Source organism: Marinicella meishanensis (assembly GCF_019931145.1).
In the GTDB taxonomy this organism is placed as follows: Bacteria; Pseudomonadota; Gammaproteobacteria; order Xanthomonadales; family Marinicellaceae; genus Marinicella; species Marinicella meishanensis.
This window is the reverse complement of sequence record NZ_JAIOUV010000008.1, coordinates 1-115,343: the sequence shown is the minus strand read 5'-3', so window position 1 is coordinate 115,343 and position 115,343 is coordinate 1. Positions and strand designations below refer to the sequence as shown.

At 52.9% G+C, this 115,343-nt stretch carries 88 protein-coding genes and 1 tRNA gene; 54 read left to right on the top strand and 35 right to left on the bottom strand.

The genetic code is table 11. From position 1 onward, the window contains the following. Positions 1 to 199 precede the first annotated feature (199 nt). The 20 genes from K7G70_RS13995 (at position 200) to gdhA (ending at position 25,292) form a co-directional block, all read left to right on the top strand. Positions 200 to 1,696 carry a CoA-acylating methylmalonate-semialdehyde dehydrogenase gene (locus K7G70_RS13995; protein ID WP_223789282.1) on the top strand — a complete coding sequence of 499 codons (1,497 nt, stop codon included), beginning with the start codon at positions 200 to 202 and terminating at the stop codon, positions 1,694 to 1,696. A 12-nt stretch (positions 1,697 to 1,708) separates the two neighbouring features. Continuing rightward, positions 1,709 to 2,884, top strand: coding sequence for an acyl-CoA dehydrogenase family protein (locus tag K7G70_RS13990; RefSeq protein ID WP_223789281.1), 1,176 nt, complete (start codon positions 1,709 to 1,711; stop codon positions 2,882 to 2,884). Beyond that, positions 2,884 to 3,990, top strand: coding sequence for an enoyl-CoA hydratase/isomerase family protein (locus tag K7G70_RS13985; protein ID WP_223789280.1), 1,107 nt, complete (start codon positions 2,884 to 2,886; stop codon positions 3,988 to 3,990). Before K7G70_RS13990 ends, K7G70_RS13985 begins: the two co-directional genes overlap by 1 nt. Positions 3,991 to 4,000: 10 nt before the next feature. Continuing rightward, the gene (gene mmsB, locus K7G70_RS13980; RefSeq protein ID WP_223789279.1) at positions 4,001 to 4,897 is read left to right on the top strand and encodes a 3-hydroxyisobutyrate dehydrogenase; all 897 of its coding nucleotides are present in this window, start codon (positions 4,001 to 4,003) and stop codon (positions 4,895 to 4,897) included. A 173-nt stretch (positions 4,898 to 5,070) separates the two neighbouring features. Further along, positions 5,071 to 5,631, top strand: coding sequence for an RNA polymerase sigma factor (locus tag K7G70_RS13975; protein WP_223789278.1), 561 nt, complete (start codon positions 5,071 to 5,073; stop codon positions 5,629 to 5,631). A 101-nt stretch (positions 5,632 to 5,732) separates the two neighbouring features. Further along, positions 5,733 to 8,141 (top strand): serine/threonine-protein kinase, encoded by a 2,409-nt coding sequence (locus K7G70_RS13970; protein ID WP_223789277.1) that lies wholly within the window; start codon positions 5,733 to 5,735, stop codon positions 8,139 to 8,141. A gap of 114 nt (positions 8,142 to 8,255) precedes the next feature. Then, complete coding sequence (locus tag K7G70_RS13965; RefSeq protein WP_223789276.1) at positions 8,256 to 9,116, top strand: leucine-rich repeat domain-containing protein; 861 nt, start codon at positions 8,256 to 8,258, stop codon at positions 9,114 to 9,116. Positions 9,117 to 9,145: 29 nt separating this feature from the next. Then, positions 9,146 to 11,191 carry an ArnT family glycosyltransferase gene (locus K7G70_RS13960; RefSeq protein WP_223789275.1) on the top strand — a complete coding sequence of 682 codons (2,046 nt, stop codon included), beginning with the start codon at positions 9,146 to 9,148 and terminating at the stop codon, positions 11,189 to 11,191. Positions 11,192 to 11,204: 13 nt separating this feature from the next. After that, the gene (locus tag K7G70_RS13955) at positions 11,205 to 12,050 is read left to right on the top strand and encodes a c-type cytochrome (protein ID WP_223789274.1); all 846 of its coding nucleotides are present in this window, start codon (positions 11,205 to 11,207) and stop codon (positions 12,048 to 12,050) included. A 97-nt stretch (positions 12,051 to 12,147) separates the two neighbouring features. Further along, positions 12,148 to 12,981 (top strand): amidohydrolase family protein, encoded by an 834-nt coding sequence (locus K7G70_RS13950; protein WP_255590313.1) that lies wholly within the window; start codon positions 12,148 to 12,150, stop codon positions 12,979 to 12,981. A 108-nt stretch (positions 12,982 to 13,089) separates the two neighbouring features. Next, entirely contained in the window at positions 13,090 to 14,499 is a 1,410-nt protein-coding gene (locus K7G70_RS13945) for a hypothetical protein (protein ID WP_223789273.1), read from the top strand. 13 nt (positions 14,500 to 14,512) lie between these two features. Beyond that, positions 14,513 to 16,093 (top strand): CSLREA domain-containing protein, encoded by a 1,581-nt coding sequence (locus K7G70_RS13940; RefSeq protein ID WP_223789272.1) that lies wholly within the window; start codon positions 14,513 to 14,515, stop codon positions 16,091 to 16,093. A gap of 70 nt (positions 16,094 to 16,163) precedes the next feature. After that, positions 16,164 to 17,237 carry a serine hydrolase domain-containing protein gene (locus K7G70_RS13935; protein WP_223789407.1) on the top strand — a complete coding sequence of 358 codons (1,074 nt, stop codon included), beginning with the start codon at positions 16,164 to 16,166 and terminating at the stop codon, positions 17,235 to 17,237. An 86-nt stretch (positions 17,238 to 17,323) separates the two neighbouring features. After that, positions 17,324 to 17,830 (top strand): hypothetical protein, encoded by a 507-nt coding sequence (locus tag K7G70_RS13930; protein WP_223789271.1) that lies wholly within the window; start codon positions 17,324 to 17,326, stop codon positions 17,828 to 17,830. Between the two features lie 44 nt (positions 17,831 to 17,874). Next, complete coding sequence (locus K7G70_RS13925; RefSeq protein ID WP_223789270.1) at positions 17,875 to 19,983, top strand: heparinase II/III-family protein; 2,109 nt, start codon at positions 17,875 to 17,877, stop codon at positions 19,981 to 19,983. A gap of 10 nt (positions 19,984 to 19,993) precedes the next feature. Continuing rightward, on the top strand, positions 19,994 to 21,559 hold the full coding sequence (locus K7G70_RS13920) for a choice-of-anchor Q domain-containing protein (protein ID WP_223789269.1): 1,566 nt from the start codon (positions 19,994 to 19,996) through the stop codon (positions 21,557 to 21,559). Between the two features lie 44 nt (positions 21,560 to 21,603). Then, a complete protein-coding gene (locus K7G70_RS13915; RefSeq protein WP_223789268.1) occupies positions 21,604 to 23,130 on the top strand; it encodes a choice-of-anchor Q domain-containing protein in 1,527 nt (508 codons plus the stop codon). Between the two features lie 33 nt (positions 23,131 to 23,163). After that, entirely contained in the window at positions 23,164 to 23,547 is a 384-nt protein-coding gene (locus K7G70_RS13910) for a hypothetical protein (protein WP_223789267.1), read from the top strand. A 62-nt stretch (positions 23,548 to 23,609) separates the two neighbouring features. Continuing rightward, on the top strand, positions 23,610 to 23,735 hold the full coding sequence (locus K7G70_RS18075) for a hypothetical protein (RefSeq protein WP_348525086.1): 126 nt from the start codon (positions 23,610 to 23,612) through the stop codon (positions 23,733 to 23,735). A 216-nt stretch (positions 23,736 to 23,951) separates the two neighbouring features. Beyond that, the gene (gdhA, locus tag K7G70_RS13900) at positions 23,952 to 25,292 is read left to right on the top strand and encodes an NADP-specific glutamate dehydrogenase (protein WP_223789266.1); all 1,341 of its coding nucleotides are present in this window, start codon (positions 23,952 to 23,954) and stop codon (positions 25,290 to 25,292) included. A gap of 48 nt (positions 25,293 to 25,340) precedes the next feature. Here gdhA and yidD read toward each other — a convergent pair whose 3' ends face one another. Next, a complete protein-coding gene (gene yidD, locus K7G70_RS13895; RefSeq protein WP_223789265.1) occupies positions 25,341 to 25,622 on the bottom strand; it encodes a membrane protein insertion efficiency factor YidD in 282 nt (93 codons plus the stop codon). A gap of 153 nt (positions 25,623 to 25,775) precedes the next feature. Here yidD and dksA point away from each other — a divergent pair, with 153 nt between their 5' ends. The 6 genes from dksA (at position 25,776) to K7G70_RS13865 (ending at position 30,486) form a co-directional block, all read left to right on the top strand. Further along, positions 25,776 to 26,234, top strand: a complete 459-nt coding sequence (gene dksA / locus K7G70_RS13890) for an RNA polymerase-binding protein DksA (RefSeq protein WP_223789264.1) — start codon at positions 25,776 to 25,778, stop codon at positions 26,232 to 26,234. A gap of 19 nt (positions 26,235 to 26,253) precedes the next feature. Further along, a protein-coding gene (prfB, locus tag K7G70_RS13885; RefSeq protein ID WP_223789263.1) for a peptide chain release factor 2 occupies positions 26,254 to 27,349 on the top strand; the annotation gives its coding sequence in 2 pieces (ribosomal slippage) (positions 26,254 to 26,325 and positions 26,327 to 27,349; 1,095 coding nt in all). A 68-nt stretch (positions 27,350 to 27,417) separates the two neighbouring features. Continuing rightward, complete coding sequence (lysS, locus tag K7G70_RS13880) at positions 27,418 to 28,896, top strand: lysine--tRNA ligase (RefSeq protein ID WP_223789262.1); 1,479 nt, start codon at positions 27,418 to 27,420, stop codon at positions 28,894 to 28,896. Positions 28,897 to 28,942: 46 nt separating this feature from the next. Then, a complete protein-coding gene (locus K7G70_RS13875; protein ID WP_223789261.1) occupies positions 28,943 to 29,290 on the top strand; it encodes a PilZ domain-containing protein in 348 nt (115 codons plus the stop codon). Between the two features lie 28 nt (positions 29,291 to 29,318). Continuing rightward, a complete protein-coding gene (locus K7G70_RS13870; RefSeq protein ID WP_223789260.1) occupies positions 29,319 to 29,948 on the top strand; it encodes a LysE family translocator in 630 nt (209 codons plus the stop codon). Then, positions 29,941 to 30,486, top strand: a complete 546-nt coding sequence (locus tag K7G70_RS13865; protein WP_223789259.1) for a hypothetical protein — start codon at positions 29,941 to 29,943, stop codon at positions 30,484 to 30,486. The genes K7G70_RS13870 and K7G70_RS13865 overlap by 8 nt, the downstream gene beginning before the upstream one ends. A gap of 12 nt (positions 30,487 to 30,498) precedes the next feature. On the opposite strand, the gene K7G70_RS13860 is transcribed toward K7G70_RS13865, so the two are convergent. Beyond that, the gene (locus K7G70_RS13860; RefSeq protein WP_223789258.1) at positions 30,499 to 32,253 is read right to left on the bottom strand and encodes an ABC transporter ATP-binding protein; all 1,755 of its coding nucleotides are present in this window, start codon (positions 32,251 to 32,253) and stop codon (positions 30,499 to 30,501) included. 15 nt (positions 32,254 to 32,268) lie between these two features. Beyond that, complete coding sequence (locus tag K7G70_RS13855; RefSeq protein WP_223789257.1) at positions 32,269 to 32,595, bottom strand: DUF3301 domain-containing protein; 327 nt, start codon at positions 32,593 to 32,595, stop codon at positions 32,269 to 32,271. A gap of 374 nt (positions 32,596 to 32,969) precedes the next feature. On the opposite strand from K7G70_RS13855, the gene ppnN reads away from it, so the two are divergent. Both ppnN and K7G70_RS13845 read left to right on the top strand, forming a co-directional pair. After that, positions 32,970 to 34,352 carry a nucleotide 5'-monophosphate nucleosidase PpnN gene (gene ppnN / locus K7G70_RS13850; RefSeq protein WP_223789256.1) on the top strand — a complete coding sequence of 461 codons (1,383 nt, stop codon included), beginning with the start codon at positions 32,970 to 32,972 and terminating at the stop codon, positions 34,350 to 34,352. A 762-nt stretch (positions 34,353 to 35,114) separates the two neighbouring features. Next, on the top strand, positions 35,115 to 35,378 hold the full coding sequence (locus tag K7G70_RS13845) for a GIY-YIG nuclease family protein (RefSeq protein WP_223789255.1): 264 nt from the start codon (positions 35,115 to 35,117) through the stop codon (positions 35,376 to 35,378). Positions 35,379 to 35,651: 273 nt separating this feature from the next. Here the strand turns inward: K7G70_RS13845 and K7G70_RS13840 are convergent, their stop codons facing one another. From K7G70_RS13840 to K7G70_RS13825, 4 genes are all read right to left on the bottom strand, one after another. Beyond that, positions 35,652 to 36,284 (bottom strand): LuxR C-terminal-related transcriptional regulator, encoded by a 633-nt coding sequence (locus K7G70_RS13840; RefSeq protein ID WP_223789254.1) that lies wholly within the window; start codon positions 36,282 to 36,284, stop codon positions 35,652 to 35,654. 61 nt (positions 36,285 to 36,345) lie between these two features. After that, positions 36,346 to 39,078 (bottom strand): DUF748 domain-containing protein, encoded by a 2,733-nt coding sequence (locus K7G70_RS13835; protein ID WP_223789253.1) that lies wholly within the window; start codon positions 39,076 to 39,078, stop codon positions 36,346 to 36,348. Positions 39,079 to 39,114: 36 nt separating this feature from the next. Continuing rightward, positions 39,115 to 40,062 carry a helix-turn-helix transcriptional regulator gene (locus K7G70_RS13830; protein ID WP_223789252.1) on the bottom strand — a complete coding sequence of 316 codons (948 nt, stop codon included), beginning with the start codon at positions 40,060 to 40,062 and terminating at the stop codon, positions 39,115 to 39,117. A 10-nt stretch (positions 40,063 to 40,072) separates the two neighbouring features. Continuing rightward, on the bottom strand, positions 40,073 to 42,028 hold the full coding sequence (locus tag K7G70_RS13825) for an acetoacetate--CoA ligase (protein WP_223789251.1): 1,956 nt from the start codon (positions 42,026 to 42,028) through the stop codon (positions 40,073 to 40,075). 172 nt (positions 42,029 to 42,200) lie between these two features. Between K7G70_RS13825 and K7G70_RS13820 the strand changes: the two genes are divergently transcribed. Further along, entirely contained in the window at positions 42,201 to 44,309 is a 2,109-nt protein-coding gene (locus tag K7G70_RS13820; RefSeq protein ID WP_223789250.1) for a pilin, read from the top strand. 169 nt (positions 44,310 to 44,478) lie between these two features. Continuing rightward, on the top strand, positions 44,479 to 44,898 hold the full coding sequence (locus tag K7G70_RS13815; RefSeq protein ID WP_223789249.1) for a pilin: 420 nt from the start codon (positions 44,479 to 44,481) through the stop codon (positions 44,896 to 44,898). A 135-nt stretch (positions 44,899 to 45,033) separates the two neighbouring features. Here K7G70_RS13815 and K7G70_RS13810 read toward each other — a convergent pair whose 3' ends face one another. From K7G70_RS13810 to K7G70_RS13800, 3 genes are read right to left on the bottom strand one after another with little or no spacing between them, the layout of a single operon-like run. After that, positions 45,034 to 45,501: a methylated-DNA--[protein]-cysteine S-methyltransferase gene (locus tag K7G70_RS13810; RefSeq protein ID WP_223789248.1), complete on the bottom strand. Its 468-nt coding sequence runs from the start codon at positions 45,499 to 45,501 to the stop codon at positions 45,034 to 45,036. Next, entirely contained in the window at positions 45,498 to 46,919 is a 1,422-nt protein-coding gene (locus K7G70_RS13805) for an AlkA N-terminal domain-containing protein (RefSeq protein ID WP_223789247.1), read from the bottom strand. The genes K7G70_RS13810 and K7G70_RS13805 overlap by 4 nt, the downstream gene beginning before the upstream one ends. Before the next feature lie 33 nt (positions 46,920 to 46,952). Beyond that, positions 46,953 to 48,038 carry a phosphatidate phosphatase App1 family protein gene (locus tag K7G70_RS13800; protein ID WP_223789246.1) on the bottom strand — a complete coding sequence of 362 codons (1,086 nt, stop codon included), beginning with the start codon at positions 48,036 to 48,038 and terminating at the stop codon, positions 46,953 to 46,955. A gap of 193 nt (positions 48,039 to 48,231) precedes the next feature. Here K7G70_RS13800 and K7G70_RS13795 point away from each other — a divergent pair, with 193 nt between their 5' ends. From K7G70_RS13795 to K7G70_RS13780, 4 genes are read left to right on the top strand one after another with little or no spacing between them, the layout of a single operon-like run. Next, on the top strand, positions 48,232 to 48,771 hold the full coding sequence (locus K7G70_RS13795) for an RNA polymerase sigma factor (protein ID WP_223789245.1): 540 nt from the start codon (positions 48,232 to 48,234) through the stop codon (positions 48,769 to 48,771). Beyond that, on the top strand, positions 48,761 to 49,597 hold the full coding sequence (locus K7G70_RS13790) for a HEAT repeat domain-containing protein (RefSeq protein WP_223789244.1): 837 nt from the start codon (positions 48,761 to 48,763) through the stop codon (positions 49,595 to 49,597). Before K7G70_RS13795 ends, K7G70_RS13790 begins: the two co-directional genes overlap by 11 nt. A 14-nt stretch (positions 49,598 to 49,611) precedes the next feature. Beyond that, positions 49,612 to 50,511: a DUF4097 family beta strand repeat-containing protein gene (locus tag K7G70_RS13785; RefSeq protein WP_223789243.1), complete on the top strand. Its 900-nt coding sequence runs from the start codon at positions 49,612 to 49,614 to the stop codon at positions 50,509 to 50,511. A gap of 17 nt (positions 50,512 to 50,528) precedes the next feature. Next, positions 50,529 to 51,386, top strand: a complete 858-nt coding sequence (locus K7G70_RS13780) for a DUF4097 domain-containing protein (RefSeq protein ID WP_223789242.1) — start codon at positions 50,529 to 50,531, stop codon at positions 51,384 to 51,386. 60 nt (positions 51,387 to 51,446) lie between these two features. On the opposite strand, the gene K7G70_RS13775 is transcribed toward K7G70_RS13780, so the two are convergent. Together K7G70_RS13775 and K7G70_RS13770 are read right to left on the bottom strand one after the other, a co-directional pair. After that, positions 51,447 to 51,770, bottom strand: coding sequence for a heavy metal-binding domain-containing protein (locus tag K7G70_RS13775; protein ID WP_223789241.1), 324 nt, complete (start codon positions 51,768 to 51,770; stop codon positions 51,447 to 51,449). A gap of 118 nt (positions 51,771 to 51,888) precedes the next feature. Beyond that, on the bottom strand, positions 51,889 to 52,035 hold the full coding sequence (locus tag K7G70_RS13770) for a hypothetical protein (RefSeq protein ID WP_223789240.1): 147 nt from the start codon (positions 52,033 to 52,035) through the stop codon (positions 51,889 to 51,891). A gap of 287 nt (positions 52,036 to 52,322) precedes the next feature. On the opposite strand from K7G70_RS13770, the gene K7G70_RS13765 reads away from it, so the two are divergent. Continuing rightward, on the top strand, positions 52,323 to 52,718 hold the full coding sequence (locus tag K7G70_RS13765) for an Imm7 family immunity protein (RefSeq protein WP_223789239.1): 396 nt from the start codon (positions 52,323 to 52,325) through the stop codon (positions 52,716 to 52,718). Positions 52,719 to 52,843: 125 nt separating this feature from the next. Here the strand turns inward: K7G70_RS13765 and K7G70_RS13760 are convergent. After that, positions 52,844 to 52,928: transfer RNA gene (locus K7G70_RS13760), tRNA-Leu, on the bottom strand. A gap of 220 nt (positions 52,929 to 53,148) precedes the next feature. On the opposite strand from K7G70_RS13760, the gene K7G70_RS13755 reads away from it, so the two are divergent. Further along, entirely contained in the window at positions 53,149 to 53,463 is a 315-nt protein-coding gene (locus K7G70_RS13755) for an HPF/RaiA family ribosome-associated protein (protein WP_223789238.1), read from the top strand. A gap of 69 nt (positions 53,464 to 53,532) precedes the next feature. Here K7G70_RS13755 and K7G70_RS13750 read toward each other — a convergent pair whose 3' ends face one another. From K7G70_RS13750 to K7G70_RS13740, 3 genes are all read right to left on the bottom strand, one after another. Next, complete coding sequence (locus K7G70_RS13750; protein WP_223789237.1) at positions 53,533 to 54,000, bottom strand: Dps family protein; 468 nt, start codon at positions 53,998 to 54,000, stop codon at positions 53,533 to 53,535. A gap of 145 nt (positions 54,001 to 54,145) precedes the next feature. Beyond that, complete coding sequence (locus K7G70_RS13745; RefSeq protein ID WP_223789236.1) at positions 54,146 to 56,035, bottom strand: formylglycine-generating enzyme family protein; 1,890 nt, start codon at positions 56,033 to 56,035, stop codon at positions 54,146 to 54,148. Further along, the gene (locus K7G70_RS13740; protein ID WP_223789235.1) at positions 56,026 to 57,528 is read right to left on the bottom strand and encodes a bifunctional metallophosphatase/5'-nucleotidase; all 1,503 of its coding nucleotides are present in this window, start codon (positions 57,526 to 57,528) and stop codon (positions 56,026 to 56,028) included. Before K7G70_RS13740 ends, K7G70_RS13745 begins: the two co-directional genes overlap by 10 nt. Positions 57,529 to 57,619: 91 nt before the next feature. Here K7G70_RS13740 and K7G70_RS13735 point away from each other — a divergent pair, with 91 nt between their 5' ends. Then, complete coding sequence (locus K7G70_RS13735) at positions 57,620 to 58,693, top strand: ribonuclease D (protein ID WP_348525085.1); 1,074 nt, start codon at positions 57,620 to 57,622, stop codon at positions 58,691 to 58,693. Positions 58,694 to 58,744: 51 nt separating this feature from the next. Here the strand turns inward: K7G70_RS13735 and K7G70_RS13730 are convergent, their stop codons facing one another. The 4 genes from K7G70_RS13730 to K7G70_RS13715 all read right to left on the bottom strand — a co-directional run bounded on the left by K7G70_RS13730 (position 58,745) and on the right by K7G70_RS13715 (position 61,793). Further along, positions 58,745 to 59,209, bottom strand: a complete 465-nt coding sequence (locus tag K7G70_RS13730) for a hypothetical protein (protein ID WP_223789233.1) — start codon at positions 59,207 to 59,209, stop codon at positions 58,745 to 58,747. Then, the gene (locus tag K7G70_RS13725; RefSeq protein WP_223789232.1) at positions 59,206 to 59,688 is read right to left on the bottom strand and encodes a GNAT family N-acetyltransferase; all 483 of its coding nucleotides are present in this window, start codon (positions 59,686 to 59,688) and stop codon (positions 59,206 to 59,208) included. Before K7G70_RS13725 ends, K7G70_RS13730 begins: the two co-directional genes overlap by 4 nt. A gap of 7 nt (positions 59,689 to 59,695) precedes the next feature. Further along, on the bottom strand, positions 59,696 to 60,472 hold the full coding sequence (locus K7G70_RS13720; protein WP_223789231.1) for a Bax inhibitor-1/YccA family protein: 777 nt from the start codon (positions 60,470 to 60,472) through the stop codon (positions 59,696 to 59,698). A 223-nt stretch (positions 60,473 to 60,695) separates the two neighbouring features. Beyond that, on the bottom strand, positions 60,696 to 61,793 hold the full coding sequence (locus tag K7G70_RS13715) for a prephenate dehydrogenase/arogenate dehydrogenase family protein (protein WP_223789230.1): 1,098 nt from the start codon (positions 61,791 to 61,793) through the stop codon (positions 60,696 to 60,698). Between the two features lie 80 nt (positions 61,794 to 61,873). Here K7G70_RS13715 and K7G70_RS13710 point away from each other — a divergent pair, with 80 nt between their 5' ends. Continuing rightward, positions 61,874 to 62,575, top strand: a complete 702-nt coding sequence (locus K7G70_RS13710; protein WP_223789229.1) for a CsgG/HfaB family protein — start codon at positions 61,874 to 61,876, stop codon at positions 62,573 to 62,575. A 75-nt stretch (positions 62,576 to 62,650) separates the two neighbouring features. On the opposite strand, the gene K7G70_RS13705 is transcribed toward K7G70_RS13710, so the two are convergent. Then, positions 62,651 to 63,184 carry a fasciclin domain-containing protein gene (locus K7G70_RS13705; protein ID WP_488801385.1) on the bottom strand — a complete coding sequence of 178 codons (534 nt, stop codon included), beginning with the start codon at positions 63,182 to 63,184 and terminating at the stop codon, positions 62,651 to 62,653. Positions 63,185 to 63,359: 175 nt separating this feature from the next. On the opposite strand from K7G70_RS13705, the gene K7G70_RS13700 reads away from it, so the two are divergent. After that, positions 63,360 to 63,905, top strand: a complete 546-nt coding sequence (locus K7G70_RS13700; RefSeq protein ID WP_223789227.1) for a CIA30 family protein — start codon at positions 63,360 to 63,362, stop codon at positions 63,903 to 63,905. 57 nt (positions 63,906 to 63,962) lie between these two features. Continuing rightward, on the top strand, positions 63,963 to 64,619 hold the full coding sequence (locus tag K7G70_RS13695) for a hypothetical protein (RefSeq protein WP_223789226.1): 657 nt from the start codon (positions 63,963 to 63,965) through the stop codon (positions 64,617 to 64,619). Between the two features lie 54 nt (positions 64,620 to 64,673). Here K7G70_RS13695 and lpdA read toward each other — a convergent pair whose 3' ends face one another. From lpdA to K7G70_RS13680, 3 genes are read right to left on the bottom strand one after another with little or no spacing between them, the layout of a single operon-like run. After that, positions 64,674 to 66,095 carry a dihydrolipoyl dehydrogenase gene (gene lpdA, locus K7G70_RS13690; protein ID WP_223789225.1) on the bottom strand — a complete coding sequence of 474 codons (1,422 nt, stop codon included), beginning with the start codon at positions 66,093 to 66,095 and terminating at the stop codon, positions 64,674 to 64,676. A 13-nt stretch (positions 66,096 to 66,108) separates the two neighbouring features. Beyond that, positions 66,109 to 67,305, bottom strand: coding sequence for a dihydrolipoyllysine-residue succinyltransferase (sucB, locus tag K7G70_RS13685; RefSeq protein WP_223789224.1), 1,197 nt, complete (start codon positions 67,303 to 67,305; stop codon positions 66,109 to 66,111). Between the two features lie 7 nt (positions 67,306 to 67,312). Then, positions 67,313 to 70,144 (bottom strand): 2-oxoglutarate dehydrogenase E1 component, encoded by a 2,832-nt coding sequence (locus K7G70_RS13680; RefSeq protein WP_223789223.1) that lies wholly within the window; start codon positions 70,142 to 70,144, stop codon positions 67,313 to 67,315. Between the two features lie 193 nt (positions 70,145 to 70,337). Here K7G70_RS13680 and K7G70_RS13675 point away from each other — a divergent pair, with 193 nt between their 5' ends. Beyond that, positions 70,338 to 72,047 (top strand): GGDEF domain-containing protein, encoded by a 1,710-nt coding sequence (locus tag K7G70_RS13675; protein ID WP_223789222.1) that lies wholly within the window; start codon positions 70,338 to 70,340, stop codon positions 72,045 to 72,047. A 30-nt stretch (positions 72,048 to 72,077) separates the two neighbouring features. Here K7G70_RS13675 and K7G70_RS13670 read toward each other — a convergent pair whose 3' ends face one another. From K7G70_RS13670 to K7G70_RS13660, 3 genes are read right to left on the bottom strand one after another with little or no spacing between them, the layout of a single operon-like run. After that, on the bottom strand, positions 72,078 to 73,340 hold the full coding sequence (locus K7G70_RS13670) for a Y-family DNA polymerase (RefSeq protein ID WP_223789221.1): 1,263 nt from the start codon (positions 73,338 to 73,340) through the stop codon (positions 72,078 to 72,080). Then, positions 73,337 to 74,026, bottom strand: a complete 690-nt coding sequence (locus K7G70_RS13665; RefSeq protein WP_223789220.1) for a hypothetical protein — start codon at positions 74,024 to 74,026, stop codon at positions 73,337 to 73,339. The genes K7G70_RS13670 and K7G70_RS13665 overlap by 4 nt, the downstream gene beginning before the upstream one ends. Then, positions 74,023 to 74,679, bottom strand: a complete 657-nt coding sequence (locus K7G70_RS13660) for an SOS response-associated peptidase family protein (RefSeq protein ID WP_223789219.1) — start codon at positions 74,677 to 74,679, stop codon at positions 74,023 to 74,025. Before K7G70_RS13660 ends, K7G70_RS13665 begins: the two co-directional genes overlap by 4 nt. Before the next feature lie 125 nt (positions 74,680 to 74,804). Here K7G70_RS13660 and K7G70_RS13655 point away from each other — a divergent pair, with 125 nt between their 5' ends. Beyond that, positions 74,805 to 75,179: a hypothetical protein gene (locus K7G70_RS13655; protein ID WP_223789218.1), complete on the top strand. Its 375-nt coding sequence runs from the start codon at positions 74,805 to 74,807 to the stop codon at positions 75,177 to 75,179. A 496-nt stretch (positions 75,180 to 75,675) separates the two neighbouring features. On the opposite strand, the gene K7G70_RS13650 is transcribed toward K7G70_RS13655, so the two are convergent. Both K7G70_RS13650 and K7G70_RS13645 read right to left on the bottom strand, forming a co-directional pair. Beyond that, positions 75,676 to 76,542 (bottom strand): response regulator transcription factor, encoded by an 867-nt coding sequence (locus tag K7G70_RS13650; protein ID WP_223789217.1) that lies wholly within the window; start codon positions 76,540 to 76,542, stop codon positions 75,676 to 75,678. Then, positions 76,529 to 78,061 carry an ATP-binding response regulator gene (locus tag K7G70_RS13645; RefSeq protein WP_223789216.1) on the bottom strand — a complete coding sequence of 511 codons (1,533 nt, stop codon included), beginning with the start codon at positions 78,059 to 78,061 and terminating at the stop codon, positions 76,529 to 76,531. The genes K7G70_RS13650 and K7G70_RS13645 overlap by 14 nt, the downstream gene beginning before the upstream one ends. Before the next feature lie 195 nt (positions 78,062 to 78,256). Here K7G70_RS13645 and K7G70_RS13640 point away from each other — a divergent pair, with 195 nt between their 5' ends. Further along, positions 78,257 to 78,868 (top strand): hypothetical protein, encoded by a 612-nt coding sequence (locus K7G70_RS13640; RefSeq protein WP_223789215.1) that lies wholly within the window; start codon positions 78,257 to 78,259, stop codon positions 78,866 to 78,868. 178 nt (positions 78,869 to 79,046) lie between these two features. Next, positions 79,047 to 80,162: an OmpA family protein gene (locus tag K7G70_RS13635; RefSeq protein WP_223789214.1), complete on the top strand. Its 1,116-nt coding sequence runs from the start codon at positions 79,047 to 79,049 to the stop codon at positions 80,160 to 80,162. A gap of 34 nt (positions 80,163 to 80,196) precedes the next feature. Here the strand turns inward: K7G70_RS13635 and K7G70_RS13630 are convergent, their stop codons facing one another. The 3 genes from K7G70_RS13630 to K7G70_RS13620 are packed head-to-tail and all read right to left on the bottom strand — an operon-like array spanning position 80,197 to position 84,395. Next, complete coding sequence (locus K7G70_RS13630) at positions 80,197 to 82,491, bottom strand: DNA internalization-related competence protein ComEC/Rec2 (RefSeq protein ID WP_223789213.1); 2,295 nt, start codon at positions 82,489 to 82,491, stop codon at positions 80,197 to 80,199. Continuing rightward, the gene (lolD, locus tag K7G70_RS13625; protein WP_223789212.1) at positions 82,463 to 83,152 is read right to left on the bottom strand and encodes a lipoprotein-releasing ABC transporter ATP-binding protein LolD; all 690 of its coding nucleotides are present in this window, start codon (positions 83,150 to 83,152) and stop codon (positions 82,463 to 82,465) included. Before lolD ends, K7G70_RS13630 begins: the two co-directional genes overlap by 29 nt. Then, positions 83,145 to 84,395 carry a lipoprotein-releasing ABC transporter permease subunit gene (locus K7G70_RS13620; RefSeq protein ID WP_488801388.1) on the bottom strand — a complete coding sequence of 417 codons (1,251 nt, stop codon included), beginning with the start codon at positions 84,393 to 84,395 and terminating at the stop codon, positions 83,145 to 83,147. Before K7G70_RS13620 ends, lolD begins: the two co-directional genes overlap by 8 nt. A gap of 198 nt (positions 84,396 to 84,593) precedes the next feature. On the opposite strand from K7G70_RS13620, the gene K7G70_RS13615 reads away from it, so the two are divergent. Both K7G70_RS13615 and pbpC read left to right on the top strand, forming a co-directional pair. Continuing rightward, on the top strand, positions 84,594 to 89,528 hold the full coding sequence (locus tag K7G70_RS13615; protein WP_223789210.1) for an alpha-2-macroglobulin family protein: 4,935 nt from the start codon (positions 84,594 to 84,596) through the stop codon (positions 89,526 to 89,528). A gap of 10 nt (positions 89,529 to 89,538) precedes the next feature. Further along, positions 89,539 to 91,881 carry a penicillin-binding protein 1C gene (gene pbpC / locus K7G70_RS13610; protein WP_223789209.1) on the top strand — a complete coding sequence of 781 codons (2,343 nt, stop codon included), beginning with the start codon at positions 89,539 to 89,541 and terminating at the stop codon, positions 91,879 to 91,881. A gap of 99 nt (positions 91,882 to 91,980) precedes the next feature. Here the strand turns inward: pbpC and K7G70_RS13605 are convergent, their stop codons facing one another. Continuing rightward, entirely contained in the window at positions 91,981 to 92,514 is a 534-nt protein-coding gene (locus tag K7G70_RS13605; RefSeq protein WP_223789208.1) for a hypothetical protein, read from the bottom strand. 327 nt (positions 92,515 to 92,841) lie between these two features. On the opposite strand from K7G70_RS13605, the gene K7G70_RS13600 reads away from it, so the two are divergent. From K7G70_RS13600 to K7G70_RS13585, 4 genes are all read left to right on the top strand, one after another. Beyond that, the gene (locus tag K7G70_RS13600) at positions 92,842 to 94,638 is read left to right on the top strand and encodes an ExeM/NucH family extracellular endonuclease (protein WP_223789207.1); all 1,797 of its coding nucleotides are present in this window, start codon (positions 92,842 to 92,844) and stop codon (positions 94,636 to 94,638) included. 115 nt (positions 94,639 to 94,753) lie between these two features. Beyond that, on the top strand, positions 94,754 to 97,603 hold the full coding sequence (locus K7G70_RS13595; RefSeq protein WP_223789206.1) for a M16 family metallopeptidase: 2,850 nt from the start codon (positions 94,754 to 94,756) through the stop codon (positions 97,601 to 97,603). Positions 97,604 to 97,759: 156 nt separating this feature from the next. Then, positions 97,760 to 99,517: a DUF885 domain-containing protein gene (locus K7G70_RS13590; protein ID WP_223789205.1), complete on the top strand. Its 1,758-nt coding sequence runs from the start codon at positions 97,760 to 97,762 to the stop codon at positions 99,515 to 99,517. A gap of 205 nt (positions 99,518 to 99,722) precedes the next feature. Next, entirely contained in the window at positions 99,723 to 104,099 is a 4,377-nt protein-coding gene (locus K7G70_RS13585; RefSeq protein WP_223789204.1) for an Ig-like domain-containing protein, read from the top strand. Positions 104,100 to 104,169: 70 nt separating this feature from the next. On the opposite strand, the gene K7G70_RS13580 is transcribed toward K7G70_RS13585, so the two are convergent. Beyond that, positions 104,170 to 105,375: a DesA family fatty acid desaturase gene (locus tag K7G70_RS13580; protein ID WP_223789203.1), complete on the bottom strand. Its 1,206-nt coding sequence runs from the start codon at positions 105,373 to 105,375 to the stop codon at positions 104,170 to 104,172. A gap of 82 nt (positions 105,376 to 105,457) precedes the next feature. On the opposite strand from K7G70_RS13580, the gene K7G70_RS13575 reads away from it, so the two are divergent. Genes K7G70_RS13575 through pdxH form a run of 4 tightly spaced genes read left to right on the top strand, consistent with a single transcriptional unit; the run spans position 105,458 to position 108,729 of the window. After that, the gene (locus K7G70_RS13575; RefSeq protein WP_223789202.1) at positions 105,458 to 106,195 is read left to right on the top strand and encodes an ATP-binding cassette domain-containing protein; all 738 of its coding nucleotides are present in this window, start codon (positions 105,458 to 105,460) and stop codon (positions 106,193 to 106,195) included. Continuing rightward, positions 106,192 to 106,938 (top strand): ABC transporter permease, encoded by a 747-nt coding sequence (locus tag K7G70_RS13570; RefSeq protein WP_223789201.1) that lies wholly within the window; start codon positions 106,192 to 106,194, stop codon positions 106,936 to 106,938. The genes K7G70_RS13575 and K7G70_RS13570 overlap by 4 nt, the downstream gene beginning before the upstream one ends. Continuing rightward, complete coding sequence (locus K7G70_RS13565) at positions 106,935 to 108,092, top strand: motility-associated ABC transporter substrate-binding family protein (protein ID WP_223789200.1); 1,158 nt, start codon at positions 106,935 to 106,937, stop codon at positions 108,090 to 108,092. Before K7G70_RS13570 ends, K7G70_RS13565 begins: the two co-directional genes overlap by 4 nt. Position 108,093: 1 nt before the next feature. Then, on the top strand, positions 108,094 to 108,729 hold the full coding sequence (gene pdxH / locus K7G70_RS13560) for a pyridoxamine 5'-phosphate oxidase (RefSeq protein ID WP_223789199.1): 636 nt from the start codon (positions 108,094 to 108,096) through the stop codon (positions 108,727 to 108,729). Positions 108,730 to 108,825: 96 nt separating this feature from the next. On the opposite strand, the gene K7G70_RS13555 is transcribed toward pdxH, so the two are convergent. Continuing rightward, positions 108,826 to 115,332, bottom strand: a complete 6,507-nt coding sequence (locus K7G70_RS13555; protein WP_223789198.1) for an Ig-like domain-containing protein — start codon at positions 115,330 to 115,332, stop codon at positions 108,826 to 108,828. Positions 115,333 to 115,343: the final 11 nt, after the last annotated feature.

Here is a 115,343-nt window from a genome sequence, read left to right as displayed (position 1 = left end):
TGGTACAATACCGGCGCTCAATTTAGGAGGTCAGATGGCACCGTCGGCTTCCTCAGGGGGACATCCTGTTTGGGCGCACAACAACATTCTGAAATTTTAATTTCTTGCAACACAACCCACACCCAAACCGGGCGTTGGGTTGTGGTGAGACACGCACACCGGTTCAGGGCGCGGCCCGCCGACAACGAAAGGTAAAGTTATGACAAATCAAGTTGCCATGTTTATTGACGGTCAATCCGTCATCAGTGAAAGCGATGACTGGATGGATGTGACCGATCCAGCCACCCAAGAGGTGATCAGCCGAGTACCGCTGGCCACCAGCGATGAAATGGAACGCGCCATCGCATCGGCGAAAAAAGCCTTTGAGACTTGGAAAGACGTGCCGGTGACCAAGCGAGCCCGCATGATGTTGAGTTTTCAACATTTGTTGAAAGAACACCACGATGAATTGGCCGAGATCTTGGCCGCCGAAACCGGCAAAAATTTAGAAGACGCCAAGGGCGATGTGTGGCGTGGTATTGAAGTGGCTGAACACGCCGCCAACATCCCGTCATTGATGATGGGCGAAACGGTGGAAAATGTGGCCTCTAAAGTCGATACCTACAGCCTGATCCAACCGCTGGGCGTTTGTGCCGGCATCACCCCATTTAATTTTCCGGCCATGATCCCGTTGTGGATGTTTCCGATGGCGATAGTTTGTGGCAACACCTTCGTGTTGAAACCATCTGAACAAGACCCCAACACCCCCATGCGTTTGGCCGAATTGTTCTATGAGGCGGGTTTCCCCAGAGACGTGCTGCAAGTGGTGCACGGTGGCAAAGACCAGGTCGACCAAATCTTGAATCACCCCGACATCGAAGCCATTTCCTTCGTCGGCTCGGTGCCGGTGGGTGAACACATTTACAAAACCGGAACCGACAACCTGAAACGCGTGCAAGCTTTTGCCGGTGCCAAGAACCACATGGTGGTGATGCCCGATGCCAACAAAAACCAAGTGATCAACAACATCGCCGGTTCGGCTTGTGGGGCTGCTGGACAACGTTGCATGGCCATCTCGGTGGCGGTGTTGGTCGGTGAGGCCCAGGAATGGATTGGTGAGATCAAAAACAAAATGGCCGAAATGAAACCCGGTTACTGGAAAAACCCCGAGTCGTTCTATGGCCCATTGATTTCTCCACAAGCCAAAGCACGGGTCGAATCATTGATCGCCAAAGGGGTGGAAGAGGGCGCTGAACTGTTGTTGGATGGCCGTGGTTTGGAAGTTGAAGGCTACCCCAATGGCAATTGGTTGGGCCCCAGCCTGTTTCACCACGTCACCACCGACATGCGCATTTACCAGGAAGAAATTTTCGGTCCGGTGTTGTGCGTGATGACGGCTGACAGCTTGGAAGAAGCGATCGAATTGATCAATGACAACCCGTATGGTAACGGCACCTCGTTGTTCACCTCATCCGGTGCCGCAGCGCGTAAGTTTCAACACGAAATCAAAGTGGGCCAAGTGGGCATCAACATCCCCATCCCCGTGCCTTTACCGTTTTTCTCGTTCACTGGATGGCGGAAATCGTTCTATGGTGACCAGCATGCCTACGGCAAACAAGCGGTGCGCTTCTACACCGAAACCAAAACCGTGACGTCGCGTTGGTTTGAGTCGGACATCCCCGATGACGCCGCACCCAACGCCACCATCAACTTATAAACAGGGGCGAGCATGAATTTTGAACTGAATGAAGACCAACAGGCCTTTGTCGACGCGGCCAAAGAATATGCCAGCAGTGAAATGGCGCCGCACGCCGCGCATTGGGACGAAACCAGTCATTTCCCGGTGGATGTGATCAAGAATACCGGCGAATTGGGGTTCTTGGGCATCTATTCACCCGAACAATACGGCGGCTTGGGATTGAGTCGCTTGGACGCGTCATTGATTTTCGAAGAGATGTCCAAGCATTGCACCTCAACCACCGCTTTTTTGACCATCCACAACATGTGTGCCTGGATGCTGACCTCCTTTGGCAGTGAAGCCTTGGCCGAAGAGTGGGGCACCAAACTGACCTCAGGTGAGTTGTTGGCCTCTTATTGCCTGACCGAGCCTGGTCATGGTTCGGATGCCGGCAACCTGAAAACCACCGCCAACAAAACCACCGATGCCAATGGCAATCAACAATACGTGCTCAATGGCAGCAAAACCTTCATTTCTGGGGCCGGTTCCACCGACATCCTGATCGTCATGGCCCGCACCGGTGAAGACGGACCCAGAGGCGTGTCTTGTTTCATGGTGCCAGCCGATGCCGAGGGCATCTCGTATGGCAAAAAAGAAGACAAAATGGGTTGGAACTCACAACCCACCCGCCTGATCACCTTTGAAGACGTGATCATCCCTGCCGGGAATTTGATTGGCCAAGAAGGGGAAGGCTTTAAATTTGCCATGAAAGGTTTGGACGGCGGCCGCATCAACATTGCTTCGTGTTCTTTGGGCACGGCGCAGGCGGCTTTGAATCAAGCCCAAGCTTATATGTTGGAACGCAAGCAGTTTGGCAAAACCCTGGCATCTTTCCAAGCCCTCCAATTCAAACTGGCTGACATGCTGACTGAGTTGATCGCGGCGCGCCAGATGGTGCGGTTGGCGGCCCACAAATTGGACCACAAAGACCCCCAGGCCACGGCTTATTGTGCCATGGCCAAACGCTTTGCCACCGACGTGTGTTTTCAAATTTGTGACGAAGCTTTGCAGTTGCATGGGGGCTATGGTTACATCAAAGAATATCCGCTGGAACGCCATCTGCGTGACACCCGGGTGCACCGCATCCTGGAAGGCACCAATGAAATCATGCGCCTGATCATTTCCCGCAAGATCCTGCAGGAAGGGGCCACCGAGGTGATCATCTGATGGCAGAATCAGTGGTCACAGAACAAGCCCATGCTTTGAGCGAAGCGATTCAATACAAAGTGGTTGAGGCCGAATTCGGTGGTTTGGGCAAAATCGTGTTGGACAAGCCCAAAGCGCTGAATGCATTGTCCACCGACATGATTGAAGCGATGCAGGCCTTGTTGGATGACTGGGCCAGCGATGAGCACATCAAAGCGGTGTGGATTGAAGGGGCCGGTGACAAAGCCTTTTGTGCCGGTGGCGACGTGGTGATGTTGTACCACTCCATGCAGGCCACCCCAGCCGGCGAAGTGCCCGCCAAAGCCCATGAGTTTTTCAGCAAGGAATACCAGCTGGACCAAACCATTCACCGCTATGCCAAACCGGTGATCATCTACGCCGATGGCATTGTCATGGGTGGCGGTTTGGGGGTGGCAGTCGGCGGCTCGCACCGCATCGTCACCGAACGCTCGATGATCGCCATGCCTGAAGTGACCATTGGTTTGTATCCCGATGTCGGTGCGTCTTGGTTTTTCAATCGCATGCCCGGACGGTGTGCCGAGTTTTTGGGCATGACCGGCGCGCGCATGAATGCCGCCGATGCCTTGTTCACCCGATTGGCTGACCACGCCGTGGCGACCGAAGATTTGGCTAATTTACAACTGGCCATTTTGGCGTCAGATGGTACCCATGCAGGCATCACCGAAGCCATCCAATCGGTGCAAATGGAGCAACGCGTGCATGAATCGGCCTTGTGGGTGAATTATGAATTGATCAATGAACTGATGGCGCCAGTGGACTTGGTCGATGTGGTACAGCAGTTCAAAGAGCTGGAAACCGACGACAAGTGGCTGGGATTGGCCGCCAAGGGTTTGATCCATGGTTGCCCCATGACCTTGCACCTGGTGCGCGAACAAATCAAACGGGCCAAGCACATGAGTTTGTCGCAGGTGTTTGCCATGGAATTGATCGTGTCGACTCAATGTGCCATGCACCCAGACTTGGCCGAAGGCATTCGGGCCTTGTTGATTGACAAAGACAACCAACCCCAATGGCAGGCCCAATCTGTGGCTGACATCACGCCAGCCGACGTGGCCGCCTTTTTTAGCCCACCAAAAACGTTATAATGGAATCATCATGAGTCAAAACATCGCATTCATCGGTTTGGGTAACATGGGTGGTCCCATGGCGAAAAACCTCATCAAGAAAAACTTCAAGGTCACGGTTTATGACCTGAACCAAGACGCCGTGGCCGAGCTCAAGGCCGCCGGTGCCAACACCGCCGGCAGCGCCACCGATGCCGTCAAAGAGGCCGATGTCATCATTTCGATGCTGCCCAACGGCGCCATCGTGAAATCATTGTACATTGGCAGCAAGGGTCTGATCAATCACCTGAAAAAAGACGTGTTGATCATCGATTCTTCGACCATTGCGGCCGATGATGCCCGGGCCGTGGCCAAAGCCTGTGAGCAACAAGGCATTGCCATGATCGATGCCCCGGTTTCCGGTGGCACAGCAGCGGCCGAAGCCGGCACCCTGACCTTCATTTGTGGTGGCCAACAAGCCCATTTTGAAGCGGCCAAAACCGTGCTCACTGCCATGGGTCGCAACATCTTTTATGCCGGTGCATCAGGGGCCGGACAAGTGGCCAAAATCTGCAACAACATGTTGTTGGCCATCCACATGATCGGCACCGCCGAAGCCTTGAACATGGGCGCTCAACAAGGTTTGGATCCGGCGGTGATGTCGGAAATCATGAAAGCCAGTTCGGGCAACAATTGGTCATTGCAGGTGTACAACCCGTACCCCAATGTCATGCCCAATGTGCCGGCCAGCAAGGATTACCAAGGTGGCTTCATGGTCGATTTGATGAGCAAAGATTTGGGCTTGTCACAAGAGTTGGCCGCCCAATCAGGCAGCGCCACCCCCCTGGGATCTTTGGCCACGCAGCTGTACCAAATTCACCGCGCCGGCGGTGCCGGCAAGTTGGATTTTTCCAGCATTTTGCAATTGTTAAAAAAAACACAGTCATAATCAACATATCAATATAGACAGTCATGGATATGGCTGTCGTAACGAAACACCATTGAAAAAAAGGACGCTGCGGTTCCCACAATGGTGTTTCGAATCAGTCGATAAAAATAATCCCAATTCAGGCTGGAAAAGCTTTAAACTGAAACGAATTTTCCTCTTTGTTAGGGCAGATCATGCATCCATTGTCCACAACCATGCGTTTGATTGATGGGTTCAAAGCAGGGCATTCGACTGCCAGCAATGGACTGATGGACATGTTTGGCCCAATTCTGTTGAAATGGGCGCATGGCAGGGTCCCGCATCACGCACGCAACCACCTGGAAACCCGGGATTTGGTACAAGACACCTTGGCCTTGGCTTTTAAAAATCACGACCAATTGAAGGCGGACAACCCCGGTGCCTTTTTTTGTTACCTGCGGCAGATTTTTTTGAACCAGGTCAAACAAGAGCTGCGCAAAAACAAGTTGTTCCAAGTGGCCCTTACCACACAATTCACCCATGATGAACGCATGGCTTATGAAGAAGACCTTCATGCCATGATGGCTTATGATGCGGCCATTGATCAACTCAGTGAAGCTGAAAAGCATGTGGTCATCATGCGTTTGGAATTTGGTATGTCGCACCAAGAAATAGCCGAGCTGACCGACCGCAAAAGCCCGGATGCGGCACGGGTTTATTTCAAGCGGGCAGTGAACAAACTGGCCAAGATCATGGCCAAAGACCATGAGGATTGATGTCTGATTGAACTTTTTTGTTCGGTTTTTGGGAAAGTCGCATCCATCGACATGACCCACCCAAATCCAGATTCTCAGACCCCAACAATATCTCAAACGGCATGAATGACATAAAAATAACCACCAAAGAACAATTGATCCATGCCATCGATCAAGGCACCCACATGGATGTGGACATGGGGGCAATTGCAGCATCGAGTTCCAAACATGAGGTGTTGGCCTTGTTGGCCATCGCCAAAATCACCACCAGCATCAAACAAAAGCAGGCTGATTTTTTGCAACACGCCATTCGACCCGGTGACCGTTGGGCGCACTTAGAAATCATTGAGAAAATTGGTGCCGGTGGTTTTGGTTCAGTCTACAAAGCATTTGACCGCATCTTACAAGCAGAAGTGGCGGTCAAGTTCCTGAATTCACACAGTCGCCTGCACATCTCAGAGGATGAGTTTTTACAAGAAGCCCGACTGATGGCCACGGTGCGCAACCCGCATGTGCTGGCCATCCATGGCGCAGCCACCGACCAAGGTGTATCCGGTTATTGGTCGGATTATTTGAACGGAGAGGTTTTGTATGACCGCATCCTCAGCACGGGTTTAAATCAAGACGAGCAGATCGGCATCATCAATCAATTGACTCAAGCGGTCAAAGCCACCCATGAATGCGCGGTGGTTCATGGCGACATCAAATCCCTGAATGTGATGTTACAGCCAAACCGTGGTGCCATCTTGTTGGATTTTGGTTCCAGTCGACATGGCGCCCAAGACCTGAAGCCTGGTGAAGCCACCCAAGCCAGCCCCATGGCAATGGCACCAGAACAATTCGAGGGGGCGGGTAACAGCCAGCCAGCTGACGTGTTTGCTTTGGGCCTGTTGTTTGCAGAAATATTGCTTGGTCAGCACCCTTTGATTGATGTTGATGAAGGACAGGTCAAAAGGCACATGACAGATTTGGCATCTGGAGCCATCGATTTGGGTGTGCCCAAAGCATGGCAAAGCTTGATTGCTACGATGCTCAGCCCACAAGCTGAACAAAGGCCAACGATTCAACAAGTGAGTGCACAAGTCACCAGAATTCAACAAGCGCCCCTGAAGCAGGCCAAGCGAATGACACTGGTATTGAGTTTTGCTTTGCTCATCGGCATCACAGTGCTCAGTCTTTACAACAATTGGCGCATCAGACAAGCCCAGCAACAAACCCAAACCATCAATGACATCATCGCCCAATCGTTTTTGAGCATCACACCCTATGAAGATGGGCGCAGTGTCAAATTGGTTGATGGGTTGAAACTGGCCAATGAACTCATCTTAACCGATCCAGTGCTGTCAGAGGAGACCAAAAAGGATTTGGCGATTCAATTGTTGACCACCCATCAGGCTTTGAGTGACGATGTTCATGTACTGTCCTTGGCTGAACAGGTGTTGGGCATGCCAGGGCTCAGCGAGCAGCAACTGATGCAAGTGCATTTGCTGCTGGGTCGCTACCATGCTCAGCAGCAACAATTCGAACTGACCAGTGAACACCTCAATCGGGTGTTGTCCATTCCGGCCGAAGAGCCAGAAGCCCACGATTTGCACTTGTCTGCCTTGGCCATGTTGATCCAAGATCACATCAGCACAGAACGTTTTGCTGAGATTGGACCACTGATGGATCAACTCAATGAACTCAAGGAACACAGTACAGGCGATCCGGAGGTGTTGGCGCAAATGGCCTATGTGGAAGGTCAATATCACAGCCGAAAATTCGCTCGCCAGCAGTCTCATGAAGCGTATTATCGGGCAGCCACTTACTATCAACAGCAACACCATGAAAACCACCACAGTGTTTTAACCAGCTTGTCGGCTGGCAGCACCCAGCTGACTTTGTCAGATGACGTCGAATCACGAAATCAGGGCATTGAAGAGTTGATGGCGCTCATCCCACGCATGAACCATGTCTTGGGCCCCAACCACATTGGTACCATCAAAACAAAGAGTAATTTGGGCCTGGGTTTGATCATGGCCGGACGAGCCAAAGAAGCATTGGAGGTGTTGCAGTCCAATGAAGCAGCGGTGCATGAAAAAGTGGGCGAGTTCAGCATTGCCAATTTGCGAGGTCAAAAGATATATGTGGCTTGGGCGTTGCAAGACAGCGGGCAAACTGATGCCGCTGAGGAGGCCTTTCGGACGATTCTTGAGCTGGTGAGCACGCACCACCCCAGTGACCACCATTCACGACTCAGGGCAGCCATTGATTTGTTGCATTTTTACCGCGAAACTGAACGTTTCAATCCAGCCGGACCATTGGTGAACGAGTCCCTTAGCCATGCCCAGCAGTGGTTTGGCGAAGACAGCCGCCTGTACTTAGAAATCAAAGCCATCGGCATTTGGCTGGGTTACCTGCAAGCGCACCCGGAGGCGCTGGCTCAGATGAGGATGTTACACACCCAATTCGTTGAATTATTTGGTGTCGAGGACCACCAAACCCTGTCCGTGGCCGATGACATCAGAAAAATGGAACTGGGTGAAAAATAAATATTCGCTTTTGCCACACACTTGCATCCACTGAATTGAATTGGGTTTGAATCTGGATCAGAACTTGGGTTCGATCAACCTAACCAGAACAATCATGATCAAGTGGGAGGTGGTATGCAAACAATTTTTTATTGGCGGGTGTTTTTATCGGGGTTGTTTTTGTGTGGCGGTGCCATGGCACAATTGAACGAAACCACCGTGTGTACACAGTCTGGGCTTGGTGTGCCGGTCATTGAGTGCGAAGCGTTGGTGGCCTTTTACAATGCCGGTCAAGGCGACGGTTGGAGTAACAATCAAAACTGGGGTGTACCGCCGGTGGATGACTGGGCTGGCATTTCCGCCATGAACGGACATGTGCGGATTATCGACTTTTCAACCATAGACGGTTACAGCGGGCCGCTGCCATCTGAGTTGGGTGACCTCACAGAACTGGAAAGCTTTGTTTTTGGATTCAAAGCATTTGAGATCACCGGAATTTTTCCAAGTGAACTGGGCCAACTGACGCAATTGATGTTTTTTGATGTGGTTGGCAGTCAACTGGTCGGCCCGATCCCAAATTCTGCGGGTCAGTGGTCTGACCTTACTTACCTCAGATTCACCGGCAACGATTTTTTGAATGGACCCATTCCAGATTCACTGGGTAACTTATCCAATCTTGAATACATGGATCTGAGTAACAACGCCCTGGAAGGTGAAATTCCTGGCACGTTGGGTCAGCTGGCCAATTTAGAGTATTTGAATCTTTCCACCAATCGGTTGACCGGAACCTTACCCGATGAATTCATCAACCTCACTGCTTTGGATGAACTGATCATCAGAGAAAATTATTTGGCGGCTGATGAAGAGGGTAATGCATTGATACCAGCGTCCTTGCAGTCATGGTTTGATGGTTTGTCATTGACCCTCACGGGTCAGCAACAAAATGATGTTATATTCAGTAATGGATTTGAAGCAATCAATGGGGGCATACCATGACAGATACAAGGCAAGCCACGGATGCTGGTATGAAAATGACCGTGCTTAAAGTTGGGCTGTTGTGCTTCATTGTGTTGTTGGCGGTGCTGCGCTCTTGGTACGGCACGCGACTGGACTCATTCACTGTGGATGAGCCGTTCCACATGGTTGCTGGCATCAGTTATGTGCAGACCGGTGATTTTCGACTCAACCCCGAACACCCTCCTTTGTCAAAGCTGTGGGTGGGGTGGCTGGCACCCGATGATTTTTCATTGCGGGCTTTTGAGCCTTTGAATGACAAGTATGCCGAGCGCAACCACCTCGAAGAAACCATGTTTTTTGACAATGATTTTGCACAAGCCCAACAATCGGCCCGATTGGCCATGTGGTTATTCAATGGATTGTTGATGGCAGTATTGCTGCTGTTGGTTTGGCACTTGTGGCGCTTCACAGCGGCCATTGTGGTGGGTTTGTTGATGGTTTTTGAGCCGACCATGGCCGCCCACATGCCGCTGGTCATGACCGATTTGCCGGTGTCATTGGCTTTGGCCATCAATGCTTTGACGGCCACAGGGTTTGCCCGACAATGGCGTTGGCATTGGGGCTTGGCATTGGCATTGGCCACCGGTGTTGCCTTGAGCACCAAATTTTCGGCCCTGCCAGGGGTGTTGGCGATTTATTTGGTTTTGGTGTTCTTGGCCCTCAAGTCCTTGGCACAAAAACGACACCAGCCAGCGCTCAAGCGATTGGGAGCCACTGTGCTGGTGGGTGTGCTCTCGATCCTGTTACTCTGGGCCAGCTATGGTTTTCAATACCACGCCAGCCCCGATGGTGGTGATCCTTTCAACCGTTCATTGACGGCCAAAATCGATGACCTGAGTAATCCAAGCATGCAATCGTTGTTGCTTGCGATCGATCAAAGCCGCCTGTTGCCCAAAGCCTATGTCTGGGGTTTGGCTGACACCATCAAAGCGGGCATTGAGGGCCGTGGGCGCTCCATGCATTTCGTGTATGGTCACAAGTACACCGGTGACCCGCCCTGGTTCTTTTGGCCAGCCAATATCATGGCAAAACTGCCCATCCCATATCTGTTTATGTTGTTGATGTGCGTTGTGGTGGTGTTGGTTCGTTCATTCAACAGATGGAACAAATCACCACCTCAGTCCATTCATCGCACCCATCAACCGCTGTTGATTCTGCTGTTCATGGCTGCGGCCTACCTATTGACCCTGATGAATTCTGCTGGCACGTATGCCGGTATCAGGCATGCTTTGCCATTGGTGGTGGTCATTGTGGTGTTCTGTGGTGTCATTGTGACGCATCACTGGCAGCCGCTGTTATCCAGATTAGCGGTGTTGTTCATCTTGGCAACGGCACTGATGACTGCTCGCGAAAGCCGCTTATGGGAATACCACAATGAAACCGCAGGTGGCACTGAAAATGCCTACCAATATTTTGCCAGCGAAGGTTTGGACCTGGGACAACGGGTGAAAGAAATTGAGGATTTCATCCAATCCAATGACCTCATGCAGCACAATCGTTTCAACTATATTTGGTTGATCAAAGAGGAATTGGAAGCCCGAGGGATACCCTTCTCAGAAAAACTGAGTGGCATTGATGATGATAATTATGAAGGGATTTTTGAAGGCTATTTCTTCATGAAAACCAGTGATTTGTTGCCTTGGGATGGCTGGGATCCAAGCCAATTGAACATGCTGGACTATGTGGATCGGATTGGCAATGTTTACATCATGAAAGGCCGTTATGTTGATCCCATGGACTGGGCACGTTTGATGCGCTACGAAGTGAGAAAGTACATCATGGAAACCGATGAGCCTGAATGGGAGAAAGTGGCGTTGCGACTCGAACAAGTGGTAAACATGATTGACATCCATTTCGATACTTTCGTGGATTTGGGTAATGCTTATGTGAAAACAAAAAAACGGTCACTTGCAATCGCCGCCTATCAAAATGCCTTGAATCTGATCGATGACAGCAAAGGCTATCGACGTAAAATATTGACCCAAATTGAGTTGTTGCAGTCCGGAGCAAACTGGTCTGATGTGGGCACAATACGCCCCGATAATTTGGAATGAGGTGGAGTGAGACATGATGAAAATGCTTTGGGTTGGTTTGACTCTGTTGATGATTGTGCCTATGCTGATCTACGTGCTCAGTGAAAATATGTTGTACAGCTACCAAGAGCCTGAAACTTTTGACTCCCCAATCATCAGCAGTCAAGCGAGGCAGGAACAAGGCAAAAAGGCGATGCGTATTCGCGGCTGCTTGAGTTGTCACGGTGAACAACTTCAAGGAATGGTCTTTGCCGACAAATGGCCCTGGGTCGAACGTGCGGTGGCACCAAACTTGGCCAAACTTGCCAGAAAACATGGCGTGTCAGAACTAGAACGTGTGATCAGGCATGGTATTGGTTTGAATGGTAAGGCCTTGTGGACCATGCCTTCATTTGGTTATGTCAACCTTTCAGATGAGGATTTGACTGCCATGATTGCCTACATGCGTTCGGTTGATGTGATTGATAAAACGTTACCTGAACCTAAATTGGGTTGGTGGGCTCGGTGGTTATTGCTTACCAATCAAATGCAGCACAGTGCAGCCTTGAGTACCCAAGTCCCAGCTTTGCAATTGAATTCGTCAACCCAACCTGCTTTGGCTCGTGGTGAATACATTGCCATGTCAACATGCAATGAATGCCATGGTCGAGATCTGCGAGGCGAAGTTTCATTGGGAGACTCATTTCCAAGCTTACTTGTGATGATCAAAGCCTATACACAAGAGGATTTCATCCGCCTGATGTCTGATGGTGTGGGGGTGGGTGAACGGGCGGACCTTGGATTGATGAGTTATGTAGCCAAAACCCGTTTTGCCTACTTTTCAGAACAGGAAGTTAAGGACCTTTATGCTTACCTCAATCATTTGTCAGAAAGTGATTAGATCATTCATCTGCTTCATGATTGTCATGCTGTCGGCTATGCCGCTGTTCGGATGTCAGGTAAATCAACGCTATACTGGTCCTATCATTGATGTGCACATGCATGCATTCGCCTGGAATCGTTATGGCAGTCCTCCGCCTAGGAATCCGGTCTCACGACAACTTCCCAGCGCGCAAAGCGATGCCGAGGTGATTGATCAAACCTTGGCAATCATGGCTGAGTTGAACATCACCAAAGCGATCATCAGTGGTCCGCTTGACGATGTGAGGAGGTGGCAGGAACAAGGGGGTGGGTCGTTCTTGGGAGGCTTGTATTACCACCCAAGGAATCCTTTGCCTGAACTGGATGTGGTGATTGCCGCTCATCAAAACAAGACCCTCTCTGTTTTTGGTGAGTTGGGCTTGGCATACGGGGGACTTTATCCACATGACCCCAGTTTATCACCGTATTTTGCCTACGCCCAAGAAATGCAGATTCCTGTGGGCATACACATGGCCTTGGGCGAACCCAATCTGGCCATTACCTGGGCTCCTGAATTCAGGGTGGATCAGGTCAATCCATTGGTGATTGAACAGCTGGTGTTGGCCTACCCTGAGCTGAAAATTTATTTGATGCATGCCGGTTGGCCATTTTTAGACAACACCAAAGCCATCATGTGCATGTTTGATCACATCTATGCGGATTTGTCAGTCATCAATTGGTTGTTGCCTGAGGCTGAATTCCAAGCCTATTTATTGGCTCTGATGAACACCGCTGGTGGGGAGTGCGACTTGTCGAAGCGGCTGATGTATGGTTCAGATCAGATGATTTGGCCTGACGCCATTCGGTTGTCGATTGAAAACATCCAAAACGCATCGTTTTTAAGTCACCAACAAAAAGCCGACATATTCTTCAACAATGCGGTGACATTCTTCGGCTTGGTTACCGATTAATCCTTTCTTGCTGAATAAATGTTCGGTTGTCCTGATTGAAGCATCTACCTGATTGTCTCCACAATTAATAGGTTTTGTATGTTTTTTTCAGTTAAAGATTCTGGTTTCATGAAAACGGTCTTGTTGTTGGTAAGCCTGTCATCAATGGTCGCCACTTCACAGGCAGATCTGATAGAAATTGGCAGCAATGACATGCTGGTCAGCCAAGTGGCAGGCACCGTGGATGATCCCAACATCGATGCCGATGATCCGGCCCTGGCACACAACCCCAACAACGACACGTTCCTGGCTGTGTGGGCCGAAAACTCAGACCCGGCGGGATTTGAAATTTTTGCCCGTCTACTCAGGGCCGACGGCATGCCGTTGGGTAACCAAGTGGTTATTTCGGACATTCCAGTCAATGATAATTTGACGGCGTTTGAACCCAAAGTGGCTTTCAATTCCATCCGCAATGAGTTTTTGGTGGTGTGGTTTGGCAATGATTTTGAGATTTATGCGAGGCGGGTGTCTCCAAACCTGACCCTATTGGGGCCTGAATTGCCAATTTCTGACATCAATCAATTGCCATCCAGAGGGGCCAGAAGTCCGGCAGTGGCATTCAATGACCTCAATGATGAATATTTGGTGGTTTGGTATGCAGATGACCCAGCAGCCGGTTTGGCGGATGACGAGTTTGAAATTTTTGGCCAACGGCTCAATGGTGATGGCAGCGAGATCGGCGACAACGACTTCCGCATCTCTGATGTGGCCGGCACCGGCGATGCTGACAGGATGGCCTCTCAAGTGGATGTGGCTTTCAACAGTGCCAATGCCGAATACCTGGTGGTCTGGGTTGCCGATGATAACTTGGCCGGTCAAGTGGACCAAGAGTTTGAAATTTTTGGGCAAATCTTGGACTCAGTTGGTACTGAAGTGGGAAACAATGATTTTCGAGTTTCATTCATGGGCGGCACCGGACTGATCGAATATGATGCACAAATGCCGGCGGTTGCACCGAACACCATCAATGGCGATTGGATGGTTGTTTGGTACGGTGATGACAACAACCAAGGTTTGATTGATGAAGAATTTGAAATTCACGGCCGGTTGCTCACAGCGGGTGGTCAAGACCTCACTGATTTCAGGGTTTCAACCATGGGCGGCACCGGTAATGGAGATTATCAGGCGTTTCGCCCTGATGTGGTTCACAATCCAGTGACCCGAGAATACGCGGTGAGTTGGCAAGGAGATGCCATCACCTACCAAGGCGGCGGTCCAACCAGCGATGAGTATGAAATCTGGGTGCATCGGGTGACCGAGTCAGGTGAACCTTTGTTGCGCTCAAGCGTGGTTTCGGACATGGGCGATGATGGTTCACAATTTGATGCCAGAACGTCGGCCTTGGCGGTGGATGCCCGGGGGGAAATCTTGGTGCTTTGGAATGGTACGGATGACGTCAACGGCGGGGCCATCGGTGAGTTTGGCGTACATGCGCAAAAATTGGCCGAAGTGCCCATATTCGCAGATGGCCTTGAGTGATTTGGAGGTCATCATGATGAACATCAATTTCCTGTACTGTTCTTGCTTCATTTTTTTGTTGTTCTTGGCAGCTGCCATGGATGCCAAGGCCGATACTTTCACCGTGACGCACACCGCTGATCCCGTCCCCCAAAATTGCACCACAAACAGCTGTTCGCTGCGCGAAGCCATCATCGCGAGCAATGCCTCCAACGGACCTGATGTGATTGTGTTACCGGATGAAGCCTACGAGTTGACCCTGACCGGTGCCGACAACGATTCCATGGTGGGAGACCTGGATGTATTGGGTGTGGTGACCATCACCAGTGACACACCGTCATCCGCCAATCAGTTTGAGATCATTGGTGACATGGGTGATCGGATTTTTGATCTACACCCGGGCGCTGCTTTGACCTTGAACCATGCAATCCTCTCTGATGGGCAAACCAACAGCGATGGTGGCGGCATCAAGGCCAATGGTGCCATTTTGCGGATTGAAAACAGTGACATTGTCAGTAACCAAGCCAACAGTGGTGGTGGCATCCTGTTGTATCAAAGCGATGCCGTCATCCGCTCAAGTACGATATCTGCTAACCAAGCGGATGACGATGGTGGTGGCCTGCTCATTGTCGACAGCACGGTGTTGCTGGATCAAGTCATCCTGTCTCTGAATCATGCCAGTTTCGGTGGTGGCCTGGCAACCGCTTACTTGTATAGTTTGAATGGCCAACCCAATGTGCACATCATCAACAGCAGTGTGGTTGGTAACCGAGCGAATGAAGGTGGTGGCCTGTGGGCATGGAGCCAGTTAGGCCAGACTGCAGGTTGGATCTTGGTGCAAAATACCAACTTTTGGAGCAACCAGGCCCAATCCAGAGGGGGTGGTATTTTCCATTTTGACACGCGGTTAGATATCGAAGGGTCAATGGTTTACTTCAACTTAGCCGAAGCTGATCAGCCCACCGGGGACAGTCATGGAGGGGGTATTTACACAGGTATCCCGTTTCAGTCGGGCGATCATGCCGATCTGAGTGTCACCGATTCTGCGGTGTTTTACAATCGAGCCGATGGGTCTGGTGGCGGGTTGTATGTGGCAGACCGGGCATCAATCAACAACACCACCATCAGCAGCAACGAAGCCAATGTATTCGCGGCCATCAACGCCACAGAAGGCAATTTGAGGTTGCTGCACGTCACCGCAGCAGCCAACCTCTCTGCCAATGAGGTGGACATTTACATCGGTCCTGGCACCGCGGGTACGGTACAAAATTCAATCATCAGTGGACGCTGTCAGACCGTCAGCTTTGTTGGCTTTGGCTCACTGGGTGGTAACATCGAGTCACCTGGTGACTCCTGTGGATTGGGCTCAGCACCCAACGATCAAGTGAATGTTTTCTCCCGCGCATTGATAGAAGAAGAATTGGCTGACAACGGGGGACAATCTTGGACCCATGCCATCCGATACCGGTACAGCCCAGCGGTGGGCAATGCCATACCCATAGCTGGAATCACCCATGACCAACGCCTGTACAGCCGCGATGCCGAACCCGATTCAGGTGCTCTGGAAGCGCAGGAAAATGAATTTCATTTGATTTTTGAAGATGGCTTTGAGTGACTCAAACGCCAAGTCAGAATCAATTCGCTGTTCAATTAACTGTTTGCTGCTGGGTTGCAGTTTGTTGGTGATGGGATGTGCTCAACACAAACGCCATACACCCATTGGTCAGTCAGACTCATGGGATGATGGATTTTGTGAGGCTTGGCCTGGTTTTCATGCGGTGTTGGTGGTCAATCTACAAAACGTTCAATTTGAACGATACTGTACTGGTGATGATTGGCGTCTGGGAGAATTTCTGGGCCCAGTCTCATTTAACAGAAACCGCTTGCATGATGTGCGTTCGATCAGCAAAACGATCACTGCATGGTTGGTTGGGGTGGCCATTGAAGAAAGGGACATTGTTGGTGTTGATCAGCCCTTACATCAGCTGCTCCCCAATCAATATGTGCCACAACTGTCAGGTCGCAAACAACAAATCACGCTGCGACATGTATTGACCATGACCGCCGGTTTGGCATGGGATGAAGAGACATTGCCCTACAGCAATCCTGAGAATGATGAGCGCCAAATGTCAGTCAGTCATGATCCAGCTGAGTTTGTCTTGCAAAAACCGTTGATCAGCGAGCCAGGCAGCCGATTCAACTACCATGGTGGCATGACCCATTTATTGAAGGTGGTGCTTGAAAACGTCACCGGTTTGGGTATTGAATCATATGCGCAATCCAAGTTGTTTGAGCCATTAGGCATCAAGCGGTGGCAATGGTTGGCCACAGGCAATGCCAGGCCTTCTGCCTATGCGGGTTTACGCTTATCACCCGATGCCCTGCAAAAAATGGCCAGATTGGTGCTGAATGAAGGCCAATGGGATGGGGTTCAAATCATCCCGTCAAAATGGTTGGCTGCGGTCAACCACACCCAAGTCAGTTATCAAGATGGCGAGGCACCGGATTTCGTCCTGGACCACGGTTATGGCTATCAAGTGTGGACCAACTCCATGCATGTCATGGACCAAATCCAGCCGGTCACCACGGCCATGGGCAACGGTGGTCAAAGGATTATTTGGTACCCCAGAATGGGCTGTGCAGTGGTGGTATTGGCCGGTGGCTATGGCGCTGAAAAAATGAACTGGTTGCCAGAATTGATGGTGCAGCACTGGTTGTCGCCGGTGGTCATGGGGTGTCGCCGCTTCGAGCCCAAATAAGTGATTATGTGTGGTTTGATGTTCGGTTTTTGTTTGATTGGCATCCATCCACATGTTCCAACGATATTTGAGTAACCGGATAAAAAATGAAAACTGCCACAATCATCGCCATGACCTTCCTCTCCATTCAAGCCAACGGGGCTTGCCAATTAACAGTTGCAGGAGATGAGCACTCACTGAATCATATTTGGGTCTTTGAACAGACCAATCGGTTCAAACCAGAAAAAATGGATTGGGTGATTTTTTGCCTACAGGAACCGTTGGCTGAATCGCAGCGAGACCCAGATAAAATCAACTCAGGCATTAATTTCAATGACTTGTATGGAATTAAAGTGGTTATGGAACCCCAAACACAAAAAATCTCCGAAGTCAGATTGAGTTGGCATGAAAACACCATTGCCATGATCAGCGGTGTTTTGGGTAACGTCAGTTTCAATGGCGAGATCATCAGCAACCACATCAATGGTGACATGCAGTCAACAGAGCCATTGTCAGCTCAGCAATCAACATTGATTAACGATGAAATGGTCTCAGAAAACCGGGTGTGGGGGTTCTCCATCCAGTTGGATCACCAAGTGCAAATGAATCAATGATTTGGAGCCAGGTCATGTGCAAATCTAAGATTGTAATCACCGGAATGTTCGTATGCTTGATCAGCACATCGTCGCTGGCAGCCGACCTGACCATACCCAATGACCACCCACGCTTGTGGTTCACTTCTGAGGCCGTACTGGCCCAAGCACGGACATGGTATCAAAACAACCCGACCAACCCCGCCAATGACGACTACTTGGGCTTGGCCTTGAGGGGCTTGATGACCGAAAATGCCAGCGACTGTGATTCAGCCAAAGACCATGCCATGTCGATTGAAATTGACATCAGTCAGATATCCAGTGACTCGGCGCGTTGGTACGGAGAAACGGCCTTGTTGATCTATGATTGGTGTCATGACAGTTTCTCCACAGCTGAAAGAAATGCATTCACCCAAAATTGGAATTTATGGCAAACCGAGCTCAACAACAAACCATGGGGTGGGCCAGGTATGGAAGCCAATAACTATTTCTGGGGCTATTTGCGCAACGGTGTGGAGTGGGGCATCACTTCATACGGTGAAAATCCCATGGCCCAAGGCTTCATTGATCATGCTTTGGACCAACGTTTTCAACATGGCATGGTTGAACAATGGGCCCCTTATTTTGGTCGGGGTGGCGTGCCAGGTGAGGGTACGCAGTATGGTCGATATATGTTGGGTTACGGTGTGGTGCCTTTACTGACGGCACAGCAGTATGGTTTTAACACCTATGATGCGACTCCATTCTATCGAGAAAACCTGTTTTACCAAATATACGCGACCCTGCCCAAACAAACACCCGCCCCCATGGGCATCGGCTGCGATGACTCTTACTGGTATTTGTTTCCATTCAATGATGATGAACAATTCTTTGTTTGTTATCCTGAAACGGCCAAAAGTGCTGATTATGGGAATGTGATGTCAAGTCACATCATGATGCAGCCACAAAGCCAGATGGCCGGTTATGCCAAAACCTGGTTGGATCAAGTTCAGCCCAAAATTTCACCCTGGGTGCAATCGCTTACCCCAACGGTCGAATCCAGGAGCTTTGATGATCTTCCTTTGGATTATCATGCTTCTGGTGCCGGCTTTTCTTATCTCAGAAACCGTTGGCAGCCAGATGCCACAGTCATTAACCTGCAGTTGGGGGTCAGTGGCAATGTAGGCCATAACCACCTGGATGCTGGCTCCTTTCAGATTTGGCAAGATGGCCAGTGGCTCAGTCGTGAAACCACCTCCTACACCGAACACATTACGGACTGGGGCGGCGGGTCCAGCACGGTTGATGCTTTGAATGCTGTCGGGCACAACACGGTCTTGTTTGAAGGCCGGGGACAAATGTTTTGGTCACCCATCAGGGAGGATCAATTTGTGTTGCCCGATCCTCCCAATCCCGAGCACGATGAAGGTGCTGATGGCTTACCGCAAGTCACCCGGGTGCATCACCACCCAGATTTCTTCTTTGCTTCTACTGATTTGAGTGCCATTTACCGCTCCAGGATGAACCGCGACCCGTGTCGCTATGATTGGCCTTATGCCGAATCGGTGGTGCGTGATTTTATTTATGTCAGGGGCTTGAATGCATTGGTGATTCTTGATCGCCTGGAAGCCAGTGGAGATTCCATCAGTTACGCCGATGGCAGTGCTTGTAATTGGACGCCTTTTGATGAAGATAATCCTGTGTTGAATGCCGCTGAAGTGACCAAGGGATTTATCATGCATTTCCTGAATCAACCACAGATCAATGGCAACCAGGTTTCTGCCATCATGGGCAATGAACAAATCAACCTGACCACGTTGGTTCCCAGTAACCCCAGTTATCGGCTGATTACCGAAGGTGGCGCGGTGGGGCAGTATCGGCTGGAATTGGACAGCAGTGGTCAGGCCCAGAGTTATTTTTTGCATGTTTTACAAATGGGTGACCAACCTTTGGAACCACTGAACATTCAATTCACTGAAGAAGCGGCTGAATTTCATTTGTCATTGGGCAATGACCACAATTTGGTGTTGAACAAAGGCATGCAGTCAACCGGTGGCAACCTCAGCATTAACGGCATCACACAATCTTTCACCCAATGCGCTCAAGGCATTGTGGTGGGTGATTCCGGCCCCGTCTGGGCTTCGCCTGAATGCGTCATTTTTGTTGATGGTTTTGAGGGCGGTGGTGATGAATAAAATGGCTGTCATGATTCTGTGGATACTGGCCAGTGGAGTGGATGCCGCCACTTATACAGTGACCCGATTCAACGATCCATCGGTCAGCACTGTTTGTTCTGAGTTCGATTGCAGTTTAAGACAAGCGGTGATGGCCGCCAACAACAACCCCGGTGCCGATGAAATCATCCTGCTGCCTTCTGAACATCAATTAACCCGTGATGGTGATGATGATGCCGCTGTGGTGGGTGATTTGGACATCACCGATGATTTGACCATCATTGGCACCTTTGTGTCCAATGTGCCCCTGGAAATTTCATCATTGGTTGGTCACAGTGGTTTCAGCGACCGCATTTTTGATGTTCACCCCGGTGTCAATCTGACACTGAAACATGTGTTGATCCAACAAGGCAACAACCTGGGGGCCAATGGTGGCGGCATTCGTTCTATTGAGGCTGGGCTGGATTTGGAAAATGTACATTTGATTGACAACTCCGCCCGAAATGGCAGTGGCATTTATGCCATCAACAGTCAATTGAATCTGAATCATGTCAAATTCAGAGAAAATCACAGCCCAACCGTCGCCGGCTTTGGCGGCGGCTTATACGCCAGTGGAGGACAGCTGAGAATCCAAGACTCTGAATTTACCGACAACATCGCTGATTTTGGTGGGGCCTTAGCTGTGGTGAACTTCATTGACCAGAACCAGCTACCAGCCATCGTCATCAAAGACAGCTATTTGGGTGACAATTTGGCCCAGTTTGGTGGCGGAATATTTCTCCGTGGCGGCTCTGCCAACAACCAAGGAAGTCAAACGGCACACGTGCAAAACACCCGCATCAGATTCAACCTCGCAGCACAGGGTGCAGGCATCCATCACCAAAGCGGCAAATTGTACTTATCGGCAGTCTCCATCACGCAAAATCGGGCCACCGACAGTCAGGTTACATTTGATGCAACGGGTGGTGCCATCTATGCGGTTGGTGGCGCGGCGAAATTGCATGTGGAACATTCTCTGATATTCAATAATGAATCAACTGATCATGCTGCAGCGGTGTACTTTTCCGGTGATCAAATCAAGTTGTTTAACAGCACCATTGGAGAGAATCAGGCCCCAGAATATGCAGCCTTATACCTCAATGCAGGTCAAGTTGAGTTGATGCACAACACGGTGCTGTTCAACCAATCACAGAATGGTGAAGACATTTTTTTTGGCTCAAAAGTGACCGCGGTGTTGCAGAACAACATCCTCATGGCGCGCTGTACCACCACATTTTTATCTCAGGTGAGTTCGCTGGGTGGCAACATTGAGTCACCTGGAGATTCATGTGGTTTGGACCCAGAGACCAATGATTTGTTTGGTTGGTTACAAAGGGGGTTGGTGGCCACGGAATTGGCCGACAATGGCGGACCGACGATGACCTATGCCATCACCAACCCGTTGAGCAACGCAATCAATCGGGGTGTTATGATCCCTGAACTCATGCTGGATCAACGGTACTATATCAGGGGTGATCAACCAGACAGCGGGGCATATGAGTGGCAGTCAAACGGCATGGATTTAATCTATTTCAATGGTTTTCAGGCGGGCTTATGAGGTGTTGTGTTGGTTTGCTCATTGCGTTATGGCCTGTATGGTCTTTGGCTGCCACTTTCCAAGTGACCGTCAATGATGACCCCTTTCCCAATGGCTGTCATGTCAATGATTGTTCTTTGCGAGAGGCCATCATCGCAGCGAATGACAACCCGGGTGAAGACACCATCAAGCTGGATGATGTGATTTACCACCTTGATCGATCAGGGTCGCCAGATGAGGACTTGGCCATGAATGGGGACCTGGATGTGTTGGATCATTTACGGATCGAGGGCCTGTTCACCTCCAACAGCCCAACAGGAACCAAGACCGAGCTGACTACGGGACAACTGGCTGGTACGGTTTTTGAGGTGCATGAAGGTGTCTCTTTCTATTTGGAACAAGTGGTGGTAAAAAACGGCTTGGCCAACACGGCTTTGGGTGGAGTGATTCGGGCCAATATGGCCACGGTCAATCTCAACCAAGTGGCTTTGACCGAAAACACAGCCAGAAGTGGTGGTGGTGTTTTTGCTGTATTGAGTGATTTGAGCATTATTGACAGTGTCTTGGATAACAATGAATCGCTATCAGATGGTGGTGCCATCACCATGGTTGGTGGCTCTTTGAAGATGTACAACACCTATCTGATTGGGAATCAGGCATTGGCCAGTGGCGGTGCGGTTCATGCCACTTTCCTGTCGCATGCCAACCAGCCCACCATGCTGTTTGACCGTGTGTTCATCCTCAATAATTTCGCCGAATACAGCGGGGGTGGCTTGTTCATTTCGGGCACAGAAAACACCCCTGCCGATGTGTGGATAACCCGCAGTCTGATCCAAAATAATGAGGCCCAATTCGGTGGTGGATTGCGGCAAGATGGTTCGATAGACACCCATGTCATGGCCTCCATTTTTGTGGACAACAAGGCGGCCTACCAGGCTGGCGTCAACACCGCCAATGCCGGCGCTGTGATGATGACCGCTGGACTCACCCCATACAAACCCAGTTTAACCATGAAACACTCCGCATTGGTTGCCAACTCTGCTGAGGACGATGCCGGTGCTGTCCTTGTTTCTACTGGAAAAGTTGATTTATTGAATGTGACCATCAGCGGCAACCAAGCCAATAATGGTGGGGCCATTGTCAGCCAGTTCAGTCAAGTGAAACTGAGCCATGTCACCACCTATGACAACCATGCCATCAACGGGGTTGATTTGAGGTTTGAAGATGACAGCCAATTTGAGGTGGTCAATAGTTTACTGGAGGGTCAATGTGTGCTTGATGCCAGCTTGACGTCATCGTTGGGGGGTAACATCGAATCGCCTCGAAACACCTGCGGTATTGGTGCTGGCCAGAACGATCGGTTCAATGTGTCACCGGTCTTCTTGTTGGACCCCAACTTGGCTGACCATGCCGGCCCCACACCAACCCATGCGATTGAGAGTACCAGTGTGGCCTTGAACAATGGCGTGGTGATCAACGCCACATCCACAGATCAACGTTTCATGCCACGGGATTCATTGCCCGATTCAGGGGCCTTTGAAAGACAACCTTTTGAAGATGATTTGATCTTCAAGAATGGGTTGGGTTCGTGATGGACATATCAGAACGGGGTTGGGGGGCTTAACTTGTCAGAAATCATTGATCAACATGGGGTGCTGCTGATTGTCTTGGGTTCCTTGCTGCTGTTTGTGTTGCCCTGGTTGTGGGTGTGGAGACAAACACGGAAAAAACAAAGGGTACTGCATTCAGGGATCAGCCAAACCGCTCGGATCATTCGACACCAGCCTTCGATGTTCAAACTGGGCAAGCATGCCGGGTCACAATTCATGCAAGGCATCAACTTATGGCTCGAGGTGGATCCTGACTCTGCCCAATCTTATCAGGCCAAAACCAGGGCCGTGATCCATGTGTCAGAATTCAGCCGCATTCACACCAATATGTTGATTCGCGTCAAAGTGGACACCAGGGATAAAAAAGCAGTGTGGGTGGACCATTGGAATGCGGGTTGATTCTGTCGAACCATAACAACAGATCCTGTGGCAATGATTCTGTTCGGCTGTGTGTCGGATCATTGCAGGTGTACAACCCGTACCCCAATGTCATGCCGAATGTGCCTGTCAGCAAGGATTATCAAGGTGGCTTCATGGTCGAATTGATGAGCAAAGACTTGGGTCTGTCCCAAGAGTTGGCGGCTTAATCGGGCAGCGCCACACCGCTGTACCAAATTCACCGCGCGGGAGGTGCAGGTAAACTTGATTTTTCCAGCATTTTGCAATTGTTGCAAAAACAGTGATCCCATTGACCCAATCTGGGTGTGCTTTGGCTGGGTCATGCATATGCAGCTGAGGCGGTTTTGACGATGCCTTGACACGCAATTTGCTTAAGTGGTGATTCTTTCAACCACCCAATCAATATGCAGACCATCCAAGACATCCTTCAATCACTGCAACAAACCCACCCCAATCAACCCCAATTTCACCAAGCCGTTGCCGATGTGTACCAGGCCGTGATGCCCTTTGTAAAGCGTCATGAAGCCTACCAACAGCAAGCCCTGTTGGAACGGCTGTTGGTGCCCGACCGCATCATTGAATTTCGTGTCACCTGGCAGGACGGTGACGGGCAAGTGCACGTCAATCGCGGTTGGCGGGTGCAACACAACAACGCCTTGGGCGCTTACAAAGGTGGCCTGCGATTTCACCCATCGGTGGATCTGGACACGTTCAAGTTTCTGGCCTTTGAACAGACCTTCAAAAACGCCTTGACCGGCTTGCCCATGGGAGGTGGTAAGGGTGGTTCAGATTTTGACCCCAAAGGAAAATCGGCGGCCGATGTGCAGCGATTTTGTCAGGCTTTCATGCTGAAATTGTCCAACTACATCGGCCCTGAGCAAGACGTGCCAGCCGGTGACATCGGGGTGGGCGCCCGCGAAATCGGCTACCTGTTTGGCGCCTACAAAAACATCTCAGGGCAATTCAACGGGGTGTTGACCGGTAAAGCACCGGCTTCAGGCGGCAGTTGTGGGCGCACCGAAGCCACTGGTTATGGCACGGTTTATTTTCTGCAACACATGTTGGAACAACATGATCAGTCATTGGCGGATAAGCGTTGTGTGGTTTCTGGTGCCGGCAATGTGGCGATTTACACGGTGGAAAAACTGTTGGAAAAAAATGCCCAAGTGCTGACCCTGTCAGACAGCGGTGGCACCTTGCTGGCCAAATCCGGCTTGACTGCAGCACACCTGGCCACCATCAAACAGGTGAAAGAAGTGGAGCGAGGCCGACTCAAGGCAGTGGCAGAAGCACATGATGATTTGCAGTTCAGGGCCGATGAAAAGCCTTGGGCCGTGGCCTGTGATGTGGCGATCCCGGCAGCCACCCAGAATGAAATGGATGAAACTGACGCACAAACTTTACATGACAATGGGGTTCAGTTCATCGCCGAAGCAGCCAACATGCCGCTGACGGCAAAGGCCACTGATTACTTGCTTGAACAAGGGGTGGTGATTGGGCCGTCCAAGGCAGTGAATGCCGGTGGGGTGGCCGTTTCCGGCCTGGAGCGCACGCAAAACGCCCTGATGCAGAGTTGGCCAGCCGAGCAAGTGGACCGCAAACTGCAAGACATCATGGCGCACATCCACCGGTCTTGTGTGATCCATGGTGAACAAGAAGATGGTCGCGTTGATTACATCCGCGGGGCGAACATCGCCGGCTTTGTTAAAGTGGCCGATGCCATGTTGTTTCAAGGCTTGGGCTGAAGCGGCATGAGTAGGTGAAAACTGCATGGGCGCGGCTTCTTTCCACATTCAAGGTGATTGGTCTTTGTTCTTTGGGTCCTTGGCTGCGGCAGTCGATGTCGATGGTCTGGGGTATTCTTCGGGCACCGGATCGAGGCCGCCTTCGCACATGGGTTGGCAGCGGACCAAGCGTTTGAAGCCCAAATACAGGCCTTTGAACACGCCAAACCGGCGCACCGCTTCGATCATGTATTCTGAGCAAGAGGGGTGAAATCGGCAGCGATTTCCCAGCCATGGGCTGATCACATATTGATAGCCTCTCAATATTGAAATTAATAACCTTCTTATCATTAAAAATGGTTGCTCATTGAGACACTTTCAGGTATAAAGTTCGGCTTAAAAAATTAATTGTTCGATGCCTGGGAATGACCGGCATTGAAAAAACCAGATCAGTCCATATTTTAGCACGCGCTGTTTTACCGCGAAGCAATTAAGGAGATAAAAATGGCAGAAAGAAGTATCAATGATTTGCCTGCAGATTATGTGCCTAAGCTGGAACTGCCTGATGGGTATGTGCCAACTGTCAAAGAAGAATACATGTGCGACAAACACCTGGAATATTTCAGACGACGCATTGAACAATGGAAAGAGGACTTGTTGAAAGAATCTCATGAAACCATCGCTCACCTCCGTTCAGAAGCCAGAGACATCAGTGACGAAGCCGAACGCGCTTCTCGCGAAACTGAAAACACCTTTGAATTGAGAACCCGCGATCGCTACCGCAAACTGTTGAAAAAAATCAACAAAGCCTTGGATCGGTTCAAGACCGGTGACTATGGCTATTGCGAAGAAACCGACGAAGAAATCGGTTTGCCGCGATTGATCGCCCGACCCATCGCCACCTTGTGTATCGATGCCCAAGAACGTTGGGAACTGAAACAAAAGATTACCCGAGAAGGTTAATCAGGATTCTGCTTTTACCATGGAAATCGCCCCACAAGTCGCCCAATTAGATGACTTCCAACAGCGCACCGATGCGCTGTGGAGGTATCTTTGACTACGAAAACAAGAAAGAACGTTTAGAAGAAGTCAATTTAGAAATGGAAGATCCTGACATTTGGAATGATCAGGACAAAGCCCAAGCACTCAGCAAAGAGCGTGCCTCACTGGACCACATCGTCTCCACCCTGGATGACCTGAAAGCCGGCATCGCCGATGCCAGCGAATTTCTTGACATGGCCAATGACGAGGACGATCAGGACAGCCTCAATGAAGTGTTGGCCATGATCGAAGAGTTGGAAGGGAAGATTGAGAAGCTTGAATTTCAGAAAATGTTTTCCGGTGAAATGGATCCCAACAACTGCTTCGTTGACATCCAAGCCGGTTCGGGTGGCACCGAGGCCCAGGACTGGGCCGAAATGTTGTTGCGCATGTATTTGCGCTGGATCGAGTCACGGGGGTGGAAGTCGGAATTGATTGAGGTGTCTGCCGGCGATGTGGCCGGTATCAAATCGGCCACCATCAAAGTGGATGGTGATCACGCCTTTGGTTGGTTGCGCACCGAAATCGGCGTGCATCGACTGGTGCGCAAATCGCCGTTTGATTCCAGCAACAAGCGCCACACCAGTTTTGCCGCGGTGTTTGTCTCCCCAGAAATCGATGACAGTTTTGAAATCGACATCAACCCTGCCGACTTGCGGGTCGACGTGTATCGGTCTTCCGGTGCCGGTGGTCAGCATGTAAACAAAACCGAATCGGCCGTGCGCATCACCCATTTGCCCACCAATACTGTGGTGCAGTGCCAAAATGGCCGTTCACAACACCAGAACAAAGCCACCGCCATGCAGCAGTTGAAGGCCAAATTGTATGAGCTGGAAATGCAAAAACGCAGCGCCGAATCACAATCCATGGAAGACAACAAGTCGGACATTGGCTGGGGCAGCCAGATCCGTTCATACGTGCTGGATCAATCCAGAATCAAAGACCTCAGAACCGGGGTGGAAAACACCAACACCCAGTCGGTGCTGGATGGAAACTTAGATAAATTTGTGGAAGCCAGTTTGAAACAAGGCTTGTGATGATTCACAAGCCTTTGACTGACATTCATTAAACTGTAGATCGCCCAACGCAAACCATCAGACACATCATGACAGAAGACAACAAACTCATCGCCGAAAGACGCGCCAAACTGGATGCCATCCGCACCGAGCGCAACGCCTTTCCCAACCAATTCAGACGCAGCCATTTGGCTGCAGAATTGCACGCCGCCCATGACGCCAGCGACAAGGAGACCTTGGATCCCCAGCAGATAGAAGTGGCCGTGGTTGGCCGCATGATGAGCCAACGTTTGTTTGGCAAAGGCGGTTTTGCTGTGATCCAGGATGTCTCAGGTCAAATCCAGCTGTTCGTCCAGCTCAAAGGGGTGGGAGAGGACAAATTCGCCGAATTCAAAACCTGGGACATGGGTGACATTGTCTGTGGTCGTGGTGTGTTGTTCAAAACCAACACCAATGAGCTGTCGGTCAACGTCAGCGAATTGCACTTGGTGACCAAATCATTGCGGCCCTTGCCAGAGAAATTTCATGGCCTGTCAGACCAGGAGACCCGTTACCGCCAACGCTATGTGGACCTGATCGTCAATCAAGACTCGGCCGAGGTGTTCAAGACCCGCTCCAAAATGGTGTCTCACATCCGCCGTTTCATGGAGGATCTGGACTTTTTGGAAGTGGAAACCCCGATGATGCATGTGATCCCAGGAGGCGCCACCGCCAAACCGTTCACCACCCACCACAATGCCTTGGATTTGGAGTTGTACCTTCGGGTGGCGCCCGAATTGTTCCTCAAGCGCCTGACCGTGGGTGGCTTTGAAAAGGTGTTTGAAATCAATCGCAATTTCCGCAATGAAGGCGTGTCGACCAAGCACAACCCAGAATTCACCATGATGGAATTCTACTGGGCTTATGCCGATTACCATGATTTGATGGATTTGACCGAGCGCTTGTTCAAATCCCTGGCCAAACAGGTCAAAGGCACTTTGAAATTCAACTACCAAGGGCAGGAACTGGACTTCTCACAACCTTTCGCACGACGCTCCATGGCTTCATTGGTGGCGGAACACAGTGACGGATTATCTGAAAAAGACTGCAATAATTTGTCACAAATGCAAAAATATTGTGATGACAAAGGCCATTCATACAACAAAAAATGGTTGAAAGGTGAGTTATTGGCCGAATTGTTCGATTTGTATGTCGAACCCAAGTTGATTCAGCCCACTTTTGTGACAGAATATCCCATAGAGATATCACCATTGTCTCGTCGCAATGATGACAACCCGGACATCACCGATCGTTTTGAGTTGTTCATCTGCGGCAATGAAATCGCCAATGGCTTCTCGGAATTGAATGATCCGGAAGACCAAGCCGACCGATTCAGACAACAGGTGGCGAATCTCGAAGCGGGGGACGACGAAGCCATGCATTACGATGCAGACTATATTCGGGCGCTGGAATATGGCATGCCACCAGCCGCGGGTGAAGGCATAGGCATCGATCGATTGGTGATGTTGTTCACAGACTCTGCTTCAATACGCGATGTATTATTGTTTCCATACATGAAACCCGAGTAATGTGCTGGCTGGTGAAGCTGGCCACCAGAAGAAACGAGAACGACTGATGAGTGACATCCAAGGTATCCGATACGCCAGAAAGACCATTGATGCTTCGTGTTTGCTGTTACACAAGGGCCATTCTTGTGTCACACGGGTCAAGAACATTTCTGCTTCAGGAATTCTGGTTGAAATGCTGGAAGACGAGTGTATGCAGGATTTGCACGAAGACGCCATTTGCATCCTTGAAATTGTGGTCAATGAAACGTTCAATTTACACGTTTCCTCTAAAGTCATCCGCATCGCGGACCATGAAATCGCCATGCACTACATTTCCATTCCCGAGGAAAAACAAGTCGCCTTGTGGCAATTGTTGGGTGACCACGTACACCAGGTCGAAACCTTCGGCACCTGATTCAATCATTCGGCTCAGTTGATCACCCATGTCTGTCTATCTGAGCTTCATTTTCACCGCCACCTTGTTGGCCCTGACCCCCGGTCCTGATGTGCTGTTGGTGGTGGCCATCGCCGCCAAAGAAGGTTTCAACAAAGCCCTGCAATTGACTTTGGGCTTGGCCAATGGGGTGGTGTTCCACACCCTGCTGATCGTGCTGGGCATCTCGGCCCTGATTCAAGCCACCCCGTGGGCCATGCAGGCCATTGCCTTGTTTGGCGCGGGGTATCTGTTGTACCTGGCTTGGCTGACTTGGCAACACCGCAGTGAGCAGGCCACCGCAGCCGACCAACCCAAAATCCAGGGCTCCTACTATGGCCGCGGGGTGATCATGAACATCTCCAACCCCAAGGTGCTGCTGTTTTTCTTGGCTTTGTTCCCCCAGTTTGCCCAGTTGGGTGAGCCGGGTTATGCCCTGCGCATCGTGATCCTGGGTCTGTTGTTCATGTTGGTGACGGTGGTGGTGTTCGGTGGCTTGGCCTGGTTGACCGCCAAAAGCACGCAGAATGTGATGCAAAAGCCGGGGTTCAAGATCACCATGGATTACCTCACGGTGGGAATTTTTGTGCTGTTGGCCGGTCTGTTACTGTATTCCGTGTTTCAATGGGTCCATGGTTAAATACATTGTTTGTTGCCTGATCTTCATCGGCTGTTTGCTGAACCCAGCACCAGTGATGGCCAAAGACGCCATCAAAATCACCGGCAACAGCGCCTTCAAAAAACAGGTCAAGGGCTGTTTGGGGCTGTTGAAAAAGCGTTATCCCGAGTCGCATGCGTTCGTGCGTAAGCATGTGGGCATCATTGCCCAGTCTAGCCGCAGTGGCATGGTTGCCTGGCACCGACCGCCGATGTATCAAATGAGTGACCAAACCGCGTTTTACTCTTTGACTTGGTGTGCCAGCACCATTGCCCATGATGCTTACCACTCTTTTTTGTATCAGAAGTTCAAACCGAAAAACGGTGGTCGCACACCTGAGCGTTACTGGGCTGACTTCAAGGCAGAGCGTTTGGCCATCAACTACCAAATCAGGGTGGCCAAGAAAATTGATGCCCCAAACCATGAAATCACCCATTTGGAGCAACAGGATGGCACCCATGCCGATGTCAATGGCGATGGCATCATCACTTTGCAGGATTATGCCGATCGCGACTGGTGATGTGGGCGGCGTTCAGGCCTGACCGGTTTGGATGCTCCACAGCTGCTGGTATCGACCGTTGTGTGCCAACAATTGTTCGTGGGTGCCTGATTCGACGATGGCCCCTTGTTCCAGCACATGAATCTGATCGGCATGCACCACCGTTGACAAGCGGTGGGCGATGAGGATGATGGTGCGCCCCTGGGCAATGGTTTTCAATGATTTCTGAATTGCCGCTTCGGTCTCATTGTCCACCGCCGAGGTGGCTTCATCCAGAATCAATATTTTGGGGTCTTTCAACAAGGCCCGGGCCAGGGCAATGCGTTGTATCTGACCGCCGGATAACTTCACCGCTTGCTCACCCACCCGGGTGTCATAACCCTGTTCCAGTTGACTGATGAAATCATGGGCTTCGGCTTGCTTGGCCGCGGCGATGACTTCGGCTTCGGTGGCTTGGTCGTTGCCGTATTGGATGTTGTCAAAGATGCTGGCATTGAACAAAAAGGTGGCTTGTGAGACCAAGCCAATTTGTGACCGCAAGGAAGCGATATTGATTTGATCTATGGCGGTGCCATCCAGGCTGATCTGACCTTGTTGGGCGTGGTAATACCGCATCAACAACTTGATCACCGTGCTTTTGCCGGATCCGGTTTGCCCCACAAAAGCATGGGTTTGGCCGGCCTGGATGTCGAGGTTGATGTCGCGCAGGGCCGGTCGTGATGATTCATCGTAATGGAAGCTCACACCCGCTAAGCGAATCTGGCCCTGCAAGGTGAGGTCCTGGGTGTTGGCATGGTCTTTGATGTGGATCGGTTCATCCAACAAACCCAAAATGCGTCGCGCCGAGGCCATGCCGCGCTCATACAGATCCATGGTGTTGGCCAGGTCACGAAATGGCCACAGCAGGCGTTGGGTTAAAAACACCAGCACCCCATAGGCGCCCACCGCCAGCTCTCCGTTCAAGGTGTCCAAACCACCGATGATGAAGGTGGCCAGAAACCCGGTCAGGATCGCCATGCGGATCACCGGGGTGAAAGCCGAGGAAATTTTGATCGCCGATTCATTGGCTTGCACATAGCGCTGACTGATGGCGGCGATTCGCCGTTTTTCGTGGTCTTCCTTGGTGAAGCTTTTGATGGTGCCGACCCCTGCGATGTTGGTGTTGATGGCCTCGGCAATTTGACCGGCTTGTTCGCGCACCGCGGCATACCGGGGTTCGGCTTTGCGTTGGAAGTAAAAGGCGCCCCAGATGATCACCGGAATCGGGGTGAAGGCCAACAAGGCCAGTTTGGTGGAAAGCAAAAAGAACACCGCACCCACGGCCAACACCGAGGTCAACACCTGCAGAATGTCGTTGGCACCGATGTTGAGGAAACGCTCCAATTGGTTGACGTCGTCATTCAAAATCGAGGTCAGGCGGCCGCTGGATTGGTTCTCGAAAAAACGCATGTCCATGCGTTGGATGTGGGCATAACAATCGACCCGGAAGCGGTGTTGGATTTTTTGTGCCAGTTCCCGCCAGTTGCGCAAGTACAGGTATTGGAACAAGGATTCGCCGGCCCAGATCAAAAAAGTCAAAAAGCCCAACAAAAACAGTTGTTCCCTGGGATCGGTGATGCCCAAGCCGGCAACAAAGGAGTCTTCCTGATTGATCACCACATCGATGGCAATCCCAATCAAGATCTCCGGGGCGATGTCAAACAGTTTGTTGACGATGGAACAGATGCTGGCCCAAATGGCTTGGGCACGAAAGCCTTGGCCGTAGGAAAGTACTTTTGAAAGGGTCATGGCAATGCGGTGGGGTCAGTGGGTCAGTTGGAAAGTGGCGATGTCTTGGTGGTGGAAAAATTTGATTTCGGTCACCACCCCACCATGATGCGTAATGGTGCCTTTGAAGCGTTGGGCTTCGGCGTCGGAAAATTCAAACATGAATTCACGGTACAAGGCCAATTTGCCGCGCCGTGTTTTGATTTTGATTTTCTTTTGCAGCAGAGAATCATCCAAAAACGCCCAGCCTTGTTGTTGGGTGAGTTTTTTACCGGCTTGGCGGCAGGCATCCAGGGCCGTAACTTGGTTATACCAGTAGTAGCCAATCAAGGCCATGGCCATCAGTGCGGTGAGTGCTGTCATGGGTGTATTGTATGTGTTGTGCGGGTGTGTCTGCGTAATTATTTGTGGTTCCCAGGTGACATGTGGGGTTGAAGTCCAATCTTTCAATGAGCCGCCCATCAATTGGAGGGGATTGGCTATTTTTTTGCGGTGGCGGTATAATTGCCGTCAGTCAGCCAGCTTCCACGCTGGCTTTTTAGTCAAAACGACACCATTATTACTGAAAATGGCTGTTGGACCCGTTACCACCAGTCCACAAGGTGGCAACCTGCGGAACATGATCCGCTCAGAATCACATCTCGGAGCCGCCAGTCTTGATGTGGCCACACCAAACCGGTGCCGCGACCCTGATGTCAGATTCTCAAAAACAATAATAATAAGAAAAGGAAACCTATATGAATAACATCAATAATTTAAAAGTCATTGAAAAATGCACCATTGCCGCCCGAGGTGGCATGACCCTGTTGTCGCAAGATGAAGTCAACATGATGATGGAAGTCGGTAAAGGCGGCGTCCATGAACTGTTCAGAAAATGCTGTTTGGCGGTGCTCAACTGCGACGCCAAAGAAGACGATGCCATGGCCGTGTTGGAACGGTATCCTGACTTCGATGTCACCCTGATTCCTCGCGAACGCGGCATCCACCTGCGTTTCATCAACGCCCCGGCACAAGCCTTTGTCGACGGCAAAATGATTTCTGGTATCCGCGACTCGATTTTTTCCGTGTTGCGCGACATCGTGTTCCAAAGCACCGAAAAGGGCGAAGGACATTACGACCTGGAACAGTCTTTTGACATCACCAATTTCGTGTTTGAGATCCTGCGCCGTGGCGAAGTGCACCAATATGGCACCGAGCCCAATCTGGTGGTGTGTTGGGGCGGTCACTCGATCAACCGGGTGGAATACCAGTACACCAAAGACATCGGTTATCAATTGGGTCTGCGCGGCGCGCACATCTGTACCGGCTGTGGTACCGGTGCCATGAAAGGGCCGATGAAAGGGGCCACCGTGGGTCACTCCAAACAACGGATCAAAGACGGCCGCTACATTGGTTTGACCGAACCCGGCATCATTGCCGCCGAAGCGCCCAACCCAATTGTGAACCACTTGGTGATCATGCCAGACATTGAAAAACGCCTGGAAGCCTTTGTGCGCCTGGGCCATGGCATCATCGTGTTTCCTGGCGGCGTGGGTACCGCCGAAGAAATTCTGTATTTGATCGGCATTTTGTCGCACCAAAAAAACCAAGGTGTGCCATTCCCGTTCATCATGACTGGGCCCAAAGAGTCGGCAGAATATTTCCACAAAATCGATGAGTTCATCCGCTTTGCCTTGGGTGATGAGGTGGCCGAGTTGTATGAAATCATCATCGATGACCCCGAAGCAGTGGCGATCAAAATGATGGCCGGAATGGATGAAGTGAAGCTCTACCGCACCAAAAACAAGATCAGTTACTATTTCAACTGGGGCTTGCACATCGACAGCGACTTCCAGTTCCCGTTCATCCCGTCACACGAGAACATGGCGGCTTTGGAGCTGTTTCGTGACCGGCCCGTTGAAGACCTGGCAGCCTCATTGCGCCGGGCATTTTCCGGCATTGTGGCCGGTAACGTCAAAGAATACGGCGTGCAACAAATCAAACAGCACGGGGTGTATAGAATCAATGGCGATGCCGATTTGATGGAAAAACTGGACGACCTGTTGCAGTCCTTCATCGAACAAAAACGCATGAAATTACCCGGCAGCACCTACACCCCGGTGTTCGAAGTGGTGAAATAAAGCAGTCGATTGAGACCCATTAAATCCCGTCCCAGAGGCGGGTTTTTTTGTGCACTTCGACAGGCTCAGTGACCTTTATTCAAGCTGGCTGAGTACTTCGTCAGGCTCTGCATAACACCTGTCGAAGCCCCTGTACTCTGGAACAGACCATTAACCCTTATGGCACTTCGACAAGCTCAGTGTCCTTTATTCAAGCTGGCTGAGCTTGTCGAAGCCTCTCAATACTGGGACGACCATCAATTTTTATGACACCACCACAAGCTCAGTGACCTTTATTCAAGCTGGCTGAGTACTTCGTCAGGCTCAGCATAACACCCGTCGAAGTCTCCGTATTCTGGAACAGACCATTAATCCTTATGGCACTTCGACAAGCTCAGCGACCTTTATTCAAACTGGCTGACCACTTCGTCAGGCTCAGCATAACACCCGTCGAAGTCTCCGTATTCTGGAACAGGCCATTAATCCTTATGGCACTTCGACAAGCTCAGCGACCTTTATTCAAACTGGCTGAGCACTTCGTCAGGCTCAGCATAACACCCGTCGAAGTCTCCGTATTCTGGAACAGGCCATTTTACCTTAAGGCACTTTTAAATTCTCATTGAGTTTGAATCTCTTTTGTGGTTTGAATATATTCAATGAGGTCATTTTCTCTTACTTGGAATTAGGCATTTTGGGTGTTCATGCTGATATTGAATGCATACATTTGTATTTTTCTTTTGAGGATTGCATATGTGCAAGCAAGTAGGAGGTTAGGTATACATATTGCAATGCAGTGATAAAAGTTATTACACCGGGAGCACCACAGATTTAAAACAAAGGGTGATGCAACACAAAGCCAAGGAGGGCGCTATTTACACCCAAAAGAGGCAACCTGTTAGGTTGGTTTTCGCAGAATTCTTCGAGCGAATTGATGAGGCATTTGCTATTGAAAAAAAGATTCAAGGGTGGTCACGCGCCAAAAAGCAAGCGCTGATTAGAGGGCAACTGCATTTGCTACCAAGTTTATCGAATAATCGCCAAGAATGATAATCGAAAGAGGTTGATTTACTTACAAAGCTGTCATTGCACTTCGACAAGCTCAGTGTCCTTTCATTTAGCTGGCTGAGCACTTCGTCAGGCTCAGCATAACACCCGTCGAAGCCCCTGTATTCTGGAACAGACCATTAATCCTTATGGCACTTCGACAAGCTCAGTGACCTTTCATGCAGGTTGCCTAGCCTGTCGAAGCCTCTCAATACTGGGACGATCATCAATTTTTATGACACCTCCACAGGCTCAGTTAACTTGTTGGTTATAGGCTTAGGGTTCGATCTGTCCCATCAAGCCCAGCGGGCGGCCATCCGGGTCATTGAAAAAGGCCATCCATTCTTCCACGCCATTCTCATGGGTGTGAACTTTGTGCGGGGTGTGGGAGAATTCGATGCCTTGTTTTTTCAATTGTCGGTAGCGGGTTTTGATGTCATCGGTTTGGAAATAAATGATCGACTCAGAGATCAATGAATCGGTCTCTGACAACATCAAGCGCACCCCATCGACGTCAAAGAAAGACATCTTGTCAAATGTGTACAGGTGGATCAATCCCAGCTGCTCTTTGTAAAATTGCTCGGACTTAACCACATCGGTGCAGGTGCGGGCAATTTGTCCAATGCTTTGGATGGGGGCTGTTTGGTTCATGGCGGTTCTCCGGTGAAAAGCGCTGTCTTGCGGGGCGCCTACAAATTGTAACAAAGATTGTTTGTTGATGATGACCGCAGCGGGCCATGCCTGTGATTTTTCCAACACATTGCGGATGTGGTATTTCACCGCATTGATGCTGACCTGCAGGCGGTCGGCAATTTGTTGGTTGGTCAGACCATGCCGGGCCAGATTCACCACCCGCCATTCGGCTGGGGTGAACAGATCGGGGTGCTTGGGTCTGCCGCGTTGGTTCATGGTGTCATTGTACGCGTTGCACAGCTGATTTTCCCTACCCCTCAGGGCTGATGGTGACCGTTCATTGACTGACCCCGATTTTGATCATGGCTTGTTGGCTGTCGGTGAACTGCGTTTGTTCAATGAAAATGCGCTCAGCGGCGATGCCGGCTTGTTCGATCAGGTGGTTTTTGATGCTCAGGTTGCGTTGTTGAATCAAGTTTTCCAGTGCGGCCTCCGTCAGGTTTTGTTGGGCCACCAGGTGTTGCCAGATGGCCCGGTGATCCAGCCCAGACTCGCCGGTAAAATCGACTTGTTGGGCCACCGGTATTTGCGCTTCCAGCCAACTGAGGGTGTCTGGATGGGTCCAGTCCAAGGCCTCGAATGGGGCTTGCTGCAGCAGTTGTTGGGTTTGCAGGGCCGCGCGGTCGAAATCAGCCCCGATCTGGGGGTTCAATTGCAAATTCAAACCGGGTTTTTGGCCCATGATGGTGGCAATTTGATTCAGCTTGTTTTGCTCTGAGGGCAACAGTTCTGCCCCACCAGCGGAGAATTGGATGTCGCTCAAATTGGGGTCGGGATTGGGAATCAAGGCCCCCAAAATCTTGAACGGAGAAGCGACGATGTTGGTGATCAATTTGAACAGGGCTTTGCCGATCAAGCCACCGTAACTGAATTCGGGATCATTGAGGTTGCCCGATACCGGTAAATCGATGGTCATCTCCCCGTTCATGTCGGTCAGCAAGGAAACCGCCAACTTCAAAGGCAGGTTGATGGCATTGGGCGATTGGTTGCGCTCACCCAGTTTGAATTGTTTGAACAACAGGCGGTTTTCACCACGCAACTCTTGTTGGTTCAATTGGTAATCCAAAGCGACATCCAATTTGCCCCCGATGATGGGGAAGGCCAAAAAAGTGTCGGCATAAGGCGAAAAGGCCAACAGGTCCAGGTCTTCGATGGCCACCGTGATGTCGGTGTAGGCAGCGGAACTGAGCGGGTTGATTTGACCTTCGATGGTGACCGGGGAAAATTGGTTGAATTTACCGCTGATTTGTACATCGGCCTTGCTCAATGATTCTGAGGACAAGCCTTTGATTTCCCCCGACAGTTCCGACAGCCGGGTGGTGACATTGGGCTCAATGCTTTGGTCCAGCAAGGCGGTGCTGGCATCGATGATCTCAATGCGACCCACCTGAATCACCCAAGGGGCTGCATCCTGTGGCTTCTCTGGCCCTGACTCATCGGTGGTTGGGGCCGCTTGATCGTCGGTCAGGTGTTGGATGTTGAGTTGCTGATCGGCATCAATGATCAGGTTGCCACTGGCTTGATCCAAGGTGATCTGGTCGACCACGATGGTGCGCTCGGCACTGGACAATTGGCTGGCCCCCACCGACAATCGGCCCACCGATGCGATGTTTTGTTGGGCCCGGTTATCCAGTTGCAGATCTTGGATGGACAGTTCACCCGTGGCCGTAAACTGCTGTTCGGCCATGCGCCATTGGTGTTGGCTGCTCAAACTGCCTTGGGTGATGACCAAGCCGGTCTGGTCGGTGACCCAGGCATTGAATTGAGCCAGGTTCAATGCAGCCAAATTCAGTTCGGTGTCCATTTGCCATGGCTGCCAATGCTGTTCACTGGTCACAGTCAGGCTGCCGCCGGCAGGGAAATCAATGCTGCCGTCAAGGGACACGGGATCCCCGTTGTTGTTCAGTTGAGACCCGCTCCATTCACGCAGGGTGAAAGCCAGGGTGCCGGCAGTGGTCTCGTCGTTGAATGTCACTGGCCATTGCTCAATGCGCACTTGGTCGACTTGGATTTGCCAGGCATCGCCGCTGTCATCAGCCACGGTCGGGGGGCTGTCTGCAGCGGCGGGAAGCGGCCAGTGCACTTGCCAAGCACCGTCGGTGGCTTGCACTTGTGCCACGGTAATGCGGCTTTGATGGGTGTCTATGCGCACCTCGGTCAACGTGGTGGCCAGGTCCGAGATCATGATGTGTTGTTGCCACTGGCCTTGCCAGCCAGTCACCGACACCGTCGACAGTTCAATCAAGGGGCTGGTGGTCAGCGGCCAATCGAGGCGGCCCTGGGCTTGGATCAAACCGGCTTGGTTGCTGAAGGCCAAGGACTCTGGCAAGAAGCGATTGACCGTGGTGGCTTGCCATTGCTTGAGTTGGAAGTCGGTTTCAATGCGCTGTTGTCGGTGGTTGTAATGGCCCTTGAGGGTCACGGTTTCATCCAATTCGGTGGTGATGCTCAGGTCAAACGCGGTGTCTTCATCGGCGATGATGAACTTCTCGTGATTCAGTGTCAGGTGTTTGATGTTGAGGGCAAAGTCGTGGCGGATTTGGCCCACCATCAAAGCCATTTGGCCACCACTGATGTCGATGTCATCGATCACCAAATCAGTCACAGTCTGTGGCTCATCGGTGGCTGGCATGGCCGGTAATACCGGCATCAGCAACCGTCCTGAGGGATCGGTTTGCACCGACACCACCGGTTGCACCAGATTCAAATCGGCCAAACGCCACTGTCCCCACAACAAGTTCAATGGATCGAAGTTGACCTCCAATGCAGTGGCCTGAAACCACGTTTGTTGCTGCGCGTCAGTGACACTCAGGCCTTCGAGGCGGGTGATGAATGTGAGCGGATTGAAGGACACTTGCTGCACCGTGACCTGTTGCTCCAATTCTGTTTGCAGTTGCGTTTGCAGTTCTTGTTGGATGACCCGGGGCACATAAAAGAACCCCAATAACAAGTAGGTCGCGATCAGCAACAGCAACCACAGGCGTTTGTAGCGGTACCACTTTTTGTTCATCTTTCAAGGCCCCAGTTGGGCTTGTTTGCCATCATGTCATTCATATTGTCGCATGATCCGTTGCAATTGTTGATGAAATTGCGTGCGCAGCGAATGCGGCGCCATGATTTCCGCGGCGGTGCCCAGGCGCATCACATCGGCCAGCAGTTCGCGTTCGTCATTGTATGGCACATGCAACAACATGTGTGCTGCATCCAGGCGTTCAATGCGCTGTTTTGAATGCCAATGCTCAAATTGAGTCCAGGGTGCTTGCTGGGTGTTGATGCGGATCACCGCGGTGTCTTTCATGGCCCCAGAAAAGATCCCGTAACTGTCAGCATAGTGGGCTTTGAGGGTGGCCGTGGAAACCGTTTTGGCGGCTTCGATGTCGATGCTGGCGGCTTGGATTTGTTCCAAGGCAAACAAGCGGATGTCATCGCGCAAATGACACCAGGCATCGAGGTACCAGGCGTTTTTGTAACTGGTCAGGCGCAAGGGAGAAACCAAGCGGTCGGTGGTTTCGGCCTGTTCTCGGGTTTGGTAGGTGAGCTGCAGTTTCTTTTCGGTTTGTAAGGCGCTCATCACCGTTTGAAACACACCGGGATTGGGTTTGCGCGACAAGGCCGGGATGATTTGAATCAACCGACGGTTTTGGATGCCTTTTTGTTGCAGCACCCTGTCGATGTTGTGCAAGATGCGTTGCATCGGTTTTTGTAAGGAGTCAGACTGCAAATCTTCCAACAATTGGGCCGCCATCAACAAACCTTGGGTTTCCTCGGCGTTGAGCCGAATGCCCGGTAAATCGAAGGCCGCCTGGCGGTCATAAAAGACCCCCTGTTCAGATGATTCGATCGGAGCATTGAATTCGTCACGCAAGGTGGCAATCACCCGATACACCGTGGCTTGAGAGCATTCCAGGCGTTCCATCAGGTGCTCGATGGCCACCGGCGTGCGCCGTTCCTTGAGGATTTTGTCCAACAAATAGATGCGATCGATTTTTTTCATGAGACTGGGATCATTCGTCCTGCAGTTCCGGCAAATCCCGATACAACTGCAAAGCTTCTGGGTTGGCCAGGGCATCGGTGTTGGCCACCGTTTTGCCATGGATCACATCACGCACCGCCAATTCGACAATTTTGCCGCTGATGGTTTTGGGGATTTCACTCACGGCAATGATCTTGGCCGGCACGTGTCTGGGGGTGGTGTTCTGGCGAATGGTTTGGCGAATTTTTTGCCGCATGGGCTCATCCAACTCATGACCGGTTTGCATCACCACAAACAACACCACCCGGGTGTCGTCCTGCCAATCTTGGCCCACCACAATGGATTCGGTGATTTCCGGTAAGGCCTCGACCTGGCGATAAATTTCCGCCGTGCCGATGCGCACCCCACCTGGGTTCAGCGTGGTGTCGGAGCGGCCATAGATGATCATGCCGCCTTCTGGGGTGATTTCAGCGCGATCCGAGTGGCACCAGATCTCGGCGTACTTGTCGAAATAGGCCGACTTGTATTTACCGTGCTTCGGGTCATGCCAAAAGTACACAGGCATCGAGGGAAAAGCGCGGTCACAAGACAATTCACCCGGCTCACCCACCACACTGTGTTGCTGTTCGTCCAGCACCTTGACCGACATGCCCAGGCCCAAACATTGCAGCTGGCCACGGTAGACCGGCAGGTTGCTGTTACCCAAGGCAAAACAGGAACAAATGTCGGTGCCGCCAGAAATGGATGACAGGCAGACATCGTTTTTGACCTGCTCATAGACGTAATCAAAGCTTTCTGGCATCAGCGGTGAGCCGGTGGAGAAAATGGTTTCCAGGGTGCTCAGCTGATGGCTTTTTCGGGGTTGGATGCCGGCTTTTTCGACCGCCGAAATCCACTTGGCCGAGGTGCCAAAATGGGTGATGTCATGGCGGTCCACCAAATCAAACAAGCGTTCGCCATTGGGGTAAAAAGGCGAACCATCATACAGCACCAAGGTGGCACCTGTGGCCAGGGTGGACGCCATCCAGTTCCACATCATCCAACCGCAGGTGGTGAAGTAAAACAGGCGCTTATCGGCCGCCACATTGCCATGCAACATCAATTCTTTGAGGTGTTGTAATAAAATGCCGCCGGTGCGGTGGACGATGCATTTGGGTTGGCCGGTGGTGCCAGATGAGTAGAGGATGTACAGCGGATGATCGAATGGCACTGGGGTGAATTGCAGCGCTTGGTCAGGGTCACTGTCAGCCAGCCAGGTTTGGTAGGTCACTGTGCCAGGGGGTAAGGGCTGCTCATGGGCCACAAATTCAATCACCACGGTGTGTTCGATGCTGCTGATTTGATCGGTGATCTGCTGCACTTTGGCCAAACAATCATGGATTTTGCCATTATATTCATAGGCATTGACGGTGAACAGCACTTTGGGCTCAATCTGGCCGAAGCGGTCCACCACACCGTTGATGCCAAAATCGGGGGAAGTGGAAGACCACACCGCACCCAGCGAGGTGGTGGCCAGCATCGCCACCAAGGTCTCGGGGATGTTGGGTAAAAACCCCGCCACCCGATCACCGAGGCCGACGCCACAGGCTTGCAGCCGTTGTTGCACTTGGGCCACGGCGGCACGCAATTGATCGTGACTCCAGGATTGTACTTGGCCGGATTCCGATTCGAACACCAACGCCACCCCCGGACCCTGATGGCGCAACAGGTTTTCAGCAAAATTCAAGGTCATGCCGGGAAACCATTGGGCCTCGATCATGTGCCCTTCATCCAGCAAATCAGCGGTGGCTTCCTGCTGATAAATGACCCCGCAATAATCCATCACCGCGCGCCAAAAGGGGCCACGATGCGCCACCGAGTAGGCGTGTAATTCGGCATAATTTGACAGCTCCAGTTGTTGCTGTTGCTGCAGCTGGGTCATGAATTGGGTCATTTGACTATGGGCCAACAGGTCTGGGGAGGGTTGCCAAAGGATGCGATCTGACATGTTTGTAACGGCGTTAAAAAGGCCTTGATTTTAACAAGAATCGGCCCCGACCACAGCGCCAATTTTGGCTGATTTCATACACATGGACTGAACCCATGGGTATAATGCCTGTCTTCACACAACAACAAGGCATGCGAACATGAACAGCTCGAAAGGAATTTTATTTATCGCCATGGCCCTGCTGGTCTTCAGCAGCGGCTGCGACCAGCAACAAGGACCAGCCAAAGTGGTGCTGACCGAGCGCCCAAACTATGCATTGGACCCCCAACACACTGCCTGGTTACACAGCCATTTACCCAATGAAACGGTGGCCTACTTGAATGTACCCACACCGTGGAATTACTTGTTTGATCCGAAAGCCGATGCCATGCACCCAGTGCAGTCATTACCGGCTCATCAAGCGCAAGTCGACAAGATCAAACAAGGCGTCAAAGACCATTACTTTCAATACATCCCCGATCCTTATTTGGGCCTGGCAGGCTTGTTGGTTGAGCACAGCAAAACCTCATTGGAAGTGGCGGTGATCAACAACGCTTCTGGTGCTTTGTTGCCAACCGTGGCGGTGGGAACCCGGCTGCAAAACATCGCCAGTGAGCAATTGACCACCCATGTCAATCAAATGCTGGGTATGATGATGCCGGGCCTCAACTTGGAACAGCAAGCCGATCCAGCCTTGTGGACCTTTACCGTGGGCCAATTCCCCGCTTTCATGCGCTTTGATGAAGCGTCCGGGCGGTTGTTGGTTTATGGTGGCATGGGTGCCAGTCAAGAGAAATTGGATGCCTTGTGGGATCAAGCCAAACCCGACCACTTAGCCAAAATCAAACAACTCAATCAAGCCGCCGATCCCAGTGGCCTTAACTTGAAAATGTGGGTGGCTGCCGCGCGCTTGTATCAAATGGGCAAAGCCTTTGTGCCACCGCATGAACAAGCCAACATCACCCAGCTGGGCTTGGACCAAATGGATTATGTGTGGGCCGGGACAGAATCCAGCCAGGGCCAATCGGCCTTGGCGGTGCATGTGCTGATGCCCGAAACCGGCTGGCGCTTGGCCCTGCCACGGGCCCATGACTGGTTCGATGTTGAATTGGCCGGTCAGCCGCGCTCGGTGTGGCAATTGACTTTGCCCACGGCCGATCAATTCAAACAAGGTCTGGCGCATTTTGGCGTGGCCGATGCCTTCACCGACAGCAGCGACAAAGACGTCAAAGCCTGGCAGGCATTCTTTGATCGCTTGGGCTTCGATGGTTATGATTGGCTCAACGCCTACCACCAACAGGTGTTGTTTGTCAGCGATGATTCTGGCTCCTGGATCGCCATGAAAGTCAAAGACACGGCCTTGAATGAAAAAATAGAGCAATCATTTTATCAAAACATGGAGGTTGAGCCTCGCAGCAGCCAGTTGGAAGGCGCCGACATCCAGCACGTCCATTTTTCCTTTTACCGCCAGATGTTTCTGGCCCAGGACGTGATGCCAGCGGATGCCGAACACCTGGAGGCTTTTTTCAATGTGTTCAAAGACCATGTGTATTGGTATGTTAAGGACGGGGTTTATTACATGAGCCAAGTGCCCCAGGTTTTGGCCATGAAACAAAACCACTCCAATCCCATGTCCTTGTCCAGCTGGTTGGAAAAGAATCAAGGGGGCGATTGGGACTCGGCCATCCTGGCCTATGGCAAAGACGTGCAGCACTTGCCCCAGGACTTGTATCATTTTTACTTGCTGTTGTTGCAAAGCGTGGGTGATTTGGCCCAAACCGAGGTGGATTTGTTTGCTTTGCCGACCGCCGAGCGTTTGAACCTGCCGGAACAGGGACGCATTAATTTAACGGTCTCATCCGATGCGGAGAAAGTCAGCTTCCGATTCGCTTATGAATATTCTTTGTTGGAGCCGGTGTTGAGCGCCGAAGGGGGCTTGGCCACCTTGGCTGTGGTGGGAATATTGGCCGCTTACGCCATACCGGCTTACAACGATTACACCATACGGGCCAAAGTGGGAGAGCAGATGGCCTGGTCAGCGGGTATAAAAATGGCGGTGGCTGAACAATACATCAGCACCAACAGTTTTGCCGGCATCAACCAAATGGTGGACCTGCCTTCAGCGCAATTCAGCGTTGATGAAGAAACCGGTTTAATCACCATCGGATTGGATGGGGTGGATGACCGCTTTGGGCCAGATGATGCGATTTACTTGGAGCCAGTGGTCTCAGAGGGTTACATTGAATGGTACTGTTACAGCAACATCAAGTTTGCATACCTTCCGGCAGAATGCCGTGATTGAATGTCGGGGAAATTAAACTCGTCGTCAGTGCTTGCATGAGGCACCCATCAGAGGGTGGGATTGGGCGTATGATCAGATCATATTTGTGACATGGCTTGTATTTGAAGGGCTGTCAACAATGATGCCGAGTATCATATTATGAATTGAAATCAGAGGAGTTGTGAATGAAATGAAGGCATTGAAACCATGTATTCTGTGGTCCTCATGTTGCTTATTAACCGCCTGTGATTCTCAGGATGCCATCCAAGGTGGTCAAGTGGCTGTTGCCACCCAGAAAGCCATCAACGCCTATGAAGTGAGGGCCTTGGTCATTGATGAGATCATGAAGGCCAGTGGTTTAAAGAAACAATTGCAAGAACATTGGCAGCAACGGGGTGATTTTGCGCTGAAGTCAGTCAGCACGCGGACCTCAGGCCAAAATTTCAATCCTGATTCTGGGGTCATCACCATCAATTTGTCGGGTGTATCAGATGCATTTCAAGCGGGTGATGAGATCACCTTACACCCACAACCCAGTGCCGGTTATTTTGAATGGCAGTGCCGCAGCAATGTCACGACCAATCTGGTTCCAGGGTCTTGTCAGCAATGACCTCGATTGTATGTTTGACCTGAACAAAATACCTTGGTTTCAGGGGCCAATTGAGAAACATCGTTGCTGCGCATGCCGATTCAAAAAAAATAGTCTAACCATTCCCCATGAGTACAGTTATAAACATTGCTGTCATCAAGTCTTGAACAGGTCGCTTGATTCATGCTGTAACAACCACCGTTTGCGCTCCAGTCCGCCGGCATAACCGGTCAATGAGCCGTTGGCGCCAATCACCCGGTGACAAGGCACGATGATGGAAATTGGGTTCTTGCCATTGGCCGCGCCCACTGCGCGCACCGCTTTGGGCTGTTGCAGTTGTTGGGCCATGTCCCGATAGGATGCCAGCTGGCCATAGGGAATGGTCAACAAGGCTTGCCACACCCGTTGTTGGAATTCGGTGCCTTGTGGGGCCAGTGGCAAATCAAAGCTTTGGCGTTGTCCGGCAAAATATTCGCGCAACTGGGATTTGGCTCGGTTCGTGAGGGCATTGGCTTGCACCGCTTGGGCTTGGTCCACAAAATACACGCTGTGGATGCCTTGGTCATCGGCGGTGATTTCCACCAATCCCAAATCTGTGGTCAAATGGTCGGTATACAGTGTCATGTTTGACTCCAAAGTTGAAATGTGAAGTAACTGCGCCAGGGCGCCAAATCTGCCGGCTCAATCGGGTGTCCTTGCAAGGCTTTGTCAACCCCCAGATCACCCGCCAGAAACACATCCGGTTCACTCAAGCCGCGCAGTTTGGCGTAGTTCACCGTCCATGGGCCAACGCCTTTGATGGCCAACCAAGTGTCGGGATCAGCGGCCTCTTTTTGCGCCACAAAATGACTGGCCAAATTGCGCAAAGTTTGTTTGCGGGCACCGGGCATTTTCAGCCAGGCCAAATCATTGGCGGCGATGTCTTCGGGGCGGGGAAACCAGCGTTGCCCTCCGGCTTGGTGACCCAGTTGATCGACCAATTGAATCACCAAGTTTTTCGCGGCCGTGACTGAAATCTGTTGGCCCAAGATGGCCCGAATGCCGGCTTCAAAAACCGACCAGATGCCCGGGATCCGCAAACCATGGGTCAGGGAAAAATCTGTGGGTAAGTGTTCAGTCAAATGCGCCTCTATGACGGCGGTGTCGGCATCCAAATCCAACACCCGACGGATGTTGTTGATGACCCAACGCAATTGACTGATGTCCGACAATTGCAGTTTGACCACGAAAGCGTGTTGGTCTGCTTGGTGGGTGGCGGTGAACGCACCACGACCGCCTGGCCAGTCAAAGGTGCGGCCATAGCGGTTGGCTGTCAGTTGTTCCAAGCCGGGGATCAAACGGGCGGCCAAGAAGTCATGCACTTGGCTCCAATTGTACGGCGGGCGGTAACTCAGTTTCAGCATCAGTTCATTGTGGGTGCTTGGCTTGGCTTGGCGAATGGCAGTTGGGGTCAACTGTATGGTTTGCTTGAAACAATCATTGAAACGCCGCACGCTGTTGAACCCACAAGCCAGGGCAATTTGGTTGATTGGTAACTGGGTCTGGTGCAACAGTTGTTTGGCCATCAGGCATTGTTGGTATAACACATAAGCCTTCGGGGCGGTGCCCAGGTGCTGCACAAACAATTGTCGCAGGTAGCGGTCACTGACCCCCAGGTATTGGGCAAACTCCGACAAGGTCTGGTGTTCCAGGGCACCGGCATTAAGCAGCCGCAACGCCCGTTGTAACAGGGCTTGCGAACCGAGCCAGGCCGCTGAATTGGGGGCACTGTCCGGACGACAGCGCAAACAAGGCCGGTAGCCGGCGGCCGCGGCTTGGTGCGCGGTGGCGTAATAATCCACATTGGTTTCTTTCGGCGGGGTGGCCGGGCAGATGCTGCGGCAATAAATGCCGGTGGTTTTGACCGCGGTGAAGAAGCGACCATCGAAGCGGGCATCTCTGGATAAACGGGCTTTGCGACAAACTTCTTGGCTCAACACGGGGTGGTCATCTGGTGAAAAAGAGCCACCATTGTAAAACAAACGGCGGCTTGCACCAGCCATTTTCGGAACTGGATCATGGGACCAAATGGGTCTTTAAGGCCGCTTGAAGGTGATTTCGGCAGCCGTTTCAAACAGCTGCCACTGGTCTGGCTTCAGCCCTTTGAATGCCGTTTGGAAGCGCTCATCACTGGCCCGTTCCCCGGTGACATTGCGGATCAGGATGTGTTTGATTTGCTCGGGAAACTGCCGTTGTATGTCGGCGTATATTTCCGGATCGTATTCACCGCTGTCACCCACCAAGATGAATTGTCGCTGCGGATAACGCTGCAATATGGCTTTGATTTGTGGCGGTTTGGTCTCGGTGCTTTTGGTCCACAGATTGAGCAGACTGCTGTCTTTGAAGCGAAAGGATTTGAGGTGGTAGTCGGCGGTGGGAAAGCCGGACTGTGCGATGAACTCATGCAGGAAAGGATACAGCTGCCAGGGGCTGGAAGAAACAAAATGCAAAGCCCCATCCTCAGCCAACCAATGGCGGTAGTGTGCGGCCATGCCGGGGACGGCTTTGAACGGCTGATAAAAGGTATTCTGCAACAGCTCACGACGCTGGGTGACGGCCGAGATCTTGACCGTGTCATCGATGTCACTGATGATGGACAGGCCTTGTGGGGAAATCAATTGAGCCTGGCCGCTGAATTGCCTGGCGTCTCGATCTGGCAGCACGGCTGCAAATTGCAGTTGGTGGCGGATGCCGGCGGCATTCAGGTGTGCCTGTTTGACCTTGATGGTGTGGTGAAAATGGCCATTGGGGGCCGATTCGGGCAAGGCATAAGAGCGGTCGGCAAAGCGGATCACCACCTGCTTGCCCCGTTCGTTGTCGGCCAACAGGGCGTTGATGCGATCAGCAAACAGCTGCGTGTTCTCGGCGGTGACAGTGAGCCCATGGCTGGCTTTAAGGGCTTGTTCGATGCCGGCTTTGCGGATGCTGGAGTCGGCCGGTTCGAAAACCCAACCATGGATCGGAATGTGCCACTCATTGTTGGCTTTATCCAGCCAGGCGCTGGTGTGGAAAAACACCAGGGTTTCATCACTTTTCAGGTCGCTGACCGGGCCGGCCATGGCGACTGGCTGCAGCATCAGCAAGCACCAAGCCAACCAGGCGTGTTTGGGTAAGGCAGTCATGTCTGCATTATGACTGTTTTTGTGTGACTTGCCAATCTCCTAGCTTGGTAATTCAGGTGTGGCGGCGACGCATGAAAAAAATCCGCATGAATTTGGTTACTTTTTCTGACTTCTGCCGTTTCCGCCCCTAAGATGAAACACAGCATGGTTTGAAACACCACAGGAGCCCATTATTTTTACTGACAACCACATCATGTCACAAGTCAAAGCCGGTGAAGTGCAGAAGCTGGGTTTGTTGTATGAACGACATAAAAAAGCTTTGTACGGCTTCTTTTATAAGATGTGTCGTTCGGCATCGGTCAGTGAGGATTTGGTGCAAAACGTGTTCACCAACATTTTGAAGTCGAAGCACACCTTTGGTGGGCATGGCAAATTCATCACCTGGATGTATCACATCGCGCGCAATGTGTTGCATGACCATTACCGCAAGCACAAACATGAGCAACAACACGTGACCACCGAACACGCGCCAGAATTGGCCGATGGCTTGGACCTGGAACACAAGTTCGAAGCCGAACTAACCATTGATCAATTGTTTCAAGCCATTGAGCTGTTGAACCAAGAACAACGAGAAATACTGATGATGAGTCGCTTTGAAAATCTCAAATACCAACAGATTGCTGAAATCCTGGGCTGCTCAGAAGGGGCCGTAAAAATGAAAGTGCGGCGCACCCTGATTGCTTTGAGAGACCAGTTCAATCGCATACAAACCGGAGCTGCTGATGTCGCCTAACAAACCACAAGATGAGTTGGCCCCACAAGAGTTGGAGCTGTTGATGATGGATTACCTGGCCGGTCATTTGGATGACACTGCCATGGCGGAATTTGACACGATGATCGCGGACAACCCCCAACTCAGCCAGGAACTGGTTGAGCTGCAACAGCTGATGGGCCTGATTGAACAACACAACCAACAGGACATCCCTGAGCCTTCAGCCCAAATGGATCAAAACTTTTACGCCATGCTGCATGAGGCCGTGCGTGATGAAGTGCAGGCGGGCCAGTCAATTTGGTCGCGGTTGAAACAATGGCTGCAGTTGCCGCAAATACGCCGTGTTTCTTATGCCTTCAGTTTTTTGGCCATGGGCGTGTTGCTGGGTCACTACCTGCAACTGCTGAATCAACAAGCCAGCCTCCAGGATCAACAATTGGCCTTGAAAGACCAACAAATTCAGGCCTTGACGGTGCTGTCCTTGCTGGACATGCCCTCGGCCAATAAACGCCTGATGGCCATCCAACTGGCTGCCATGTCAAGCCAACCCGATGACGCGGTGGTCGATGCTTTGCTGACCACCTTGCAACAAGACCGCAATGTCAATGTGCGTTTGCAGGCGTTGGAAGCCTTGAGACCGCATGCCAATACGGTGGCGGTGCAAAGCGGTCTGGTGGCTGCCATGGCCCACCAAGAATCACCCATGGTGCAGGTGGCTTTGGTCAGGCTGTTGCGCCAAGTGAAAGCGCCGGGTGCAGCCGCTGCCGTCGAGCAATTGCTGCAACAAGAAAATTTACTGGAGCCGGTCCGCACCGAGCTCAACCAGTCCCTCAATGAAATGATTTGAAACAGGAGAACCCCATGCAAGCCCAACGAATCCTATTATTCCTCAGCCCTTTGTTGCTGGCGTTGACCGCCACTGCTGGCCGCATCAACGGTGACTACCGTAACAGTGAGTTGATTGAAGCCAGTTTGCCGGTCAATGACACAGATGTCACCGTGACCGTATTCAATGTTTATGGACCGATTGATGTGCAAGGGCATGACGGCGATGAAATCACCGTCACGGCACGCAACGAAGTGTGGGCCGACACGGCGGAACTGGTGGCCACCGGCTTGGCTGAAGTCGACGTCAAGGTGGTGCGACATGGGGCCCAAGTGTATGTGTTTCTGGACACACCCTACACCCACTTTGATCCCGTGGCTGGCGAGTTGTGGCACAGCGACACCTGCTGGCGGCGGGATGATTGCACCATCAAGCATCAACGCAAAGCCTATGCCTATCGCATGGCCATCGAGGTGCAAGTGCCACAGGCCATGAGCCTGGACGTCTCGGCCATCAACGACGGCGACATCACCATACAAGACATGCACGGCCAACGCTTGCAGGTCAACAACATCAATGGCGCGATTGACTTGTCCCAGGTGTCTGGACAAACCTTGGTCAACGCCATCAACCAAGACATCCACATCGAATACAGTGAAAACCCAGCCGCCGATTCATCGTTTGAATCCATCAATGGGGATGTGGTGATCACGTTTGCTGGTGAGCCCAACGCCGAATTGGTGTATCAAACCATGCATGGCGACTTGTACAGCCGCTTTGACGTGTCGGCCTTGTCACCCAAGGTGACCCGCACCAGCCAACAGAAAGAACATGGCATTCAATATCAACTGGACGCTGAAAACCGACTGCTGGTCGGGGCAGGGGGGCCGGAGTATCGCTTCAAGACCCTCAACGGCGACATCAAAATCAAATGAACATCAGGAGTGTGATGATGAAACAAACAACCCAAAACAAACAACCCAAGTTAACGACCCAATTCATTGCTTGCTGGCTGCTGTGTGCTTGCCTGACCCCGTTGTGGGCCCAGGAAGACCGCGGCATGTTGCGCGAAGAAATCGTGATCCCATTGAGCGATCCGGATGCCATCGGGACCCTGGAAGTGAACCAGATTTATGGCGGCATGCGGGTCATCGGCTATGACGGCAAAGAAGTCATAGTCATCGCCATGCAGGAAAAAATGAATGCCTCGTCGGAAAAACGCAATGGTCTGCGCAAGATCGTCAACAATTCACTGGCGCTGGCAGCCGAGGAATCGGACAACCACGTCGAGGTGGTGGCAAAAAATTACCACAGCGGCAAAAACAAAGTGATGAACCTGGAAATTCGGGTACCGCGTCAATTCAATTTACAACTGAGCAGCATCAACGACGGCGACATCTGGGTAGAAAATGTGCAGGGTGAGATGGAAATCAGCAACACCAATGACAACATCACTTTGACCAAGGTGGCCGGTTCTGCGGTGGTTGATTCGGTCAATGGCCTGATCAAAGCCGATTTCACTGCGGTGACCGCCGACAGCCGCATGCTGTTCACCTCATTCAATGACGACATTGACCTCACCTTGCCGGCCAATATCCAAGCAGACTTCAAGCTGCAAACTGCCTACGGTGACATCTTGACTGGCTTCGATGTCGAGTTCAACGCCTCCGATCCAATCATTGAAAAAGACACCGACGAGGATTCCTACCGGGTTACCCTGGAAAAATGGGTCACCGGCACCGCCAATGGTGGTGGCACCGAAGTGGTGCTCAAATCCCATTCGGGCGATTTGATCCTGCGCTCAAAATAAAACTGTTTAAACAGAAAAAAGCCGCTGAACTGCACAGCGGCTTTTTTGTGCTCAGATCATTCAGGCGCTGACTTTTACAGCGGTGCCAATGGCACTGACCATCATCATGGAACCGGTTTCACCAATGACTTCATAGTCCACATCAATGCCAATAACGGCGTTGGCACCCAGTTTCTGAGCCTGAACACGCAATTCTTCGATGGCTTGCTGGCGGGCTTCGGCCATGACTTTTTCATAGGCCGATGAGCGGCCGCCAACGATGTCCCTGACTTTGCCAAACAAATCCCGAAAGATGTTGGCACCGAGAATGGATTCGCCGGCCACCAGGCCGCAGTAGCTTTCAATGGTCCGTCCTTGTAAGGTATGGGTGGTGCTGATGATCATTGTCACATCTCCATGTCGTTAAATCATCAGGATACCCCATGTGCCCAGGATTTCGATACTGCCATCAGTCATTGCTTGAAAAAAAAAGGCCGCCTTTTTGATGAGGCGGCCTGACAGTTCAGTGCTTGGTATGGAGCAGTTGCTTCAGCCGTTCCAACCATTTGTTTTTTACGACCGGTTTGCGCTTTGCATGAACCGGAAATGGTCGGAAGGCTTCCAAACTGTCCGCAACACTGTTGTGGGGTTTGACGTTTTTGTCATTCATAAATCACCTTTGAGGTTCCTTATGGGACCCATTGTAAGGATCTGAATAGAGTAAACCACCCAATTCAGGCCGCATGGATGCTGGATTGTTGGTTATTTTGTGACCCATTTGGCAAAAAAATGCAATTTTTGTTACAAAATTTGGCACTGTGGTCTGATTCAATCCGTTCTGGTGGCTAAAGGGGTGGATTCTGCGGCCAATTCCGACCTTTTCTTGGTCTTCTGGCTGCATCTGTTCGCATCTTGCCTACAATAAAACCATGTTTTCAATAACCACCAGGACATAACATGTTTGAATTTCACGGTTGGATCCTCGTTAATTTGGCTCCGCAAGGCAAGCAAGAAGATCAATTGACCACGCGCATCAATGCCATCAAAAACGTGATTGACGAATTTTCTGCGATTCAATCCAAGGTTGATATCTTTTATCAACAAGGCAAACCTTTCATTCGCTTTGATGGTCGCTTGAATCATTATGAAGGTTGGGTATTGAAACTGTTTTTTGCCATCAACAAAATGACCGATGGCAGCGAAGGGATTTTATTCATTAAGGATGAGGACAACCCTTGTTTGAACAGTCAATTTCGTGTGTGGCAAATGATGAACGGTGAGGTGTTGTCTGGTGACATGACCTTCTTCCCAGACAAATACAATTCTCACCACAACAATTTGCAAATTGCCTGAACCCATTTATGGGTGACAAACAAAATTGGGCCTTAAAAAACCTGACATTGATGTTGGGTTTTTTTTTGGCTTGCTGGAAAGTTTTATGAGGTGTCATCAAGCTGCGGATGAACCCGCAAAAAAGATGGTGCCGAGGGCGAGAATCGAACTCGCACTTCCGAAGAAACCGGATTTTGAATCCGGCGCGTCTACCAATTCCGCCACCCCGGCACGAGGATGACAAGTATATAAGATTTTTTCGGCTTGGCAAGTGATTTTTTGACAAATCCACCAATCATTTCGATTGATCCGTTAAATTTTTGTTCAATGCGTTGACCGCCTGCTCGATTGGACTGAAATTAATCATGAAAACCATTTGAATTCAGGCCAACAGTCCGCAGTATTACAGTAAGAACAGCATACCAACATCAAACCAGACAGAGGAGTACTTATGCAAATTCAAGTCAACACCGACCACCACGTCAAAGGCGGCGATCTGTTAACCAAACACGTCGAAAACCTCATCAACAGTTCGTTGCACAGCTTCAAAGACCAGGTCACCCGAGTGGCCGTTTACCTGGCCGATGAAAACAGCCACAAAGGGGGCGAAGATGACTTGCGGTGTACCATGGAGGCCCGCATCAGGGGCTTGAAGCCGATTGCGGTGACGCATCATGCCGACAACATCAACAGCGCCATAGATGGCGCGGCTGATCGCATCACCCGGGCGGTCAGAAAAACGGTGGAGAAAAGAAGGGAAGCTTAAGAACCCATCAACAGCCACAAAAAAAACCAGCCACCCAGGCTGGTTTTTTGTGCCGTCAAGAAAGGTTGATCAGCCCAGCAAGGCGCGCAACATCCAGGCATTTTTTTCATGAAATTCCATGCGCTGCGTCAACAAATCACCGCTGACTTCATCGGTCTCGATGGCCTCGGTTTGCAGCAACTGTCTGGCGTGTTTGATGATGATCTCATGGGAGGTCAACAGATTCTTGATCATGTCTTCCGCCGCTGGCACTTCGGTTTCTTCTTTGATGGCTGTCAATTGGCCGAAGGCTTGGTAAGAACCCGGGGCAAATTCGCCCAAAGCCCTGATGCGCTCGGCGATGATGTCCACGGCCGCAGCCAGCTCGGTGTATTGTTGTTCGAACAAGGCATGCAAAGAGGTGAACATCGGTCCGGTCACATTCCAATGGTAGTTGTGCGTTTTGAGGTACAGGGTGTAGGAATCAGCCAGTAAACGGCTCAGGCCATCGACGATGATGCCACGATTTTCTGGGTTGATGCCAATGTTAATGCTCATTGAATGGTTCCTTTGTGTTTGAAGTACTTACATTGTATGGGCAGGTGGCTGAATGTAAATTTGAGTTTCTGTATCACGGTGATCGCATAAACAGAACGATAGGGGCCAAACGTCCTGTTAAACAGAACATAAATGATTAGGATGTTCAGTAACGCAGGGTTTTGGCCACCCGAAATCCCAACCTTGGGTCGGTGAAGTCGGTCGCTGCTTTGAGCCGATGGTGGATGCGGTACTCTTCATTGGCACTGCCCCAGTTGCCGCCACGGATGACCCGGTTTTCGCAGCCCCGGTTGACCCACGATGAGCCGTCATTGGGTGCACGGGTGTAGGAATCATGCCAGCAATCATCGACCCATTCCATGACATTGCCACTGAGGTCATACAGGCCCAACAAGGTCTGTATGAAAGACCCAACTGGAGCCGGCCCCCAATGACCGTCTTCATATTCTGTAAAGCCTTCACGCCAGCGGATGCGGCTGCGCTTGAACTTGTCTTTGGCGCCGGAAAAGTTGCCCCAAATTTCAGTGGGTTCTTCATTGCCCCAAGGGTATAGGGTGTTGCTGTTGGCGCTGAGCAGGTATTCAAACTCGCTTTCGGACAACAGCCGATAAGCGCTGCCGGTGGTGGCGTTCAGCCAATTGGCATAGGCATTGGCATCCTCCCAAGAGACATGGATCACCGGTAAATCGCCGTCGGCCAGTTTGCCCAAGTAGTCATGGCGCCAGTTGATGTTGAACTTGTCTTTGAAGCGACCGGTGCGTTCATCATAGATCACCGCCCGGTTGTTCTTTTCGGCGGTGGTTTGGTAACCACTGGCTTCAATGAAGCGGGCAAAATCGGCCACCGTGATTTCGAACTTGCTGACGGCGAAACCGTAGTTGATTTGGACCAGGTGGCTGGGGCGTTGGTGCTTGGGCCCGGTCTGACTGCCCATGAAGTATTCACCCATGGGCATCACCACCATGGTGGGACCGGTTTGGTTGCCCCGGTTCAACAAGTCATTGAACTCGTCGCCGATGTCGTGTGGCCCATAGTTTTGGGTTTTTTCCAGCAGCGATTGATAACCATTGAGTTGGTTGTCCGGCACTTCCAGCGCCGCCAAGGCCGCCACCATATTGGCTGCGCGGTCCAAATTCAAATCATTGATGGCACTGTAAAACTGTTGGTCCAGGTAGGCAAAGCGGTTTTGTCTTTGGGTTTGGATGTCGGTGATGGCCTGGCGGGTGATGCCATGCTCGGGATCCAGTTCTTGCATCCACTCGATTTGTTGGTTGGCAAAACTGAAATCCAGCTCTTGCGCGGCGCGCAAGGCTTGTGCACTGATGGCGGTCAACACCTGTTGTTTCAAGTCATTCAGGGGTGGATAATCGGGGTCCATGTTGGCCGCCACGATCAAGGTGTGCAAGGCATCCTTTTGGTCGTCTTCATACAAACGGCCATCGGCCAGATGGCCTTCAATTTCAGTCACCAATCTTTTTATGGTGACGATCACACTGATGCGTTCGGTGAAGGCCGGAATTTTGCTGTCAGCCTCATCAATGGTTTTCAGGCGGGCGGTCAAGGCCGTCAAGGAGTTGGCATCATAATCCCTGCTGGCCTGTTCGGCCTGATCATACAAGGCGGCATGGACGGTGGTCATCAATTCCTCAATGGCGGTGTCTTCCACGCCCAATTCTTTGGCCTTGAGCAAATAAAACAAGGTGTTCTGATTGTCAGGAAAAAAATCGTGGTCTTGCTCATGGGATAAGCGGGCCAGTTCCAACAAATCATCGATGGTTAAATTGCCCAGGTCAAAGTCGGCTTTGTTGCTCAGCCAATCAGGAATTTCGACCTGTTCCAGCACCGCGGTGGGCAGCACTTTGGGGTCATCCTGTGGCAATTGACTGGGCTGTTGGGTGGCGGGGATGGGGTTGCTGGTAGCGCCCAGGGTGGGTGGGCCAAATATTTGGTCATGGGTCCGCAAGTAATACAGGCTGTAGACCAGCACACAGCCCAGCAGCAACATGGTGGTTTCTTTGAAGCTGATCAGCGGCATGGGTCCCGCATGGTGTTGCAAATTCTGAAGTCGCGTTGCTCATCGATGCCTTCCGGGGAAGCTTGCAGCAACGTTTTGAACAGGTCTTTGATTTCTGCCCCGTTGGCTTCGCAAGCCACTTGCATGCTTTCATCGATCATGGTGTAACCATCGTGGTCGGTGTGTGCAGAAATCAGGTAATGGGGCACCACAGCACGGATGCTGCCTTGACTGTGCTCGTGTTCTGCATCATGTTCGCCAGTGAGGTGAATGTGCCCCACTGTGCCTTGCTCGGGATCGTGTATGAAGGCCAAGCCCGACACTTGCAGCCAGTGACCATTGGCGGTCCAGCTGGATATGCTGTGAGCCAAGATCTGGGGCAGCAGGCTGCGGTCAAATTCAATCAATCGCAAATCACTGGGGTAAGGAAACATTTCCTCCAAATGCTTGACCGTGAGGTTGGAACCAGCCGGGATGTTTTGATTCAAACGGATTGAGCCCGAATTCAACAACACCACATCGGCCTGACAGGCTTGAAAATGACCGTTCACCATGTCAGCCAATAAGTTGCCCAAATTGGTTTCAAAACGCCTGATTTCGGTTTCTTCGGCCATCAGTTTGCGGTGGGTGAAACTCAACACCTCGGCCAGACAATCGGGGGCCATTTGGCGTTCCTGACAATAGCGCAAATCGTTGGCATCACTCAGTGCTTGGGTAAAGGTCAAGACGGTTGGGTCTGGGGTGAAGCTTTTATCCAATGCCACCACTTGAGGCGTCACTTGGAAGTCGTCGCCGATGGTGATTTCTGCCACAATGGCCGAGGCGGCATCGGCGTCGGCTTTGAGGATCCAACGGCCGCCCATTTGTTCGGTTTGGACATAATGTTCATGGCCACCAAAAATCACATCGGGCCTGACGACTTCTGGCAATCGCATCATCGCCAGATCATCGGGCAACCATTGATGGGTCAGGCCAATCACCAGGTCGGCACCTTGGGCCCGCAATTGCGGCACATAAAGCTCAGCGGTGCTTTGGAAATCACCGAAGGACTCGATGTATTCTGGGTGGGCGATGTCGGTGGTGTGGGAGAACAAGCCCACCGTCAGGTCGCCAAAAGGCAGCAACAGGCTGCGGCTCATGCGCTCGGATCGGAGGCTGTTGGCTTGCCATTGGATGTTGCTGCCCAGCCAGATGAATTCAGATTGGTCCAACAGGCCATTCATCAGGTCCACATGCCGCATGCGGCCCTTGTCGAATTCATGGTTACCCCAGGTCACCACCATGTGCGGATCAAATTCACCAGCGGCGCCATCCATGCGGTTCAAGGTTTGGATCATGGCCACACCATCATCCTGTTTGCTGATGAATGAGGGGTGTAAAAAATCACCGGCATGCAAAAACAACACGTGGTCATAGCGCTGCTCCAGTTGTTGGCGCAGGGCGCGAACCCGGGCCAATCCACCGGTGTCACCGTTGTCGATGCCAGCAATGCGGTACACGTCATTGATGGACATGACCACCAAAGTGGTTGTTTTGGGGGTGGCTGCGGAGGGTTTTTTTGTTGCATGTTGGCAAGCAGAACATACAATGAGAACCAATAGGTAGATGAAGGAACGTGAGTACATGTCCAAGATTTTAGCAAATTTTGTTTGGATAGATGAGCCCGATGCGGCACTAAATTTGGTGGCAAAATTAAGCCCTGACAGTGATTATGCCGTGGACACGGAGTTTGAACGCAGCCGCACCTTTTATTTGAACCCGGCGTTGTTGCAAATCAGCTGTCAAGGGGTGATTTATTTGGTGGACATTGCCATACCCAAAGTGGCCGAAACGGTGTTGTCGGCCATCCAAGGGCTGGTGCTGCATGCCGGTTCTGAAGATTTGGAGTTGTGGCATCAAGTGACCCGCGTCAAACCCCAACGGGTGTATGATACCCAGGTGGCAGCGGCCTTGTGTGGCCATGCTTTGCACACCTCATACTTGAATCTGGTACAGGACATGATGGGGGTGGAGTTGGACAAAGCCATGAGCCGATCTGATTGGTTGGCCCGGCCCTTGAGTGATCAACAGTTGCAATATGCGGTGGAAGACATCATTTATTTGGATGAATTCAAAACCCGCTTGAGCGAAACCATGCAAGAACGGGGGATGGAAGGTTTGTTTGCGGTGCTGATGCAACAATTGTTGGACCAACTGGGTCAAGACAGTTACCTGGAAAAACAGCACCAAAAACTGGTCAAGTCGGAACGCTTGAATCACCGCCAACAACAACAGTTGTGGGGCATCTTGCATTGGCGTGACCAATTGGCCCAACGGCGCAACAAACCGCGCAATTGGATCTTGAACCCCCAACAAATGATCGCGGTGATCAAACAGGCGCAGCAATTTGAAGACCTGTTTCGCTTGGGCTTACACCCCAAATTCATCAAACTCAATGGCCGCAGCCTCATACAAGCGATGTCCAATCAGGATGGCCTGAATTTACCGCCGCTGCCCACCCCGGTTAAGTTAAACAAATCCCAGGGGGTCCATTTCAATGCCATGAAACAAAGGCTGGGACAAGTGACTGACCGTTTGGGCATTGAACCCTCACTGATCGTCAACATCAAAGACTTGAAAAAATTGGCCTTCGAAGGCAAGGAGCTGGCCGATTTACCAACCTGGCAAGCCATTCAATAAGCCTAAAAAAATCCTGAAAACGAGCCTTGATGGCCAACTGTGACAGCGGATTTATTCGGTGCCTTTGGTGGGACAGGGTTTGAACACGCAGTTTTTGTAAGGGTCACGACCGACGTAAGTCCCGTCAGGGCATTGTTTGACATCCTGGGTGCACATCATTGGCGGATCGTTTTTGATGCCTTCAGGTTTGTTGCCGGCTGGTTGGGTGGCCGGGCAAGGAGCGAATTCGCATTGGGCGCTTTGGTCCCGATAGACGAAGCTGCCATCTGGACATTGTTTCATGTCTTCTGGACAGGCCGTGACCTTCAAGGGTTCTGGGCAGGCAAAAAACTCACAATTATTGGCCCCATCACGGCCCACGGATTGCCCGTCTGGACAGACTTTCAAGTCTTTGGTGCAGGGTTTGGTGTTTGGGGTAGCGGTGACGGAGTCGTTATTGGTGGTGGTTTTATCGGCCGCCGGTTGTTGACAAGCGGTCAACAGCAACAAGCTGGCCCAAAGGGTCCATTGTTTCATAATTTCTTTTCCCAAAACATGGCCGCACCATTCTGGTCGTCCAGTTTATATTGCTCAAAACCATATTTCTCATAGGCCGATTGGGCGATGGAATTGCCTTCCAACACTTCCAAAGTGAGTTTACAGCAGCCCTTGTGGTTGGCGATTTGTTCCACCCGGTCAAACATTTTGCGGCTGATGCCCATGCGCCGGTACTCACTGGCCACCACCACGTCATGGATGTTGATCAACGGCCGACAGGCAAAGGTGGAAAAGCCTTCAAAACAATTGGTCAAACCGGCTGGTTGGCCATCCACATAAGCGATCAGGCTGAAGGCGTCGTTGCGCTTGGCCAGTTCTGGCACCAGGTTTTGTGCGGTGAAATCGCTCAAGGCGACGCCACCGCCCATGGGGTCGGTGGCGTAACAGTCCAACAGCTCAATCATGTGATGGGCATGTTGGGGGTTGCTGTAATCAACTTGAACGATTTCGACGGTCATCGCCAGATCAGTCGTTTTGGAAGCGGGCCAACAAACGCAACAGTTCGATGTACAGCCACACCAAGGTGACCATCAAACCGAAGGCGCCGTACCACTCCATGTATTTGGGCGTGTTTTGCTCCGAGGCGCGCTCAATGAAATCGAAATCAAGCACCAGGCTCAAAGCCGCGATGCCCACAATCACCAGGTTCAAACCAATGTTGAACAGGCTGTTGTTGCCGATCTCGAAGTAGCTGGGTGCGGCGCCGAAGAAACTGGCTATGAAGCTGACCACATAAAACACCATGATGCCCAGAATGGCGAATGTCATGATTTTTTTGAAGGTGCCGGTGACTTTGATGATGCCGGTGCGGTAACAAAACAGCATGGCGAACATCACCGCCAAGGTCAAGCCCAGGGCTTGCACCACCAAGCCAGGAAAACGCATTTCAAACACCGCTGAAATGGCGCCGACAAACAAGCCCTCCAAAGCGGCCACAATCGGCGCACCGATGGGGGCTGTGTGGGGTTTGAAAGAGACCACCAAGCTGGCGATCAAGGCGCCAATGACGCCGGTGATGGCCAAGCCATAACCCAATGATGGGTTGGTCAGGATGGTGTTCCAGGAAAAGGCGCTCACCGCCACCACAATGGCCAGTAAAATGCCGGTTTTATTAATGGTGCCGTTAACGGTCATGCGTTGTGAGTCGTCAACGATAAACTCATCCACGGGTCCCAAGCTCATGGCCTGTTGTTCCATTTGTGCCATCGCCGGATTGGATGATTTCATGTCTTTAAAATTCATATTTTGTTCCTCAGTTAAATGAATGTTGTGGGTCTATGATTATAACAATTTATGGGCAAAATCCTCAAGTGATTCACCCCGCACCCGTGAACAGTCTCTTCAGGGATCACCCCATTAATATGGTATCACAGCCCTGGTCAATCAATGGACAAAGGTCATGTTTTTTGTTCTGGGTGTAACCCTGGGCGAAGATCTGCGTTAATGGGGTATGAGCTTGGCAACATCACGACCTTTGATTCATGTAGTTCTTGGCTTGGGTCATGATGTTGATGAAAGCACCTTGGTTGTCTTGATGGATCAGTTGCATGATTCTTTGCACCGCATCGGACAAGGCATTGAGGGTGGTTGGGCTGTAATGATTCAATTTTTGAATTTCATAATACAGCTTGGGATTTTCATTGACCACGTTACTGGCGATCCCCAACTGCGCATCGAAGGTGGTACTGGACAGCCGCGCCAGCAGTTCCGCGGCTTCCCCTGATTCACTCAGGACCGTCATGAAGGCAATGTTGAGCACATGCGACAAACCAAGCACATAAGCAATGAGGCGGTCATGATCTTCAAACTTCATGTCGATCCGTTCTGCCATGGTCGGTTGAAACAGCTGTTTGACCTGATTGACCGCTTCTTCATTGCCCAAGTCGATGAATATCACGTGCTTGCCAGACAGCAGTTGGATGTCGGGACCAAACATGGGATGAATCGACACCACCTGACAACCGGTGTCGGCCAGCTGCCGCAAAGGCAGGCGCAAAGGACTCTTGATGGAGCTGATGTCGAGCACAATGCCTTGGGGTTTGAGCTGGCACAATTGTTGGATGATCTCGGCACTCTTCTGAATCGGGGTGGCAATGATGATGTAATCGTGGTTCAACTCAATGGCACCGATGTCGGCCACGAAATTTTGTTGATCACTCAAGGGCGCCAGATCATTGATGAATACATCAAAGTCCTGTGAGCGCAAGAAGTGGGCAAACCATTGGCCCATTTTGCCGTTACCGCCAATGATCAGGGCCGATTTGTTGCTGCCGTAGGTGGATTTTTTGACTTTCTGAATCTCTTGTTTGCTCAAAGAGGTTTCAATCACCAGCTCGAAAATTTGTTGCGCGATCTCCGGATCCAGGCCATGCTCAGTGGCGTGGTGCCTGACTTTGTCGATGACCTGTTTTTCCCTTTGGTAATCTCGGGTCGGTGAATTTGTGTCCAATTTCACGTTTCCGATTTGTTCGACATTAAACTGACGTTCAGCAATCAGCGCTATAATTTGACCATCGATTTCATCCAGTTTGCGGCGCAATTGATCAAGATTTTTAAGATCCATGATTGATTGTCAGTAAAAATAGGAGTAGATTGTTACAGTATATGAGTTTTTTATCAATTATTTTATCTGGGAGAAGAGCAATGAAAAAATTACTTATGGTCTTGGCAGCCTTGATGGTGTCAGGCGCCGGTATGGCAAAAGACCGGGCCGTGGTCGCGGTGTTGGATTTCACCAACGAAACCCGAGCCCATTGGTGGCAGACTGACGTCGGTCGCGAATTGGGCGGCATGCTGGCCAACGAGCTGGTTTCCACCGGTGCTTTTAAAGTGGTCGAAAGACAAAAATTAGACAGCGTGTTGGGCGAACAAGACTTGGGCGCTTCAGGACGGGTGTCCAAATCCACCGCCGCTAAAATGGGCCAAGTCACCGGTGCACAATACCTGATCACAGGAAACGTGGCGGCCTATGAAGAAAACACCTCCGGTGGTGGTGGCGGCATCAGCATCAAGGGCATTTCTTTGGGTGGCAAAAGCAACAAAGCGTATCTGGCCATTGACCTGCGTGTGGTCAATGCCACCACTGGCGAAGTTGAATTTGTTCGCACCGTCGAAGGTCACTCCAAAGGGGGCGGCATGAGCGTGGGCTTTTCCCGCAATGGTTTCGGCGGATCTTTGGGTGGTCACAAAAAGACCCCAGCCGGTAAAGCCATCCGTGCGGCGTTGATCGAAGCCACCGATTACCTGGCATGTGTGATGTATGACCAAGACAGCTGTGTCAAAGAGTACCGCGACAAAGAAAGAAGTCGTCGTGATAAGTCCAAATCATCGCTGAAACTGGATTGATCAGAAATCAATACACAAACAAAAAAGGCCGGATGTGATTCCGGCCTTTTTTTGGTCAAATTTTTACTCGATGGATTACGAGTTTGAAGGGGGCAAAATCACGGTGTCAATCACGTGAATAACGCCATTGCTGGTGCCGATGTCGGTGGTCACCACGTTGCTGTTGCCATTCAATACCACGCCACCATTCTCAACGGCGATGGTCACGTCGCTGCCTTGTACGGTGGTGGCTGAGTTCAAGTTCACCACGTCTTTGGCTTTCACTTTGCCTGACACCACGTGGTAGGTCAAAATGGCCGCCAATTGGTCTTTGTTTTCTGGTTTCAACAGGTTTTCCAAAGTGCCGGCTGGCAATTTGGCAAATGCCTCATCGGTTGGGGCAAACACAGTGAATGGGCCGTCACCTTTCAAGGTGTCTACCAAGCCTGCGGCTTTAACGGCGGCCACCAGGGTAGTGAAAGAGCCGGCTGACACGGCAGTTTCTACGATGTCATTTTTGGCGATGTCTTTGCTTTTCTTCTTGTAGCTGCCACCAGCCATGGCAGTCATGGCGAATACGGCCATCATGGCAACGGTCAAAAATTTTGTGGTTCTGTTCATGATATTCATTTTTATGTCTCTTAAAGTTTGGGTAAAAAGTCGTTACATCCGAACAATTTCAAATGTGGGATTCATGTTAGGCCGGACCCTGTCAATGGGGTGTGAGTGGGCAGCGAAAGTTGGTTCACGCTGAATTCACGGTTTGGAAGTCATCTTGGGGTCTTTTATTGAGGCAGAGCAAAACATGAACTTACATGTGATGTTGATGATGGTGCTGGGTGGCGCCGATCATACCCCGGCCAGCTTTTCATTTGATCAGTTACAAGATCAGCAATACCTGATCATCAATGATGGCGTCATGGGCGGCGTTTCCAGCAGCCGCCTGGACCGCACTGCGCAGGCGCTGCAATTCAGTGGCTCCGTGTCATTGGACAACAATGGTGGCTTTGCTTCGGTGCGCATGGTTTGGCCGTTTATCGAGCAGTCATGGCAACAAGATCCATCAGTGCTGGTGCTGACAGTCAAAGGTGATGGGAGGCGTTACCAATTCAGGCTGCGCACCAACCGGGGGTTCGATGGGGCCGCCTACACCCAGTCATTCAACACCTTGGCTGGACAGACACAGAGCATATATCTGCCAGTGGACCAATTCATACCCACCTTTCGCGGGCGGGTGTTGCGCGACATGCCGCCATTGCGGTTGGTAGATGTGCAGCAAATGGGGGTGCTGGTGGCCGATCAACAGGTTGGCGCGTTCAGCATCGAGTTGAAACAACTGACCGTGGAATGACAGCGTCCTGTCGCAGCTGAGTGGGTGGCGGCCTTGTGACCTGCTAAACTACCGCCCATGCAACCTTATTTGAATACGTGTCGTTTGATCGGTGTCTTGGCGCTGGTTTTGAGCGTCCATACCCATGCCGACACCGGCCAGGGTCAAACCCGTGAATCCTGTGATGCCGTTCAATGGGTGGGGACCTCATTGGTTCCGGAACGCTTGTTGCCAGCGATGCAGCACCTCAATCAGGCCTATTGTGCGGACGGCGGTGAACGCCCCATCCAGGTGACCAGCGGTGTGAGAAGTGCGGCCAAACAAGCCCAACTGATGCGCGGGTGTTTGGCCAAACAAGCCTGTGGCTATTATGCCAATCAGCAGGCAGCAGCAGAATTGCAAGCGACTTATGATGCGGCCAAAGGCGACAAGCTGGCGGCCGTGACGCGCACCATCGAAGCCCAGATGGCCCGCCCTGAACCTTGCTACATTTCCAAGCATTTAACCGCTTATGGTCTGGATCTGGAGCGGTGGGACAATGGCCGGGCTGCACACTGCATGGCTGATCTCAGCGGTGATGATTTGATCTTGTCGCAGGTGTTGCAAGCCAGTGCAGCGGTGGCCAATGTGGTCTATCAGGAGGGCAACAGCTGCTCCCATTTTCATGTGAACTTTGTTGGTTGGGATCAAATCCCAGGTTTGCGGCGTTGCCAACCACCCAAAAAGCCGGAATGAGGCCACAAAAAAGGCCGCGTTGCCGGCCTTTTCTTTATGCAGACAATGCTGAAATCAGTTGGCTTTGTGAATGGCGCGTTTGTCAACATTCATGGCCGCTTCAAACACCGCTTCAGACAAAGTTGGATGCGCATGCACGATGCGCGCCAGGTCTTCGGCACAGCCTTTGAATTCCATGGCCACCACACACTCAGACAACAAGTCCGCGGCGTTGGCGGCATAGATGTGCGCGCCCAACAGTTCATCGGTTTCGGCATCGGCGATCAATTTAACCATGCCAGTTGGTTCATTCATGGCCAAGGCCCGGCCGTTGGCGGCGAAAGGAAAGGTGCCGATTTTGTATTCGACGCCGGCTTCTTTCAGCTGTTCTTCGGTTTTGCCGACCCAAGCAATTTCGGGTTCGGTGTAAATCACCCAAGGAATGGTGTTGAAATCAATGTGACCATGCTGGCCAGCGATGCGCTCAACCACGGCTGAGGCTTCTTCAGACCCTTTGTGGGCCAACATCGGCCCACGCACCACATCACCCACGGCCCACACATTGGGCACCGAGGTGCGGCATTCATCATCGACATCAATTTGTCCGCGATCGGTCAACTGCACCCCACAATCATCGCTGAGCAAGCCCGAAGTTTCGGCTTTGCGGCCGACGGCAACCAGCAACTTGTCATAGGTGGCGGTGGTTTGTTCGCCATTCTTCTCATACACCACCTCAACTTGGCCGTTTTTGACCGTGGCTGATTTGACGAAGGTCGACAGGTGGATGTCCAGGCCTTGTTTCTTGAATTCACGGGCGGCCATTTTGGCGATGGTTTGGTCACAGGCGGCCAGGAAAGTGTCCATGGCTTCAAACACGGTGACTTCAGCACCCAAGCGGTTCCACACACTGCCCAGTTCCAAGCCAATCACCCCGGCACCAATCACACCCAGTTTCTTCGGCACTTGGTTCACATCCAAACCACCGGCGTTGTCCAAGATGTGCTCATTGTCGATCTCGACATTGGGGATGCTGATGGGCACCGAGCCACTGGCCAGGATGATGTGTTCACCTTGGACGATTTCGCTGCCGTCTTCGTTGGTGATTTCCACCTGACGGTCTTTCAACAGCTTGCCGCTGCCGGCTTTGTATTTGACTTTGTTGGCTTTGAACAGTTGGCCAATGCCGCCGGTCAATTGTTTGACGATTTTGTCTTTGCGGCCAATCATGGTGGGCACGTCAATCGCGGCGTTGTCAAAGGAAATGCCGTGCACGTCATAGTGCTTGGTCATTTGCTCATAATGCTTGGAGGAGTCGAGCAAGGCTTTGGACGGGATGCAGCCCACATTCAAGCAGGTGCCGCCCAGAGAATACTTGCCGTCTTTGCCTTTGAAACGATCAATGCACAAGGTGTTGAAACCCATTTGTGCCGCGCGGATGGCGCCCACGTAGCCAGCAGGTCCACCGCCGATCACAATCACGTCATATTTTTCAGTCATTTCTCAAGGCTCCTTATAAGTTCAACAGCATGCGGGCCGGATCTTCCAGCATTTCTTTGACCGCCACCAGGAACAACACGGCGTCTTTGCCGTCAATGATGCGGTGGTCATAGGTCAAGGCCAGGTACATCATCGGGCGCACCACGATTTCGCCGTTGACCACCACCGGCCGTTCTTTGATGGTGTGCATGCCCAAGATGGCACTTTGTGGCATGTTCAAAATGGGCGTTGACATCAACGAACCAAAGGTACCGCCGTTGGTGATGGTAAAGGTACCACCGGTCAAGTCATCCATGGTCAGTTTGCCGGCATTACCGGCCACCGCGAAATCACGGATGCTCGCATCGATGTCGGCCAAACCCATGGCATTGGTGTTTTTCAACACCGGCACCACCAGACCACGGTCGGTGGCCACGGCGATGCCGATGTTTTGTTGTTTGTGGTAGACCACATCGCTGCCTTCCACTGAGGCGTTTATGATGGGGAATTGTTTCAAGGCTTCGGTGGCGGCCTTGACGAAGAAACTCATCAACCCCAGCTTGATGCCATGTTTCTGAATGAATTCCTCTTTGTATTTGCGGCGGATGTCCATCACGGCTTTCAGGTCGACTTCATTGAATGAGGTCAACATGGCCGCAGTGGATTGGGCTTCGACCATGCGATCGGCGATTTTTTGGCGCAAGCGACTCATGGGCACGCGTTCTTCCATTGGGGTGTTGGCCACCGCCTGGACGTCGGGTTTGGTGATGCGACCACCGCGACCCGTGCCTGAGACTTGGGCGGCATCGATGTTGTTCTCGTGCATCATTTTGCGTGCCGCCGGACCGGCTGAACCGGTGTTGACGTCACCTTGGGGGGCGTCTTTCATGGTGCTTTCGTCAGACGAGCTGCCAGCATCGGCATTGGTCGCTGGCTTGGCGCCGCCTGTGGCTTTGGGTGCCACCGATTCTTCGGCTTTGTCGGCCGGAATTTCGCCTTCTTTGACCACGCCCAACACTTGGTTGGCTTCCACCACATCTCCGGTTTCCACGGCAATGGATTCCAACACACCATCGGCTGGGGCAGGCACTTCCAGCACCACTTTATCGGTCTCTAAATCAACCAGGTTTTCATCGCGTTTGACGAAATCACCGGGTTGCTTGTACCAAGTGGCCACCGTGGCGTCGGTGACAGATTCAGGTAAAACGGGCACTTTGACATCAATGCTCATACTTCTTTTACTCCGCGTCTATGGCCGATCCATGTTCCCCATGGATGGCATCTTTGACTAATTGTTGTTGTTCTTTGAGGTGGACTTGCAAGGCGCCAACAGCTGGGGAAGGGGACCCTTTGCGTCCGGCATAATACAGCGGGAAGCGGTCAGCGATGCAATGTTGTAAATGGTGTCTGATTTGGAACCAGGCACCTTGGTTGATCGGTTCTTCTTGGCACCAAATGACATCTTTGGCGTTCGGGTAGCGGTCGATTTGTGCGGTCAGCGCCCGCCGTGGAAACGGATACAATTGTTCCACCCGGGCCAGCGCAATGTGCTCATTGTTCTGTTCGGTCAACTGCTCCAACAAATCGTAGTAAACCTTGCCGGAACAGAAGATGATGCGCTTGACGTCTTTGGGTTTGACCCGACGATCTGGGATCACGGTCTGGAACTGGCCTTCGGTCAGTTGTTCTTTGGTGGAGGTGGCCAGTTTGTGCCGCAACAAACTCTTGGGCGTCATCACAATCAGTGGTTTTCTGGCTTTGCGCAGCATCTGCCGGCGAATCATGTGGAACGTCTGGGCTGGGGTGGAGGGCATGCAGACCTGCATGTTGTTCACCGCACACAGTTGCAAAAAGCGTTCCAAGCGGGCCGAGGAATGTTCCGGGCCCTGACCTTCAAAACCATGGGGCAAGAACATCACCAAGCCGCTCAAGCGGCCCCATTTGGCCTCACCGGATGAAATGAATTGGTCAATCACCACTTGCGCGCCGTTGACGAAATCACCGAATTGGGCTTCCCAGATCACCAGCGAACGGGGCTCGGTGGTGGCATAACCGTATTCAAAGGCCAACACCGCCTCTTCAGACAGCACCGAATTGATGATGTCGATTTTATTCTTGTCGGTTTCCAGTTGGCTCAGTGGCGTGAAGTTCTCGTTGTGATCGACGTTGTGGATCACGGCGTGGCGGTGGAAAAAAGTGCCGCGCTGCGAGTCTTGGCCATCCAGTCGAATTTGAAAACCTTCGTCCAAAATGCTGGCATAGGCCATGGTCTCAGCCATACCCCAATCCATGCGGGCTTCGCCTTTGAGCATTTTGATGCGGTCTTGGTTGATTTTGTTGACCCGCGGATGGGGTTTCAAATCGGCTGGCAAGCTGGTGATGATTTCACCGTATTGGTCGAACTGTTCCTGGGTGATGGTGGTGTTGACCTGTTCGGTCAATTCACCTTCGATATAAGGGGTCCAGTCCACCGCGAATTTGTCGTTGTTGTGGGTCGGGCCAAATTCAACGATGTCTTCTTTGTTGTCCAAACGCTGGCGGTAGTCATCGATCATGTCACGCGCCTGTTGCGCATTGATCACCCCAGCGGCTTCAAGTCGATCGGCGTAAATTTCTCGTGGTGAGGGATGCGCCTTGATCAATTTGTACATGTGCGGTTGGGTGGCGGCCGGTTCATCGGCTTCGTTGTGCCCATGTTTGCGGTAACACACCAGGTCAATCACCACATCAACCCCAAAGGTGCGGCGGTAATCGGCCGCCACTTGAGTGGCAAACACCACCGCTTCGGGATCGTCGCCATTGACGTGGAAAATCGGGGCTTGCACCATTTTCGCCACTTCGGTGCAGTACAGGCCGGCTTTCTTGTCCAAGGCATGGGTGGTGGTGAAACCGATTTGGTTGTTGACCACCACGTGGATGGTGCCACCGACGTCATAACCTTCTACCATGGCCATGTTGAACAGTTCCATGTTGACGCCTTGCCCTTCAAAAGCGGCATCGCCGTGAATCAACACCGGCACCACCACATTTTTTTCGGTGTCATCGCGACGGACTTGGCGGGCCCGCACCGAGCCCAGCACCACCGGGTTGATGATTTCCAGGTGTGACGGGTTGAAGGCCATGGCCAAATGCACGTCGCCACCGGGGGTGGGCACGTCCGATGAATAGCCTTTGTGGTATTTCACATCGCCGGAATTGATGTTGTCCAATTCGTCGGCTTTGACGCCATCGAACTCGTCAAACAGTTCGGCCGGTGATTTGCCCAAAATATTGACCAACATGTTGAGGCGGCCGCGGTGGGCCATGCCAATCACCAGTTCTTTGGTTTTTTGTGCCCCCACGTGCTGAATCAAGAACGCCATCTGTGGGATCAAGGCATCGCCGCCTTCCAATGAAAAGCGCTTTTGACCGACGTATTTGGTGTGCAGGTAACGCTCCATGCCTTCGGCCTTGGTCAGGCAGGACAGCATGTGCAGTTTGTCTTCGTCATCAAATGGGAAGGCACCGGCCGGTTTCTCCAAGCGCTGTTGCAACCACTCGCGCTTGTTGATGTCGGTGATGTGCATGTATTCGGCACCGATGTGTTGGCAATAGACACTTTCCAGGGTTTGGATGATGTCTTGCAATTTCATGCGGTCAGGCGCCACCAATGAACCGGTGTTGAATTCGGTGTTCAGGTCACTGTCGTTCAGGCCATGAAAAGCCAGGGTCAAATCGGGGGTGTCGGGTCTTTGGGCGTATTTGATTGGATCCAGATCGGCTTTTTGGTGGCCCCGCAAGCGATAGGAGTTGATCAAGCGCAGCACCGCTGCTTGTTTTTGTGCGTGGGCGGCATCGGCCGATTCGGCGCCACTGCCAGGCGGCAGTTGTGCGGCCTGAGCAAACTGCTCAATGATGGGTAAATGACGCACATCGGGCTGCTCGCCGTCAAACTGTTTGAACAAGGCTTGCAGTTCCGGGGTGACCGCTTCAGGATCCTCTAAGTAAAGGTCGTAATATTGCTCCAACCAGCTTGAATTGGTGCCAAAAAAAGCAGCCGATTGTTGTTTTTCTTTTATCCAGCTTCCCAAGGGATGTCTCGGTGTCAAACTTTGAAAACGCGTATTATACCTGAACCACTGTGGGGTAAAAGGTCAATGCCGGATAAAGGCCAAAAAACCGCCACTTTTTCGTGAACCATGACTCGGTTTGTCCGATCGCGGGTGAGTTGACCGAAAAAGCCATGTATAATTTTAAGGATGGTGTGGTTCAGGAGAGTGGACAATGTGGTTTAAACCCATCAGGCTTTATGTGATCGGCATGATGTTGTTGGCCGCCATTTACTTCGTGTGGGTGGTGGGGGATGCCTTCAGCCTGCCGCCGCTGCTGACCTGGGTTTTGGGTGCCGCCAGCTTGTTGTTGGTGTGGCAGTGTGGTCTGCGCATGCCGTACCTGGGCATGATCTCGATGGAACGTTTGGTGCAGTTTCATTTGTTGCTCACCTTGCCCATATCCGAAGTCATCCTGATCAGCACGGTGGCCAGCATCATCATGCCGTTCATCAACAAATCCTACCGCATGAATTCATACCGCATTGCCTTGCTGCGGGCCGGCAACAACCTGGCGATGAACACCATCATGTTGGTCACCGCGGCGTTGATTTTGGACTGGGGTGTGGACCTGCCGCTGACCCGCTTGGATTGGGTGGCAGTCGAAGTGATCGCTTTGGTGGCGGTGGTCATGCAGGTGATCAACATCGGCATGATTTTCATCTATTTCTCTTTGGACAAGAAGAAGATCAGGAAACTGATGACCCCCGCTTATTTGTTTGCCGATTTGGTGTTTGCCCCAGCAGGGGTGTTGTCGGCCTTGTTGTTCATTCACCCCGACCCGATGGTGTTTTACCTGTTTGCCTTTTTCATGGCGATTTTGTTGATCAGCTTCTACGGCTTCAACCAGCGCGACGCCGCCGATGATTCCCGGGCCTTGAAACAAGGCACCGAATACCCGGCCAGTTATCTCGACATCGGTCATGTCACCGCCGCGATTCAATCGCGCTGTGATCAGTTGTTTGACTGTCAGGCTTTGTTTTTGACTGAGCTCGAGCACCAGTCCAACAAACCACGGTTCCTGCTGCAGCACAACGACACCCGTTTTCCCGAGCTGGCGGATTTTGCCGCCGGTTTTGCCACCACCCAAATGGTTGAACACGGCACCCACGAAGTGCAAGGGCACACCGTGCATTTCATGGCTGCTCGCTTCATTGATCACCAGGGGGTGTTTGCGCAAATGATGCTGGTCAGGATCAACCAAATTCCTTACCTGCACGCCGACTTGAATTTGTTGCGTTTGTTCGTGCAACGCTATCGGCCGGGCCTGTCCTATGCCGTGACCTATGAACGCTTGCGCGAATACAAAGACAATTTGGAGGCCAAGGTTTCGGAGCGCACCCGCCAACTGGAAGCGGTGGACAAGGAGCGCAGTGCACTGGTTTCCGAGTTGAAGAAAATCTCCAACTCGGATGCTTTGACAGGTCTGTACAACCGCCGCTATTTCGATGCCATGATGCAGCACGTGCAAAAGAAACCACCCAAATCCTTGGGGCTGGCGGTGATCGACATCGACCACTTCAAACGCATCAACGACAGCTGCGGTCACGAGGTCGGTGACCAGGTGCTCAAAACCATTGCTCAGTTGATGGAAGCTTGGTCAAAAAACAACCAAACCCTGACCCGCTATGGCGGTGAAGAGTTTGTGGTGGTGACGGTCAATGGCGATTCGGAACAGATCGTTGAACACCACCAACAATTGGTCAGCCAGGTGGCGGCCCATGATTGGTCGAAGTTAACCCCCAAGCAAGCGGTGACCATCAGCATTGGTTTGTGCCAATATCCCGGGCAACCGTTGAGTGATTTGTTTGAACGGGCCGATGCGGCCTTGTACCGGGCCAAAGCCGCAGGCCGCAATCAATTGCAGCTGTGTCAGAGCGATTGATGCCTTGATCGGCCCGCCAACAATGCAGCCTCATGACGCGCCAATGATGTCGTTCCAATCGGTGGTGTAACGCGGCGATTTGCGGTTGGAGTTCATCACCCAGGTCGCCTCGAAACCTTGTGAACCACAGCGCAGCACGTCTTTGCCGTAACGGGCGTTGATCTGGTCCATGACCTGCATGATGGCGTCGTCCTTCGGTTGGTGGCGGTGGAACAGGTCGTATTGCACCACACCCTTGTCACTCAAACCATTGAGCATGATGCCGGCTTTTTTGTACTTGTAGCCGGTCTGGTAGATGCGGTTCAGGGCCTGGGTGGCGGCGGCCTGAAAATCGCAGGTGTTGTCGGTCGGGTAGGGCAGTTCGATGGTCACCGAACGCACGCATTGCCGGTCTTGTTTGGAAAAGGGGTTGGTGCGGATGCCCACGGTGATGGATTTGGCCACCGATTGTTGTGAGCGCAAATCGACACAGGCGCGGGACACGTGGTAACCGATGGCCTCGCGCAACACCGTTTGGGATTCGGTTTTTTCGCCAAAGGAGCGGGTGCAAACGATTTGTTTTTTCTTCTCGGCCACCTCGTTCAATTCCAGACAGCTGACCCCGCGCAATTCCATCAGGGTGCGCTCGACCACCACGCTGAAACGTTTGCGGATCCACTTGCGCTCGGCGTCGCGCAATTGCAAGGCGGTGGTGATGCCCAGCTTGGCCAAATGTTCGGTGTGTTTGCGGCCGATGCCCCAGATTTCATTGACCGGCAGGATCTCCAGCGCGTTTTTCAAATTGTACTCGCTGAACAGTGTCAACACGCCACCGGCCACCGACAGGGACTTGGCGTAGTGGTTGGCGATTTTGCACAGGGTTTTGGTCGGTGCCAGGCCGACGCACACCGGCAGACCCAAACCGCGTTTGATGTCCTGCACCATCTGCCGCATGTAGGCGCCGAGGTTGCCGCGGTGCTCTTGGCCATCGAGCTGAAAAAACATCTCGTCACAGGAGTACTTCTCGATGTTCGGTGTGTATTTCTCGATCATCGCCTCAAAGCGGTGCGACATGTCGGCGTACAGGCTGTAGTTGGAACTGAACACCGCGAAGTTGTGCTGTTTGACCAGGTGCTGGATCTGGTGCAAGGGCGCACCCATCTTCACCCCCAAGGCCTTGACTTCATTGGAACGGGCCACCGCGCAGCCGTCGTTGTTGGACAACACAATCACCGGCCGCCCATTGAGCCTGGGATCAAACGACCGCTCGCAAGACACATAGAAATTATTGACATCACACAGGCCGAAGATCATGGGCAGAACACCTCGGCTGTGAGGGTCACCCAGTATGTTTCCTGGTAATCAGGTTTTTGGCGGGTGGTGTGGGTTTTGCGGTCCTGTTTGACAAAGAATTTGACTGGTGTGTTTTTACCACAGAGGCTGTTTGCCTGGTCCTGAATACCTTGTTCGAGCCAAACCTTCACATCATTAACTTCTTGAACAGCTGTATAACGGATGCTGTGGGTGACCATGTGATGTTGGTTTGGCGATTCTTCGGTACGCAATGTGATTTCGGTTTTATCATCACTCAGGACTTTGTTAATGGCTTCCTGATCCAGATAACGGCATCTGAATGAAGCGGTGGCCACTGTACCGCTGGGATACGATTGGAGGTTTTTTTTCTGGTGAACCAGTTCCCAGTGGCTGGCTCCGTGTTTAAGATTGATGAAGTCACGGGTTTCTACCACCCAATCCAAGATGTTTTGATCACCTTGGCACAACTCAATGGCGTGATCTTTGGTTGCTTTTGTCAGGAACGCTGTGAAATCAATTTCAGCCAATTCAATGGTGGTAAAAACCCTTTTTTCTATGGTGTGATAGGGACCGTTTTGTTGCACCTTGGTGTGGATGATGTCATTGCCGTTCATCAAAATGGGGCCAATGGGTCGATGAGCACAAGCAGACAGGGTTAAAATCAATGCCAGAGTAAAGTGCCTCACCGATCCGCTCCGATGTGGATGGCCTCGCCACGCGGGCTCAGGTCGCGGGCGCCGATGGTGGGGGTGGCGATCAGGTCGAACTGAATTTGGTTGGTCAGCAGCGGGCGGAAGGCCTCGGACTCGGTCATGGTTGGGTCCAGCCACATGTCGATCAGGCCTTCGTCATCCACATCCAGCATCAAGGGGATCGACTTTTTGTGGATGTGTTCCAGCTTGGGGTTGCCCGGGCAGGTGATCACCGAGGCGGTGGTCAGCACCTCGTCGCCGACCGGGTATTGTTTGTAGATGCCACCCAAGGCCAGTGCGCCGCGCTCAGAGGTGATGTGGTGGTATTGTTTGTCCTGACCTTCGATGATGCCGCTGGCCGGGATGATACAGCGCGAAGTGCGAAAGGCGCCTTTGGTCAGCGGCGAAGAATAGAGCTTGTCGTAGCGGCTGTTGAAGGTGGCGTATTGGTAGTTGGGTTTGCCGTCGCGACCCAGCAGCAGCCACCATTTGGCCTCTTCCAAGTAGCGGTCATCGGCCCCTTCGGTGACGATCTGGATCATCGAGGCCGGGGTGCGGATGCCACGGGTTTCGACGCTGGGCACGCCCAAGGCTTCGGTGATGGAGTCCGTGAACGGGTTGTTGATGATGTCAAATGCGCCACACATGTTTTTATGGTTGTTGTGTTGTGAAGATGCCCTGGCACGGGACCCACACACGTTTGGGACCCGGATCATCCATCTTATATTTTGTGTTCGCAAAAATCGAGAATTTGTGAAATTTTCACCGAGGAATGTCTCAATCAGTGGGTGCAGGTCACAACAGCCACAAGTTCGCTGAGCTCGTCGAAGTGCAGCCCGAATGTGGCACGTCCTGGTCTGATGGGCGCTTCGACAAGCTCAGCGATCTTAAAAAACAAAAGTACAAGGTGGCTGAGTACTTCGACTGGCTCAGCATACCACCTGTCGAAGTCGCACTGGGCTGCGGTCAAGTTGACAGACACACCATTGCCCCAGGAGCGCCGACTTCAGTCGGCGTTGGGCCGTCAGGCTGGTTTGCCATTCAGGCTGAAAGTGTTCACCTTGACCGGCTGCATGAACGATGGCTGCGGCTTGGCGCCTGGCCATGTCACCGACTGAAGTCGGTGCTCCAGGGGGGCGGTCAGTGAATTCCAATGCCCTGTTTCAACCAATCGTCATCCCGGACTTGATCCGGGATCCAGGTTGGTGGTGTTGAGTTTGCCATGTAAGTCTTCAAAAACACCACCCTGGCGCCGATAAAAGTCGGTGTTCCAGCTCAATAAAAGAGGTCATGGCATCACTGAATTAAATCGCGTCGGTGTGGCGAGGTCCCTCGCCTCCATGGACGGAGGTGTGCCGTGCAAGCAGGACGCGAAAACGGCCGACTGCGCTTGGGATGACATGCTGCTGTTTAAACAACAACCTGGGCTGCATGAATGATGGCTGCGGCTTGGCGCCTGGCCATGTCACCGACTGAAGTCGGTGCTCCAGGGGGCGGTGAGTGAATTCCAATGCCCTGTTTCAACCAATCGTCATCCCGGACTTGATCCGGACGTCATCCCGGACTTGATCTGGACGTCATCCCGGACTTGATCTGGACGTCATCCCGGACTTGATCCGGGATCCAGGTTAAAGGTGTTGGGGTCAATTCAGGGCCACCATGGCTTTGGCGGTGGCGGCGGTGCGGTTGTTGACTTCGAGTTTGCGGTAGATTTGTTCCAGGTGTTTGTTCACGGTGCGTTCGCTGATGTGCAGGATTTGGGCGATTTCCCAATCGGTTTTGCCTTTGGCCACCCAGAACAACACCTCGGCTTCGCGGCGGGTGATTTTCAGTTTGTTTTTCAGGGTTTGGGTTTCCAGCTTGAGGTTGTGGGCTTTGAACTTCAACAGGTGCGACGCATCCGATTGTTGGGACACGTAGGTGATGATCAAAGTGGTCTTCTCGTGCTGAATTTCCAGCGTGTCGTCGTTACCGGCTTGTTTCAGCCAGCTTTGCAGCAGCCCCCGTTCCTTGCTGCTGAAGGTGTCGATGATGGTTTGGGCCTGATCGGTGGTCCAGATCACTTGCCCGGCCGGGTTCACCGCGGCCATGTGCTGGCCGGTGGAATCCAGCGCCAGTTTGGTGCTGTTGGTCAGGCGGGCGTTGTTGATGTGCACCGCGACCCGGGCCAACAGTTCTTCGTGGTTCAGGGGTTTGACCAGATAATCCACCGCGCCGGCCGACAAGCCTTTGACGATGTGTTCGGTTTCACTCAAGCCGGTCATGAAAATGATCGGCATGTCGGGGTGGGACTGTTTCATCAACTCACAGGTGGCGAAACCATCCAGTTCCGGCATCAGCGCGTCCAACAGCACCAGGTGTGGGGCGGTTTTTTGCAGGATGTTCAAGGCCCTGGCGCCGCTGTCGGCAATCAACACGGTGTAATCATGTTCACTGAGTGTCTGATACAACAAACTCAGGTTGTCGGTGTTGTCATCCACCGCCAGGATGATGTGATTAAGTGGTTTCATGCTGAATCAGTTGGCGAAATTGGTTCAAGTTGGCGTGCTGAATCGGTTGCAACAAACGCCGGTGTTCGGCGGCCGAAATCAGCTCGTCAGCATACAAGCGTTGTAAGTGGTTTTCAATGCCTTTGATGTGGCCGATGTCAGCCATGTCATGCAAGGCCACCCAGTGTTCCTGCGGCAGGGACACGGGTTGTTGTGAGGGCGTGGCCAATTGCGGTGATTGATCGTGCCATGACAAGTCCAACAGGCTGTTCAATTGGTTGAGCAAGGCCTCGTATTTGATCGGTTTGGTCAGATAGGCATCGTGTGACTGGTGCTGATTGGATTGCAAGTCCCGTGGATTGGCCGACACCATGAGGATCTTGGTGGTTGGCCGTTGGGACCGCAGCCAGGCGGCCAGTTGCCAGCCATCCATGCCAGGCATGGCCACATCCAACAGGGCCAAATCGATGTCTGGTGGCTGGGTGGGGTGGTTGACCAGCTGTTGAGCGGCCGCGGCATCTGTGGCATGCAGCAAGGTGAAACCCAATGGTTGCAGCATGTCGGCCACCAGCTGGCGGTGGGCCGGTTCATCGTCCACCAGCAACAGCGTTTTGGCTTGACCCTTGGTCAATGGTGCTGGCTCGGTGGTCTGGCTGGCATGGTCGGCAGGTGTGGCCGGTTGGCTTTGGTCGGACAACATGAATTGGCAGCTGAACAAACTGCCTGCGCCTGGGGTGCTGCTGACTTGGATGTCACCACCCAGCAAGTCCACCAACAACTGGGTGATGGTCAGGCCAAGGCCGGTGCCACTGACGCGGCGCTGGGGGTGTTCGATGCGCTCAAAGGGTTTGAAAATGCGGGCCAGGTCACCTTCCTGGATGCCACAACCGCTGTCTTTGATGACAAATGTCACCACTTGGTTGCGGTATTTGACGATGAAGTCAACCTGTCCTTGGTCGGTGAACTTGATCGCATTGGACAACAAGTTGATGAGGATTTGTTGCAGGCGTTTGTGGTCGGTCTTGACCCATTGGGGCAGGTTGCTGGTTTGTTGGTATGTAAAGTCCAGCCCTTTTTGTTCGGCCTGAGCGGTGAACATCAGTCGCAAGTTGGCCAACAGCTCGTGCAGATTGAACCGGTCTTGCTGGACTTTGAGTTTGCCTGACTCGATGGCCGAAAATTCCAAAATGCCTTCAATCAAATGCGCCAAATGCTCGCAATTTTGTCGCATCAGGCGGTATTTTTGATGGTTGGGATCGGCCTCGGTGGCCTGGTTTTCCAACAGCTGCGCATAGCCCATGATCACATTCAAAGGGGTGCGCAATTCATGGGAGATGCCAGACAGGTAGCGGTTTTTCGCTTGGTTGGCCGCTTCGGCATCGGCTTTGGCACTGTCCAGTTGGCGTTGTTCGGCTTGCAATTGGTCCAACAATGCTTGCCGCATGTGGCTGACCTGACGGGTTTTTTTGAGTTGGGTCCACAGCCAGACCAACAGCGCCAAAATGGCACTCAGCAACAGCGTCAGGGCAACGATCATCATGGGCTTTTCCATCATGCGCCTATGTTAACACCTTCCCATGCCGATCTCATGTCGATCTCATGTCGATCTCAGGCCAATCTGTGGGTGTGGTGAACTGCCAAGCCATGAAAAATGTGGCAGTGACCACCGGCTTGGTTTGTTAAGGGGTTATTTACTGGGAGAATGAACATGTGGAAATATGTGTGGATACTGTGGATGGGCGCGTCAACCGCTCAGGAGATGGATGATTTTGGTGATGATCAAGCCTTGTTGATCGAACAATCAGGTGTATCAGGTTCGGTTGAATCTTGGACCGCACTGAATGTCCCTGGTGGGGTGGCTGATTTTCGCCGCTTGAATGTGGATGGTGGTGTGAGCAGTGGACCTGCGGTTGACACCAGTGCAGCTGTTGCTGGTGGTACCTTGTCGGTGGCCTTTGAAATCGATGGCATGGTCACCAACCAAAGTGTTTCAGTCCACTGGAGTGATCACGATGATTTCACTTTTTGGTTGGGTTCTTTTGATGCTTCAGCCTACGAAGCACTGGTATTGGACATGGGTTTGGTCACCAATCCGATATCGGTGACACTCACTTTAAGAGACAAAACCAGCGGGACCCAAGAAACTCAAAACACAGTCATCGACACCTTTGGTATCCATGTGTTTGATCTGGCGGCATTTCAGATTGATCGCAGCAATTTGAATCTAATGGGTATGCGAATCACCCGCGGTTCTGGCATCACTGAAGACATATTGGCCAATTTCAATGCCATCTATTTCTTCGATGATGATGTGATTTTTGCCAGTGATTTTGAGCCATTGGACTGAGCCTAAAGCGGCCAGCAGACAAGGCATCATAATTGGTCATCAGAATGTCATGATTCAGTCATTTTTGCTTGGCAAGATGCGGAATTAAATGAAATGTAAAACACCGTTGCAGACGCTTTTCAGGGATCAGCGGTGTGCTATAATTTCGCTTTGAATTCATTTCGTTAGGAGAGAAACAATGAAAAAGAAACTTTTGGCTGTGTCCATGTCTTTTGTGGCAGGGGCGGCCTTGGCCAATGATTATGATGACCGCTGGATGTTGTCACCCAGTTTGATTTTCACCGCCACTGACAGCGCCAAAAACCTGGAGTCCAACTTCGGTTTGGGTTTGGGTCTGGGCAAGTTCTTGAATGAGAATTGGTCACTTGATTTTGAATTGGACAGCAGCAGTTTCGACGCTGAAGACACCGGTGGTTCGGTGGACCAAACCGGCCTGGGTCTGATGGCCCGCTACCACTTCAGTGAGCCTGGCAGCATGCGCCCCTTTCTGGGCATGGGTGCCGGCTACCTGGACCACAACGGCAGTGGTGCCGCCCGTGGCGTGGACTCTTCTGACTTGATGTTGAACCTGAGTGCTGGTTTGCGCAAAAGCATCACCGATCGCGTGGGTTTCATCACCGAAGTCAAATACCGTCTGGATACCGATGATTATGTTGGAACCAACAGCAGCTATGATGACTACCTGTTCAGCATGGGCCTGAACATCGCCTTGGGTGCCGCCTCCGAAGCCCCTGCAGCCGAGCCGCTGGTTGAGCCAGCGCCGCAGTTGGACTCGGATGGTGATGGTGTCAGTGACCAAAATGACCGGTGTCCCGACACCCCAGCAGGGATGGCTGTGGATGCGTATGGCTGCCATGACGGTGATGACGACAACGATGGCGTGATGAACTCCAAAGACCAATGCCCCAACACCCGTGCCGGTGCCACCGTGGACGAAAATGGTTGTGAAGTGCAGGTGGTGATTGAGCTGCAAGGGGTGCATTTCGATGTCGACAAAGCGACTTTGCGTCCTGAGTCGATCGCGATTTTGGATGCCGCGGTCAAAACCATGGGTGAACACGGCACCATCGTGGTTGAAGTGGCTGGTCACACCGACTCAACCGCTTCGGAAGCATACAATCAGAAACTGTCCGAGCGCCGGGCCAAAGTGGTGTATAACTACTTGGTCGACAAAGGCGTGGCGGCAGAGCGCATGACTTGGAAAGGCTATGGTGAATTGAGTCCGATTGCGACCAATGACACCGAAGAAGGCCGGGCCAAGAACCGCCGCACTGAGTTGGTCATCCAAGACTGATTCACGGTTGACCATGAACCTGAAAAAGCCCGATTCATTCGGGCTTTTTTGCGCGCCAAATTCGTTGGTGCCGCGCGCGGTAAGACCGCGTGTGTGGTGTCGGGTGGCTGTGCCATTGGAGCAAGCCATGCTGTTGGGTGTCGAGGATGGGCATGGCCCGGTCGGTATAGCGTTGAACGACGGTGGGCGCAGGGTGATTGAATGGGTTGTGGGCCCCGGATGAATTGATCACCCAACTGGGATTGACGGCATCAAGGAAGGCATCGGTGGAGGAGGTTTTGCTGCCGTGATGGGGCATCAACATCACGTCGGCATTGATGGTCTCAGGCGCTTGTTGGGTCAAGCGGTATTCGACCGGGGCTTCAATGTCACCGGGCAGCAACAGGCTGTGTGAAGCATTGCTGATTTTCAACACACAGGAACTGTTGTTGCGCAAATAAGGTGTGAGATTCAAGGGGCTGAGAAATTCAAAAGTCACCCCGTCCCACTGCCACCGCTGACCAGCCACACAGGCTTGGTGATGGTCTTCGGTGCCCCAAACCATGTCGGTTGGTACTTGTCTCAACAAAGCATTGGCAGCCCCTGAATGGTCATTGTCCCGGTGGGACAGCACCAGCGCATCGAGTTGTCCAATGTGCTGTTGTTGTAAGTATGGAATGACCACCGCATCGGCCAGGTTGAAGCCGCTGTCGTGTGCCGCACCCACATCGTACAGCAAATTGTGGTTTTGGGTCCTGATCAGCACCGACAAAGCCTGGCCCACATCCAAAAAATGGGCCTGCAGGTGGCCGTGGGGGATGGCATTGGGTGGCCGGATCAAGCCCAGAACCAGCAACAACAGCCCCCAGGCGCGTTGTGGCACCGCCCGCGGCAACAACAACCACAGCACCCCAGCCACGATGAGCAGGAACTGCCAGCCGTGGGGTACGCCCCAAACCACCGACCAGCCATCGAATTGATGGAACCAATCCAAGCAATGCAGCAGCTGCAGACTGACCCAGTCAATGGCGGTGACCAGCCAGCCTGGGAAGGTTGCCCACACACTGCCCAACAGCAACAACAGCAGCAACAGCGGCACCAGCACGAAGGTCATCAAAGGGATCATCAACAGGTTGACCCAGGGCCCAAGCAGATTAATTCGGGTGAACAGCAACAGGCTCAATGGCAACATGCCCAGCAACAGGATGAATTGCATGCGGGTGAAGACCCACCAGCGGTTGCTGTTGGCCGCCTGTCCAGCAAACGCCAAAATCAAAATGGCCACCGCCGTGAATGACAACCAAAAACCCGCGTCCAGCACCTGCATGGGGTCCAACAACAGCACCACCAACAAGCTGACCGACCACACATCCCAGCCCCAAGTCGGGCGCCTGGACAGCCGCATCAGGCCATAAACCAACAACATCACCAAGGCCCGTTGGGTGGCCACTGTGAAGCCGGCCAAGGCGGCATAGGCCGCGGCCAACAACAAGCCCAGCACCACTTGTAACAAAGGTCGGGTGATGCGTGGTTGCGGCCACAGCCGATACAGCCAAGCCCCAAGCAGCCAACCGACCCAAGCCACCATGCCGATGTGCAGGCCGGAAATGGCAATCAGGTGGGCGGTGCCGGTTTGTTGAAACAAATTTCGGTCGCTGGCCGAGAAATGGGTTTTGTCACCGATGGTCAGCGCTTGCACCAAGGCATTGACCCGGGGCTGGATGAAGGCCTGATCAAGGCGTTCAGACCAAGCCTGGCGCCAGCCATTGATGGTCTGGCCGGTGGGATTCAAGGCCGGCAAGGGGGCGCTGTGTTTGATGCTGGCCAAACCATCAATGCCATGTCTGAACAGCCATTTCTCACGGTCAAAGCCGACCCCGTTGGCGGTGCCATGTGGGGGTTTGATGTTGACTTCGAGTTGATACCAATGGCCGCTTTGGTAATGGGGCAGGGCTTGGTTGGCATAGTGGCTGAATTGGTATTGTCGGCCACTGGTTGGATCGGTGCCGATGAAACTGACTTTGTTGGGGGTGGTTTTGGGCAAACTGTCCACCCGCACCGTGAGGCTCGCTTGGCTGGGATTGGGGTGTTGTTGCTGGTTTTGTTGGTGGGCGTGTAACAGGGCCCAAAGCAAACCCGTCACCAACCACCAGGCCAGCGCCCAATGGCGGTGGTGAAACACCGCCGCCCAGGCCAAAACGAGGCAACAGGCAGCCAAGCCGAACAAAGCCGTTTCGGTGATGCTGGGCAACCACAGGATTTGACTCGCGCCCAGCAAACAGGCCAGGGCGTGGACTGGTTTCAGTGATCCATGACTGGCTTCATGGCGGCGCAAGTGCCAGCTCTCCATGTCTGAGCAAGTAATTGTGGTCCATCAAGTTGGCGACTTTCTGATCGTGGGTGACCACCACCAAAGCCGTTTGAAACTGTTGTTTGAGGTCCAGAAACAGGCGCATCACTGCACTGGCGGTGTCTTCATCGAGGTTGCCGGTCGGCTCATCGGCCAAGATGCAAGCCGGTTGGGTGACCATGGCCCGCGCAATGGCCGCACGCTGCCTTTCACCACCGGAAAGTTGTGCCGGGCGGTGACTCAGGCGTTCGGATAAGCCGACTTGAGCCAAAATGTCCTGCGCGGTTTGGCGGGCTTTGGCGCTGGGGGTTTTGGCAATCAACAACGGCATCATGACATTTTCCAGGGCCGAAAACTCGGGCAACAAATGATGGAATTGATAGACAAACCCCAGGTATTGATTGCGCAAGCGGCCGCGTTGTTTGCTGTTCAGTGACGACATCGCTTGGCCTTGAATGAAGATGTCACCGGCGGTGGGTGTGTCCAGTCCCCCCAGCAAATGCAACAGGGTGCTTTTACCGGTGCCGGAGGCGCCCATGATGGCCACGGTTTCCCCGGCTTTGACCTGGAAATTCAATTGTTCAAAGATCTGAATTTTGCGCTGGCCATCGGTGAAATGTTTGGCCAGGTTCTGACATTGCAACACGGCTTGATCATTCATAACGCAAAGCCTCCGCTGGTGCCACCCGTGATGCCCGCCATGCCGGGTACAAAGTGGCCAAGATCGACAAGCCAAAGGCAATGGAGACGATGGTCACCACGTCTGTGGTTTGTAAGTCGGCTGATATTTCGGTGATGTAATACACGTCTTTGGACAAGAATTCGGTGTTGAACCAGCCCTCCAAGGTTTGGATGATGCTGTTGATGTTGATGGCAAACAAGATGCCCGCGATGGTGCCGATGGTGGTCCCAATCAAACCGATCAAGGTACCCGTGACCATGAAAATGCCCATGATTTGGGCCCCGGACATGCCCAAAGTCCGCAAGATGGCCACATCCGCTTGTTTCTCGGTAACCAGCATCACCAAGGTGGAGAGGATGTTGAAGGCCGCCACCGCCACAATCATCGACAAAATGATGAACATCACCATGCGTTCGGTGCGGGTGGCTTTGAAAAAGTTGACGTGCTCCTGGGTCCAGTCACGAATGCGGTAAAAGCCATCCAACTCAGGGGCCAGGTCGCGGGCAATGCGCGGTGCTTGCATCAAATCATCGACTTTGATGCGCACCCCTTCGGCCGACCCAGTCGGCATGCGCAACAGTTTTCTGGCGTCTTCCAGGTGCACCAGGGCCAGTTTGAAATCATATTCATACATGCCCACTTCAAAAATCCCCGATACGGTGAAGCGTTTGAGCCGTGGGGTGACCCCGACTGCGGTGGTCCTGAACTCAGGCACGTAGAGCATCACGGTGTCACCCGGAATGACCCCCAGGTGGGCCGCCAAATCGACCCCCAATATGATGTTAAATTCGCCGTCTTGCAGGTCTTCCAAAGTGCCGTATTGCATGGCCTCTTGAAATTCAGTGACCTGCCGTTCCAAGGCCGGCAAGACCCCCTGAATCAGCGCACCTTCGGTGCGAAACCCTTGCAACATGCCTTCGGTTTGGATGTAGGGTGCGGCCCCCAAGACCTGGGGTTGATCGGTCACCCGGTCAACGGCATTCTGCCATTCGTTCAGGTGCTCGCCTTTGAAGGCTGAGATGGTGGCATGCGACACCGTGCTGAGCATGCGTTGTTGGAATTCCTTGTTGAAACCATTCATCACCGAAATCACCACGATGACGGTCATCACCCCCAGCGCAATGCCGGCCATCGAAATCAAAGAGATGAACGAAATGAAATGATTCTTGCGTTTGGCTTTGGTGTACCTGAGTCCAATAAATAGGGGTAAGTTCATAAACAGTTCCACTGAGTCAGCCGTATTGTGGCTCAAAGACCCATCAGACTCAATCTATTCTTATAAAGTTTTGTTGGGCCGAAAAAATGTGATGCATTCGGCAACAGCCGGGTTTGCCACACAATTGCCACAATAAAACATAAAAACAACAGACATCTTTTATATACTCAAGCCATTCACATCAAACCAGAGATTAAAAAGTTCATGAAACACATTCACGCCTTGATTTTATGTTTGTGCTTGGTGGCCTGTGGCCAAGACAGCCGCACCGAACAAACTGACGCCGCCAGCGAAGAAGCCATCACCGCACAACCCGCCGCCAGTGACCCAGCGGCCATTGCAGCAGCGGCACCGGCCGAGCTGGTGGTCAATGAGCAAACACCATTCAAAGTGCTCAGCATCACTGAAGGGATTTATGACAACACCAGTGCCTTGCAGATCAACTTCAACCTGCCGCTGAAACCCGATCAGGATTGGTCGCACTTGATTCGGGTGCGGTCCCAAGGTGCGCCCGTCGACAGTCATTGGATTTTCAGCAACAACCGCATGGCCCTGTACGATCCATTCATTGAAGCGGACACCGAATATGTGGTTGAGGTGGGACAATCTCTGGTCAGTGCCAATGGCAAAATCCTCTCGCAAGCCACCAAGAAAACCATCCAAACCCAATCGCAAAAAAAGTCGGCGCGGTTTTTGTCCCAAGGCAACACTTTGCTAAAAACCGACCGTCATTTGCCGATAGAAGCGGTCAATGTGGATGCCGTGGAAGTGAAATTCTGGCGCATCAAGCCGGAACAATTGCATGTGTTTTTACAGCACCCCAACAAACGCGACATCTACAGCCTGAAACAATTGAATCGCATGGCTGATTTGGTTTACACCAGCCATTACGATTTGGATCAAACCAAAAACAAGCTGGAAAACCACAACCTGCCCATTGGTGACATCGAGGCCATCAAGCCAGCGGGCACTTACTTCGTGACCCTGATGCCCGATGATTTGTATGACTATGAGTTTGCTTCAACCTGGTTCATGCAAACTGACATCGGATTACACACCCGGGTCTATCGCCAATCGGTGGCGGTGTTTGCCCATCGCTTGCCAGCGGCCGACAGCTATGCCGATGTGCAGATCACGGTGTATGACAATCAGGGCAAAGCCCTGAATGCTGGCGTCACCGATGCCCAAGGATTCGTGAAACTGGATGTGTCCAAGCCTCACAAGATGCATTATTTGTTGGCCAGTCATGGTGACAACAGCAACTTAATTCGCCTACATCAACCCAAATTGGACTTGTCAGAATTCAAGCTATCACACCGCCATTACCAACCGCAGGAATTGTTTCTGTATGCGCCCAGGGATTTGTTCCGGCCCGGTGAAACGGTCAACATCAATGGCTTGTTGCGGGACGCCGATGGTCAGTTGGTCACAGCCAGTCCGGTCCGGGTGAAGATCAGTCGCCCCGACAGCCGGGTGTTCAAAGAATTCAGTTGGCTGGGTGACGACCTGTCCTTTTACCAGACCGAATTTGACTTGCCCAACGATGCCATGACCGGACAGTGGTCATTCCAGGCCAAGTTGGCCAATGACCAGACCTTCAATTACCCCTTCGCGGTGGAGGACTTCTTGCCGGAACGCTTGAAGCTGGATTTGTCCGTGGGCAATGATTCGGCCCATGTGCCGTTGGCAGAACAACCCGTCATCCACATCCAAAGTGACTACTTGTATGGGGCGCCGGCTGCCGGCAACCGCTATGATGCCACGGTGAGTGTGAAGGCGACCACCCGCTTGTTTGACGACCATGAAGATTTTCATTTCGGTTCCAATCACGACACCCAATATGAAACCAATTTCACCACCGATGCCGCCACTTTGAGTGATTCGGGGTCTGCGGCCTTGGCGTTGCCCAAACGTTGGCATTCAACCCAGTTCCCCCTGCAAGTCAGCAGCCACGTCAATGTCTATGAGTCAGGCGGCCGGCCGATTGCCCGCAGCATCAACCAATACATCTGGCCACAGGAATTGGTCATTGGCATCAAGCCGATGTGGGACGGGCGTTTCGCCAGTCCCAACCAAGTCAATTCAATCGAACTGTTGGCGGTGGATCGGACCGGTGCAGCCATTGAAGTGCCGCATGCCGAAGTGTTGTTGATCCAAGAAAACCGCGAACGTTACTGGCATTGGGGCGATGATGGCTGGAATTACCGCAACAGCAGCCAAGAGGTGCCCGTGTTTCACGCGGTGACCCACATTGAAGCAAGCGGCTCCAATGTACTGACTTTGCCGTTGGATTACGGCAGTTATCGGGTTGAGGTCAGAACCCAGGACCAAACATTGATCTCCAGTTATCGCTTCTTTTCCGGTTGGCGTTGGTATGACCCTTATGCCGCCAGTGGTGAGAAGCCTGATCAAGTCAAACTGGCTTGGCAAGCCGATGACCTGAGCGCCGGTACGCCAGCGACTTTGACCATCACCGCTCCTTATGTCGGAACTGCTTTGGTCACGGTGGAAAGTGACGAGATTCTGTGGCACCAGACGATCACCATGGACCAAGCCCAACAAGAGATTCAAATACCGATTGATGCCAGCTGGCAGCGGCATGATTTGCATGCCAGTGTGATGGTGATCAAAGCCGGCGAAAGCTTGGGTGCGCGTGATCATTTGCCCAAGCGGGCTTTGGGCGTGATCCACCTGCCATTGCATCGGGCTGACCGCAACCTGCAAGTGGAACTGATTCATCCGGCCACATCGCTGCCAGATGAGCCGTTGACGGTGACGGTAAAAACCCAACACGCCGACCCCAACCAAACCACTTATGTGACCTTGGCTGCGGTGGATACCGGGGTGCTGAATGTGAGCAACTTTGTCACCCCCAAACCCTTTGAATGGTTCTTTGCCGAGCGCCGGTATTTTCCCGCGCTCAGGGATGTCTATGGCGCTTTGATCGAGATGATTGATGCCAACACGGCCCGGCAAAAGTTTGGCGGCGATGCCGACATCGCCCGGGGCGGGGATGAGGCCCAAGCCGACGTACAAATCGTTTCCCTGTTGACCGAAAAAGTGGCATTTGATGCCAATGGTGAGGCCGAAATCACCTTGCCCATTCCTTATTTCAATGGTGAACTCAGGTTGATGGCCATGGCCTTCAATGCCCACCAGTATTCGGGTGCAGACAGCCGCATCAAGATCAAAGCGCCGATCGTGGTGGAAACATCCATGCCCCGGTTTTTGGCCAAAGGCGATGCCACCCATGCCACCTTAGAGGTGCACAACACCGAAGACGGTCCCACCGAGTTGACGCTGGCAGTCAAGGTGGATGCAGAATTGGGTGGTGAAACCGCGCAGTTCCAGTGGTCGTTGGCTGGTGATGAGAAAAAAGTGGTGCCAATCCCCTTAATGGGTCAAGCCCACCGAGGCTTGGGCCGCATCCAGGTCAGCGCCCAGTCCGCTGCTGGGTTTGCCTTGGAGCGCAGCTGGCAATTGGGTTTGCGTCCGGCCATGCCAGCGGTGACTGACCAATACAAAACCACCTTGAAGTTGGGCGAAAGCTTGGAGTTGGATGACTCCCATTATGGCAAGTTTGATGCCGCCAACCTGAAAGCCGTGCTGCAAGTTTCTGACACGCCGGTGCTGAATCGGGCTGAACACCTGCAGCAGTTGTTGCAGTACCCCTATGGTTGTTTGGAGCAGACCTCCAGTCGCGCCTGGCCCTTGTTGTTGGCCGATGAGTCAGATTTTGGCCCCCAGACAGGGGTCAGCAAAACTGAGCTGTACGATCAGCGCCACACCATCATCAACCAGGCCATCAGCCGCTTGTTGGGCATGCAACTGTACAGCGGTGGTTTTGGCCTGTGGTCGGAAAACAACCCTGAGGAGTATTGGTTGACTGTGTTTGTCACTGATTTTTTGGTCAGGGCGAAAAAACTGGGGTATGAGGTGCCCGAGCAGCCGCTGAATCAGGCGATCACGCGGTTGCAGAATTACCTCCGCCAACCGGCCAGCATCGATTCCAACTTGGCCCAGTACCTGTCCCACCGCAATCATTTTGAGATTTCATACAAAGCCTATGCCGCGTATGTCCTGGCAGAAATGAAACAGGTTGGCTTGCAAGACCTCAGGCGCTTGTATGATGACTTTGCGGACCAAGCCCAAAGTCCATTGCCTTTGGCCCACTTGGCCCGTGGTTTGGAACTGATGGGCGACAACCGCCGGGCCGAGACTGCCTGGTTGCAAGTGGTGGATTTCAAATGGCAAAGGAACCGCTACGATTATTACGGTGATTACGGTTCCAAGATTCGGGACTATGCCGAAGTGATCGCCCTGGGGGCCCAAAGCCCCTTGATGAACCAGATGAGCCAATCAACCTTGGACCTGATCACACCCCTACAGGAAGATGTGGCCAACCGCAGCTGGTTGTCGACCCAAGAACGCAGTGCCTTGTTCAAAACTTCCAAACAACTGAAACAAGCCAATGCGATCGGCAGCGAATGGCAAATTGCCCTCATCCGGGGTGAGCAAACCGGTGCAGTCAAACAAGCGCAGGATTTCACCCGGGTTTGGCGCGGTCTGGACACCAAAACCGATGTGACCATTGAAAACACCGGCGACAAACCCGTGTTTCTGGATGTGAAGTATCACGGCTATCTGCAGCAACACCGCACAGAAAACAACGGCATGGTGGTGCGCAAAAAATATTTCGACCTCAATGGCAACCATGTGGACCTGCGCCAAATCAAATCCGGGGACGTGTTGTTGGTGCATGTGGAAATGTCTTTGGAAGAGGCCTACAACTACCTGCCAGATGCCTTGCTGGTTGATTTGTTGCCGGCCGGTTTGGAACTGGAAAATCAAAATCTGGAGCATGCGTTGAAATTGGATGACATCAAAGTTGATGGCAAATATGTGCGTGATTGGGGGCAATACACCCGCATCAAACACAGTGAGTTCAGGGACGACCGTTTTGTGGCAGCCTTGACCTTGTCCAGTTACCAAAATGCCCATGTGTTTTATTTGGCCAGGGCCGTGACCCCAGGAACCTATGTGATTCCACCGGCTTTGATTGAAGACATGTACCGGCCGGAAATCAGGGCCACCTCGGATGATTTGGGTCAGCTGGTGGTTGATCCAGTCAAACCCTGACACCACGAGCATGAGTCGCCACCTCGGTCACACTTTGGGCAAAATCAGCAAGCGTTGCTTGGCAGCGGCGCTGTTGCTGGTGTTTGTGTTTTGGCTTATGGATCGAATCTGGCCGTTGCCCATGGCTGAATTTGAGCGGCGGCATTTTGCGCAAGTGGTGGTGGACCGCTCCGGCCAGCCCCTGCGGGCCTTTGCCGATGCCGACGGCATTTGGCGTTACCCCGTCAGCGTGGCCGAGGTCTCTCCCCGGTATATTGAAGCGTTGGTGAATTATGAGGACCGGCATTTTTACCGGCATTTTGGGGTCAACCCACTGGCGGTGATTCGGGCCTTGTGGCAACGCATCCAATCCGACCGCTTTGTTTCTGGGGCTTCCACCTTGACCATGCAAGTGGCCCGCATCCTCAAACCGCATGAAAAGACGGTGGCTGGCAAATTGACCCAAATGTTTCGGGCCATGCAGCTGGAGTGGCATTACAGCAAGGAAGAAATCCTGACTTTTTACCTCAACTACGCGCCATTCGGTGGCACCATCGAAGGGGTGCAAGCAGCCAGTTACGCCTATTTGGGCAAACCCGCCAGCGAGTTAAGCCATTCTGAAGCCGCGTTGTTGGCGGTGTTGCCCCAAGCCCCCAGTCGTTACCGCCCTGATCGCTATCCACAACGGGCGCAACAAGCGCGCGACAAGGTGCTGAACCGGTTGCTTGAGCAGGGCGTGTGGTCACCACAGCAAGTGGCCGAGGCCCAACAAGAAGCGGTTTGGGCCACTTACAACACGCGCCCGATGAAAGCCCCCTTATTGGCCCAACGTTTGCGCCAACAGCATCCAGACCAGGCCTTGATCCAAGCCACCGTCGACCTGCGCTTGCAAACCGCCTTGGAGTGGATGCTCAAAGACCACATCAAACTGCATGCCGATCAGGTTTCAGCGGCCATTTTGGTGGTGGACAACCAAGACCTGTCGGTGCTGGCCTATTTGGGCAGTGCCGAATACCTCAATAATGAGCGCCAAGGCTTTGTGGACATGGTCCAGGCCCGCCGGTCACCCGGCTCAACCTTGAAACCGTTTATCTATGGCATGGCCTTGGATCAAGGTTTGATTCACTCACAATCGCTGTTGTTTGACGTGCCGCACTCATTCGCTGGCTACCGACCCAGAAATTTCACCGATGAATTTTCAGGCCCAGTCAGCGTGACCCAGGCCTTGACGCGATCGTTGAACATGCCGGCGGTGCAAGTGCTGGATCAACTCAGCCCCGAAGCGTTCTATGTGGGCATGAAAAACGCCGGCTTGGACATCCACATGCCGAGCCAGGCCCAACCCAATTTGTCCTTGGCTTTGGGCGGTGGCAGCGTGTCCATGGAACAATTGACTGGGGTGTTTGCCGCCTTGGGTCGTCAAGGTCAGGCCGGGCCATTGCGGTTCAGTGCCCATGACCCAACCAGCCAATTCCCCTTGCTCAGCGAGGGAGCGGCCTGGATCATCCAACAGGTCTTGTCGCAAGCCCCCTTGAACCACCACTTACAACAACGTCACTTGCTGCAGAAACCGGGCATTGCCTTCAAAACAGGGACCAGTTTTGGCAACCGGGATGCTTGGGTGTTGGCCAGCAACCAACGGATCACTGTTGGGGTGTGGGTGGGCCAGCCGGATGGTTCTTATTTGGAAAACAACACCGGGCGGAATGCCGCGGTGCCCTTGTTGAACCAAGTGTTGGCCATGGTGCCTGATGCCTGGCATGTCCCCATCGAGCAACCATTCACGGTGGAGCAAGCCACCATCTGTTGGCCGCTGGGTTATCGAGCCAGTCAGCAAGACAGCGCCGCTTGCCACATGAAAAAAACCGCCTATCTGCTGGATGGGGTGGCCCCGCCCACTTTATCTGATCCCATGAGTCAGGTGTTTGCCACCGAGACCCATCCAGTGATGATCGATGCCTTGACCGGCCGGCAGGTGACCCCGCAATGCGCCCCCGCACAAACCACCACCCAGTCGGTGACCCTGTGGCCATTGGTGTTGGAGCCTTGGTTGCCCAAGCACCTGAAGCGTGAGCAGCTGCTGCCGCCATTCAGTCCTGAGTGTCGCTTATTGGCATCGGCCAACAAATTAGAAATATTGGGTATTCATGATCAAGCGGTGTTGTATCCGGAGGTGTCGTCCATGGCGATTTCGGCGGTTCATTTGCAAGTGGCCGGTTCACAAGGGCTCAATCATTGGTTCCTCAATGGTCAATTGTTGCCACAACAAAGCACCGAAGTGATTTTACAAGGCCTGAAACCCGGGTTTTACCGGCTTCAAGTGATTGATTCCAGTGCCCAGCAAGCCTCCATTTCATTCAGTGTGCAGGGCTGATGCATGGGTTTTGTGTGTTGCGTCATTGACTGATTTCAAGACCCAAAAAAAACCGCCGATGAGGGCGGTTTTTTTTGAGCTGAATGGATCAGTGAGACATCAGGTGTCGGTGTCGTCGTCATCGGCCATTTCTTTCGCTTTGTCCTTGGCCTCTTCAACCACCTCGGCGGCTTCTGCTTTGGCCGCTTCGGTCATTTCTTTGGTTTTTTCCATCGCCTCATCGGTCATTTCATTGACCTTCTCGGCGGCCGCTTCAGTCATTTCGGTGGCTTGGTCTTTGGCGTCCTCGGCCATGTCTGTGGCCGCGTCTTTGGCGTCCTCATACAGGTCGGCGGCTTGATCAGCCGCGTCTTCAGACATATCACTGGCCGCATCTTTGGCGTCTTCGTACATGTCGGCCGCTTGATCGGCGGCATCTTCAGCCATGTCTTGGACTGCATCGGCCGCATCGCTGGCGCTGTCTTTGGCCGCATCAACCATCTCGGTGGCTTTGTCTTTGGCCTGATCAGCGGTTTTTTGGACTTCCGATTTGGCTTTGTCCATGGCGCTGTCGGCTTTATCAGCCTCATCACCACAGCCCACCAAACCGAACATAAACACCAGGGTCAAGCCTGATACTTTGAGCAATTGCATGTTGTTCTCCTCCTGTTATAAAAACGAAGAATCGACCAGAATCCAGATGGAAACGGCCCATTCGTGACCCAATATAACAGAAAAATGCCTGTTTTTTGTGACACAGTGACATTTTACACAGGTTCACATTTGCCTTTGAGAAGTGGTGTTAAACTGCGCCAATGAACCCAACAGCGACGCTGTGCCTGCAGGTTTATGTTTATTTTTCATGGGATCGAAAGATCCGCATTCCCCCCTTAACCCAGGATCTGTACCTGGGTTTTTTTTGTCATCTGTTTGTGCCCACCAGCGTGGTATCATGTGGCCTTTAATCATTTGACCACCACCATGACACCACGATTGTATTTAACCGCTTTGGGCCTAATCACCACCATGTCCGGAGCCGTCCAAGCGGTCTGTGATCAGACCACCACACCCATTGCACAGATTCAGGGGGCGGGGTCTGCCAGTACCTGGGTCAATCAGGAGGTGTGGGTCAAAGGGGTGGTGACGGCCGATTTTCGTGGCCCGGATGGCTGGTCGGGTTTTTTCATCCAAAGCCACACCCGTGACTCGCATGACGACACCTCAGAAGGGTTGTTTGTGCGAGATGATCAGGCCACCCAGGTATTGCAGGCCGGTGATGAGGTGTTGATCAAAGGTCGGGTGTCAGAGCAGTACGAGGTGACCCAACTGAATCCCATGCAGTCATTGGTTGTGTGTCAGTCAGGGCAGTTGTTACCGCCACCGGTGGCCTTGCAGTTGCCCATGGATCAGTCCCAGCTGGAAGCGGTAGAAGGCATGCGGGTGCACTTGTCAGACCATGTCATCACCGATGTGTATAGCTACCTCAAATACGGTGAAATGACGGTGTCATCGCAATTGCTGCTGAGTCCCACGGCGTTGTATCGACCCGGACCCAAAGTAAAACAACACCAAGCCTTGCTCAGTCGGGATCGCCTGATCATTGATGACGGCCGCATGAATCAGTATCCCCAACCCTGGGTGGCCGGGGCCGATGGCCGAACCCCCGTGGGGGCAAAAAACGCCATCCAAATGGGCCAATCGGTGGCAGCCACCGGGGTGCTGCATTTTGCTTATGGCAAATACAAACTGCAGCCCACTGAGCCATTGCAGTTTGGTGAACCTTTGGCCAACGCCCAATTGGTGCCGCCAATACCTGCAGGGCGGCTGCAGCTGGCCACGTTCAATGTGGAAAATTTTTTCACCACCCTGGATGAAAAGGATGCGACCTGTGGGCCCTTGCGTGATTTTGGCTGTCGGGGCGCCGACTCAGCCGCCGAGTTCGGGCGTCAATTGGCCAAATTGGTGGCCGTGATCAACACCGCCGATCCAGCGGTGTTGGGGGTTCAGGAGTTGGAAAACAACGCCACTGCATCGATCCAAGCCTTGGTGGATGGGCTGAATCGAGCAGCCGGGCAGCGCCAATGGGACTTCATCGACACCGGTGCCTTGGGTGAGGACGTGATCAAAGTGGGGTTGATCTATCAACCGGCTCGGGTCAAACCGGTCGGCGCCCATGCTTTGCTCAATGCCGCTGCCGATCCAGATTTTCTGGAGCACCGCAACCGCGTCGTGGTGGCCCAAACCTTCAGTGACCCGCAAAACCGGATGTTCAATGTGGCCACCGTGCATTTTAAATCCAAGAGTTGTCGGGATGCCGAAGGGCTTGATTTGGACCAAGGCGATGGCCAGGGTTGTTACAACCCAACCCGGGTCCAAGTGGCTGGACAATTGGCCCGTTGGTTGGCCGCCGATCCCACCGGGCAGGGCGCCCAGGCGACTTTCATTGTCGGGGACTTCAATTCTTATCAACAAGAAGATCCGATGGTCACCTTGCATGAGCTGGGCTTTGTCAACTTGGCTGGCCAATACATGGGCCCCAAAAACTGGACCGCCAGTTTTCGCGGGGCCGTGGGTTCACTGGATTATGTGTTGGCCAATGAGGCGGCACAACAACGGGTCAAAGGCCTGACCCAGTGGCACATCAACTCAGTGGCGATCCATGAGTTTGATTACAACATGGAACCACTGGGTGAAGACACAGCCAGGCCCCAAAATTTTTATCAAGCCAACCCGTACGCCTCATCAGACCATGATTGGGTGATGGTGGGCTTTGACTGAGGCGGGTAAGCACCCGCGACACAACGGTCGTTCATGACTTTTGTGCCATGCCACCGGCAGCCATGCCCGTTATCATGGTTGCTTTGAACCCCTGAACCTCATTGGAGCACCCAAAATGATCAAACAAGCCTTTTCTCTGTTGACCTTACTGCTGTTGGTGGCCTGTGGCCCCACGGGTCAGCCAAAGCCACCGGTCACGGCCGATTCGACGCCGCCATTGGTCGAAATCAAGCACGAAACCATGGTGCTGGATAACGGCTTAACGGTGATTTTGCACCAAGACACCTCTGACCCAATCGTGGCCTTTTCCACCATTGTGCATGTGGGTTCCAGCCGTGAGAAAAAAGGCCGCACCGGTTTTGCCCACTTTTTTGAGCACATGTCGTTCAATGATTCTGAGAATGTGCCGATGGGGGCCAACCGCAAAATGATCCCAGAGTTGGGCGGAACCCGCAATGGTGGCACCTGGAGTGACGGCACGATCTATTACGAGGTGGTGCCCAAAGACGCTTTTGAAAAGCTGATGTGGATCGATTCAGACCGTTTTGGCTACATGATCAACACAGTCAAAGAAGCCACCCTGGAACGGGAAAAACAGGTGGTGAAAAATGAGAAAAGACAGCGGGTGGACAACCGCCCTTATGGTCACACATCGCACGTGATCAAGAAAGCCTTGTACCCGGAGGAACATCCCTACAATTGGACCGTGATCGGTGATTTGGAAGACTTGCAGAATGCCACCCTGGCGGATGTCAGGGAGTTTTATGACCGCTATTACACCCCGGCCAATGCCACTTTGGTGATTGCCGGTGACATCGACATCGAAGCCACCAAAGCATCGGTCAAGCGTTGGTTTGGTGAAATCAAGGCCGGTCCGGCTGTGCCAGACATGGCGCCCATGCCCGTGACACTGCGTGAAAGCAAAAATTTATATCACCTGGACAACTTTGCCCAATTGCCTGAACTCAGATTGACGTTCCCCACGGTGGAACAATACCACCCGGATGCCTATGCCTTGGATGCCTTGGGTGAAATCCTGTCTTATGGCAAGCAGTCGCCGTTGTTCACCACCTTGGTGGAAGGAGAAAAACTGTCTTCCAATGTGGCGGCCTACAACAGTTCAGAAGAATTGGCCGGCACCTTCACCATCCGGGTCAGGGCCAATGCGGGGGTGGATTTGGATGCCGTAAAACTGGCCATACAAACCGCCTTGGACAAGTTTGAGACAGAGGGCATTCGTGCGCAGGCCCTGACCAAAATCAAAGCCCGCCAGGAAACCAATTTTTACAACGGCATCTCCAGTGTTCTGAACAAAGCCTACCAGCTGGGCTTGTACCAAGAATTTGCCGGTGATCCCGATTACTATTTGACCGACATCCAAAACATCAAAGCCGTGACCCAAGCCGATGTGCTGCGGGTCTATGAACAATACATCAAAAACCGCCCACACATCATGACCAGTTTTGTGCCGAAAGCTCAGCCTGATTTGATCGTGGATGGTTCCAGCCAGGCGCCGGTGGTGGAAGAAGCCATCGTCCAGGGCAAAGAAAAAGAATTCGTGGAAGACCCCAATGCCGAATACGTCAAAACCCCGACCCAACACGATCGCTCGGAGCCACCGTTGGGTGAATTACCGGTGATGCGCTCTCCGGCCATTTGGCAGGCTCAGACCCCTCAAGGCATGGCCGTCTATGGGGTGGAACACCGCGAGGTGCCGTTGGTCAATTTTTCCTTGCGCATTGAAGGCGGTCAAGCCCTGGATGCCAGCGACAAGCAGGGCACTGCCGCCTTATTGGCCGCCATGTTGAATGAAGGCACGGCACTGAAAACACCGGCCGAGTTGGAGGATGCCATTGGCCTGTTGGGTTCTTCCATCAGCGTCACCGCCAGCCACACCGGCATCACCGTGTCGGGTTCTTCTTTGGCCCGGAATTTTGCGGCCACCATCGATTTGATGACTGAGATGTTGTTGCAGCCGCGGTTTGATGAGGCCGATTTTGAACGGGTCAAAACCCGCCGTTTGGCCAGCATCGAATCCAGCAAAGGCAACCCCAACACCATCGCCAACGAGGTGTTCATGCAGTTGTTGTATGGTGAAGATCACGTGGCCGGCCAGATTCTGGGCGGCGATCAAACCAATGTACAGCGCATCTCACTGGCTGACGTAACCCAATGGTACCAACAGCACTTCAGTGCCCAAGGCGCACAATTCCATGTGGCCGGCGCGGTTTCAGCCGCTGAGGTGACCATGGCACTGGCCGCATTGGATCGACAATGGTCGCGCCAAGCGGTGACCATGCCCGATTTGACCGTGGCCGAACAAGACCACCCTCAACGCCTGTTCTTCATTGACTTCCCTGGGGCCAAGCAATCGGTGCTGATGGTGGGTAAAACGGCCCTTGATGCCATGCATGAAGACTTTCACCGGTTGGAAATTGTCAACAACCGCCTGGGTACCGGCTCCAGTGCGCGCCTGACCCAAACTTTGCGCATCAACAAGGGCTACACCTATGGGGCCTATTCATACATTCAGTCCAGGAAGCATTATCCGGGCGCATTTGTGGCGGCCACCCAAGTGCGCACCAACGTGACCTTGGAATCCCTGCAAATCGTGCAGCAGTTGATCGGTGAATATGCCGCTACTTTTGCTGCGGAAGATTTGGCCACCACGCAAAATCTGCTGCGCAAAGGCAACACCCGCCGTTTTGAAACGCTGGGTCAATTGTTGGGAGAAGTCACCCAATTCAGCCGCTACCAGTGGCCGACAGATTATCTGGAGCAGGAACAAGCGCAGTTGGCGGCCATGGACCTGGAGCAGGCCCATGCCTTGATCAACACCCACTTGCATGAACCAGACATGATTTACTTGGTGGTCGGTGATGCCGAGACCCAATTGGAACGGGTGAAACAAATGGGCTTGGGTGATCCGGTGATGTTGGACAAAGCCGGCCAACCGCTCCCTTAAGGGTCACTTGAACACTGTGAAAAGGTCAGCTCAGGCTGGCCTTTTTTTGTCCGTGTCTGGCACAAAGCCAGCGCTGCCAACAACTCGTGACCTACAGCCCATGTAACCTGGCAGTCATACTCATATAATGATTTGACTTTATTTTGGTGGATACCTATGCACAAAAAATTCAATCCTGTTTTCATTTTGATGGTGTTGCTGTGGCAGGCTGCGGCTTGGGCAGAAGAGCCCGAGTGGGTCAAAAAGTCCAATGCCATTGCTTATAAAATTCTCGAGTCCGGGGCCAAATTTGCGCCGGAGTTTGCTGGTCAAACTGGGGTCGATGGCTACGATGAGGCCATTTTCGATTTGCGCGATGACTTGGTCAAACGGCAATTACAAAATGCCGAAGACAACCTGGCCATGTTGAACAAAGAACTGGCCAAAGCCACCGATCCACGGGTTAAACAAGACATTGAGATCATGATTCAGTCGGTTAAAGACAACATCGAAGCGACCAAAATCAATGATGCCAAGGTGTTGCCGTACGGCAACGTGGTGGGTTTGATCTTCGCGGGGTTCAATGGTTTGTTGGACAAACAAGTGCCTTTTGAGCGCCAACAAGCGGCGTTGGTGCGCCTGAAAAAATACAACGGCACCGCCAAAGGTTATGAGCCCTTGGTGGAGCTGGCCAAAGAACGCTTGACCGAGCGCATGGGTGAAAAAGATTTGATCAAACCCTATCGCGGTGAGGTTGAACAAGACATCCAGCGGTCGACCATTTTCATTGATGGATTGAGCCAAGTGTTTGGTCAAACCGACCTGAGTGGCTATGAAGCCGATTTGCAATTGTTGCAGGATCAGCTCAAAGACTACAACGAATGGGTCAAAGCCAACATCCTGCCAAACACCCGGGAAAGCGCGGTCCTGCCCCGTGAGCTGTACGAATTGCAGTTGAAAAACTATGGGGTGGATGCGTCACCGGAAGAGCTGATGGTGATCGGGCAAAACGCATTCATGAACATCCGCTTTGAAATGATGGCCTTGGCCCCTTTGGTGGCCGAAAAAATGGGTTATGAAACCAACGATTACCGGGAAGTGATGGAGTTGTTGAAGGATGACCAAGTTCACGGCGATGCACTGATGGAAGAATACGCTGCGGTGATGCGTGCCTTGGATCAAATCATTGAGAAGCATGAACTGATTTCATTGCCCAATGAACCGGCCCGGGCGCGCATGGCGACCGCGGCAGAAACCGCCCAACAACCGGCTGCGCATTTGGATGTGCCTCGCTTGGTGGGCAACACCGGCGAGTTTCCTGAGTTCATCGTACCCAGAATCGAGCCAAACGAAGACGGCAGCTGGCCCAAAAACGATTATGCTTTTAAGGCCATGATGTGGACCTTGTCAGCCCATGAGGCCAGACCCGGTCATGAATTGCAATTCACCACCATGTTGCGTGGTGGCGTTTCCACGGCGCGGGCTTTGTTTGCCTTCAACTCTGCCAATGTCGAAGGTTGGGCTTTGTATGCCGAGGCCATCAGCAAGCAATACATGCCACTGGAAGGTCAGTTGTATTCATTGCAAGCCCGCTTGCTTCGGGCCGCTCGCATTTGGTTGGATCCGATGTTGAATTTGGGCTTGATCACCCCGGCGGAAGCCAAGCGCATCCTGATGGAAGATGTGGGTGAGGATGATTTGAATGCCCAAACCGAAATCGATCGCTACACCTTCCGCTCCCCAGCCCAGGCCACGGCTTACTACTATGGCTATGAAAAGCTGTTACAGTTGCGGGCCAAAACGGAATTGAAATTGAAAGATCAATTCGTGCAAAAGGACTTCCATGATTTCATTTTGCAACAAGGCTTGTTGCCACCTGACTTGTTGGGCAAGGCGGTGGAAGAAAATTTCATTGCACCGCAATTGAAAAACTGAGCAGCGGTCACATTGAGCTGGAAAAGGCCCTGGAAACAGGGCCTTTTTTTGTTACCCCACCAAGTTTTTGGCGACCAACGGTGTTGGGTAGCGGTCAATATGACTCATTGTGGGCCGTTAGGTCCATTTCATTGGTCAAGTCATGGCTTTTTCATTACAATGATTCTTCCTTTAAAAATTATCCGCCATAAAAACAGGGGAAGCAATGAAATTAAAAATGACTGTACTGGCCGGTTTACTGCTGGCCATCACCTGGGGCTTGATGACCACCCAAGAACAAGCCGAAACCGATCAACAACAGCAGCAGGCCGCCAACAAACCGGAGGTTGGGGTGTTGTCTGATGACCAGATACCACCCAGTTTCCAACCACTACCAGGTGGCACCGAATACGGCATTGCCTTGCCCGGGCGCATGGTGCAACCACCGGTCAGCTACCAGACTTTGAGCCCAGAGCTGCAAGGCCAACTGACCATGGAAATGGACACCACGCCCAAGTTCAGAAAAGGCGGCTTCCGCTATGAAAAAATCAGCCCGGAAGAATTGGCTCAAGTCGATCAACCATGGCCTGAAGAACAACCTGAAACCAAAAGCCTGGTGTCGTCCATCAGTGCCGGTGGCCAGGTGACCAATTCTGTTAACAACGGTGGTTTCATTTTCATCCCCGCCGATCCCCATGGGGCTGCTGGCCCCAACCAGGTGGTCAATGTGTTCAACACCACCATTGAGTTTTATGACACCGATGGCACGAATGGCAGCAGCCGCTCACTGGAAACCTTTTTTGCGCCGGTCTCGCCGGTGAATTTCACTTTTGACCCGAAAGTGTTGTATGACCAATATGAGGACCGCTTTGTGGTGATCACCCTGGAGCGGCAAGACACCGCAAATGGCGATCCAGACGACACCTCACGGGTGTTGGTGGCGGTGTCAGCCACGTCGGATCCGAATGGCGCCTGGTTCATGCATGCCTTTGACAGCGAAGTGTTCATCAGTGGCGCCGATCGTTGGTTTGATTATCCTGGCTTTGCGGTGGATGAAGAAGTGGTCTATATCACCGGTAACATGTTTGGTTATGGTGCCGGAGGCTATGGTGGCGTGCGTTTGTGGATGATCGACAAAGTCGGTTTTTACAGCGGCGGTGCGGTCAGTGTGATTGGCCCGTTGGATCCTTATGGTGGGGGCGGGGTGGCCACCACCACCCAACCGGCACACACCTATGGCACCCCGCCAGCAGGCATGGGCACTTATTTGATGTCGTATTCCCGCTTGGCCGCCGGTGGCAATGAATTCTGGCAAACCGTGCGGGTCGACAACCCCTTAGGTGCGGTGAGTTTCACCCAACAATTCTTAGGCGTGGGGAACATCGAGCCCAATGTTGGCCCATTGCCTTCGGCGCCACAGTCAGGTTCTGGCTTGACCCTGGAAACCAACGATCCGCGCGCTTTGGACGCGGTGTGGCGTGATGGCCAAGTATTCTCGACGGCGACCATTGAGAGCAACACCGAGCTGGGTGAAACCTCGGCATCCTGGTGGGTGTTTGATGGCAACGGCGGTGCCATTGCCCTGGATGATTTCGGCATCATTGATGGCGAGGACATTTCAGCCGGTACCTTCACCTTTTTTCCATCCATTGCGGTGAACGCCGATGGTGGCATCGGTGTGGGCTATTCGGCATCCTCACCCAGCATCTTCCCCGGATCGTATTTTTCGGTGCGTTCACCGGGTGATGCCGCTGGCACCATGCGGGCCTCTGAAGCGATTCGGGTGGGCACCGATTTTTACCACCGCGCTTTTGGCGGTACCAACCGCTGGGGTGACTATACTTCGGTGGCGGTGGATCCCAATGACGAGTGTTTTTGGGTTTACAACAAACACGCCGTGACCAACACCGGTGGGGCCACCGAAAGTGGTCTGTATGAAACCGCATTTGGGGAGTTTTGTAACCAGGATCCCAACGCCGTGAATGACAGCATCACGGTCAATGAAGGGGCCACCACCACATTATTGGATGGCGGCTCAGGCACCGTGTTGAACAACGACTCCGATCCGGACGCCAGCGACAGCTTGGTGGCGGTCTTGGTCTCAGGCCCAGCCGATGCCAGCAGCTTCAGTTTGAATGCCAACGGCACCTTCAGTTACAGCCACAATGGCGATGAAGCACCGACCGATTCATTCACTTACAACGCTTGTGATGATGGCACCCCGGTGAAATGTAACCTGGCCACGGTCAACATCGGCATCAATGGCATCGATGATGATCCCACGGCGGTGGCGGATGCCGACACCGTGCTGGAGAACAGCAGCAACAACGTGATCGATGTGCTCGATAATGACACCGATCCGGATGGGGGGCTGTTGGAAGTCACCGCAGTGACCCAACCCAGCAATGGCAGCACCACCTTCACCGCTGCCAACGTCAGTTACACCCCGGATGCCGACTATTGTAACGATGGGGTGACCACCGATGATTTCAACTACACCATCAACGGCGGTTCATCGGCCACAGTGGCAGTCACGGTCACTTGTCAGGCCAATGCCGACCCGGTGGCGGTGGATGACAACGCCACCACCGACGAAGACGTGATGGTGTCGGTGGCGGTGCTGACCAATGATTCAGATCCCGACGCCGGTGACACCCTGAGTGTGACTTCTTGTTCGGGTGCCTCCAATGGCACCGTGGTGCAAAACGGCAACAACTGTGAATTCACCCCGGCCTTGAATTTCAATGGATCTGGTGGTTTCAACTACGCCATCAGTGACGGCAACGGCGGCAGCGACACGGCCTCGGTCACCGTAACGGTTGATCCGGTGAACGACGACCCGGTGGCAGTCGATGACGCGGCCACCACCGATGAAGACGTGATGGTCTCAGTGGCGGTGTTGACCGGAGACAGCGATGTCGATGCCGGCGACACCCTGAGTGTGACTTCTTGTTCCGGCGCTTCGAACGGTTCGGTGGTGCAAAACGGCAACAACTGTGAGTTCACCCCAGCTCTGAACTTCAATGGCACCGGTGGTTTCAACTACGCCATCAGTGATGGCAATGGCGGCAGCGACACGGCCTCGGTCACCGTAACGGTAGATCCGGTGAACGACGACCCGGTGGCAGTCGATGATGCGGCCACCACCGACGAAGACGTCATGGTCTCAGTGGCGGTGTTGACCGGTGACAGCGATGTCGATGCCGGCGACACCCTGAGTGTGACTTCTTGTTCCGGCGCTTCGAACGGTTCGGTGGTGCAAAACGGCAACAATTGTGAGTACACCCCAGCCTTGAACTTCAATGGCACCGGTGGCTTCACCTACGCCATCAGTGACGGCAACGGTGGCAACGATTCGGCCTCGGTCACGGTGACCATTGATCCGGTGAACGACGATCCGGTGGCGGTCGATGATGCGGCCACCACCGACGAAGACGTCATGGTCTCAGTCGCGGTGTTGACCGGTGACAGTGACATCGATCCCGGTGACACCTTGAGTGTGACGGCCTGTTCTGGCGCCTCGAATGGCTCTGTGGTTCGGGTTGGCAACAACTGTGAGTTCACCCCGGCCTTGAACTTCAACGGCACCGGCGGTTTCAATTACACCATCAGTGACGGCAACGGCGGCTCAGACAGCGCTGCAGTAACGGTCACCGTGGACCCAGTAAACGACGATCCAGTGGCGGCGGATGATGCGGCTGTGACCAATGAAGACACCTTGGTGTCGGTGGCCGTCTTGACTGGTGACTCCGATCCGGATGCCGGCGACACCTTGAGTGTGACGGCTTGTACTGGTGCCAGTAACGGCACCGTGGTGCGGGTCGGTAACAATTGTGAGTTCACCCCCGCCTTGAACTTCAATGGCACCGGTGGCTTCAACTACGCCATCAGTGACGGCAACGGTGGCAACGATTCGGCCTCGGTCACCGTAACGGTAGATCCGGTGAACGACGATCCGGTGGCTGTTGATGACAATGCCAACACCACAGAGGACACCATGGTCTCGGTGGCGGTGCTGAATGGCGATTCTGATCCAGACCTGGGCGACACCTTGAGTGTGACTTCGTGCTCGAATGCCAGCAATGGTACGGTGGTGCAAAACGGCAACAACTGTGAATTCACGCCAGCGGCTGACTTCAATGGCAGCGGGGGCTTTGATTATGCCATCAGTGACGGCAACGGCGGCAGCGACTCAGCAGCGGTCGCGATCACAGTCGATGCCGTGAACGATGAACCCAGCATGGTGATCAACGATGTGGTTTACTTGCGCTTGGCAGACCTGGGCAGCCCGCCGGTTCAATCATTGGCCTGTCAATTCGATTTTGGCCCCAATGATGAGGACGCCGATCAGGCGGTGCGAGACATGATTGTCAACATCCAAAGTGATCCCAATGGGGTACTCAGCAGCATTGATGTCGACAACAATGGCGATTTGGTCTATGTCATCTCTGGTAATGCAGGGGCCGCTGAAGTGACGGTGGCATTGCAAGATGACGGTGGCGTGGCCAACGGAGGTGACGACACTTCGGTGACCTACACCTTCACGGTCAATGTGCAGGATTACGTATTCAGAAATGATTTTGAAACTTTGAACTGTCCCTGATCAACCCGTTCTGATGAACCCAAAAAAAACCGGGCATGGCCCGGTTTTTTTGATGCTTGATTCAATCCCTTCAACGGGCAGCAAAGGTCTGTAACTTGTAACGACGCAAAGTATCGGCAAATTCTTGCAACAGGCGATTGCCACTTTGCTCGGCTTGGCTGCACCAGGCCTTGAAGTCCGCAATCATCTCTTCCACGGATTTGGTGTTGTTGTCCCAAATGGCCTGCAAATCCTTTTTGTATTGCAACAAAGTGTTCAGCGATTGGCTGTCTTCGAAGTAAGCACTCCATTTGGTTTTGATGTCGGCTTTGAGGAACTGGGGATCCAGCGACAGGCTGTGGGTGAACTTCTTGATCCGTTTGTTGAAGGCTTTGGAAGCATTTTGATACTCTTCGGTCAAGGTCGGTTTGATGACGTCTTTGATGTAAACCTGCAAGACATTGAATTTATGGGTCAAGATGGCTTTAACGGTTTCACCGTCCATGTCTTTTTGTTGTTCGTCCACAAACAAATCGGGCACCACTTTTTTGATTTGACAAAGGCCCAGTTTGTTCAGGCCTTTGATCACATACCAACCCAAATCATGTTCCCCTTTCTTGTGGGCGAATTTACATGAGGAGGGAAAGGCGTGGTGGTTGTTGTGCAGTTCTTCGCCGAAAATGAAAAAGGCGAAGCGGTAGATGTTGCGTGAGGAATCATCGGTGCGGTAATTGCGGTAGCCCACGAAATGACCAATGCCATTGATCACGCCGGCGGCGAAAAATGGAATCCACAGCATTTGGATGGCATAAATCAACAGGCCAATCACCCCAAATAAGGCGATGTTGGTGAAGGCCAACAAGACGATGCCGAGGTAATGAAAGCGGGTGTAGATGTTGCGTTCAATCCAATCATCGGGTGTGCCCTGACCGTATTTACTCATGGTCTCTGACACTTTCCTTTCTTGGGTATACAGCGTGACCCCATGGAACAGCACTTTTTTGATGCCGTGAATTTGGGGGCTGTGCGGGTCATCTTCGGTTTCGCAATAGGCATGGTGCTTGCGGTGAATGGCCACCCATTCTTTGGTCAACATGCCGGTGGTGAACCACAGCCAGAAGCGGTAGAAGTGTTGCAACACCGGGTGCATTTGGATACCACGGTGGGTTTGTTCCCGGTGCAGATACAAGCTGACGCCTGACAGCGTGACTTGCACCACAATGAAGGTATAGAGCACCATTTGCCAGGCTGAAAAATCCAACAGACCGGTTTCCAGAAATGCCAAAAATTGATTCATAATTAGAGGTTTGTTTTATCGGGAATGCTCACTATAATGAAATCAATTGACAATAGCCAGAGAAAAACACGTACCCTGACGTATGGATAAAGCCACTGAATTTTCCAAGCAGTTGAAATTAAAACAAATAAATTTGACCCGTTCTGGACAAAAAATCTTGGATGATGTGACGGTGGAATTACCGACTCCTGGCATCACGGTTTTGCTGGGGGCCAATGGTGCCGGCAAGTCCTCTTTGTTGCGGGTGTTGGCTGGCATCAGTCAACCCGACTCTGGGTCTGGTTCAATGAGTGATTCCGGTGGGGCGTTTTTGATGCCGGAACCGGCGGTTTTTTATCCACACTTGACGGTGACTGAACAGTTGCAATTCGTGGCGGATCAATCTGCCATGACCCCAACCACCTCGATCGATGAGGTCCTCAGTGCCTGGCAGTTACAGGCTGAGGCAAACAAATTAACGGCCCATCTGTCGTTGGGTTTTCGACAACGCTTGTCCATGGCCCAATTGACCCTGTCTCAAGCCGGGTTGCTGCTGCTGGATGAACCGATGAATGGCATGGACCCCGAGGTCATGATGTTGTTCAAACAGCAGGTGGCCAATTGGCGTCAAGCGCAAACGGTGGTGATGGCCACCCACATCATGCATGAAGCCGAAGCCATGGCCGATTGGGTCGTGGTGATGCATCGGGGCCGCGTGTTGCATGCCGCAGCTTACCACCAAGAGCAACCGTTCAATGAACTGTACCAAGGGGTCATGCAACAATTCCATGCCGTGTCTGTGGACCATCAGTCCCCAACCCAAGTGGGGGGTGGCTGGTGAATCCGAGCAGCAAGGACCGCAAGCTGATTTTTCGCGCGCCAGGCACTTGGTTGATGCTGGCGGTGTTGAGCTTTTTGATGGCCTGGATGGGCTGGCAGATGATTGACCGCTACAACAGTTTACAGTCGGCCTTGGTGCAACTGCCCAATCCACCAACCATCACCCAAAACCTGTGGGTGCCCATGATGTTGATGGTGGTCAAATTGAGTCTGTTGTTGGTGGCTTATACCAGCGGTCTGGCCATCGCCAAAGAACGATCGCAACAAACCCTGTGGTACTTGTTGATCAACCGCAGCAGCGATCATGCCCTGATCTGGAATAAATTCAAAGCCCAATCTGGGGTGTTGGCTTTTGTCTTGTTGCACGTGCTGGTGATGACCGCATTGCTGCAGGTGGGCGGCGCGGTGGATTGGTTACAAGTGGCTTGTGGGGTGTTGGGCATGGTGTTGCTGTTGTGCTGGTTCACAGCCTTGGGTTTGTTGCTGTCCAGCCATTGTCAACAAGCCGGTACTGCCGTGTTATTGAATGCGGTGGTGTTTGTGATGCTGTGGATATTGGGTGGCCCCGGGGTGGGCGATGAATATGGCATCAACTGGTTGGTTCTGATGTCACCAGCCCATCATTTGCAGTGGTTCATGGCCGCCGAAGTGGGCTTGAGTTCGGTGTTGTATTTTGGCTTGGGCAGCTGGGTGCTGCTGTGGTTGGCGGGCCACCAAGTCACTCGCTTGAGGCGGCAGTTGTGATTCGCTATTGGGTACTGGTGGTGTGGTTGGTACTGGTTTATGGCGCGGCCCGATGGTTGCCCAATTGGCATCCGCAGCATGCATACGCCGATTTGATCCCCCCGTCAGCCCAGCAAGTATTGGCGCAACAAGATGAGTTGGTCATTGATGTTTTTGCCTTGCCGGATTCTGCTGCAGCCAGTTTGGTGGGAAATTTCTTGCAGCCATTGCTGGCGGTATTGCCCCGGGTTGAAGTGAATTTTCTGGATCCCAGCCAACACCAAGACTGGGTCCAACAGCTCAACATCACCCAACAAGGGGAAATGGTGATTCGCGACGGCGATCAATCTTTCAAACTGTCGACTTTGTCTTATGAAGCTTTTTTCAACGGCCTGAAACAGCTGGATCAGCCCCAAGATCGATGGGTGGTGCTGTTGGATCAGGTGGGCGGCCGGTCCTTCAATCCGGGTCAGGCTGGCAGCCTGAATGCGTGGCTGAATGCCATGGCTGCGGCCAATTATCCAGCCGCCGTGTTGTCCTGGAACCCGAGTTTACAGTTGCCTGCCCAAACCCAATTGGTGGTTTTGCCGGCACCCGCTCAGACCCTGGATGACACCGCCGTGACATGGTTGGAACAACAATTCAATCAAGGCATCAGCTTGCTGTGGCTGGCCGATCCCACCACCATCCAAGCCCAACCCAATTTGGCTTTGATGTTCGATGTCATGCCCACCGACGGTTACCACCAAGGGTCGCTGGTGATCAAGCATTTTCCAGCCCATCCATTGAACGAAGCCTTTGATCGGCCGCTGAATTTGGTGGGTGCCATGCCCTTTGAGACGGCCAACCAAAGCCTCTGGCAAAATGAACAAGGCCAAACCCTGGCGGCCACCGGGCAGCTGGGCAACAGCCGCTTGCTGGTGGTGGGTGACATTGATTTTTTGAGCGATGAACACCTGTATGATGGTGGCAACCTGGAAATGTCATTTCGTTTGTTGGACTGGTTGTTGTTACACGATGACCGCATCGATTTGCCCAGCATTGGGCACGGCCAAACCCAGTTGTTGCTGACGCCGCAAGAGGTGTTGTCCTTTGCGGCATTGATGTTATTGGTTTTGCCGTTGTTGTTTTTGTTGTTGGCGTTGTATCATTGGCGAAAACTGAAACGAGGTTAACATGGACATCGGTGCCATCAGAAAAGAATACACCCAATCGGGGCTCAGCAGAAAAGACTTAAAGAGAGACCCCTTGGCGCAATTTTCCCTGTGGTTTGAACAAGCCAGGACCGCTGAAATCAAAGAAGTCAATGCCATGTGCCTGGCCACCGTCAGACCTGATGGCATGCCACAAGTGCGGACCGTTCTGTTGAAAATTTTTGATCAACAAGGCTTCGTGTTTTTCACCAACTACCGCAGTGCCAAAGCCAATGAATTGGCCGACAACCCACAGGCCTCGGTGTTGTTTCCCTGGTATGACTTGGAACGCCAGGTGCGGATTTCAGGTCCGGTGGAAAAAATTTCCAAACAAGAGTCTTTCAAATACTTCACCTCACGACCCCGGGGTTCTCAACTGGGGGCTTGGATTTCGGAACAAAGCCAGGTCATTTCAGGCCGTTCGGTGTTGCAAACCATGCTGCGACAAATGAAAGAGAAATTCAAAGCCGGCACCATTCCTTTGCCTGATGCTTGGGGTGGCTACCGCATCAAGCCAGTCAGTTATGAATTTTGGCAGGGCCGAGCCAATCGCTTACACGACCGCTTCTTGTATCAACAGGATGGCGATGAATGGCGCATTGATCGCCTGGCTCCTTAATCAATTTGCCTGAGATCCATCGAGCAGTCGGCTGACTGCCTTTCTGACAAAAAAAGGCCGGTCAAGATGACCGGCCTTGTTCAGACACAAAACAGCTTACTTCTGCAACGAGTCAAACAACGCCTTGGTTGATTGCACGGTACCAGGTGCCACACATTCGAAGCTGTTTTTGAAGATGAATTGGTAGATCAAATCACTGTCAAATGCCACATTGTCACTGGGGTCGACATCGGTTTCACTGACTGGCATGGCCACGGCGCCTTCCACGTCAATGAATGACATCAATGGCCCGGTCACATTGGTGTCAATCAAATACACGATTTCTGCCCCGACCGGTAAATCCACAGTCTGGTTGATGTCATTGGATCCGCTGGTGGCATCACAATTCACACCTTGACAGACCCATGTGGGCGTGCTGACTTGATTGCCCATCACCGTTGTCACGGTGGCGCCCACGATGTCTTTGTTACCCGTGTTGGTGATGTACAGTTCATACAACATGGCTTCATCAGGTTGCACACCAGCCACACAGTTGGTGATGAAGGCCGTCAAGTTCGGGCTTTCATCGTCATCGATGTTCACCGCATCCAGATCAACTGGGTTCACCCCGTCATAGTTGCTGTCACCGGATGACAAGGCCGAGGTGATGATCTGGTAATTCTGATCCAAATCGTAGTCCACATCATCCACCCCGGTGACGGTGATGGTCACGGGTTGGTCCCAATTGCTCGGGGTGAACGTCACTGAGCCTGGAGCCACCGTACCTTCAGTCAAGTCGCTGCTGGAAAAATTGACTGTCACGTTGGCCGTTGGGGTCAGAGGCAAGGACACTTCAAAGGTGTCGGTGCCGCCCATCTCGGTGGTGACCAACTCAGCCGGAGCATTGATCAACAAATCATAAGCTTGTCCAGCAATGATGGTGACTGTGACGCTGTCGGTACCGGACTCATTACCGGCTTCATCGGCGGCGATGGCGGTGATCAGGTTGCTGCCATCGGCCAATGCCGGGCTCAAGGTGCATGACCAATTGCCACTGACATCCACCGTGGTGGTACAACTTTCACCACTGGGGCCGGTCACCGTGATGATGGCATCGGGTTCCCCGGTACCCACCACCAGTGGCGTGGCATCATTGATGGTGGTGCCATCCACAGGTGCAGTGATGATCGGGGTGGCCGGTGCCACATTGTCCAGGGTGAAGGCCGCGATGGTGGTGTTGCTGTTACCCGCCAGATCGGTGATGGTGGCGGTTTCATCGCCGGTCACGCCGCCCGGTCCTGCGGTGCCAGTACAAATCACCTGATTACCTGCTTCGGTGCCACACACGTAATTGGGAATGGTCACTGTGGCATTGCTCTCCACGCCAGTACAGGTGGCGGTGAGGGCGGTGCCGTCATTGGCTGGGTTGGGCGACACGATACAAACCGGGGCTACCGGCGGGGTGTTGTCCAAGGTGAAGGCCACGATGGTGGTGTTGTTGTTACCCGCCAAATCGGTGATGGTGGCGGTTTCATCGCCAGTCACGCCGCCCGGTCCTGCGGTGCCGGTACAAATCACTTGATTGCCCGACTCGGTGCCGCACACGTAGTTGGGGATGGTCACCGTGGCATCGGTTTCCACGCCGGTACAGGTGGCGGTCAAGGCGGTGCCGTCATTGGCCGGGTTGGGCGTGACCACACACACCGGTGCCGCCGGTGGGGTGTCGTCCAACGTGAAGAAGGCATCGGCATTGTTGCTGTTGCCAGCCACATCGGTGATGGTGGCTTGTTCATCACCATCCACGCCATTTTGTCCGGCAGTGGCGGTACAAGTCACTTCATTGCCTGACTCGGCGCCACAGACGTAGCCTGGGATGGTCACCACGGCATCGGTTTCCACGCCCGTACAGGTGGCCGTCAAAGCGGTACCGGTGCTGGCGGGGTCTGGACTGACCACACAAACCGGCGCAGCCGGGGCACTGGCATCGATGGTCAACGCTTGTGGTGCAGAGGCAGGGCCGGCATTGCCTGCGGCGTCGGTGACCCCAGCGGTCAACACATAATCGCCATTGGCCAAAACCGTCCCGGTGTAATCGAAAGTCCAAGCACCGGTGCCATCGGCGGTGGTGGTGCCAATCGACAGGCCATCGAGGAACACTTCAACGGTGGCGCCAGATTCCGCGGTGCCATTGATCAACAAGGTGTTGTCATTGGTGATGAAGTCATTGTTGCTGACGCCATTGTCGTCAGACACCGAAGTGATGCTGGCAGCTGTTGGGGCCACGGTGTCAATGCGAACGGTTTGATCGGCTGAAGGCGGCGACACATTGCCGGCGCCGTCAGTCACCACCACACTGAAGTCATAATCGCCATCAACCAAGGTGGTGCCGGTGTAGTCAAAGGTCCAATTGCCACTGCCATCGGCGGTGGTGGTGCCAATGGACAGGCCATCGACGAACACTTCCACGCTGGCGCCGGCTTCCGCGGTGCCATTGATCAACAAGGTGTTGTCATTGGTGATGAAGTCGGTGTTGCTGACACCGGTGTCATCACTGATTGAGGTGATGGCCCCAGCCACTGGTGGGGTGTCATCCAAAGTGAAGAACACATTGGCGTTGCTGGCATTGCCCGCCAAGTCGGTGATGGTGGCTTGTTCATCGCCATCCACGCCGTTTTGGCCGGCGGTGGCGGTACACACCACTTCATTGCCGGCTTCGGCGCCGCAGACATAACCCGGAATGGTCACCACCGCATCGGTTTCCACACCGGTACAAGTGGCGGTCAAAGCGGTGCCAGTGCTGGCTGGGTCAGGTACCACGGTACACACCGGTACTGCCGGTGGGGTGTCGTCCAAGGTGAAGAACACGTCAGCGGTGTTGCTGTTGCCAACGATGTCAGTGATGGTGGCTTGTTCATCACCATCGACGCCGTTTTGGCCAGCAGTGGCGGTACAAGTCACTTCGTTACCGGCCTCAGCGCCACAAACGTAACCAGGAATGGTTACGGTGGCATCGGTTTCCACACCGGTACAGGTGGCGGTCAGGGCGGTGCCGGTGTTGGCCGGATCCGGACTCACGGTACACACCGGAGCAGTCGGTGCTTGCGAATCAACCACCACTTGGGTGGGCAACGACGAGTTGCCGTTGCTGTCGGTGACGATCACACTCAACACATCATTGTGTGCAGGCAATGGAAACACTGGTGAACAAGAGAAATTGCCGGCGGCATCGGCGGTGGTGGTACACAACACATTGCCCAAATCGTCCAACACCGTGATGTCCCCATTGGGGATGGTGGTGCCGGAGACCGGATCACCATCGGTGGGGTTCACTTGTGGCGCGGGTGGGGCGGTGGTGCCTGGATCATACACGGTGGTTGAGACCGGTGGACTTTCCAACAAACCACTTTGGGTGGCGGTGACCATGATGATGTCATCGGTCACTGGCACGGGGTTGGGTGACAAACAGATCCAATCACCACTGGCATTGGCTGTGACCGGTGCATTGCTGCAGGTGATGCCATCCACATCAATGGTCGAACCCGGTACCGCGGTACCGGTGATCTCAGTGGCGCCATTGGGCACCGGATTAACGGTGGGGGCCACCGATTGGGTGGCTGAATTGCCCACCGTGGTGCTGGCTGGTTGTGACACATTACCGGCCGCATCGGTGGCGGTGGCCACAATCAAATCACCTGGGGTCAATGGCAAGGATGTGCTGGTGACACAAGTCCACACGCCGCTGGCGTTGGTGATCACCGGATCATTGTCACAGCTCACACCGGTGAGGTTGATGACGGTGAATGGCTCAGCGGTACCGGTGATGGGGTCGGTGTTTTCAACCACGGGGTTGATCACCGGTGCCGAAGGTGCGGTCAGGTCAATGCCACCGACCACCGTGGTTGGTGGTGAGGTGTTGCCTGCTTCATCTTCTTGGGTGGCGGTGATGTCCTCACCATCCACTGGGGTGGGGAACAAGGAACAAGACCAGGTGCCGTCCAACTGCACCACGGCGGTACAGGTGGCCCCAGAAGGGGTGGTGACGGTGACGGTGGCACCGGGTTCACCGGTACCAGTCACCGGATCGCCATTGGTTGGGGCATTGATCACTGGGGCCGGTGGGGCCACGTTGTCCAACACGAAAGGTGCTGGGGTGGTGGCGGTGTTGCCAGCGGCATCGGTGGCGGTGGCGGTTTCATCGCCATCCACGCCGTTTTGTCCAGCGGTGGCCGTACAAATCACTTGATTGCCTGACTCGGCGCCACAGACGTAACCAGGAATGGTCACCACGGCATCGGTTTCCACGCCGGTACAGGTGGCAGTCAAAGCGGTGCCGTTGTTGGCTGGGTCAGGGGTCACGGTACAGGTGCCAATGGTTGGCGGGGTGTTGTCCAGGGTGAAGAAGGCATCGGCCACGCTGGCATTACCCGCTTGATCGGTGACGGTGGCTTGTTCATCGCCATCCACGCCGTTTTGGCCGGCGGTGGCGGTACAAGTCACTTCATTGCCTGACTCAGCACCACACACGTAACCGGGGATGGTGACGACCGCATCGGATTCCACGCCAGTACAGGTGGCGGTCAGGGCGGTGCCATTGTTGGCCGGATCAGGGGTCACGGTACAGACCGGAACCGCCGGTGGCGTGTTGTCCAAAGTGAATGGCACGTTCGATGTCGCACTGTTACCGGCGGTGTCGGTGGTGGTGGCGGTTTCATCGCCAGTCACGCCGCCTGCACCTGCGGTGGCGGTACAGGTCACTTGGTTACCCGCTTCGGCCCCACAGACGTAGTTGGGGATTGACACGGTGGCGCCGGTCTCTACACCGGTACAAGTCGCGGTCAAAGCGGTGCCGTCATTGGCTGGGTTGGGGCTGACCACACACACAGCGGCAGCCGGTGGGGTGTTGTCCAAAATGAAGGAGGCATCGGCCACGCTGGCATTACCGGCGGCATCGGTGACGGTGGCTTGTTCATCACCATCCACGCCGTTTTGGCCAGCAGTGGCGGTACAAGTCACTTCGTTACCGGCCTCAGCGCCACAAACGTAACCAGGAATGGTCACGGTGGCACCGGTTTCCACGCCGGTACAGGTGGCGGTCAAGGCGGTGCCGTTGTTGGCTGGATCAGGAGACACGGTACAGACCGGAACTGCCGGAGGGGTGTTGTCCAGGGTGAAGAAGGCATCAGCCACACTGGTGTTACCAGCGTCATCAGTAACGGTGGCTTGCTCATCACCATCCACGCCATTCTGGCCTGCGGTGGCGGTACAGGTCACTTCATTGCCGGTTTCGGCGCCACAGACATAACCTGGAATGGTTAAGGTTGCCCCGGTTTCCACGCCCGTACAGGTCGCAGTCAAGGCGGTGCCGTTGTTGGCTGGATCAGGAGACACGGTACAGACTGGGACAGCCGGTGGCGTGTTGTCCAGGGTGAAGTTGGCTGGGGTGGTGGCGGTATTGCCGGCCGCATCGGTGGCGGTGGCGGTTTCATCGCCGTCCACGCCGGAGACACCCACGGTGCCGGTACAAGACCAGTTACCACCGCCGCCATCACTACAAACATAGCCCGGGATGGTCAAGGTGGCACCGGCTTCCACGCCAGTACAATTGGCGGTGACCACGGTGCCGTTGTTGGCCGGGTCTGGGGTCACGGTACAAGTACCAATGGTCGGTGGCGTGTTGTCCAAAGTGAACGGCACGTTCGATGTGGCGCTGTTGCCAGCGGTGTCGGTGGTGGTGGCGGTTTCATCGCCAGTCACGCCGCCTGCGCCTGCGGTGGCGTTACAAATCACTTGGTTGCCGGCTTCGGCCCCACACACGTAGTTGGGGATCGAGACGGTGGCGCCGGTCTCTACACCGGTACAAGTCGCGGTGAGGGCGGTGCCGTCATTGGCTGGGTTGGGACTGACCACACACACAGCCGCAGTCGGTGGTGTGTTGTCCAAAGTGAAGAAGGCATCGGCCACGCTGGCATTACCCGCTTGATCGGTGACGGTGGCTTGTTCATCACCATCCACACCGTTTTGGCCCGCCGTGGCTGTACAAATCACAGCGTTGCCTGCTTCGGCGCCACAGACATAACCTGGGATGGTTAATGTCGCCCCGGTTTCCACGCCGGTACAGGTGGCGGTCAGGGCGGTGCCATTGTTGGCCGGATCGGGAGTCACGGTACAGACCGGAACCGCCGGTGGCGTGTTGTCCAAAGTGAATGGCACGTTCGATGTCGCACTGTTACCGGCGGTGTCGGTGGTGGTGGCGGTTTCATCGCCAGTCACGCCGCCTGCACCTGCGGTGGCGGTACAGATCACTTGGTTACCCGCTTCGGCCCCACACACGTAGTTGGGGATTGACACGGTGGCGCCGGTCTCTACACCGGTACAAGTCGCGGTCAAAGCGGTGCCGTCATTGGCTGGATTGGGGCTGACCACACACACAGCCGCGGCTGGAGGGGTGTCATCCAAAGTAAAGAAGGCATTGGCCATGCTGGCATTGCCCGCGGCATCGGTGACGGTGGCTTGTTCATCACCATCGACGCCGTTTTGGCCGGCGGTGGCGGTACAAGTCACTTCGTTACCGGCCTCAGCGCCACAAACGTAACCAGGAATGGTTACGGTGGCATCGGTTTCCACACCGGTACAGG

Excerpts from the sequence above, each read along its gene's own strand:
- K7G70_RS13605 (WP_223789208.1), bottom strand. The coding sequence starts at position 92,514 with ATGCAATTGCTCAAAGTATCAGGCTTGACCCTGGTGTTTATGTTCGGT.
- K7G70_RS13655 (WP_223789218.1), top strand. The coding sequence starts at position 74,805 with ATGTCTCAATCAGTGGGTGCAGGTCACAACAGCCACAAGTTCGCTGAG.
- K7G70_RS13600 (WP_223789207.1), top strand. The coding sequence starts at position 92,842 with ATGACACCACGATTGTATTTAACCGCTTTGGGCCTAATCACCACCATG.
- K7G70_RS13735 (WP_348525085.1), top strand. The coding sequence starts at position 57,620 with ATGAAGGAACGTGAGTACATGTCCAAGATTTTAGCAAATTTTGTTTGG.
- K7G70_RS13800 (WP_223789246.1), bottom strand. The coding sequence starts at position 48,038 with ATGACTGCCTTACCCAAACACGCCTGGTTGGCTTGGTGCTTGCTGATG.
- K7G70_RS13715 (WP_223789230.1), bottom strand. The coding sequence starts at position 61,793 with ATGGATCTTAAAAATCTTGATCAATTGCGCCGCAAACTGGATGAAATC.
- K7G70_RS13930 (WP_223789271.1), top strand. The coding sequence starts at position 17,324 with ATGAAAACTGCCACAATCATCGCCATGACCTTCCTCTCCATTCAAGCC.
- K7G70_RS13985 (WP_223789280.1), top strand. The coding sequence starts at position 2,884 with ATGGCAGAATCAGTGGTCACAGAACAAGCCCATGCTTTGAGCGAAGCG.
- K7G70_RS13990 (WP_223789281.1), top strand. The coding sequence starts at position 1,709 with ATGAATTTTGAACTGAATGAAGACCAACAGGCCTTTGTCGACGCGGCC.
- dksA (WP_223789264.1), top strand. The coding sequence starts at position 25,776 with ATGGCAGAAAGAAGTATCAATGATTTGCCTGCAGATTATGTGCCTAAG.
- K7G70_RS13855 (WP_223789257.1), bottom strand. The coding sequence starts at position 32,595 with ATGACAGCACTCACCGCACTGATGGCCATGGCCTTGATTGGCTACTAC.
- K7G70_RS13670 (WP_223789221.1), bottom strand. The coding sequence starts at position 73,340 with ATGATCTTCGGCCTGTGTGATGTCAATAATTTCTATGTGTCTTGCGAG.
- K7G70_RS13790 (WP_223789244.1), top strand. The coding sequence starts at position 48,761 with ATGTCGCCTAACAAACCACAAGATGAGTTGGCCCCACAAGAGTTGGAG.
- K7G70_RS13805 (WP_223789247.1), bottom strand. The coding sequence starts at position 46,919 with ATGGCTGGTGCAAGCCGCCGTTTGTTTTACAATGGTGGCTCTTTTTCA.
- K7G70_RS13615 (WP_223789210.1), top strand. The coding sequence starts at position 84,594 with ATGAAACACATTCACGCCTTGATTTTATGTTTGTGCTTGGTGGCCTGT.
- K7G70_RS13780 (WP_223789242.1), top strand. The coding sequence starts at position 50,529 with ATGAAACAAACAACCCAAAACAAACAACCCAAGTTAACGACCCAATTC.
- K7G70_RS13875 (WP_223789261.1), top strand. The coding sequence starts at position 28,943 with ATGAGTGACATCCAAGGTATCCGATACGCCAGAAAGACCATTGATGCT.
- K7G70_RS13810 (WP_223789248.1), bottom strand. The coding sequence starts at position 45,501 with ATGACACTGTATACCGACCATTTGACCACAGATTTGGGATTGGTGGAA.
- K7G70_RS13740 (WP_223789235.1), bottom strand. The coding sequence starts at position 57,528 with ATGTCCATCAATGACGTGTACCGCATTGCTGGCATCGACAACGGTGAC.
- mmsB (WP_223789279.1), top strand. The coding sequence starts at position 4,001 with ATGAGTCAAAACATCGCATTCATCGGTTTGGGTAACATGGGTGGTCCC.
- K7G70_RS13785 (WP_223789243.1), top strand. The coding sequence starts at position 49,612 with ATGCAAGCCCAACGAATCCTATTATTCCTCAGCCCTTTGTTGCTGGCG.
- pdxH (WP_223789199.1), top strand. The coding sequence starts at position 108,094 with ATGGACATCGGTGCCATCAGAAAAGAATACACCCAATCGGGGCTCAGC.
- pbpC (WP_223789209.1), top strand. The coding sequence starts at position 89,539 with ATGAGTCGCCACCTCGGTCACACTTTGGGCAAAATCAGCAAGCGTTGC.
- K7G70_RS13865 (WP_223789259.1), top strand. The coding sequence starts at position 29,941 with ATGGTTAAATACATTGTTTGTTGCCTGATCTTCATCGGCTGTTTGCTG.
- K7G70_RS13700 (WP_223789227.1), top strand. The coding sequence starts at position 63,360 with ATGAACTTACATGTGATGTTGATGATGGTGCTGGGTGGCGCCGATCAT.
- K7G70_RS13635 (WP_223789214.1), top strand. The coding sequence starts at position 79,047 with ATGAAAAAGAAACTTTTGGCTGTGTCCATGTCTTTTGTGGCAGGGGCG.
- K7G70_RS13935 (WP_223789407.1), top strand. The coding sequence starts at position 16,164 with ATGGGATGTGCTCAACACAAACGCCATACACCCATTGGTCAGTCAGAC.
- K7G70_RS13725 (WP_223789232.1), bottom strand. The coding sequence starts at position 59,688 with ATGACCGTCGAAATCGTTCAAGTTGATTACAGCAACCCCCAACATGCC.
- K7G70_RS13815 (WP_223789249.1), top strand. The coding sequence starts at position 44,479 with ATGAAGGCATTGAAACCATGTATTCTGTGGTCCTCATGTTGCTTATTA.
- K7G70_RS13675 (WP_223789222.1), top strand. The coding sequence starts at position 70,338 with ATGTGGTTTAAACCCATCAGGCTTTATGTGATCGGCATGATGTTGTTG.
- K7G70_RS13960 (WP_223789275.1), top strand. The coding sequence starts at position 9,146 with ATGAAAATGACCGTGCTTAAAGTTGGGCTGTTGTGCTTCATTGTGTTG.
- K7G70_RS13860 (WP_223789258.1), bottom strand. The coding sequence starts at position 32,253 with ATGACCCTTTCAAAAGTACTTTCCTACGGCCAAGGCTTTCGTGCCCAA.
- K7G70_RS13580 (WP_223789203.1), bottom strand. The coding sequence starts at position 105,375 with ATGAATCAATTTTTGGCATTTCTGGAAACCGGTCTGTTGGATTTTTCA.
- K7G70_RS13955 (WP_223789274.1), top strand. The coding sequence starts at position 11,205 with ATGATGAAAATGCTTTGGGTTGGTTTGACTCTGTTGATGATTGTGCCT.
- yidD (WP_223789265.1), bottom strand. The coding sequence starts at position 25,622 with ATGATAAGAAGGTTATTAATTTCAATATTGAGAGGCTATCAATATGTG.
- gdhA (WP_223789266.1), top strand. The coding sequence starts at position 23,952 with ATGCAGACCATCCAAGACATCCTTCAATCACTGCAACAAACCCACCCC.
- K7G70_RS13750 (WP_223789237.1), bottom strand. The coding sequence starts at position 54,000 with ATGAGCATTAACATTGGCATCAACCCAGAAAATCGTGGCATCATCGTC.
- K7G70_RS13645 (WP_223789216.1), bottom strand. The coding sequence starts at position 78,061 with ATGATGATCGTTGCCCTGACGCTGTTGCTGAGTGCCATTTTGGCGCTG.
- K7G70_RS13630 (WP_223789213.1), bottom strand. The coding sequence starts at position 82,491 with ATGGAGAGCTGGCACTTGCGCCGCCATGAAGCCAGTCATGGATCACTG.
- K7G70_RS13755 (WP_223789238.1), top strand. The coding sequence starts at position 53,149 with ATGCAAATTCAAGTCAACACCGACCACCACGTCAAAGGCGGCGATCTG.
- K7G70_RS13920 (WP_223789269.1), top strand. The coding sequence starts at position 19,994 with ATGATTCTGTGGATACTGGCCAGTGGAGTGGATGCCGCCACTTATACA.
- K7G70_RS13710 (WP_223789229.1), top strand. The coding sequence starts at position 61,874 with ATGAAAAAATTACTTATGGTCTTGGCAGCCTTGATGGTGTCAGGCGCC.
- K7G70_RS13830 (WP_223789252.1), bottom strand. The coding sequence starts at position 40,062 with ATGAAAAAAATCGATCGCATCTATTTGTTGGACAAAATCCTCAAGGAA.
- K7G70_RS13950 (WP_255590313.1), top strand. The coding sequence starts at position 12,148 with ATGCATGCATTCGCCTGGAATCGTTATGGCAGTCCTCCGCCTAGGAAT.
- K7G70_RS13975 (WP_223789278.1), top strand. The coding sequence starts at position 5,071 with ATGCATCCATTGTCCACAACCATGCGTTTGATTGATGGGTTCAAAGCA.
- K7G70_RS13695 (WP_223789226.1), top strand. The coding sequence starts at position 63,963 with ATGCAACCTTATTTGAATACGTGTCGTTTGATCGGTGTCTTGGCGCTG.
- lysS (WP_223789262.1), top strand. The coding sequence starts at position 27,418 with ATGACAGAAGACAACAAACTCATCGCCGAAAGACGCGCCAAACTGGAT.
- K7G70_RS13970 (WP_223789277.1), top strand. The coding sequence starts at position 5,733 with ATGAATGACATAAAAATAACCACCAAAGAACAATTGATCCATGCCATC.
- K7G70_RS13585 (WP_223789204.1), top strand. The coding sequence starts at position 99,723 with ATGAAATTAAAAATGACTGTACTGGCCGGTTTACTGCTGGCCATCACC.
- K7G70_RS13840 (WP_223789254.1), bottom strand. The coding sequence starts at position 36,284 with ATGAACCAACGCGGCAGACCCAAGCACCCCGATCTGTTCACCCCAGCC.
- K7G70_RS13595 (WP_223789206.1), top strand. The coding sequence starts at position 94,754 with ATGATCAAACAAGCCTTTTCTCTGTTGACCTTACTGCTGTTGGTGGCC.
- K7G70_RS13705 (WP_488801385.1), bottom strand. The coding sequence starts at position 63,184 with ATGAATATCATGAACAGAACCACAAAATTTTTGACCGTTGCCATGATG.
- K7G70_RS13820 (WP_223789250.1), top strand. The coding sequence starts at position 42,201 with ATGGCCCTGCTGGTCTTCAGCAGCGGCTGCGACCAGCAACAAGGACCA.
- K7G70_RS13995 (WP_223789282.1), top strand. The coding sequence starts at position 200 with ATGACAAATCAAGTTGCCATGTTTATTGACGGTCAATCCGTCATCAGT.
- K7G70_RS13730 (WP_223789233.1), bottom strand. The coding sequence starts at position 59,209 with ATGAAACAATGGACCCTTTGGGCCAGCTTGTTGCTGTTGACCGCTTGT.
- K7G70_RS13660 (WP_223789219.1), bottom strand. The coding sequence starts at position 74,679 with ATGTGTGGCGCATTTGACATCATCAACAACCCGTTCACGGACTCCATC.
- K7G70_RS13835 (WP_223789253.1), bottom strand. The coding sequence starts at position 39,078 with ATGAACAAAAAGTGGTACCGCTACAAACGCCTGTGGTTGCTGTTGCTG.
- K7G70_RS13945 (WP_223789273.1), top strand. The coding sequence starts at position 13,090 with ATGAAAACGGTCTTGTTGTTGGTAAGCCTGTCATCAATGGTCGCCACT.
- K7G70_RS13925 (WP_223789270.1), top strand. The coding sequence starts at position 17,875 with ATGTTCGTATGCTTGATCAGCACATCGTCGCTGGCAGCCGACCTGACC.
- K7G70_RS13965 (WP_223789276.1), top strand. The coding sequence starts at position 8,256 with ATGCAAACAATTTTTTATTGGCGGGTGTTTTTATCGGGGTTGTTTTTG.
- K7G70_RS13745 (WP_223789236.1), bottom strand. The coding sequence starts at position 56,035 with ATGCCGCTGATCAGCTTCAAAGAAACCACCATGTTGCTGCTGGGCTGT.
- K7G70_RS13650 (WP_223789217.1), bottom strand. The coding sequence starts at position 76,542 with ATGAAACCACTTAATCACATCATCCTGGCGGTGGATGACAACACCGAC.
- K7G70_RS13795 (WP_223789245.1), top strand. The coding sequence starts at position 48,232 with ATGTCACAAGTCAAAGCCGGTGAAGTGCAGAAGCTGGGTTTGTTGTAT.
- K7G70_RS13775 (WP_223789241.1), bottom strand. The coding sequence starts at position 51,770 with ATGATCATCAGCACCACCCATACCTTACAAGGACGGACCATTGAAAGC.
- K7G70_RS13765 (WP_223789239.1), top strand. The coding sequence starts at position 52,323 with ATGTTTGAATTTCACGGTTGGATCCTCGTTAATTTGGCTCCGCAAGGC.
- K7G70_RS13575 (WP_223789202.1), top strand. The coding sequence starts at position 105,458 with ATGGATAAAGCCACTGAATTTTCCAAGCAGTTGAAATTAAAACAAATA.
- ppnN (WP_223789256.1), top strand. The coding sequence starts at position 32,970 with ATGAATAACATCAATAATTTAAAAGTCATTGAAAAATGCACCATTGCC.
- sucB (WP_223789224.1), bottom strand. The coding sequence starts at position 67,305 with ATGAGCATTGATGTCAAAGTGCCCGTTTTACCTGAATCTGTCACCGAC.
- K7G70_RS13770 (WP_223789240.1), bottom strand. The coding sequence starts at position 52,035 with ATGAATGACAAAAACGTCAAACCCCACAACAGTGTTGCGGACAGTTTG.
- lpdA (WP_223789225.1), bottom strand. The coding sequence starts at position 66,095 with ATGACTGAAAAATATGACGTGATTGTGATCGGCGGTGGACCTGCTGGC.
- K7G70_RS13720 (WP_223789231.1), bottom strand. The coding sequence starts at position 60,472 with ATGAATTTTAAAGACATGAAATCATCCAATCCGGCGATGGCACAAATG.
- lolD (WP_223789212.1), bottom strand. The coding sequence starts at position 83,152 with ATGAATGATCAAGCCGTGTTGCAATGTCAGAACCTGGCCAAACATTTC.
- K7G70_RS13940 (WP_223789272.1), top strand. The coding sequence starts at position 14,513 with ATGATGAACATCAATTTCCTGTACTGTTCTTGCTTCATTTTTTTGTTG.
- K7G70_RS13590 (WP_223789205.1), top strand. The coding sequence starts at position 97,760 with ATGCACAAAAAATTCAATCCTGTTTTCATTTTGATGGTGTTGCTGTGG.
- K7G70_RS13870 (WP_223789260.1), top strand. The coding sequence starts at position 29,319 with ATGTCTGTCTATCTGAGCTTCATTTTCACCGCCACCTTGTTGGCCCTG.
- K7G70_RS13825 (WP_223789251.1), bottom strand. The coding sequence starts at position 42,028 with ATGTCAGATCGCATCCTTTGGCAACCCTCCCCAGACCTGTTGGCCCAT.
- K7G70_RS13640 (WP_223789215.1), top strand. The coding sequence starts at position 78,257 with ATGGGCGCGTCAACCGCTCAGGAGATGGATGATTTTGGTGATGATCAA.